Below are 88,447 nucleotides of genomic sequence, written 5' to 3'. Positions count from 1 at the left end.
AACGGCCGTGGCGGCCTCCCTCGCGCCACGGCCCGGAAGGGCGCGCGCTCTCGCCCCGACGCGCGCCCTTCCGCCCCCTCCTCAGGGGGGGCGGGATTTCGAGGGCTTCTTGAACCAGAGCGCGGGCCGTGCTGCTGTCGGGGGGCGTTCTTTCGTCCACCGGATCCCTTCGTCATGGCCCGCCGTCTTGCCCTGATCACCGGCGCCTCCGCCGGCATCGGGGCCGCTTCCGCCCGCATCTACGCCAGCCACGGCTATGACGTGGCCCTGACCGCGCGGCGCGCCGACCGCCTCGAGGGCCTGGCCGCCGAGATCAAGCTGCGCTCGGGCGTGGAAGCCTACGCCCTTCCCGCCGACCTGGCCGATCCGGCGGGCGTCGACGCGGTCCTGGCGGGGATCGCCGAGCAGGGCCGGGTGGTGGACGCCCTGGTCAACAACGCCGGCTATGGCCTGCCGGGGACCTTCGCGACGACCAGTTGGGCCGACCAGGCGACGTTCTTGCAGGTGATGCTGACCAGCGTCTGCGAGATGACCCACAAGGTCCTGCCGGGCATGGTCGAGCGGCGCTTCGGCCGTATCGTCAATGTGGCGTCCCTGGCGGGGCTTGTCCCCGGCGCGGCCGGGCACACCCTTTACGCGGCGACCAAGGGCTTCCTGGTCAAGTTCTCCCAGAGCCTGCATCTGGAGAACCTCGCGACGGGCGTCCATGTCAGCGCCCTGTGCCCGGGCTTCACCTATTCGGAATTCCACGACGTCAACGGCACGCGCGATCAGGTCAGCCAGGGCGTACCCGAATGGATGTGGCTGGGCGCCGACGAGGTGGCCGCCGCCGGCTATGAGGCCGCCGAGGCCAACCGCCCGATCTGCGTGCCCGGCGCGCCCAACAAGGCCCTCGCCGCCATCGCCAAGGTCGTGCCCGACGACTGGGCCCTGGCCCTGATGGCCAGCCAGGGAAGCCGGTTCCGCAAGGTGTGACATCCGGCTCTGGACGGCGCCTTTTGGAAAACCGTCCCGGACCTGCTATATGTCCGCCTCGACCCCGAAGATCCGGACACCCCCTTGAGCGTCACCCTCGACCTGTCGCGCGTCTCGTCCGACGCCGCGCCCGCAACCCCCGTCACCAAGCCGTTGATCAACCTGTCGGGCCTGACGCGCCCGCAACTGGTCGCGGCCCTGGTCGAGAGCGGCGTGGTCGAGCACGGCAAGGCCAAGATGCGGGCCACCCAGATCTTCCGCTGGATGCATCATCGCGGCGTCACCGACTTCGCCGACATGAGCGATGTCGCCAAGGAAACCCGCGCCCGTCTGGCCGAGGCCTTCACCATCGCCCGGCCGGAGGTTGTCGAGCGTCAGGTGTCGAAGGACGGCACCCGCAAGTGGCTGATCCGCATGGCGCCGGGCATCGAGGTCGAGAGCGTGTTCATCCCAGGCGTCGGCCGGGCCGGCGCCTTGTGCGTCTCCAGCCAGGTGGGCTGCACCCTGAACTGCAGCTTCTGCCACACCGGCACCCAGCCGCTGGTCCGCAACCTGACGACGGCCGAGATCGTCGCTCAGGTGCAGGTCGCCAAGGACGACCTCGCCGAATGGCCGTCCGACAAGGAGGACCGCCAGCTCTCGAACATCGTCTTCATGGGCATGGGCGAGCCGCTCTACAACCTGGGCCAAGTCGCCGACGCCATCGAGATCATCAGCGACAACGAAGGCATCGCCATCTCGCGTCGCCGGATCACGGTCTCGACCTCGGGCGTGGTCCCCATGCTGGAAAAGCTGGGCTCGACCACCCAGGCCATGCTGGCGATCAGCCTGCACGCCACCAACGACGCCCTCCGCGACGTCTTGGTGCCGCTGAACAAGAAGTACCCGATCGCCGAACTGATGGCCGGCATCCGCGCCTATCCGGGCCTGTCGAACGCCCGCCGCGTGACGTTCGAGTACGTGATGCTGAAGGGCGTCAACGACAGCCCCGACGAGGCCCGCGCCCTGGTCAAGCTGATCAAGGGCATCCCCGCCAAGATCAATCTGATCCCGTTCAACCCCTGGCCGGGCAGCGACTACCAGTGCTCGGACTGGGCGACGATCGAGGCCTTCGCCGCGATCCTCAACAAGGCCGGCTACTCCTCGCCGATCCGCACCCCGCGCGGCCGCGACATCCTCGCCGCCTGCGGCCAGCTGAAGAGCGAGAGCGAGAAGGTCCGCGCGTCGGCCCTGCGCAAGCTGTCGCTGGCGGCGATGGCTGGGGTGCTGAGCGAGGATGACGAGGACGAAGCGGTTTGATGCGGCGCGCTGGGATCCTTCTGATCTCCGCGCTCCTGTTTGGCGCCGCCGCCCGGGCGGAGGAGCCGCGTTGGTTGCCTGGTCGTGATCAGGTCGTCCAGCTCGAGGCCCAAGTCAAACCACCTAGAGGCTATCGTCTCGATCAGTACGATCGAAGCTATTCCGGAACCTTCATGTCCGGCCGAAAGATCATCGAAGGGCGTTGGGTTCAGGTCGACCTGCCCGGCCAGAAGCCGAAGGTCGAGATCGTGCCCTACCACCAGCTCCCCGATATCGCTGATGGCGGCTGTGCGGTGGTGACGGTCTACTACGACGTGGCGACGGCGAAGGTCGCTGGCGTGGCCTGTAACGGCTTGGGCTAAACCTCTTCCTCCACCGCCTTCTTCAACCGGCTTAGCATGCTCGCCGCATAGGCCGCGTAAGGCCCGATCCAGCGTTCGTGGATGGCGTGCACCGGCAGGGCGTCCAGGTGGTTCCACCGCTCGCGGCCGCGCCGCTCGGCCACGACCAGGCCGGCGTCTTCCAGCACGCCCAAGTGTTGCATCACCGTGCAGCGGTCCAGCTCCGGGAAGCGCGCGCACAGCATGCCGGTCGTCAGCGGCTCGGCCTTAAGCAGATCCAGAATGCGCCGCCGGGCCCGGTGTCCCAGGGCCTTGAAGATCAGGTCCGCCTCGTCCTCGCTTGACATGTTATAAGATTATAACACATGCTCGCGCCCATCAAGGATGGAGATGATCCATGTCCCACGAATTCACCGTCAGCGGCCGCATCGCCAAGCCGGTCAGCGAAGTCTTCGAGGCCGTCGCCGATCCCAAGAAGCTGTCTGGCTACTTCACTACCGGCGGGGCCCAGGGCCGGCTCGAGACCGGCGCGACCGTCACTTGGGACTTCCACGATTTCCCGGGCGCGTTTCCGGTCGAGGTGGTCGAGGTCGTTGAGAACGAGAAGATCGTCCTGCGCTGGAGCTCGGCCGAGCCGAACGCCACGAACAAGACCGAGGTGACCATGACCTTCGCCGACACGGGCGACGGCCGCACCCTGGTCAAGATCCACGAGACCGGCTGGAGCGACACCCCGGCGGGCGAGAAGGCCGCCTTTGGCAATTGCGAGGGCTGGACCGGTATGCTGTGCGCCATGAAGGTGTTCGTCGAGCACGGCCTGAACCTGCGCCAGGGCTTTTACAAGTAGGCCGGGTTTCTCCGGACACGGGCGCCCCCTACGCAAGACTCGCCGACCCGTGTTAGTCAGTGGGCCGCAAGTCTATCGGGGTCATCCGCGTCCATGCCGTCCCAGCTCCAGTCGCCCGAGATTCAGGCGTTCGCCACCGGCTTTCCGATCACCTTGCTGCACGCGGGCGTGACCCTGACGATGCTGGTGCTGGGCGCGGTGGTCTACGCCCTGCTCACCCCCCACAAGGAGATCACCCTGATCCGCGAGGGCAATTCGGCGGCGGCCCTGTCGCTGGGCGGCGTGTTCGTGGGCCTGGCGATCCCGCTGGCCGTGTCTCTGAAGGCCTCGACCTCCGTGGTGGAGATCATCATCTGGGGCGTGGCCACCATTGCCGTTCAGCTGCTGGTCTTCCGGGTCACCGACATGATCCTCAAAGGCCTTCCCGAGCGCATCCACGAGGGCGAGGTCGCCGCCGCCGCTCTGCTGGTGGGGGCCAAGCTGGGCGTGGCCCTGATCCTGGCCGCCGCCGTGGCGGGCTGATCGCGTCGCGTCCGGGGCGTTCGTCGTGCATTTTCCCAAGCTCCCCGACTGGCTGGTCTACGCCGCGGCGGTCAGCGCCCTGCTGATCGTCGCCATCGGTCGGCAGGAGCGCTCGGACGCCCCGCCGCCGCCGCCGCCGGTGCCGGGCGAGGAGGGCGTGCCGCTGGGACCGTCCTCGCCGTTCGACCCGTCGATCGTGGTCCAGGTGCCCGACAAGCCGGAGCCCGGCTCGGGCACGGCCTTCTCGGTCGGCGATGACGGCTCCTGGCTGACCGCCCGCCACGTGGTCGACGGCTGCAAGAAGGCCGCGATCGTCGTCGCCGACGGACGGGGCGTGGCGGCCAAGGTCCATATCGATCCAACGGCCGACGCGGCGATCTTGACCACCGAGGGCGGGGCGCCGGCGGTGCCGCTGGGGCTGGACACGCCGCTGCGCCGGGGCGCGCGCGCCTATCACCCCGGCTTTCCGCAGGGCCATCCGGGCGAGGCCGCCTCGCGCCTGCTGGGTCGCGAGAACCTGGTCGTCCATGGTCGCGGCGCGCGCACCGAGCCGGTGCTGGTCTGGGCCGAGGTCGGACGCACCGATACGCTGAAGGGCACGCTGTCGGGCCTGTCGGGCGCGCCGGCCCTGGACGCCGCCGGCCGCGTGATCGGCGTCACCGTCGCCGAGGCCCCGCGCCGGGGTCGCATCTACACGACGGCGCCCGAGAGCCTGAAGGTTCTGCTGGGTCCCGGTCGACGCCCCTCGCCAGCCGATCCCAACGCCGAGCCGATCACGACCGACAACTACGGCCGCGTCGCCGACGGCCTGCGCCGCGACCTGCGGGTGGCCCAGGTGGTGTGTCTGGCGGTTTAGGCCGGCGTCGCCGCTTCGGGCTTGGCGGGCGGACGAACCAGGAAGAAGCAGAGGATCACGGCCGGAATGCCGATCGCCGCCGCGCCCAGATAGAAAAGGGCGTAGGCGTGCATCAGGTCGCGACCGCTCTGCAGCGCCTCGACCGCCGCGCCCGAGAAGCCCTTCAGGAACTTGCCGGTCCAGGCCAGCGCCGAGGTCATCACCGCGTACTGCGTGGCCGTGTAGCCCAGGCTGGTCAGGCTGGACATGTAGGTGACCAGCGCCACGCCCGAAAAGCCGATGGCGAAGTTGTCCAGGATCATCACGGTGATGAAGCTGGGGATCGTGACGCCCCACAAGGCCAGCCCGGCGAACAGGGCGATGCCGATCGGCTGCAGCACCGCGCCGGCGATCAGGGTCTTGAAGTAGCCGAAGCGCAGGGCGCAGAAGCCGCCGACGGCGATCCCCGAGAAGGTTCCGGTCAAGGCGATGGTGCGCACCCAGCCCACCGTGCTCTTGGTCAGGCCCAGATCGTGATAGAAGGGGTTCGAGATCGGCCCGCGCACATAGTCCGACAGGTGATAGAGCGTGATGGTCACCAGGATCAGCAGGGCGAAGGCGCCATGCGCGGTGAAGAACTCGATGAACGGGCCGGCGATGGCGTCCCAGAGGCCGCGTGGGGTCCAAAGCGGCTTCTGGGCGGCGTTGGCGGCCATGACCGCGTCGGCCCGGCTGGGCTCGACGGCCATCAGCGCGCCCGCCACGCCGATCGACATCAGAACGCCATAGGTCAGGTAGGAGCCCGGCCAGCCGATCTTATCGGCCAGCACCAGGATCAGGGCGTCGGCGGCCAGCAGGGCGACGCGATAGCCGATCTGCACGGCCGAGGTCAGCAGGCCCAGCTCGTCGCCATCGTCGGCGATCTCGATCCGCCAGGCGTCGATGACAATGTCCTGGGTCGCGGAGGCGAAGGCCACGAGCACGGCGAAACCCGCGACGGTGGACAGGCCCGCATGGGGTCCGGTCAGGCCCATGCCGATCAGGCCGGCGGCCACGATGACTTGCGATAGCACCATCCAGCCGCGCCGACGGCCCAGCCACCGGCCCAGCAGCGGCGCGTCCAGCCGGTCGATCAGCGGAGCCCACAGGAACTTCATGCCATAGGCCAGACTGACCCAGGACAGGAAGCCGATCGCCTTCAGCGACGTGCCTTCTTCCCGCAGCCAGTAGCCGAAGGTGTTTGCGGTCAGGAGGAACGGCAGGCCCGACGCGAAGCCCAGGGCCAGCATGGCCGCGACCTTTGGCTGCTTCAGCGCGCGCAGCACGTCCATCATGCCGCGCTTTTTCGTCGTCGCGCCTGCGGCCATGCGTCTTCACCGCGCCCGGACGCGGTCCCCCTCCGAAATCAGGAGGCGACCTTGGCCCGCGTCGGCGCTTTCGTCCAGCCAGCGCTCGCGGCGCGGCCGGTCCACCGCGTGAGCGCCGCGCGCAGGGCTTCCTGGGTCAGGGGCTTGACCAGGAAGTCGTCCATGCCCGCCGCCAGACAGGCGCGCTTGTCCTCGTCGAAGGCGTCGGCGGTCAGGGCGGCGATCGGCGTGGCGACGCCTCGGCCGCGCAGGGCCTTCGAGGCCTCGACGCCCGAAAGGCCCGGCATCCGCAGATCCATCAGGATCAGGTCGTAGGCGGCGGCCGAGGCGGCGGCCACCGCCTGTTCGCCGTCCGCGACGCGGTCGACCTTGCAGCCCTCGCGCTCCAGCAGGGTGCGGGCCAGCAGGGCGTTGATCGGATTGTCCTCGGCCAGCAGCACGCGCGCGCCCTGGGCCACCGCCCCGGCGACGCGGTCGTCATGCGCCGGCTCGACGGCTGTCGCCCCGTCCTCGCCGTGGGCGGCGCCGGCTTGCAGCACCTGGGCGACGAGGGAGGCAGCGCGCAGCGGCTTGATCAGATAGCCCGAGAAGCCGCCCGTCTTCAGGCGGTCGATCAGGTCGCGCTGATCGGGGGTCAGCAGCACCACGGCCCGGCGGCCGGCGGGCGGCTTCAGCGCGCGGCGCGGACTGGAAAGCGCGGCGTCGATCAGCAGCACCGCGTCGACGGGCGCGCCGGCCAGGGCCGAGGCGATGTCGACGGCGGCGAAGGCGCGGCCGCCGGCGGCCTCGATCAGGCGTGCGGTGGCGGCGCGGACGATGGCGTTGGGCGAGGCGATCGCCACGGACCGACCGTCCAGCGGTCCGGCGCGGCGCGCGGGGACCGCCGTTTCGAACGGCGCCTCGAACCAGAATTCGGCGCCTTGGCCCAGCTCGCCCCCGACCCCGACCTCTCCGCCCATGGCCGCCGAAAGGCGCGAGACGATCGCCAGTCCCAGCCCCGCCCCGCCGAGCTGGGTGTTGTGGGTGATGTCGGTCTGGACGAAGGCCTCGAAAATCCGCCGCCGGGCCTCGGGCGCGACGCCGGGGCCCGTGTCGGCGACCGAGAAGCGAACCCGCCCTTCGCCGGTCATCCTGGCCGACAGCAGGACGCCGCCGGCCTCGGTGAACTTCACGGCGTTGCCGGCGAAGTTCAGCAGGATTTGGCGCAGGCGCCCCTCGTCGGCGCGGATGGTCGGGAAGGGCGAGGGCAGGGCCCAGGCGATCTCGATCCCCTTTTCGTGCGCGCGCGGGCTCATCAGCTCGGCGACCTGGCGCAGCAGGCCTTCGACGTCCACCGGGGCCAGCGACAGGTCGATCGAGGCCGCGCCCAGGCGGGCGAAGTGCAGAACGTCATTGACCAGCGACAACAGGTGGTCGCCGCTCTCGCGCAGGGCGGTGACATAGGCGCGCTGCTCGGCGGTCAGCTTGGTGTTTTCCAGCAGACGCGCCATGCCCAGCACGCCGTTCAGCGGGGTGCGGAATTCGTGGCTCAAGGTGGCCAGCTGTTCGGGCGTGACGCCGGGCTTTGGATCGCTCATGGTTGTAAAGGTTACCCGACGCGGCTTAACGGGCGGTCAAGCCGATCGCCTCGTCGGCGGTTGTCGTCCGCCGATAGGCCAGGGCCTCGGCGACGTGGACGCGGCGGACGCGTTCGGCGCCCTCCAGGTCGGCGATGGTGCGCGCCAGGCGCAGCACGCGCGTCCAGCCCCGGGCGCTGATCCGGCCGGCCTCGGCGGCCTGGGCCAGCAAGCCGCGCCCGGCGTCGTCCAGGCCGGCGATCGCCTCCAGAAAGGCGCCTTCGGCCCGACCGTTCAGCCCGTCCGCCGCGCCGTGAGCCTCCGCGCGCTCGACCTGCAGCGCGCGGGCTCGGGCGACGCGGGCGGCGACCTCGGCGGACCCCTCGGCGGGCGGCGGCAGGGAAAGGTCGGCGGCGGTGACGGCGGGCATGTCGACGGCGAGGTCGATGCGATCCATCAGCGGACCCGAGACGCGGCCTTGATAATCCTTCTGGCAGCGGGGCGCCTTGCCGCAGGCGCCGCGTCCAGGCCCGCCATGGCCGCAACGGCAGGGGTTCATGGCCGCCACCAGCTGCACGCGCGCGGGGTAGCGGACGTGGGCGTTGGCGCGGGCGACCATCACCTCGCCGGTCTCCAGCGGCGCGCGCAGGCTGTCCAGCGCCTGGACGCCGAACTCGGGCAGCTCGTCGAGAAACAGCACCCCGTTGTGGGCCAGCGACACCTCGCCGGGCTTGGCGCGATGCCCGCCGCCGGTCAGCGCGGCCATGCTGGCCGAGTGATGCGGCGATCTGAAGGGCCGGTTCCGGGTCAGGGCGCCGCGCGCGATCAGTCCAGCCACCGAATGGACCATCGAGGTCTCCAGCAGCTCGCTGGAGGTCAACGGCGGCAGCAGGCCGGGCAGGCGCTGGGCCAGCATCGACTTGCCCGAGCCCGGCGGGCCGACGAACAGCAGGTTGTGACCGCCGGCGGCGGCGATTTCCAGCGCGCGCTTGGCGTGTTCCTGGCCCTTCACGTCACGCAGGTCCTTGGGCCGCTCGCCCTCCAGAATCGGACCTGGCGCCGGGGCGCCGAGAATCTGGCTCCCACGGAAGTGATTGATCAGCGAGACCAGAGAGCGCGGGGCCAGGATGCGGGTGTCGCCGGCCCACGCGGCTTCGGGGCCGGAGGCCTCCGGGCAGATCAGGCCCAGGCCCATGGCGCCGGCCGCCATCGCCGCCGGCAGGGCCCCGGCGGCGGGGACGATGCGGCCGTCGAGGGACAGCTCGCCCATCGCCGCCCAGCCGTCCAGGGCGTCCATCGGGATGACGCCCAGGGCCGCCATCACCGCCAGGGCGATCGGCAGGTCGAAGTGCGTGCCCTCCTTGGGCATGTCGGCCGGGGCCAGATTGGCGACGATGCGCTTGCCAGGCAGCGCCAGGCCCAGGCCGGCGAAGGCGCCGCGCACCCGTTCGCGGCTCTCGGCGACGGCCTTGTCGGCCAGGCCCACCACCACGAACACGTGCTGGCCGGTGGTCAGCTGCACCTCGACGTCGACGCGACGCGCCTCTACGCCTTCGAACGCGACCGTGACGACCTTGGCGGCCATCCGCCCTCCTTGTGGACTGTCAATTTATCCACAAGGGTCACCACGGCGTGCGAAATACATCAAGAACGAAAAACGAACATTTCAGGAAGAATTGTTATTTTTCCAGAGTTACCCACCATTCGCACAAATGCCATCAATGCGGTCCCAAAGAACAGCCGCCGCGTCCACGCCCGTAAAGCGCTTGAGCTGCTGAGCTCCGGTGGGGGATGTAACATTAATTTCCGTCAGGTATTCGCCGATCACGTCGATGCCGACGAACAGCAGGCCGCGACGCTTCAGCTCGGGACCGATAATCGCGCAGAGCTCCTTGTCGCGGGCGGTCAGCTCCACCGCCTCGGCGCGACCGCCGACCCGCAGGTTCGATCGCACCTGGCCGCTGGCGGGCACCCGGTTGATGGCGCCGACGGGCTCGCCGTCGATCAGCAGGACGCGCTTGTCGCCCTTGCTGACGGCCGGGACGAACTTCTGGGCGATGACCTGCTCGCGGCCGATCATGGCGTGCAGTTCCAGGAGGGCGTCGAGATTGGGATCGTCCTTCAGCAACCGCGCCACGCCCGAGCCGCCGCCGCCGTAGAGCGGCTTCAGCACGATGTCGCCGTGCCGGGCGCGGAAGTCGTAGATCGCCTCGTGGTCGCTGGTGATCAGGGTCGGCGGCTGCACGCCGGGAAAGTCGGTGACGAACAGCTTCTCGGGCGCGTTGCGCACCTCGGCCGGGTTGTTCACGACCAGGGTGTGGGGGTGCACTTTCTCCAGAAAGTGCGTGGCCGTGATGTAGGCCATGTCGAACGGCGGATCCTGGCGCATCAGCACCACGTCGACGTCGTCCCTCATGTCCAGAACGACGGTTTCGCCCAGACGCGCGTGCGCGCCCTTCTCGGCGAACACCTCCAGCGGCTGGGCGCGGGCGAAGACGCGCCCGTCCTCCAGAGACAGCTTGTCGGGGGTGTAGAACCACAGCCTGTGACCGCGGTTCTGGGCCTCCATCATCATCAGGAAGGTCGTGTCGGTGTCGATGTTGATCCCCAGGACGGGATCCATTTGGACGGCGACTCGCAGCGACATGGGGGCTCCTGGGGTTTCTGTAGCGGAGGTCTAGTTAAGGCGATTTCCGGGGAATGCGAGGGGCTGGTTGTGGTGCATGGCCGATACTGCCACGGTCATGGCATGAGCAGCCGCTGGATTTTGCCCATTCTTGTCGCCACCGCTTTGGTGGGATGCGCTAACACACCGCCGGTCGATCCGACTGTCGAGCATATTGCCTACGCTCTGGAGCCGCCTCCGTTCTGCGGGCGCTGCGAGACCGTGAAGTTCGTTGCGAGCGAAGATGGCGTGCTAAGGATCGAGACTGGATATTGGGTGGGCAACTACAAACACTGGCGTCGTCGTCGCGAGGTTCAGCGGATCACGCCCGCGCAGTTCGCCGACTTCAGGGTTAAGATCGCGCCTTATCGCGGCGAGCGCGACATCGTCGGCGGTGAGAAAGGCTGTCGGAAATATCATCCTGACGACGCTAGCCTGCGCGTGGAGTGGATCTTGGGTTCCGATCGCCGCGTTCGGGTCTTTGATTTTGGCTGCGAGGACGATCCGGGTATGAACAGGACCGTGCTAGCGGCGCCTAGCGCCCTTGGCCTTAAGTCGCTGTTCTAGTTCAGCCGCAACCGCATCCGTTCCCGCGCCGCCCGCGCCGCGATGGCCGCGCCGCCGTCGAGGATCTGGGCGCGCGACAGGGCCTGCAACGCGCCGGCCAGGGCGCCCTGGCCCTCGCGGGCGGCGGCGACGTCCAGCCAGGGGCGGTGGTCCTTGGGATTCAGCAGGGCCCGGCGCAGGGCCGAGCGCTCGGCGCGAACCCAGTCCTTGGCCTGCTGGGCGCGGGCGAAGATGTTGTTCTGCAGGCGGATCAGCACCGCGCGGTCCGAGATCGGCGCCATCAAGAGCTCCAGCCGCGAGGCCACGTCGGGCATCAGGCCGGTGCGCAGCGCCCGGCGCGACAGCTCCGACGGCAGGACGACCCGGCCCTCGCTGAAGGGATCGAGGGCCAGAGGCCCTTCCTCGGTTTCGATGCGCAGCAGGAAGTGGCCCGGAAAGTCGACGCCGTAAAGTTCCAGGCCGGCGGCGCGGGCGGCGTGCAGGTAGAAGACCCCGAGCGCGACGGGAAGACCCTTGCGACGTTCGGCGATGGCGATGACGTCGGCGTTGTCGGGGTGGTCGTAGGTCAGCACGTCGCCGGTCAGGCGCAGGTCGCCGGCCAGGGTCTCGGCCACCGCCTCCTCCGGCGATTCCGCCTCGGCGCGGCGGCGCAGGCGCTCGGCGGCGTCCTCGGCCAGGGCGATGGCCGGGGCGGTGTCGCGGCTGGGGTCGTCGTGGACGGCGCAGGCCAGAGCGGCCTCGAACAGCGGAAAGCCCTCGTCGGGACCCTCGCCGGCCTTGATCAGGATCGCCTCGGCCTCCTCGCGGGTCATGTCAGGCCCCCGACCAGGCGTCGACGAGATGCCGCGGCGCGCGTCCAGGCGCCAGGGCGATCAGGTCCAGGCGCACCAAGAGATCGCGCAGGCCCGAACGATGCGCGGCCAAGTGGGCGGCGGCGCGGCGAAGCCGGTCGCGCTGAGTGGGCGTCACGGCGTCCAGGGCGTCCTCGATCGTCGTTCTCTGTTTGACTTCCACAACGGCCAGGACCCGTCCGCGTTGCGCCAGCAGATCGATCTCGCCCAGCGGTGTCGGTAGGCGAAAGCCCAGGACGCGATAGCCCTTGGCCATCAGCCATAGCGCCGCCAGAACCTCGGCCCGTCGCCCCAGCTTGCGCGCCGCCGCGCCGCGCGCCTGCCTGGCCCGATGGGGGGGATCGCGAGGGGGGCGGGCGCCGGCGGTCATCAGGCCCGCTCCTTCAGCGCGAGGGCCTGGCGATAGAGGTCCTTTCGCGAAAGACCCAGGGCCTTGGCCACCTCCGAGGCGGCCTCGCCCAGCGGCAGGCGAGTCATGGCCTCGCGCAGGGCCGCCTCGGCGTCGTCGACGCTGGCGGCCTTTTCGGCGCCGGGACCGACCAGGATGACGATCTCGCCCTTGGGGGCCTCGAAGCGCGGGTCGGCGGCCAGCTCGGCGAGCGGGCCGCGCACGCAGGTCTCGTAGAGCTTGGTCAGCTCGCGGCACACGGCGGCCTCGCGCGTCGCCCCGAACACGGCGGCCATGTCGGCCAGGCAGTCGGCCACCCGCGACGCGCCCTCGTAGAAGATCAGGGTGGCGCGGGCGTTGGCGAACTCCTCGAAGAAGGTGCGGCGCGCGGCGCTCTTGGGCGGCGGGAAGCCGGCGAACAGGAAGCGGTCGGTCGGCAGGCCGGCCAGGGTCAGCGCCGCCAGGGCCGCCGAAGCGCCGGGGATCGGGATCACCGCGTGGCCGGCGGCGATCGCCGCCCTGGCCAGGCGGTAGCCGGGGTCGGAGACCATCGGCGTGCCGGCGTCCGACACCAGGGCCACCCGCTCGCCGGCCTCCAGCCGTTCGAGCACGCCCGGAATGGCGCGCTCGGCCACGTGCTCGTCGTGGCGTTCGAGCTTGGTGCGAATGCCGTAGGCGGACAGCAGCTTGCCGGTGACGCGGGTGTCCTCGGCCAGCAGCAGGTCGCAGCCGGCCAGCACGTCCAGGGCCCGCAGCGTGATGTCGCGCAGATTGCCGATCGGCGTCGCCACCAGATAGAGGCCGGGCGCCAGGGGCGCGTCGGACAGGGCTGGCGGGGGAAGCTGGCAGCTCAAATCACGCGTCCTTCAACTTGCGATGAGAAGCCATATCAGGTCGCGAGCGCGCCTGTCAGCCGGTCCAGCACCAGGCGGCCCGCGCGCGTCGCCCTCAACCGCTCGGGGTCGTCGGCCAGAAGCCCCGCCTCGACCAGATCGCGGACTTTCGGGAGGTCTGGCGACAGGCCCAGCGGCGTCATTTCCGCGAACGCCACGCCGTCGTCGATGCGCAGGCCCAGCACCAGGCGCTCCTCGGCGGCTTCCTCGGCGGTGAGGGTCTCGCGCGTGAAGCCCACGCCCGTCGCGTCCACGGCGGCGACATAGTCCTTGATGGCGCGGCGGGCGAGCGTGGCCGAGCGGCCGTCGGCGAGGCCCAGGCGGCCGTGCGCGCCGGGGCCGACGCCGACATAGTCGACGCCGCGCCAATAGACGAGATTGTGTCGCGAGCGCGCGGCCGCGCCCCTGGCGTGGTTCGAGACCTCGTAGGCGTCGAAGCCCGCGGCCTCCAGCACCTCCTGCGTCGTCTCGAACAGGGTGGCGGCCAGGTCCTCGTCGGGGACGACCAGGGCTCCCCGCCCGACCGCGCGGTCGAAGGCGGTGCCGGGCTCGATGGTCAGCTGGTAGGGCGAGATGTGCTCGGGGCCCAAGGCGATCGCCTCGGCCAGCTCGTCGCGCCAGGCGGCGTCCGTCTGGCCGGGTCGGGCGTAGATCAGGTCCACGGAGAGGCGCGGGAAGGCTCTGGTCGCCGCGGCGATCGCCCGCCGCGCGGCGCCGGCGTCGTGATTGCGGCCCAGGGCCTTCAGCGCGACGTCGTCGAGGGCCTGGACGCCGAGGGACAGGCGCTGGACCCCGGCCTCGGCCAGGGCGGCGAAGCGGCCGGCCTCGGCGTCGGTCGGATTGGCCTCCAGGCTGATCTCCAGGTCCTCGGCGGGCGACCACAGGCGCTTGGCCGTGTCGATCACGCGCGCGACCTGGGCGGGATCCATCAGCGACGGCGTGCCGCCGCCGAGGAAGATCGACAGCAGGCGGCGCTCACCGGTCAGGGCGCGCTGGGCGACCAGGTCGGCGACGATGGCGTCGGCCAGGGCCACCTGCTCGTCGGTTCTGCCCCGGTCGCGGACGACGTTGAAGTCGCAATAGGGGCAGATGCGCGCGCAATAGGGCCAGTGTACGTAGACGCCGAGGTCGTCCCGAGGGGCGTCCTTGGGGGCGTCAGTCAAACAACGCGGCTTTCAGCTTGGCGAAGGCGCGGGCGCGGTGGCTCATCGCGTCCTTGGCCGCCGGTTCCATCTCGCCGAAGGTGATGTCGTGGCCCTCGGGAACGAAGATCGGATCGTAGCCGAAGCCGCGCGTTCCGCGCCCGGGGAACGCCAGGGTTCCGTCGACGCGTCCCTCGACCACCACGGCCGGCCCGTTGGGCCAGGCGACGGCCAGGGCCGAGGTGAACCAGGCCGAATAGTCCTCGCTCCCCGTCGCCTCGATGCGCTCGGCGACCTTGTCCATGGCCATGGTGAAGTCCTTGCCCGGACCGGCCCAGCGCGCCGAATAGATCCCTGGCGCGCCGTCCAGCGCGCTGACCGACAGGCCCGAGTCGTCGGCGATGGCCGGCAGGCCCGACAGATCCGCCGCGTGACGGGCCTTCAGCAGGGCGTTGCCGACGAAGGTGCTCTCGGTTTCCTCGGGCTCGGGCAGGCCCAGCTGTCCGGCCGTGACGATCTCGAAGCGGCCGTCCAGCAGGGCCGCGATCTCCGGGACCTTGCCAGGATTGTGCGTGGCGGCCACAAGCTTCGACCCGATCTCAAGCTTCAGCGCCATGTCTTCACTCCGGGAAAATCACCTGATGCGGCTCCTTTACTCGCCACTTTCACCCTTCGCGCGCAAGGTTCGCGTGCTGGCCATCGAAAAAGGGTTGTCGGACCGCTTCACGCTTGAGGTGGTCTCGCCGTTCCAGGACGAGTCGCTGCGGGCCCAGAACCCGCTGTGCAAGGTGCCGGCCCTGATCCTGGACGACGGCGAGGCGATCTATGATTCCGGCGTCATCACCGACTATGTGGATGGACTGGCCGCGCCGCGCCTGATCCCCGAGGCCCAGCCCGACCGCCGCCGGGCGCTGACCCTGGAAGCGGCGGCCGACGGGCTGGGCGACGCCTCGGTGATGATCGTTCGCGAGCGGATGCGGCCCGAGGCCGAGCATCGTCAGGATCTTTTCGAGCGCCAGGGCCGCGCCGTCGCCGCGACGCTGAACCTCTTCGAAGCCGCTGTCGCCGAAGGCGCCCTCTCCTCGGACCGCTTCGCGATCGGCGAGATCGCCGTGGCCGTGCAGCTGGACTACCAGGATGCTCGCAGGGTCAGCGACTGGCGGGCGGGGCGGCCAGCCTTGGCCAACTGGTTCGAGCGGGTTTCCAAGCGCGCCTCGATGGTGGCGACGAGCGTGACTGTGACCTAAAGGCAACTTCGATTTGCCCAGAGGCATCATTACCGGAGTTTAATATCGTTTTTCGATAATCGAGATTGGCGGAACCGGAATTGGCCCCTATCTGTTGATCCTGTGGATAGGGGCCGAATGGATCGACCCTGGCCACGCCTCTCGAGCTGGAAAACACGATGTCCGCCGCCCGCCTGTTCAGCATCGCCGACAAGGTCATCATGACCGCGATCACCGTCGCCCTGATCGTGGCGGTTCCGGTGTCGGCCGTGGCGTTCGTGGTGCAGACGCTTTAACGGCGGATCGCGTTTCCAGGGGCCCGGGGGCCGCTGTTTTTGACGCCTCCCGCGACGCGGGGCAAATTGCTTAGCGTCGCTGTCGGGGAGCAGCCATGCGCGCCTTGGGGCCTGGCTCGGTATCGAGTTTTCTGAAGATCATCCTCGATGTGATCTATGTCGGGCTGTGGATCTTCGTGAGCCTTCTGTCGCTGTTCACGCTGGTCGCCCTGCTGTTCAGCTTCAATCCCGAACTGCTGGCCCAGGTGTTGCCGATCAGCGACGCCGTGCAGGCCATCAGCCGCGACGGCCCGCTGTTCGCCGGCGCCCTGGCGGCCTGGGCGTTGCTGCTGGGCGGCTGGATGGTCATCGTCGAGCGGCTGCGCAAGATCTTCGCCACCCTGACCGCCGGCGACCCCTTCCATCCCGACAATGTCGTGCGTCTGCGTCTGATCGGCCTCGTCCTGGGCGGGCTGGAGATCGGCCGCTACGTCTTTTCGGGCATGGCGCGCTGGCTGGCGCCCAAGGCCAAGGTCATCGACGACAGCTTCACCCTGACCGCCTGGTTCTCGGTGCTGGTGGTCTTCGTCCTGGCCGAGGTGTTCCGCGAAGGCGCCCGCCTTCGCCGCGAAGCCGAACTCACGATCTGATCCGGAGTGACCGTCGAATGCCCGTCCGCGTGAACCTCGACCGCGTCTTGCTGGATCGTCGCATGTCGCTCACCGAGCTTTCCGACCGGGTGGGCGTGACCATCGCCAACCTCTCGATCCTCAAGACCGGCAAGGCCCGCGCGGTGCGGTTCTCGACCCTGGACGCGCTTTGCCGCGAACTGGGCTGTCAGCCGGGCGACCTGCTGACCTTCGAAAGCGGCCCGCCCGGCGGGCACGATGAAGACGAAGCCTAGAGCCTTTAGCCTGAAATCGGAATCGATTTCAGGCGTTAAAAAGGCTCTAAATCAAATGTTTAGAGCGTGAGATAAGCTGAAACCGGTTCCCACTTTCAGCCTCACGCTCTAGGGATGCGTTAGGTTTAAGTGTGAGCGGTTAAACCGCTAGCGCGCTCTAAAGCGCCCGTCCCTGGTCGTCCTCGCGCCACTTCAGCACCAGGGTGCGCCCGCGGAATTCGAACGCGTCCAAGCGTTTCAGGAAGCTCATCCCGAGCAGCGACTGGCTCATCGGCGTCTTGTTGACCATCAAAGGCACGTCCCGCAGCCGGATCGACCCGATCTCCAGGCTCTTGGCCGCGAAGACCGCGCCATAGCCCGTCCCGTTGGCGGTCTCGGCCTTGTAGGCGTAGTCCAGCTTGTCGACCGCCACGCCCAGCCGGCGGGCGTCGTCGGGGCTGAGCACGGTGTCGGTCGAGCCGGTGTCGACCGTGAACCGCACGCGCTGGCCGTTGACCAGGCCATCGACCACATAGGCGCCGTCGTCGCTCTGCGGGACCACGAGGGTGCGCTCGTCGACCTGGATCGGCGCGCCGATATTGAACGCCATCCGCAGCCGGCGCGGCGCGTCGGCCAACTCGGTCCGATAGGCGTAACCGAAGGCCAGCACCGCGAAGGCGGCCATCCAGATCACCGCGTGCTTCAGGTGACGGGTCAACGGCCGCCGCGCGGCGCGCAAAAGGCCGCCCGACACCAGCAGCACCAGCATCAGACGATAGACCAGCTCGACCTTGTCGTCCCCGCTCCGCAAGGCTTCCGGATAGGCGTGGGCCAGGGCGGCAATGAGCACCCCGACGGCGGCCAGGGCGCCCAGCCATAGCCAGAGACGGTCGCGCGGAGCGGCGGGCGTCGCGGCCGGCGGTGAAGGTGGGGCGTCCGGAAGATCCCAAGGGCCAGGTTTGTCGGTCATGCGATCCCGTCTAGAATGAGGATCGCCATCCTGGCAACCGGGGCGCGTCCTCAGTTCAGCCGCCGCTTCTTCAGCAGCGCGTTGCGGTCCATCGAGCGCACCTCCAGCTCGAAGGCGTCGCCTTCGCGCAGCACCTTCAGCGGCACGGTGACGCCGGCCTCGCCCAGGTCCCACAGGCGATCGTAGAATTCGGCCAGGTCCGACACCGCGTGGCCGTCGACCTCCAGGATCAGGTCGCCGGCGCGCAGTTCGGCGCGGGCGGCCGGGCCCTTGGGCGAGACGCCGACGATGACCACGTGGTTCTCCAGCTCCTGGGCGAAGACGCCAAGCCAAGGACGCGGCGGGTGAGGAGTCTTGCCGCGCGCCAGGTCGTCGAGGATCGGCGGCAGCAGTTCGGCCGGCACGAACATGTTGATGGGCCTCGCCTCGCCCTGGGCGTCGCGGCCTTCCAGGCTCAGCGAACCCAGGCCCACCAAGTCGCCCTTGGGACCGATCAGGGCCGCGCCGCTCCAGTGCGGGTGAGCTGGCGCGGTGATCAGGGCCTCGTCCAGCTTGTATTCCCAATAGCCGGAGAAGGGGATGCGGGCCAGGATCTTGCCGGCCATGGCGTGGGCGCGGCCGCCGGCCCCGGCGACGACCACGGGGGCCCCGTCTTCCAGTCCGCGCGAATGGCCAATGGTCAGCACCGGCAGATCCAGCGGCTCCAGGGCCTGGACAAGGCCGAGGCCCGATCGAGCGTCCAGGCCCAGCACGTGGGCGGGCACGCGGCGGCCGTCGTTGCGGGTCAGGAAGACCTCTTCGGCCTCGGTGATCAGATAGGCCATCGTCAGGACGAGACCGCTGGGACCCACCACGACGCCGTTGCCGATGCGCTCGGTTCCCAGGATCTGGGCGGTGTAGGCGTCGGCCGGCGCGTGCGCCTCCAAGGCCACGACCGCGGCCAGCGCCTGGTCGAGGTCGAAGCGATAGGCCTCGGCCGATGGCCGCAGGCGCGCTTCGACTTCATAGCCTTTGAACGGGGTGGGCACGGCGGACTCCTCTAAAACCTCGTGGTTCAGGGAATCTGGGTCCGCTAGCCCATCCCGGCAAGGGGCGCGTCTACGCGCCGATGGCCTGGCGCTGCAGGACGAACAGCTCGTTGATGCCCTTTTCGGCCAGCCCGTACAGGGTCTCGAACTCGGCGCGGGTGAAGCCCCGCTTCTCGCCGGTGGCCTGGATCTCGACGATGTCGCCGGCCCCGGTCAGCACGAAGTTGCTGTCGGCCTCGGCGCTGGAGTCTTCCTCGTAGTCCAGATCCAGCACCGGCACGTTGTTGAACACGCCGCACGAGACGGCGGCCACCTGGCCCAGGATGGGATCGGTCTTCAGGACGCCCTCGTCGAGCAGGTAGCGGGTGGCCAGGCGCAGGGCCACCCAGGCGCCGGTGATCGAGGCGGTGCGGGTGCCACCGTCGGCCTGAACGACGTCGCAGTCCAGCGTGATCTGGCGCTCGCCCAGAGCCTTCAGGTCGACCACGGCGCGCAGGGAGCGGCCGATCAGGCGCTGGATCTCCTGGGTGCGGCCGGTTTGCTTGCCGGCGGCGGCCTCGCGGCGGCCGCGCGTGTGGGTGGCGCGGGGGAGCATTCCGTACTCGGCGGTGACCCAGCCGGCGCCCTTGTTGCGCATCCAGCCCGGCACGCTCTCCTCGACCGTGGCGGTGACCAGCACCTTGGTGTGGCCAAAGCCGATCAGGCACGAGCCCTCGGCGTAGCGGTTGACGCCGGTTTCCAGCGTGACGGCGCGCAGCTGGTCGGGGGCGCGTTCGGACGGACGCATGGGGGAACTCCGGTCTATTTGAATGTGTTCGCCTGGCCGCTTATCCTATCGCCAGCCGCAGTTGAAAGAGGCCGACCGCTTTTGTTCGCCGACCGGGTCCAAAACGACACGCTCTGGAGAGGCCGCCCATGACGCACCTGTTCCCAGGGCCGATCGTGCCCGCGCCGGGCCTGACCGAGCTGGACGCCCGGGCGCGCGACATCTTCCGCCGCGTCGTCGAGTCGTACCTGGAGACCGGCGAGCCGGTGGGCTCGCGCACCATCTCCAAGGGCGGGGTGGCCCTATCGCCCGCCTCGATCCGCAACACCATGCAGGACCTGGCGCAGCTGGGCCTGCTGGACGCGCCGCACACCAGCGCCGGGCGGATGCCGACCCACGCCGGCCTGCGCATGTTCGTCGACGGCTTGCTGGAGGTCGGCGACCTGCCCGAGGACGACAAGCGGACCATCGAGGCGCGCCTGGCCGTCAAGGGCCGCTCGTTCGAGGAAGCCCTGGCCGAGGCCTCGTCCATCCTGTCGGGCCTGGCCGGCGGCGCCGGGATCGTGGTCACGCCAGTGCGCGAGGGCGGGGTCAAGCATGTCGAGTTCGTGCCGCTGGGCGGTGGTCAGGCCCTGGCGGTCATGGTGTTCGAGGACGGTCAGGTCGAGAACCGCCTGATGCGCCAGCCGCCGGGGGTGACGCCCTCGGCCCTGACCGAGGCCTCCAACTTCCTGAACGCCCGTCTGCGCGGTCGGACCCTGGCCGAGGCGCGGGTCGAGATGGACGGCGAACTGGCGGTGGCCCGCCGGCAACTGGACGAGGCCGCCGCCCGCCTGGTCGAGGAGGGCCTCGCCGCCTGGAGCGGGGGCGAGGGCGACGCGCGCTCGCTGATCGTTCGAGGGCAGGCCAACCTGCTGGCCGACGCGCGCGCGCGCGAGGACATCGACCGGGTGCGTCAGCTGTTCGACGATCTCGAGCAGAAAGGGCAGCTTATTGGCCTGCTCGACGACGTTCGCCAGGCCGAGGCGGTCCGCATCTTTATCGGGGCCGAAACGCGACTCTTTTCGCTTTCGGGTTCCTCGGTGATCGCGGCGCCCTATATGACGGGCCGTCAGAAGGTGCTGGGCGCGATCGGTGTGATCGGGCCGGCGCGATTGAACTATGCCCGAGTCATTCCGCTGGTGGACTACACCGCCCGGGTGCTCGGCCGCATGATGGATGGATAAGGACTTTACGAGATGACCGACGAGCAAACGCCGGCTGAAGACATGCCCTTCGAAACGGACGACGCCTCGCAGGAAGTCGAGGCCCTGAAGCTCGAAGTGGCCCAGCTGAAGGAGCAGGCGCTCCGCTACGCCGCCGAGGCCGAGAACACCAAGCGCCGCGCCGAGCGCGAGATGAACGACGCGCGCGCCTACGCGATCCAGAAGTTCGCCCGCGATCTCTTGGGCGCGGCCGACAACCTCGCGCGCGCCACGGCCCACAGCCCCAAGGACTCGACCGACGCGGCGGTGAAGAACTTCATCATCGGCGTCGAGATGACCGAGAAGGAGCTGCAAGGCGCCTTCGAACGCAACGGCCTGAAGAAGATCGATCCCGCTCCGGGCGAGAAGTTCGATCCGCACCTGCATCAGGCCGTGACCGAACAACCCTCGACCGAGGTGGCGGCCGGCGGCGTGATCTCGGTGCTGCAGGCCGGCTACGAGCTGATGGGCCGCCTGGTGCGTCCGGCCATGGTCGCCGTGGCGGCCAAGGGCTCGACCGGCCCGGCCGCGCCGGAGTCGTCGTCCGCCGGGTCGAACCCCTACGCTGGGGCTGGCGCGGACGGCGAAGGCTCGGGCGGGGCCTTCGACACCAAGGCCTGATGTTCCAGGCCTTGGTCCTCGCCGCGCTGTCGGCGAGGACCAAGGCCATGGGCCGATCCGCCGGGTCCGTCGCGGAAGCCTGAAGGACGAGGGTCCAGCGCGGTTTTCGCGCCCCAGCCCCCTTTCCCCCTCCGCGCTTTACGATAATGTCGGCGGTCCATTCTTCACGGGGGTAGCGGGCGATTCTGCATCCGCCCGCACGATCTGGACCGGACTATGAAGCTTACCATTGAACGGGCGGCGCTTCTGAAGGCGCTGGGGCATGTGCAGAGCGTGGTCGAGCGCCGCAACACCATCCCGATCCTGTCCAACATCCTGCTGTCGGCCGACCGCGATCAGTTGTCGTTCTCGGCCACCGACCTGGACATGGAGATCATCGACGAGGGCCTGGCCCAGATCGACGTGCCCGGCCAGATCACCGCCCCGGCCCATACGCTTTACGAAATCGTCCGCAAGCTGCCCGACGGCGCCGATGTCAGCCTGACCTTCAGCGGCGACGATCCGCGCCTGGTCATCCAGGCCGGGCGCTCGCGCTTCAACCTGCCGGTGCTGCCGGCCGGCGACTTCCCGGTGATGAGCAGCGACGGCCTGTCGAACCGCATCGCGGTCGACACCAACGAGCTGATGCGGCTGATCGACAAGACCCGCTTCGCGATCTCGACCGAAGAGACCCGCTACTATCTGAACGGCCTCTATATCCACACGGTCAACGAAGGCGGCGAGACCAAGCTGCGCGCCGTGGCCACCGACGGCCACCGCCTGGCCCTGGCCGAGATGCCGGCGCCGGAGGGCGCGGTCGGCCTGCCGGGCGTGATCGTGCCGCGCAAGACCATCGCCGAGGCCCGCCGCCTGATGGAATCGGCCGGCGAGACGGTCGACGTCCAGCTGTCGCCGCAGAAGGTCCGCTTCGAGTTCGGCCAGGCCGCCCTGACCTCCAAGGTCATCGACGGCGCCTTCCCGGACTATCTGCGCGTCATCCCGCGCGACAACGCCAAGATCCTGACCCTGGACAACGACCTGTTCGCCAAGGCCGTCGACCGCGTGGCGACCATCTCGGCCGAGAAGAGCCGTTCGGTGAAGCTGGCCATCGAGCCGGGCCGCATCACCCTGACCGTCCGCAACATGGAAGCCGGCCAGGCCGTGGAAGAGGTCGAGGTCGATTACGACGGCGAGCCCTTCGAGATCGGCTTCAACGCCCGCTACCTGCTGGACGTCTGCGGCCAGATCGCCGGGCCGCAGGCCGAGTTCCGCTTCGCCGATCCGGCCAGTCCGACCCTGGTGGTCGACCCGGTCGACCCGGGCGTGAAGTACGTGCTGATGCCGCTGCGGGTTTGACCGCGTCGTTGGGTTGAAGAACTAATGAGCGGGCGCCTTCGGGCGCCCGTTTCGCTTTCGGTGGTCCGACATGAAAAAGCTGCTCGCCGCCTCGGCCGCCATCCTGGCGTTGGCCGCCGCCGCGCCCGCGCCCGCGCCCGCCCAGACGGTCGAGCGCCGCGAGATCGGCAACCAGATCCTGGAGAACGTGCCGGTCGCGCCGGCTTCGATCCGTGAGGGGCTGGCCAAGTACCAGAACGCTCGCGCGGCGGGCTTCGACGACTGGGCCCAGAACGGCGGCATGATCATCACCACGCGCTTTGGCAACACCAATCAGCTGCACGTGGTGGCCGCGCCTGGCGCCGCCCGCGAGCAGATCACCTTCTATGACGAGCCGGTCGCCGAAGCCCACGCCCTGCCGAACGGCCAGATTCTATTCGCCAAGGACACCGGCGGCGACGAGTGGTTCCAGCTGTTCCTGCGCTCGGCCGACGGCAAGACCGTCCAGCTGACCGAGCCGGGCACGCGCAACCAGTCGCCGGTCTGGACCAAGGACGGTTCGGTGCTGGTCTGGTCGCGGGCGGTCAAGGGCTCGGCCGACTTCGACGTCCTGATGCGCGACGCGTCCGGCGCGACAAAGGTGATCCACAAGGGTCAGGGTCAGGTTTCGCCCGTGGCGGTGTCGCCCGATGGCAAGACGGTGCTGTTGGCCCGCTACTTCTCGATCAACGAGACCAAGGTCTGGCTGCTGGACGTCGCGACCGGCAAGCTGACCGAACTCAATCCGTCAAAGACCAAGATCGCCTACAGCCGCGGGATCTTCACGCCGGACGGCAAGGGCCTTCTGATGCTGTCGGACGAAGGTTCGGACTTCACGCGCCTGGTGCAATTCGACCTGGCGACCGGCGGGAAGGTGATCCTTTCGGGCGAACGTCCCTGGGACATCGAGGATTTCTCCCTGTCCGACGATGGCCGCGTGCTGGCCTATGTCGTCAACGAGGACGGCTATTCGAAGCTGGTCGTGCAGGACTTCCGCACCCGCCGCGCCCTGCCTCAGCCGGCCTTGCCCGCCGGCGTGGTCTCGGGCCTGGCCTTCTCGCCTGACGGGTCGAAGCTGGGCTTCAGCCTGGCCACGCCGACCGCGGCCAGCGACGCCTGGAGCTGGGGCGTGATGGACGGCAAGCTGGAGCGCTGGACGGCCTCGGAGCTGGGGGGTCTTGATCCCAAGGCCCTGGCGACGCCGGAACTGGTCCGCTACCCGTCGTTCGACAAGCGCTCGATCCCGGCCTTTGTCTACAAGCCCAAGCTGGCCGCCGGCCAGAAGGCGCCGGTGATCATCGACATCCACGGCGGACCCGAGGGCCAGTCGCGCCCGACCTTCAACGCCTTCCACCAGCATTCGGTGGCGGAGCTCGGCGCGGCGGTGATCGTCACCAATGTTCGCGGCTCGACCGGCTACGGCAAGGCCTATCAGAACCTCGACAACGCCGAGAAGCGCGAGGACTCGGTCAAGGACATCGGCGCGCTGCTGGACTGGATCAAGACCCAGCCCGACCTCGATCCCAGCCGCGTCGTCGTCTACGGCCAGTCCTACGGCGGCTACATGTCGCTGGCCGTGATGACGCGCTATTCCGACCGCATGGCCGGCGGGATCGAGCGCTACGGCATCAGCAACTTCGTCTCGTTCCTCCAGAACACCGAGGCCTATCGCCGCGACCTGCGACGGGCCGAATATGGCGACGAACGCGACCCGAAGATGTTGAAGGCCTTCGAGACCATCTCGCCGATGAACAATGTGGGCAACATCACCAAGCCGATGCTGGTCATGCAGGGCTGGAACGATCCGCGCGTGCCCAAGTCGGAGTCGGACCAGGTGGTCGCCAAGCTGCGCGCCCAGGGCGTCGAGACCTGGTACGTGCAGTTCAAGGACGAGGGCCACGGCTTCCTGAAGAAGGCCAACAACGATCGCCGCCGCGAGGTCGAGACCCAGTTTTTACAGAAGGTGCTGGGGTTGCCGGCGGGGAAATAGTCAATCCGCCGACGTCAGGTCCTTCGACATGTGGATGGCGATTCCGCCGTTCAGCGCTTCCTCGCGGTCGACGCGATAGCCGAGGGCGGCGTAGAGACGGATGTTCTTCTCGAAGCGCTGGTTTGTATAGAGGCGGACGCCAACGAGGCCGGCTTCGACGGCCAAGCCTTCGGCATGTTTCAGCAGTCGCACGCCCAGGCCCTTGCCCTGATGGGCTGGCGAGACGGCGACATTCACGATCAACAATCGGTTCCCACTAGGCGTCGTCTCGATCAAGGCGACCACCTCGCCATTGATCTCCAGCAGGTCAAAGCGGTGGTTCTTCAGGGCCTCGCCGTAGTCGACCGTCATGGGCAACGGCGGGCGGCCGATCAGCGCCGCCCACGGCGCATAGGCCGCCTGGACGAGGTTCGCGATTGGGATCGCATCCTCTGACAGCGCGGCCCGTAAGTCAGCCAGTCGGTTCATCTTGCCCTGTTCCCAAAGCCGCACCTTGAAGCCATGAAATGGACCGTCAAGCGCTGCTGTTGCCTTGGTCCGACCGGTTCATCATACTTAGCCATATGGCTGACAACGCCGTTTCCCTCGACGACACCTTCTTGGCGCTGGCCGATCCGACGCGGCGGGCGATCCTGAGCCGTCTGGGCCAGGGGCCGGCCAGTGTCGGCGAGCTGGCCGCGCCGTTCGACATGGCCCTGACCTCGTTCATGAAGCACTTGAAGGTTCTGGAGCGGGCCGGCTGGATCACCAGCGCGAAGTCCGGGCGGGTGCGGACCTGCGCGATCGTCACCGACCGCTTCGCCGATGTCGGCGCCTGGGTCTATAGCCATCGGGCCCTGTTCGAGCCCTGATCGGCTGACGCAGGGGTCCTATTGCCAACGCTCATAAGGCCGCTAAGGTCCGTTTCGTATAAAAACGGGAGGTGGCCCATGGCCAAGCTGAACTATCTGACGGTCGGTTCCAACGACCTGGAGAAGGCCAAGACCTTCTATGACGGCCTCTTGGGCTCGATCGGCATGAAGCCGCTGTTCGAGCATCCGTCCGGCGGCCGCCTCTATCGCGGCAATGGCTCCATGTTCGGGGTGCTTGGCCCGCACGACGGCAATCCGGCCTGCATCGGCAACGGCATGATGGGCGGCTTCGCGTTCGAAACCGTCGAGGAGGTCGACGCCTTCCACGCCAAGGCGCTGGAGCTGGGCGCGAAGTGCGAGGGCCCGCCCGGCGAGCGGATGCCCAAGGCCTATTTCGCCTATTTCCGCGATCTCGATGGCAACAAACTGTGTGGCTATAAGGTCGGTTGATACGGCCATGGCGTCGGCCGGCGACACCGCTTAAGAAGCCTCAATGGCGTCGGCCGCACTGCTCTCCCTGACCCTGACGGACTTTCGCTCCTACGAGCGGGCGCGCCTCGAGACCGAGGGGCGCAGCGTCTATCTGTTCGGCGCCAACGGGGCGGGCAAGACCAACCTTCTCGAGGCGATCAGCCTGCTGACGCCCGGCAAGGGCCTGCGCGGAGCCAGCATGGCCGAGGTCGGCCGCCGGCTGCCCGGCGAGGCCGTGGGGCGGGCCTGGGCGGTCGCCGCCGAGGTCGAGGCCGGCGAGGACGCGCCCGTTCGTCTGGGCACCGGCGTCGAGCAGGGCGGGGCGGCCCGTCGCGCGGTCCGTATCGAGGGCGAGACCGCGCCGCCGGGACGGCTCGCCGACCACGTTCGTCCGATCTGGCTGACGCCGGCCCAAGATCGCCTGTTCCTGGAGGCGGCCTCCGAGCGCCGCAAGTTCTTCGACCGCCTGGTCTTCGCCGGCGAGCCCAGCCACGCGGCCCACGCCAACGCCTATGACAAGGCCCAGCGGGAGCGAATGCGGCTGCTGACCGACGCCTATGAGGCCGGAACGGCGCCGGACGCGACCTGGCTGGGCGCCCTGGAGGCTCGCCTCGCGGAAAGCGGCGCCTTGATGGCCCAGGCCCGGGCCCGCACGCTTCTGGCGTTGCAGGCCGAAATCGACGGGCGCGGCGATCGCCCCTTTCCCCAGGCGCGCCTCACCCTGACCGGCGACTGGGAACGGATGGCCCTGGACGGCGCGCCTTTCGCCGAGATCGCGGAAAGGTTAGCCGCCGCGCTCACTGTCGCGCGCGCCCGCGACGGCGCCGCCGGTCGGGCCCTGACCGGTCCTCATCGGGGCGATCTGGCCATCTTCCACGTCGAGAAGGACCGTCCGGCGGCGGAATGCTCGACCGGTGAGCAGAAAGCCCTGATCCTGAACCTGGTTTTGGCTCAGGCGGCGCGACTTTCGCGTGCGGAATCCGCGCCGAATCCTGTAATACTGCTCGACGAAGTCGCCGCGCATCTCGACCTGACCCGTCGGGCCGCTCTGGCCGACGAACTGACGGCGCTCAAGCTCCAGGCCTTCCTGACCGGCACGGACGAGTCGCTGTTCGACCATCTCAAGGGTCGGGCGCTAGGCGTTCGCGTGGGCGACGCTGGCCTGACTGTTCTGGAAGACGAATGACCGAGAACACCGAAGACCAGGTCCCGCCGGAAAACCCGAACGAAGAGGCCGTCGCCGCCGAATATGGCGCGGATTCGATCAAGGTGCTGAAAGGCCTCGACGCCGTCCGCAAGCGTCCGGGCATGTATATCGGCGACACCGACGACGGCTCGGGCCTGCACCACATGGTCTACGAGGTGGTCGACAACGCCATCGACGAGGCCTTGGCGGGCCACGCCACCAAGGTCCAGGTGATCCTCAACGCCGATGGCTCGGTGACCGTCACCGATGACGGACGCGGTATTCCGACCGACATCCACGAAGGCGAGGGCGTGTCGGCGGCCGAGGTCATCATGACCCAGCTGCACGCTGGCGGGAAATTCGACCAGAACAGCTACAAGGTCTCGGGCGGCCTGCACGGCGTGGGCGTCTCGGTCGTCAACGCCCTGTCGGACTGGCTGGAGCTGCTGATCCACCGCAACGGCAAGGTCCATCAGATGCGCTTCGAGCGCGGCGACGCGGTGACCTCGCTGGCGGTGACCGGGGAGTCGCCGGTGCGCGAGGACGGTCCGAAGGCCGGCGAGGTCCTGACGGGCACCGAAGTGACCTTCTACCCGTCGAAGGACACCTTCGCCTTCATCGAATTCGACCGGAAGACCCTGGAGCATCGCCTGCGCGAGCTGGCCTTCCTGAATTCGGGCGTGACGATCTGGTTCAAGGATCACCGCGACGCCGAACCCTGGGAAGAAAAGCTGCATTACGAGGGCGGCATCGAGGCCTTCGTTCGCCACCTGGACAAGGCCAAGGCCCCGCTGCTGAAGGCGCCGATCACGGTGCGCGGCGTCAAGGACAAGGTCGAGGTCGATCTCGCCCTTTGGTGGAACGACAGCTACCACGAGCAGATGCTGTGCTTCACCAACAACATCCCGCAGCGGGATGGCGGCACGCACCTTTCGGCGTTCCGCGCGGCGCTGACGCGGATCATCACCAACTACGCCGAAAGCTCAGGCATCCTGAAGAAGGAAAAGGTCAGCCTCGGGGGCGAGGACGCGCGCGAGGGCCTGACCTGCGTGCTGTCGGTCAAGGTGCCGGATCCCAAGTTCAGTTCGCAGACCAAGGACAAGCTGGTCTCGTCGGAGGTTCGACCGGCGGTGGAAGGCCTGGTCCAGGAGGGGCTCGCGACCTGGTTCGAGGAGCACCCGAACGAAGCCAAGGCCATCGTCAGCAAGATCGCCGAGGCCGCCGCCGCCCGCGAGGCCGCGCGCAAGGCGCGGGAACTGACCCGGCGCAAGAGCGCGCTCGACATTACCTCGCTGCCCGGCAAGCTGGCCGACTGTTCGGAACGCGACCCGGCCAAGTCCGAACTGTTCATCGTCGAGGGCGACTCGGCGGGCGGGTCCGCCAAGCAGGCCCGCAATCGCGACAATCAGGCGGTCCTGCCCCTGCGCGGCAAGATCCTGAACGTCGAACGCGCCCGCTTCGACAAGATGCTGTCGTCCGATCAGATCGGCACGCTGATCACGGCGCTGGGCGCCGGCATCGGCCGTGACGACTTCAATCCCGACAAGGTGCGCTACCACAAGATCGTGCTGATGACCGACGCCGACGTCGACGGCGCCCACATCCGCACTTTGCTGCTGACCTTCTTCTACCGGCAGATGCCGGAACTGATCGAGCGCGGCTACATCTACATCGCCCAACCGCCGCTCTACAAAGCCGCCAAGGGCAAGTCCTCGCGCTATCTGAAGGATGACGCGGAGATGGACGCCTTCCTGGTGGACGAGGGCGTCGACGGCGCCGAGCTGGACCTGGCGTCCGGCGAGCGGATGACCGGGCAGGACCTGCTGGCCCTGGTCCAGACCTGCCGCTCGGCCAAGGGCAATATCGACCGCCTGGCCGCCCGCGCGCCGGCCTCCGCCATCGAACAGGCCGCCTTGGCCGGTCTGCTGGGCGAGGCGCCGGACGCCGCCGCGGCGGCCAAGCGCCTGGACCTCTATGCCGAGGAGGGCGACGGTCCCTGGTCGGGCGAGCGCGGCGACACGGGCTTCGTGTTCAGCCGCGTGCGGCGCGGCGTGTCCGAGCGGATCGTGCTGGACGATGTCCTGCTGCACGCCGCCGACGCCCGTCGCCTGGCCGAACGCGCCGTCAAGCTGGCGGAGGTGTTCTCGGGCCGCGCCGTGTTCCGCCGCAAGGACAAGTCGACCACGATCCGCGGTCCGCTGGACCTGGTCAACGCGGTGCTGGACGCCGGCCGCAAAGGCCTGACCATTCAGCGCTACAAGGGGCTGGGCGAGATGAATCCCGACCAGCTCTGGGAGACGACCCTGGACGTGGAGGCCCGCACCCTGCTGCAGGTTCGCGTCAACCACGCCGACGACGCCGACGACATGTTCAGCCGCCTGATGGGCGACCTCGTCGAGCCGCGTCGCGAGTTCATCCAGGAAAACGCCTTGGACGCCGAGGTCGACGTCTGATGCTGAGCTTTATGGCTTAGTTTCCGAGCAAGTGTTTGTTTTCCAAGCGCCGGGCGCCCAATCGCAGGGCGCGCCGGCGCTTCCGTGCGTAAAGATCCCGGGAAGGCCGGATCTCCCCGCCGTTCGTATCGTCCGGCCTTAAGGCGGGCGCCATCTTCCTGGAGTTGGGCGATTCGCCCGGGCGTTCGCGTGGGGTGTGCGGAGTATGGAGTCAGACGTCAGTCTTCGTCCGGAAAGGATCCTGGACCTTTCCGACCGACTGTCGAGCGTAGCGGGGGCCAAGATCGGCGAGATCGCTCGGGTGAACCGGGCGGCCAAGATGCTGGCGATCAACGCCCTGATCGTGGCGGCGCGCGCGGGCGAGGCGGGCAAGGGTTTCGCCATCGTCGCCGAGGAGTTCAAGAAGATCTCGACCGAGATCGACTCGGTCGCCGCGGCGCTGGAAAGCCAGGTTCGCGCCGATCTGGACGAACTCTCGGCCGTCGGCGGGGCGATCCTGGGTCATCTGCGCGGTCAGCGCTTGGCGGATCTCGCCCTGAACGCCATCGAGATCGTCGACCGAAATCTCTACGAGCGCACCTGCGACGTGCGGTGGTGGGCCACGGACTCGGCCGTCGTGGCCTGCCTGGCCGACGATGGCGTCGCCGCGCGCCGCCACGCCAGCGAGCGGCTGGGCGTGATTCTGGACGCCTACACGGTCTATCTCGACCTCTGGATCTGCGATGCGCGCGGACGCGTGATCGCCAATGGGCGCCCCCGCCGGTATCCGAACGTCGTCGGCCTGTCGGTGGCGGACGCGCCCTGGTTCCGGGAGGGCCTGCGCACGGTCAGCGGGGACGATTTCGTGGCCTGTGATATCGAGCGGGCCCGCGCGCTGGACGATGCGCCGGTCGCCACCTACGCCACCGCCATCCGCGCGGGCGGCCAGAGCCGGGGCGAGGTGCTCGGCGTCCTGGGCGTGCATTTCGACTGGCGGCCCCAGGCCCAGGCCGTGGTCGACGGCGTGCGCCTGACGCCCGAGGAGCGCGAACGTTCGCGCGTTCTGCTTCTGGATCAGAAGGGGCGCGTGCTGGCGGCCTCCGACAATCGCGGCGTGCTGACCGAGATCTTTCCGCTGGACGTTTCCGGCGGGCCCATGGGCAGCTACGCCGACGGCGACAGCACCGTCGGATACGCCCTGACGCCCGGCTACGAGACCTATTCGGGCCTGGGATGGTACGGCTGTCTCGTCCAAGCGGGGCAGGCTTCGGACGTATCCACCGTCGCGGCCTAGCGGTGCCCCCCAATCTTAACTTTAAGATTTGCGGATATTTGGAGCTATTTGGTCGCCTGATACGCGAAAGCGACCAGATTCTTCGCATTCCCAATTGATTCTAGGTTGTGACCGTTGCCATTGGGCGCGGCCCGTGATCTTTTATGGGTTAAGCGGACAGCGATAATTCTGTGACGCCCTTTCAAGTGATGGCGACTGTCACAAGCCAGATCTAGGGGTGTTTGCGTCAGTTCTTTAAAATCGCCGCGTCCGGGTGTGGCCTCGAAGAGACGTTTTGGCGGCAAAAGCGACAAAACATCGTCATCCGGGCTGGAGCATTTTTTTACATTGTCCTAAAGGGACGCCGATCAATTGGAGGGAGCAGTCCTCATGGCTTTCAATCGCGTTCGCGCCATCGCGGTCAGTCTGGCCGTCGCGCTCGCGCCCGTGGGCGCTGGCCAGGTCTGGGCTCAAGCCACGCCGGCCCCCACGGCCGCTTCGCTGCAAAGCACCATTCAAACGGCCGCCGCCACCGCCGCGCAGCAGCCGGGCTTCGCCAGCCTGTCGCCGGCTGAAAAGCTGGCCGCCATCCAGGCCGCCGTGTCCAACGCGCTGGCCGCTTCGGGCGCTTCGCCCCAGGCGATCTCGCAGGCCCTGATCACCGCCGTGTCGAACGGCACGGTCAGCGCCGGCGTTGCCATCCAAGTCGCCGCCGCCGTGGCGCCGCAGATGGCTCAGACCGTCGCTCAGGCGCCGGCCGTGACCCAGCAGCTGGCCCAAACCGGTCAGTCGGCCACGGTGACCCAGACGGCCGCGACCACCCCGACGGGCGCGCCGAGCGTTCTGGTCAGCCTGCAAGGCGTCTCGTCGACCGCTCCGGCCAACACCAACACGGCTGGCAGCGCGAGCACCACGGGCTCGAACACCAACACGAATACGACCACGACGGCGCCTTACGATCCGTGCGCTGGCGTGACCGCCGCTTACTGCGGCGGCTAATACCGAGTTGCTTGGGCGGATCGGCGCGTCACGACGCGCGCCGGGCGTCTCCTACTGGTGGGGATAAGATATGCGAATTCTGACGTGCTCGGCCGTAGCGGCCTGTATCGCGTTGACCGCGCCGCAATTCGCGCAGGCGCAGGACCTTGGTTCCAACTTCAGCCGCGATCGGAACGTCAGCGTTCGTGACCGGCCGCGCCCGGACTACGAGGCGACGGGTCAGAAGGCCGGCGGCTTCACCGTCTATCCGCGCGTTACGGTGGATCTCGAGCATAACGACAACATCTACGCCGTCGCGACTGGCAAGATCGATGACAACATCTGGCGCGTGAAGCCTGAGCTGGCCGTCCGTTCGGACTGGTCGCGTAACGCCATCGGCTTCTTCGCGGGCGGCAACATCATCCGCTATGCCGACCACGACACGGAAAACACCGAAGAGTACACGGTGTCGGCCAATGGTCGCCTGGACATCGCGCGCGGCTCGAACATCTCCGGCACGGCTCAGTTCCAGCGCCTGACCGAACCGCGCACCGCGATCACCGCCGGTACGCCGGCCGGCGCCACGCCGAAGCCGGTTCAGTACAACCTGGTCACCACCAGCCTGGTCGGCGTCAAGGAGTTCAACCGTCTGCGCCTGACCGGGCGCCTGGACGATAAGGACTTCAATTACAAGGACCAGGGCGTCGCCTCGTTCAATCAGAACAGCCGCGACCGCAATGAGTTCTACTATGGCGGCAAGGCCGAGTACGCGGTGAGCCCGGATACGGCCATCTATGCGACGGTCACCGGCAACAAGAAGGACTACGACCTCAAGACTCCGGCGACCAACCGGACCTCGGACGGCTACGTGGTCGGCCTCGGCGCCAACTTCGATCTGTCGCAAGTGATGCGCGGCGACATCCAGGCCGGCTACATGAAGCAGTCCTATGATCTGGCGACGTTCAAGGACGTCAGCGGCTTCAGCGCCGCCGGCAATATCGAATGGTTCCCGAGCCAGCTGACCACCGTCGGCGTGAACGGTTCGCGGACGATCGAAGAATCGGTGGCGCCCGGCGCCGGCGGCTTCATCTCGAACACCATCGGGGCCTCGATCGACCACGAGCTGCTGCGCAACGTCCTGCTGTCGGCCGCCTACAACCACAGCAACGACGATTATCGTGGCATCGACCGGACCGACAAGCGCGACAACTTCTCGGCCACGGCGACCTACCTGCTGAACCGTCGCGTGGGCCTGTTCCTGACCTACAACTATCTGAAGCAAGACTCGACGGGCGCGGCCAAGGCCTCGTCGTTCAAGGACAACAAGCTGACCGCTTCGGTGGCCCTGCAGTTCTAAGACCGCTTCGCGGATCTGAAAAACGTCCACGAAACGGCAAGCTTTGCCGATTACTGAGAGTGGTTATGGACGGCTCCGGTTTTGAAACTTCGAACGCTCCGGTGAATGACACCGGAGCGTTGTCTTTTGACCTGAACGTCGCGATCGCGACCTTCAGGCGACGCTTCCGCCTCTTCGCGGCGGTCGCGGTGGTGGTGTTCGCGGCGGTGGTGCTCTTCACTCTGCAGCAGACGCCGCTCTATACGGCGACCGCCCAGGTCATGCTGGACGTGCGCAAGGAACAGGTCACCGACATGAGCGCGGTGCTGTCGGGTCTGCCGGCGGACTCGTCCGTCGTCGACACCGAGGTCGAAGTGCTCAAGTCGCGGTCGCTGGCCGGTCGCGTGGTCAAGGAGCTGAAGCTCGACCAAGACCCCTATTTCAACCCCTATCTCCCGGGCGCTCAGGGGCCGACGGCTTGGCTGTCCGTCCTGAAGAAGGCGGCCTCTCCGACCGCCACCAACGATCCGGCCGAGCTGCAGCGTCGCCGCGAGCGCATCGTCGACAACCTGCTGGGCGGGCTGAAGGTGCGGCGCGCGGGCCTGACCTATCTGATCGCGATCGACTACACCCACGTCGACCCCAAGCGGGCGGCCGAGATCGCCAACGCCTTCGCCAATCTGTATCTGACCGAACAGCTGGAAGCGAAGTTCGACGCGACCCAGAAGGCCAATGAATGGCTGGATACGCGGGTCGGCGAATTGCGCGATCAGGTCCAGCAGGCCGACGCGGCCGTTCAGCAGTACAAGATCGAACACAACCTGATGAGCGCGGAGGGGCAGAACCTCACCGAGCAGGAAATCTCGGGCCTGAACCAGCAGTTGGCCCTGAGCCGCGCCGCCCAGGCCGAGACCGACGCCCGCCTGGCCATCGCGCGCCAGCAACTGGCTTCGGGCAGCAACGGCGAGGACGTGGGCGAGTCCCTGAATTCGCCGGTTGTCCAGCAGCTGCGTCAGCAGCGCGCCGCCAAGAGCGCCCAGGTCGCCGACCTCAGCGGCCGTTACGGCGATCGACACCCGGACCTGCTCAAGGCCAAGCGCGAGCTGGCCGATATCGACGGTCAGATCCAGGCCGAGATCAAGCGGATCATCTCGAGCCTCGAAGCCCAGGCCAAGGTGGCTCGCCAGCGGACCGGTTCCGTGGCGGCCAGCGTCTCGACCTCGAAGGGCGCCTTGGCCGGCAACAACCGGGCCAGCATTGGCCTGGCGGAGCTGCAGCGTAAGGCCGACTCGGTCAAGAATCTGTATGAGACCCTGCTGGCCCGCTTCAAGCAGACCTCGACCCAACAGGGCATCGAGCAGGCTGACGCCCGCGTGGTGTCGCCGGCCAAGATCCCGACCGGACCCAGCTATCCCAAGCCGGCGTTGAACATGGCCCTGGGCCTGGTTCTGGCGATCGGCGCGGGCGCGGCCGCCGTCGTGCTGGCCGAGATCATGATGGCGGGCCTGTTCACCGAGGACGAGGTCGAGCGTCGTCTGGGCCTGCCCTATCTGGGCGCTGTCCCGACGCTGGGCACCACCGTCGACGACGCCAAGACCCTGAAGGGCCTGACGCCGCCCGATTACCTGCTGGCCAAGCCGCTCTCGAGCTTCGCCGAAAGCCTCCGCAAGCTGCGGGCCTCGGTGCTGTTCTCCAAGGTGGGCGAGAAGATCCAGGTCATCGCGGTCACGTCCTCCCTGCCGGGCGAGGGCAAGACCACGACCAGCTTCTCGCTGGCCCGCACCCTGGCGACCTCGGGCGCCAAGGTGGTGGTGGTTGACTGCGACCTGCGCCAGAGCGCGATCAGCCAGTTCCTGAAGGAGCCGGCGCCGGTCGGCCTGCTGGAGGTCCTGAACGGCGTCGCGACGCTGGATCAGGCCCTGGTCGACGACGAGAGCGGCGCCAAGATCCTGCCGCTGGCCAAGTCGGCCTATACGCCGCGCGACGTGCTCGGCTCGGCGGCGATGCATCGTCTGCTGCAGGACCTGCGCGGTCGGTTCGAGATCATCCTGCTGGACACCGCGCCGTTGCTGGCGATCGCCGACACCCGCATCCTGGCGCCGCACGCCGACGCCGTGGTCATGCTGGTCCGCTGGAAGAAGACGCCGGTCAAGGCCGTACAGTCCGCCCTCAGCCTGCTGCAAGGCACCCGCGCGTTCATCGCCGGCGTGGCCCTGACGCAGATGGACCTGAAGGCTCAGGCCCGTTACGGCTACGGCGACTCCTACTACTACTACGCGAACTATCGAAAGTACTATGCGGACTAAATCCCGGCGGGGCGGAGACTCGTCGCCGCCCCGCGCGGGCAAGGTCCGGACCCTGCGGGTGTCCGAGGGCGTCGCGATCGGCGCCCTTGTCGCGCTCGTGCTCGTGGAGTTGCTGGCCTTCGGCGCCAGCGACGTCGTGGTCGCGGCGGTCTTCGGCGTCGCGCACGCCGCCTTTCTCCTGATCCTGCTGGCGACCTGCGGCTGGGCGCGCAAGGTTCCCTTGCCGCTTGCGAAGCCATGGCCGGGGCTGCTGTTCGCGGTCGTGCTGGTCGCCGTGGCCTGGCCGCTGACTCCATTTGGTCCTGGCGGCGCCCATCCGGTGTGGCGTTATCTCGGCGACCACGGCGGCGCGATCACCGTGGATCGATCGACGCTGGTGCTCAACATCCTGCGCCTTCTCGGCCTGGCCTGCCTGTTCCTCGCCAGCCAGATCATCGGGGCGTCCGAGACGCGCCGAAGGGCGTTGTTCTGGTGGCTGCTGATGGGCTTGGCCGTCTTCGCCGTCGGCGCGATCATCGACCATGTGTCGTTGCGCGCCGGTACGCGCTTGAGAGCCACCCTGCTGAGCCCGAACAGCGCCGCCAGCCTGATGGGTGTCGGTCTCGTCTTCGCCGCCATGTTCCTGTCGCAAGCGATCCAGAAGACGGGCGGTTCGGTTCGCCTCGAGAAGCTGGGTCTCGACGCGAGCCTGAGCGTGGCGGCCGCCGCGATTTTCGCGGTGGCGCTCGCCATGACCGCCTCGCGCGGCGGGATCTTTTCGACCGTGGTCGGACTGGCGGTCCTGCTGACCTGGCAGGTGCTGGCCCAAGGACGCCGCGTCCGGGCCATCGCCATCGTCGGCGGGGCGGCCGCCCTGCTGGTCGCGATTGGCGTCGCCATGCGCAGCGCGGACCTGACGGCGCAGCGACTGCAGACCCTCGACGGCGACATCGCGGTGCGCAAGATGATCTTCGACGCCCACTGGCAGGCCTTCCGGTCCTCGCCGTGGTTCGGTTTCGGCCTGGGGTCCTTCCCGGTCGTCAATCAGATGATCATGACCAGCGCGAACCTGCCGGTGCTGTTCGACGTCCGCGCGTCCCACAATCTCTATCTCCAGTGGCTGGAGGAAGGGGGCGTGGTCGGCGCGACGCTGATGGGCGCGTGGCTGCTGATCGCTCTTGGCCGTATCGCCGTCCAAGGGGTGAAGCTCGGGACGAGCGCGGCCCTGGCGCGCGCCGGCGTCGCCGCCGCGATCCTCGTGCTGGCGCATGGGTTCTCGGATTTCGCCGTCCAGGTCCCGGCCTTGCAGACCCTTTTCGCCATCGGCCTGGGCGCGATGACGGCCGTTCCCGCCCTCCCAGGCCGCGGCAAGGCCGCGCCGCCCTGGCGAGGCGCGGTGACGTTCGGCGGACTGACCTTCGTCGCGTCGCTGCTGGTCGCGATACCGATGGTCGCCTCGCGCTTCGGAGGCGATCTCGCCGACATGCCGAGCGCCTCCGCCGAGGTGCTGGCCAGCGCGATCGAGGCCAAGCTGGCGCGCGATCCTCGCGATCCGGCCACGCTGGCCCGACTGGATCGCTTGAGCCGGCGGGAGCTGGCGATGCGTCCAGGAGCCGGCGCGGCCTGGTTGCGGCGCGCGGCGATCGACTTCCAGCGCGACGACGTCACGGCCGCCAATCTCGCCCTCGACCATTCCCTGGCCGTCGCGCCGCTGCAGACCAGTCTCTTCATGAGCCGCGCGCGCTTGGCCTATGAGCACTGGCCCGCGCTGACCCCCTCCAGCCGCCAGCAGGTCATGTATCAGGCGCGGATCGAATACGCGCGGGGAGGCGAGGATCGGCTGAAGACGCTGGCGAACGAGATCCGCGATCCGTCCGGCCGGATCGGTCTGGCGTTCCTGATCGTGGCCGAGCGCACCAAGGCTCAACTGGCCGCGTCGAAGCGATAGGCGCGGGCGGGCTCTAGATTCAAACATTTAGAGCGTGATAACCGCCGAAACCGCTCACACTTTCGGCTATCACGCTCTAGGGAACGGCCTATAGCCGCGCCAGCACTCGCTCCGCGACATCGGCCGCGATCATCTCGGGCGTCCGCAGGTCTCCGCCGCTGTCGACCGCCACCACCTCCCATCGGCCGGCCAGCGGGTGCGCCGAGATCCGATCATAGGCGGCCGCCACCGACTCCTGGTAGCGAGCGTCGGTCTCGAACAGGTCCTGGTCCTTGTCGGTATAGTCCCGCTGACCCTTCTTCAAAACGAGGGCGCTGGCGGTCTTGGGATCGATCTTCAGAAGGATCTGCAGGTCGGGTCGAGGCAGGCCCAGGCGCGAGAACTCGTAGTCGAACAGCCAACCCAGGAAGCTGTCCAGCTCGACCGCCGGCAGGCGCGCGCCCTGGAACGCGGCGTTCGAGGCCGTGTAGCGGTCGCAAACGACGACGTCGCAATCCCATGGCGCCTTGCCGGCGAGGGTCTCGGCCCGATCCAAGGAGAAAAGCGTGGCGATGTGGTAGGCCGAGGTCGGCATGAACTGGCCGTTCAGCATGGCCTCGATCGAGCGGGCCGCCTGGGTGGCGCCGTAGTTCGGAAAGCTGAGCGTCGCGACGTTCAGCCCCCGCTGTTCGAGGAGGGCCTTGACGTTGCGGGTGGTCGTGCCCTTGCCCGCGCCGTCGATGCCTTCAATGGCCACGAAGAGCGGCTTCATCGGTCGCGGACCGCGCCATCGAAGAGACGGACAATCATCACGGCGTCGGCTCCCCCACGATAGGTTCGCGAACCGATGCCGCGAATCCGCGTCTTTCTAGAGCGTGAGGCTGAAAGTGGGAAACGGTTTCAGCTCATCTCAGGTTCTAAACATTTGATTTAGAGCCTTTTTGACGCCCGAAATCGATCCCGATTTCAGGCTAACGGCTAGAGCATAGCGCGGAAAAGTGGATGCCGGTTTTCCGCGAAAAGCGATGCGAAAGCAGAAATCTAAAGCAGGCACCGCGATTCCTGTGTCGCGCGGCTTGCTCCAGGACGCGGAGAAGGTCAGACGCTCCGTAGCCAGGCCCAGACGTCGTCGGGGCGCTCGAGCGCCGAGAGCCCTTCCAGGCGGGCGGCTTCGCCCAGGCGTCGAAGGCGGCCGGGCGCGACGCCGAAACGGGCTCGAAACGCCCGACTGAAATGGGCGTCCGACCTGAAGCCGTGACGATAGCCGATCTCGCCGAGGGTGTGCTGCTCCGCGCGATCCCGCAGGATGGCGTCGAAAGCCTGATCGAGGCGCCGCGCCTGGATGAAGGCGCTGACGCCCCCCACGGGCTCGAAGGCCCGGTAGAGCAGGCTGCGCGACACGCCCAACCGCTGGCGCACCAGCTCGGGCGAAAGGGCCACGTCGTCCAGCCGTTCCTCGATGACGCGCCGTCCCTCGGACAGCAGCATCTTCTCGATCGGCCGCGGATCGCCGGGCGTCCGCTCGGCCCGCGCCTCCAGAGCTCCCGCCGCCAGCACGGCGATGGCCTTGGCGGCCGTCGCGGCGTCGGCGGTCGTCAACTGGTCCAGGGAGGCTTCCAGCGCGCGTAGATAGGCCACAAGCATACGACAGCCGTCATCGGCGCCGGAAACCACCAGGCCATGGAAATCCAAGGTCGAGGCCTCGCCCAGCGCCGCCCGGGGCAGGATCATATGCAGGGTGCGATAGTCGCTGGCGACCGTCATATCGAAGGGACGCGCCATGTCGACGAAGCGAACCTCGCCCCGCTGGCTGGAGGCCGGTCGACCATCATAGTCGCCCGCCCAGTCGTTCGGAACCAGGTCCATGACGATCAGGACCGTGTCGCCGCCATCCGCCAGGATGTGGGCGAGGTTGCGCTCGAAGCGCTGCGCCACGCCGACACAGCGCGCCAGCACGACACTGTCCAGATTGTAGCCTTCGAGGCGATTGTAGAACCTCGCCTCCGGCGACATCAGGGTTATGTCGAAGAGATGCGCGCAGCCTTGGCGATAGAGTTCGAAGGCGTTGGCCTGGACCTTCGCGTCCAGCAGCCACAGATCCTGGCGTAAACGGGTGGCGGACAAGGAGAGCTCTTCACGCCCTTGACGACGATAGCGGAACCGGTGACCCCGGATCGCGCGTGAATGCCATATTCGCGGTTATCGCGCGAGGGTCTCCGGCCCCGCGATGAAAGACCCGGCGAGGTCTCGCCGGGTCCAGGGGGCGTCGCCCAAGATCAGAAGAAGCGTTCGCCGATCCGGATGGTGTCGCCGGGGGCGACCATGGTGGAGGGGCTCAGCTCGCCCTTCACTTCCTTGGTTTCGCCGTTGTGCTTGATGTAGACGCTCTTCTTGTCGGCGCGATAGGTAAAGCCGCCGGCGGTGGCCACCGCGTTGAGCACGGTCAATCCCGAGGTGTAGGGATAGGTGCCCGGCTTGTCGACTTCGCCGAGAATGTAGAACGGACGGAAGGTCAGCACCTCGGCGCTGACTCGGGGCTCCTTCAGGTATCCGTCGCTGAGAGCCTTCTGAACGGCGGCCTGGAACTGGCCAACGGTCAGGCCGGCGACCTTGATCTCGCCGATCAACGGCAAGGACATCAGGCCGCTGCCGGTGACGTAGAACTCGCCCGACAGCGAGTCCTCGCCGAACACCGTGACCCGGACTTTATCGCCCGCGCCGAGCAGGTAGTCTTCCGACTGAGCCGGAGCGCTCACCGGCTTGTCGCCTATGGCCGCCTGCCGGGCGTCGGCGACGCCGCTCATCGCGACGGTCGTCATGCCGGCGATCAGGCCCAGCATTGCAAGAGTACGCGCGACTTTCGAGACACAGCTCATAACGAAGCTTCCCACCATAAGTCTTATCGAGTTTGGATTTTGCAATGCCACATGGCACGTGACCACGAGATGAACAAGACTAGGTCTTACGCGGCCCGCGCTTTACCGAACTGAATGATGCTGGGTTCGCCGCCGTCCAGTCTGACGGCCGTCAGGACGCCGGTGGCATAGGCGCCGGTGTCGACATTGATCCGCTGGCGTCCGACATAGACGTCTTCGACCGGCGTGTGGCCATGGACCACCGTGGCCTTCAGTCCGTGCGGGTGGTCGAGGAAGTCGTTGCGGATCCAGAGCAGATCCGCGGCCGTCTGCCGCTCCAGTGGCAGGCCCGGCCGAACCCCGGCGTGAACGAAGACGTAGTCGCCATAGCTGACCACAAGCTCCAGTTGGCGCAGGAAAGCTTCGTGCTCTGGCGGGAAGACGGCGCGGAAGGCCTGCCGCGTCTGTTCCCAGGCTTCGGGCTCCGCCCGTCCCACGGGCGGGCGAACGCCGTATGAGTCCAGGGTCTGCCCGCCGCCGTATTCGACCCAGGACGGTCCCGCCTGCGGGTCCTCCAGGAAGTGCAGCAGGGTTTCCTCGTGGTTGCCCATCAAGGCGCGCAGGATGAAGCGTCCCTCCCGCGCCTGGCCCTGGAGCGCGATCAGGCGGTCGATTACCTGCGCCGACTGAGCGCCGCGATCGATGTAGTCGCCCAGCATGATCAGCACCGGCGGCTCGGACCGCCCCAAGGCTTGGTAGTCCTCGGTCATCCGGGCGATCAAGCCGTCCAGCAGATCTAGCCGGCCATGAACGTCGCCGACCGCGTAGAGCACATGGCCCTCCGTCGATGGCGCCCGCCGGGGCTGCTGCTTGGGACGGAAAAGGGTCTTGAACATGAAGCGGGCCTGAGCGGCGAGAAAGCGCCGGAATTTAAGCCGCGATTTTGCCCTAGGCGGCGTTGCGGTTCAACGGGGTGGAGCGCTGTTAACCTACAATTCAGCACGGTCATTTGCCAGCAATTTACCAAGTAAATTTCCATTCCATTGTAGTTAATTTTGAAATTACCACAGTTAAACACGTAGATTATACCATCTAAATTCGCCCGATATTTAGCGATAATTTGAATACTGACCCCACGAACACAGCGGGGTTGGCATGTTCAAAGCACGAAACATTATCGTTAGCTTGGTTGGCGCCGCGGCGATGATGGCCGGGGCTCAGGCTCAAGCCGGCTCGATGCCCTTCATGCCCCGTGGCGAGGGCGTTGGCGCGCCCATGGGCTTTGCCGATCTATGCCGCCGCGACGCCCAGACCTGCGGCGTGCCGAACAGCCAGCTGGCGCTGCTCGGCATCGCGCCGGCGGGCAACGATATGCCGACCGCCTCTGTCGGCGTGACGGGCGCGCACCGTTTCGAGGGCGCGGTCGCCGCGCCGCTCGACGCTTTCGAGGCGAGCCTGGTCACGATCCAGAAGATCGAGATGCTCAAGGTCGCCGCGGTGGAGGATTTCGTCGCGGCCGGTCAGGTTCGCGAGGCCGCCGCCGCGTCCGCCGCCGCCGTCTCGGCGCCGGCCTGGACCGCGCGCGCCGAGCGTGACCAGCTCAAGCTGGTCAATCAGATCAATCAGTCGGTCAATCGCGATGTCCATAGCGCCAGCGACATGGATCTCTATGGCCAGCCCGAATACTGGTCGCTGCCCAAGCTGGTGAACGGCAAGCTTTATGGGGATTGCGAGGACTACGCGCTGGAGAAGCGCCGTCAGTTGATCGCCGCCGGCGTGCCGGAAGGCGCTCTGTCGATGGCGGTCGCGGTCACCGCGCGCGGCGAGAGCCACGCCGTTCTGATGGTCTCGCTCAAGAGCGGCGACTGGGTGCTGGACAATCTGACGCCCTGGGCCACGCCCTGGCAGGACCTGAACTATCACTGGGTCGAGCGTCAGGTGCCCGGCACCGCCTTCTGGACGCGGGCGGTCTGATCCTCCGAGCCCTTTGGCTTGGCGAAGGTCGCGGAACAAAAAGCCCTGGCGCTCAAGGCGTCGGGGCTTTTCTCATGGCGACGGCGTCGGCGCTAAAATGACGAAAGCCGCGCGAACGATGTCGCGCGGCTTAAGCAAGCGGCGTCTGTTGGCCGGAGGCTTGAATTCAGAGAAAGTGGGCGACCGTCGCGGCGAGGGCGCTCCAAAGCGCGGCGGAGATCAGAGCGGCTAGGCCAAGTCCCGCCATGCGCGGCAGGCGCGAGTCCCGCGACGGCGTCGCGACGGCCTCAACTCGGGCGAAGGACATCTTGGCGTCGATCATCTGTCAGCACTCCTAACGCCAACAGATGTAACATCGCGTCTCTAACGCCCGATGAAAGAGCAGAGTGTATTGCCGTTAAGGATAATGCCGAGCGCCGTGAATTTTTGTCGGCGACGCATCGATATATTTGCGCTAGCCTGAAGATCTCGGAACTGGAAACCGGTCTGGGACGTGGTGGGGAACATAAAAGGTGATCTGGTGGACGGGGAGTCGTATATCGATGTTCTCTCGCCAAGATTGAGCGAAGCGCCCGCGAGAGTCGCCTTCGACATTCGCAAGCGCGCGCTGGACGTGATGGCCTCCGCGGCCTTGCTGATCCTATTCGCGCCGACGCTGCTGATCGCGGCGCTGCTGGTCAAGCTGGAGTCGCCGGGACCGGCCCTCTTCCGCCAGACCCGAGGCGGCCTGAATGGCGCGCGCTTTCAGATCCTGAAGCTTCGCACCATGCGGTGCTTGGAGGACGGTCAGGACCTGACCCAGGCCCAGCGTAACGACCAGCGCGTCACGCGGGTGGGACGCTTCCTGCGGGCCACTAGCATCGACGAGCTGCCGCAGCTGCTGAACGTATTGCGGGGCGACATGTCCCTGGTCGGCCCCAGGCCGCACGCCGCCGCGCATGACGAGTACTACGGCTCGCGGATCCCCGAATACTATGCTCGCTACCAAGCCCGTCCTGGCCTGACCGGCTGGGCCCAGGTGAAGGGCCTGCGCGGCGGCACCGAGACGGTCGAGGCCATGCGGCGGCGCGTCGAGGCCGATATCGACTACATCCAGACCTGGTCGATCCTGAAGGACGCCAAGATCGTCCTTCTGACCATTCCTTCGCTGCTGCTGACCGAGAACGCCTATTAAGCCGGGTTCTAGAGCCTTTAGCCTGAAATCGGCATCGATTTCAGGCGTCAAAAAGGCTCTAAATCAAATGTTTAGAGCGTGAGATAAGCTGAAACCGGTTCCCACTTTCAGCCTCACGCTTTAGCGGCTTTTAGCCGTCGGCGGCGGGGCTTAGACCTCTTCCTCGAAGTGCGGATCGCACTTGCGGATGAAGCGGCGCACGCGCGGATAGATCTCCTCCCGGAAGCGGCGACCGTTGAACACGCCATAGTGGCCGACGCCGGGCTGGACGTAGTCCAGCTTCAGCGCCTCGGGAATGTTCGGGCACAGGCCATGCGCGGCCTGGGTCTGGCCGATGCCGGAGATGTCGTCGTTCTCGCCCTCGACCGTCATCAGGCCGATATCGGTGATCACCTCGGGCCTGACCTTCGCGCCGCGATGCGTCAGCTCGCCCTTCGGCAGCAGATGCTGCTGGAAGACGATGTCGATGGTCTGCAGATAGAACTCTTCCGTCAGGTCCAGCACCGACAGGTATTCGTCGTAGAATTCCAAGTGCTTGTCGGCGCTGTCGCCGTCGCCCTTGACCAGATCGTTGAAGTACCGGCGGTGGGCTTCCTGGTGGCGCTCGGCGTTCATGCTCATGAAGCTGGCCAGCTGGACGAAGCCCGGATAGACGCGGCGGCCCGCGCCCGCATAGGGCGGCGGCACCGTGTAGATCATGTTCGACTGGAACCAGGTGAATGGCTTTTCCTCGGCCAGCTGGTTGGTGACGGTCGGCGACAGGCGCGCGTCGATCGGCGAGCCCATGAAGGTCATGCTGGCCGGACGCGACGGGTGGTTCTGCTCGGCCATCACGGCGGCGGCGGCCAGGACGGGCGGCCCCGGTTGGCAGACGGCCAGCACGTTGGGGCGCGGACCCAGCACCGCCAGCATCTGGATGACGTGGTCGATATAGTCGTGGAAGTCGAAACGGCCCTCCAGGACCGAGACCTCGCGGGCGTTGACCCAGTCGACGATGAACACGGCGTGGTCGGGCAGGAACGCCTCGACCGTGCCGCGCAGCAAGGTGGCGTAGTGGCCCGAAAGGGGCGCGACGATCAGCACGGCCGGATCGAGGCTGAACTTTCCGGCCCGGCGCATGTCCGCCATGTCGCGGTCGAACTGAATCAGGCGCGCCCAGGGGCTCTCCCAGACGACCGTGGGCCGCACGCGCACATCGACCTGGCCGACCTTGACCTTGTCGATGTTCCAGCCCGGCTTGCCGTAGCGGCGGGTGATGTTGGCGAACAGGTCCGCGCCGGCGTGGAGCCGACGGCCAACCGCCGACTCGGCGGCCGGATTCAGCGGCGATCCCCAGAAGTCCCGGGCCGCCAGCGCCGCGAGGCGCATCGGAGTGGAGGCGTAATAAGCCGCCTCATGCAGGGCATAGAGCATGGCGCATCCGCGATATTGCGATGCAGCATAACACGCCAAATCCTAAGGGAGTCTACCCGTTCACGACTTTTTGCGCCGCGCCGCCGAGATGAGCCGACAGCTGGCGGGTCTAGCGACCCTCCAGCGCCGCCAGCAGGCTGGGATCGCGGCGGGCCAGTTCGACGAGACGCTCGATCAGCGCCTCCTTGCCGTCGAGCGCGAGGCCGTCGCGAAGGCGGGCCATGCGTTCGCGAATCCTGGCCGGACCCGCGGCGTTCGCGGCGGTCACCGTGGCGGCCTGATGCTTGCAGCCGCCGAACTTGCGAAAGCCCTCGCAGGTACAGCTTCCCTCGCCAGCGGGCGCGCGCAGCATGACGATATAGCGATCGCCCTGGCTACCCAGGACATGGGCGGTGACCAGGTCCTCCTCGAGGGCGACGAGGTCGACCGCGCCGGCTTCGGCCATGGCCACGCCGCTGTCGAACCAGCGCGCGTCCATCCGTTCGCGCCAGGCGTCCACGTCGAACAACGGACCGGAAACCTCGCTCATGCCTCGTCCTCGATGCGATGGATGTCGTCGTCCGACAGACCGAAATGGTGGCCGATCTCATGGACCAGCACGTGGGAGATCAGCTCGCCAAGGGGCACGTCGCCCCGTTCGGCCCATTCGTCCAGGATCGGGCGACGATAGAGAAAGATGCGCGACGGCTCGGCCGCCGGGTCCAGCACCGACCGCCGGCCCAGGTCGACGCCCTGATAGAGGCCCGTCAGCTCGAACGGATCCTCGATGCCCAGGCTGTCCAGCACCTCGTCGGCGGGGAAGTCGTCGACCCGGATGACGACGTCGCCGGACAGCTGTCGAAAGCCGTCGGGCAGGGCGTCGAAGGCCTGCTTGGCCAGCAGGGCGAAGTCATCAAGCGAAGGGGCGGGGCGGTCGGACCAGGTCATGGACTTCCAAATAGAGCGATTGGCGCGAGACGCCACCGGCCGGCCGGCGAAATCCTCGGGGAACGCGTCCGCCGGCCTTGATCGCCCTCTGGCCACGATCCGGTTAATCTGGGATTCTGATTCGACGACCCGCTGGGGTAAGCGACGCGCCTGATGACTTCGTATGACCTGATCCTCGCGGCGGCGGCCGGCGCGGTTTGCCTCGCCATTTGCGTCATGCTGTTGTCGCTGGGCCAGCGCCGCCGGTACGAGGCCCGCATCGCCGCGCTGAAGGCCCGTCTCTCGCGGGAAGGCGCCGGCCAGGACGCGCCGGCCTGGGTCGAGGCGTTCGACACCGCCGTGGTCGCCGTCGAAGGCGGCCGCGCTAGCCTGGCCGCCGGCGGCGAGGGGCTGGCGGCCTGCGCCAAGGCCCTGGGCGTCGCGTCCGACGTCCAAGCCGTGGTCGCGGCGTTGGGCGACGCCGATCCCAATCACGCTCAGAAGCTGGCCGCGCTGTTCGAGCGCGGCGAGGCCTGCGCTTTCGAGGCGCGCGGCCAGACGGCGTCCGTATCGGTGGAAGGCCGCGCGTCCGGCGCCCTGGCCTGGCTGCGCCTGACGGCCGTCAGCGGCGGCGACTCCGGCCTGCCCTCGGCGGCCCGTTTCGCCGCGTTCGTCGACAGCGTGGTCGAGCCGTGCTGGATCGCCGACGCCGATGGTCAGGCCCTGTGGGGCAATGGCGCCTTCGTCCGCGCCGTGGGGGCGAGCGCCGCCTCCGGCCCGGCCCTGTCCGGCAAGAGCTTCGACCGCGCCGCCGACGCCATGGTGGCCGAAGCCGCCAGCAAGGGCGAGCGACGCGAGGCGGTCCGCTGGATCAATCTGGAGGGCCGCCGCCGGGCCTTCCGCCTGTCGGCCCAGCCGCTGGACGGCGGCGGGGTCGGCGTGTTCTGCGCGGACATCACCGAGATCGAGGACGTCCGCGACGCCTTCAAGAAACATGTCGCGGCGCACGACGAGACCCTGAACCACATCGCCGAGGCCGTGGCGATCTTCAGCGCCACCCGGCGGCTGTCGTTCCACAACACCGCCTTCGCCGAGCTCTGGGGCCTGGAGCCGGCCTGGCTGGCGGACCGGCCGACTCACGGCGAGATCCTAGACCGCCTGCGCCAGCGTCGCCGCTTGCCCGAGACGATCGACTACGCCAGCTGGAAGGCCGCCGAACTGGCGCGCTACGAAGCCTTGGGTCCTCAGGCTGACGACCCCTGGCACCTGCCGGACGGTCGCACCCTCAAGGTCGTGCGCCAGCCGCACCCCCTGGGCGGGATGCTGCTGATCTATTCCGACATCACCGGCGAGCTGCGCCTGAAGGCCCAGTACAACGCCCTGATCCAGGTGCAGCAGGCCACGCTGGACAAGCTGAACGACGCCGTCGCCGTGTTCGGCTCGGACGGCCGCCTGCGCCTGCACAACGAGGCCTTCGAGACCTTCTGGAACGTTACGCCCCACGCCCTGGAGGCGGCCGGCGACTTCGAGGGCGTGGTCGAGCTTTGCGTGCCGCGCCTGCACGACCTGGCCTTCTGGCGCGAGCTCAAGGGTCGGGTGGCCGATCCCGATCCGCAGATGCGGGCGCCGACCTCGGGCGAGGTCCGCACCTCCGACGACCGCATCGTCGTCTATCAGAGCCGGCCGCTTCCGGACGGCGCGACCCTGATCGCCTTCGCCGACGTCACCGACACCCGCGACCTGCAGAGCGCGCTGGCCGATCGTTCCGCCGCCCTCGCCGAGGCCGAGCGGCTGAAGCGGGATTTCGTCGGCAACGTGTCCTACGAACTGCGCACGCCCCTGACGACGATCATCGGCTATTCGGAGCTGTTGGAGCGCGCCGACGGCATTTCCGAGCGCGGCCGCAACCACGTGGCCGCCGTGCGCGCCGCCGCGACCCAACTGGCCCGCTCGATCGACGACGTGCTGGACATGGCGCAGATCGACGCCGGCGAGATGGCGCTGGAAATCGAGGACATCCGTGTCTCGGACCTGCTGCTCAACGCCCAGGAACGCGCCCTGAAGGACGCTCAGCTGGGCGCGGTGACTCTGGCGGTCGAGTGCGAGGAGGATGTCGGCTTGATCCGCGGCGACGGCAAGCGGCTGGCCCAGACCCTCGATCACCTCGTGGAGAACGCTTTGCGCCAGACGCCGCCCGGCGGCCGCGTCACCCTGTCGGCCCGGCGGGCCTTGGGCGAGGTGCGGCTGGACGTCTCCGACACCGGCCGCGGCGTGCCTTTCCACGTTCAGGCCCACATCTTCGACCGCTTCGTCGGCCGCGATCGCGGCGGACCGGGCCTGGGCCTGGCCTTGGTCAAGGCCCTGGTCGAGCTGCACGGCGGCTGGGTGGCGCTGGAGAGCGAACCCGGCGCCGGCTCGACCTTCACCTGCCATCTGCCGGAGAGCCAGCAGCCCGGCGCGATGCAGCCCGAACTGGGCTTTTAGAGCGAAGGGGCCCGCCGCGGCGCCGGCGCTGTCGCCTTCGCGCGAGAGGCAACATTCGACCGCGAGCCGCCCAATCCGCTAGCCTGGGTTGGCGCGTTCATAAGGGCCGGCGGGCTTGTTGGCGTTCTCGTCCAGCCCATTCTGATGCGCCGGATCATCGACGGCGCGCGGGGCTTGCGATTCAACTTCGATCCGTCGGCCATCACCTTGGGGCCGATCGGCATGATGCTGATCATGGTGTCGCGGTTGTGGGTTCAATCCGTATGAGATCGACGCGACGCCCGCTGAAAGACCCCGAAGCCGACTACTTCGAGGAACCGCCCGAACGCGCTCTAAATATGGGACTCTAGGCCTCTTTGGTCGCGTCGCGCGCTTCCAAGAGCTCGGCGGGCAGGCGCTGGGCGAGCAGAGCGGCCAGGAGCGTCATGCCCGCGTTGAGGACGACCAGCGTCTCAAATCGCAGATGCACGTGATCGATCAAGGCCGAGCCTAGCCAGTCGGACCCGAACAGGAAAAAGTTGCGCACGGCCATGAAGACCGCGAAGCCCAGCGCCTCGCTTCCGCGTGGGGTCGCGCGCACGGCCGCATGGATGATGACGATTTCGCAGAGCGCGGCGGCGAAGCCATTGATCGTCTCGATGACTAGAGCGTGGGCGAAGCTGTCGTAGAGGCGATACAGCAGGATTCCGCCAGCGCCGAACGCCAGGCAGACCCTCATCAGCCGCCGCAAGGCGAACCGATGGGCGGCGAATAGGCCGTAGACGGCGGCCGCGGCCACCCCGCCGACGCCGCCGCAGAATGTCAGATAGCCTTGGTGAGGCGTGTCCAGACGCAGACTGTTCTGCTGCAGGTAAAACAACGCCGTCTGGAGGCCCGGCGCCAAATAGTAGAGCGTCGCGAGCAAGGCGACGCTCCACAGGCCGCGGGCTCTGATCAGGGCGCCCAGCCGGCGGGCGATTCCATCGCGTAGGGGCGTCGCGCGTGGCGGTCGCGGCGGCTCGCGCATCAGCCAGGCCAGGGGCGCGATCAGCAGGGCGACCGCGCCGCCCGCCAAGGCGGTCCAGCCTATCGATAACGCGCCGAGATAGCCGCCCGCCAGACCCGAGATCAGCCAGCTGGATTGGTAGCCGGCGTTGCGAAGCGAGGTCAGTTGACCCGGGCGATCCACGGCCTGGGCGATCTCGACCATGTAGCCGCCGATCGCGGTGCTGGCGATGACGATCGCCAAATTCAGGGCCATACAGACGGCCAGCAGCGCGCCGTAGTCGTGGGCGGCCGGCGCCAAGGCCGCCCAGGCCGCCGCCGCGATCAGGCCGCCAAGCGCCAGATAGCTCGCGCGTCGACTGCCGAGCAACGGATAGGTGTCCGACAAGGCGCCGATCAGCGGCTTGAGGTACCAGGGCGCGCCGATCCAGAAGAAGAAGGCCGCGGCGGCGCTGCGATCGCTCTCCAAGGTGTTCTTGAGCAGGTTCTGCAGCGGTATGCGGCCCAGAACATTGGGCTGCGCGAGGGTCGTGGCCCAAAAGCCGATGAAAACCACCAGCCGCGTGGCGCCGAGCGAACGTGCGCTGGTAACAGCGAAGGGAGCGGCCAGGCGCTTGAACATACGCCAGTCTAACGCGATGCGCGGGCCGCGCATCCGCTGTTTGACGGCGGGTGGGGCGGCGGATCGGGAAGCGCGCTCCCGATCCGCCTGGCAGGCTTAGAACTTGGCCGTGATCTTCGCGTAAATCCGCCGCGGCTGGTTGACGAACCAGTCATAACCCACGGCGTTGGATAGTCGTGGCGCTATGTAGCGGTTGTTGGTCACGTTATTGGCGTATAGGTCGAATCTCCAGGCCCCTAGCTCGTAGAACAGCCGCAGATCAAGTTCTTTGTTGTCATTGATCAGGCTGGAGAGATCCGCGCCATTGTTGAGCTTGTAGGGCGCGCGCTTCTTGTAGATATAGCCGCCGCCGAAGCCAAAGCCTTTCAGGGGGCCGTCCAGCAACTTGTAGGACGAGAATACCGATAGGCCGAGCGGCACTCCGAAGGGCGACTTCAGACCCTTGAGCGGCCCGCCGGTATATTCGTTCTTTGTTGAAGAGGCCGAGGCGGTCAGGTCCCAGCCCGGCGCCAGCTTGCCCTGCCATTCCGCCTCGATCCCCCGCGCGCGCTGGGCGCCGGTGGACATCGAATACCGTGAGTGGTCCGGGTCCTGCTGGAAGGAGTTGGTGATCGAGGTCTCGAACACGTCGAGCGTCCAGTTGACCAGCTTGTTGGCGGACTGGCCCTTGACGCCGGCCTCCTTGGTCGCGCCCTTTTGCGGGCCCAGGAAAATGCCCGCGCCCATCGGCGCGGCCGGATCATAGCCGTAGCGGTTCGCCGCCTCGAAGGTGGTGCCATAGCTCAGATAGGCATGAAGGCCGTCCCTGAGGGCGTAGTTGGCGCCCAGCTGATAGGTCCATTTGCTCTGGTCGGGGCGCGGGGTGGTCTTCGGCGCGTCGTCGACCGAGCCCAGCGGCAGGCTGCAGCAGACCCGGCGCTGGCGCTGGGTGTCGTTGGACCAGCGCGCGCCCAGATTGAAGGTCAGTCGGTCGCTGGGACGCAGGATGGCCCCGGTCTCGAAGCCCGAATTGACTTCCTTGCGATTGTAGGCGACCGCGAAGCTGGCCGGGGCGTAGACCCCGCCGCTGGCGAAGCCCGAGACGCCGCCCGGATCGGGCAGCACCGACCAGTTGCCCTTGTAGATGTTGAAGCCGCTTGTCGCGCCGTCCCAATAGCGACCCAGGTAGGGGCTCACACCCAGCACGGACTCGGTATAGTCGGCGCCGAAGAACAGGGTCTGCTTGTGGCCGAACGCCTCGACGTCGCCAAACAGATTGACCTCGCCCGCCCACTGGTGGTCACGCTCGGTGTCGAAATAGAGATAGACGTTGGTCGGCTGCGTCTTGTCGGTGGGCAGGGCGCTGAACGCGCCGACCCACAGGTACTTGTTGTCGTAATTGGCTTCGTTGTGCTCGGCCGCGATGCTCAGCCGCCAGTCGTTGTCGAAGCGGTGCTCGTACTTGAGCGAAGTGTCCAGCCAGTGGCCCGCGTGCTTGGACCAGGGCGGCTGCAGGAAGCCGAGCTTCTTATAGGAAAGGTCGGGTACGGAATAGTTGGCCCCGTTGGCGGCGCCGCCAGGGCCGCTGGCGTTGAAGGCCAGCGGAATGCCAAAGCCCGCGCCGTCGTTGAGATGGGTGTAGTTGAGCAGCCAGGTCAGGGTGTCCTTGTCGCTGATCTCGAACTTCAGGCTGGGAGCGATGGTTTCGTGCTTGCGCTTGAAGGTCTCGAAGCTGGCGCCTTCGTTGCCGGCCGAGACCACCAGGCGGCCGTACAGGCGCTGATCAGCGGTCAAGGAACCGTAGACGTCGGCCTGGCCCTCGACGTGGTCGAACTGACCAAACGAGAGGGAGGCCGAGCCGCCGAAATCCTTCTTGGGTTGCTTGGAATTGACCAGCAGCGTGCCCGAGACGAAGCTTTGGCCATAGACGCTGGAGGACGCGCCCTTCAGAACATCGACGCTCTCGTAGGGCGAAAGATCGGCCGGCATTTCGCAGTTCGAGCGGAAGCCATTGATCTTGATGGGGAAGTTGCCGCAGGTATTGACCCCGCCAAAGCCGCGGAAATAGTTCTGGGTGACGTAGCCGCTGCCAATCGGCGTCGTGTACTGGCCGGAGTCCAGCTTTCCCAGGTCCGACAGGTTGTTGATGCCCGCGAACGACAGCTCGTCGGCGCTGAAGACCTTGATGCTCTGGGAGGTGTCGATGATGGCCTGGGGGGTCTTCGAGACCGAGGTCACGGTGGTGTTGAACCGCGTGGCCGTCACCGTCACCGCGTCGACCGCGTCATTGGACGGACCGGAGCTGGCTGCCGGCTTGGGAGAAGCCGAGGCCGGCGCCGTCTGGGCGTGAACGGCGGGCGCGATCAGGGCGCAAGTCGTGCCGAGCAATAGGTCTCGAAGTAATGCCCTTTTACGGATGCTGTTCCTTAGTGCAACCATCGCGGTAATCACCCCCGGGGTAAGACTTTTGGGCGCCAAATTTCCGCGAACAAAGCAATAGCCGCAGTTTGGCAATTCCATTCCGCGATCAATGGCATGGGGGCCGCAAGTTCATTCTCGGGCTGATGCATTCTTTGCATGGCGCGCCTTTTGGACCTGTGCTGAAACCATGTGAAAGCGGTCAAGCAATGCAAATCACGTCGCGGGCGCGACCGGCTTGGGCTTGGCATGGTCGGCCGGGGGCAGGGCGGTCAGGCGCGGGTGGGGCATGCTGAATTCGGTGAAGCCCGTGACCTTGCCCGAGGCGTCGCGCTCGAAACGCACCAGGTCGGCCTTGCTGCCGTCCTCCCGCAGCCGCCGGAAGGTGTCCTTGCCCTCCGGCCGCAAGATGTCGAGGCCCTCGGCCGGATTGGCCGATGGCAAGCTCATGAGCGCCAGCCCCCCGCTCCAGGGCGCCACGGCGATTTCGGATATCCACGGCTGACCCGAATAGACCCCTGAATAAGCCTCGAGCTCCGCGTCCGGCAGGCTCGGACCGCTGGTCGGCGCGGCCTTGCGGCGATCAAGCAGATCGAAGATCGCGCCGCTGTGGCCCCAGGCGTCGCCCATCCCCGCCATCATCACGACCACGGCGGTCTCGGTGGCCGGACGAAGACTCAGATTGGTCTTGTAGCCCGGACAGGCGCCGTCATGGCCCACATAGGTCGCCTCGCCCTTCTTCCAGACGTGAAAGCCAAGGCCCCAGCTGTCCTTCCAGTTGGGATCCAGGAACTGCACGCGTTGCATCTCGCGCAGGGTCGAGGCCTTCAGCACCTCCGTCTTTCCGGTGCGCAGCAGGCGAAACTGCCAGCGGGCGAAGCGGCTCAGATCCTCGGCCGACGAAACGAGCCCGGCGGCGGGCAGGACGCCGCGCGTGTCGAAGGGCGGCAGCGGCTTGATCTGGCCTTGGCGGTCGGGCGAGCCCCAGCCGACGGCCAACCGCTGTCCGTAGAGCGCCATGGGCAGGCCGACATAGGTGTCCTTGAGGCCCAGCGGCGCCAGCACATTGGCTTTTACATAGTCGGCATAGGGCTGGCCGCTGACGGCCGCCACCGTGTCGCCCACCAGCGTCAAGCCGACATTGCTGTACTGGAAGTAGCGCGACGCGGGCCAAAGGGGCTGTTGCTTGGCCAGGCCCGTCTTGACCTCCTCCTCCGTCGGGAAGGTGAAGTCCGGACCGGACCAGTAGGGTTTGTCGAAGTCGCGAGGCAGGCCCGCCGAATGGGTCAGCGCCCCGCGCAGGGTGATCGGCACGCTGTCTTCGTCCAGCGGTTTCAGCTTGGCCCAGGGCAGGTAACTGGTCAGCGGCTCGTCAAGCCTGACCTTGCCGGCCTCCCACTGCTGCATCAGGGCCACCGAGGTGAAGAGCTTGGAGATCGAGCAGATCGAATAGAGCGTTTGGCTGGTCGCGGGCGTCTTGCGCGCGGCGTCGACGGTCCCGTAGCCGGCGGCGAAGACCATGTCGTCGCCCTGGGTGATCGTCGCGGACATCGCCGGAATACGGTGAAAGGCGCGTTCGCTTTCAAGCCAGACGTCGACGACGCGCAAGGCGTCGGCCGGGAGCGAAGTCTTGGCCGTCTCGGCGGGCTCCCGAGCCCAGGCCGCGGGTCCGGGCCACGCGGCCTGGGCCAGGATGGTCAACGCGGCCGCCGCGGTCCTCAACTTCATGCCCGATCCCCTGTTCGTCTCGCGGGAGCCGCTGACGAGCGGTCCTCGGCGAAGCTCACGATTAGGGCGCGGCGAAAATCGAAGGCAAAACCTTTCAGGGCGTCATGCAATCTTTGCATAGGGCGTGGCGGGCGCCGCTTAGCCTAGCGCGCGAAGCCGATCCCACACCGCTTCGATCCTCGGCAGAACGGACTCGATTTCCCGGGCGTTGGCGCGCCACTTGTCCGCCGCCGGAGCGGTCTGGGTATAGCGCGAGGCGGGCAGGGGGCGGCGCAGATGGGCGGCCAGGGGCTCGTCCAGCGGCAGCCGCGCGAAGTCCATCAGACGCGAGACCGTTCCCAATGGATCGGCCAGCAGGTCGGCGTAGTTGACGCTGGTCCAGCGGTCGCGATCCAGGCCCTCGAGGTCGTCCAGGGCGATGGTGTTGGTCGAGCGCCATTGGAAGGCCGCGATCTCCTCCAGCCGCTGGCCCGCCATCGTCTCATGGGCGGGCGGGAGCAGCAGCGACCAGGGATCTTGGAAGCCGTCGAGGCCGCGATAGGTGACGAAGCGTCCGGAGCGCCAGGCCTCCATGATGCTGCTGATGTTCTCGCGCGGATCGCGCCACAGGAAGATGAAGCGAGCCTGTGGAAAGTGCGCGTTGAAGAACGGAATGCGCAACGCGTTCTTCGGCGTCTTTTCCAGGAAGACCTCTCCGCCATCGCCCCGGGTTGGCGCGCCCGTCGCGTCGACCAGCCGCGTGGCGATCTGCTCGACCATGTGACGTCGGACCGTGGAGCTGGCGTGCCGAGCCGTCAGCCGGTTGGACGTGACGTCCGGCGCGCCGGGACGCAGGCTTGGCAAGCTCTCGACCAGCCAGTGCGCTTCGCCGCCCACCGTGCACAGGCCTTGGCTCTTGGCCAGGGTCTCGAACAGCAGCGTGCTGCCCGAACGGGGCGCGGCGACGATGAACAGCGGTCGCTCCAGGGCCGAGGGCGTCTTCGAGCCCGCCGCGCGCGCGGGTTCGCGCGAGGCCGGGGCGGGCGGGTCTCGGTCCTCGCTCGCCAACAGCTCAAGCAGCGGCGTCATATGGCGCTCGTAGCGCCGCCAGCGGCCGATCGAGGTCTGGTAGAGCGGCTGGCGCACCTGCCAGCGGCTGGGGGTCTGGACTGTGCGTTCGGTTTCCTGAAACGCCAGGCAAGCCGGGTCCCAGTCGAGGCCGCAATAGCTCAGCAGGTCGCGGATGACCGGCTCGGGATCGGCGACCAGCGCCTCGTAGCGCAACTCGTGGATCGGCGTGGGCAGCACCGCCCGCCAATGATCCATCAGCCGCTCGTGCTCCAGGAAATACCGGCCGAAATCGTCGAACCGGGTGGTGAAGTCATGGTCGAGCTCGAACAGTTCGACAAAGCACGACAGGGCCACGTCTCGCGGGTCTCGGCGGCAGTGGATGATGCGCGCCCTGGGAAAGAGCTTGGCGATTAGCCCCAGATGCAGCGAGTTCAGCGGCATCTTGTCCGTCACGCGCGATGGCGCGGGACCCGCCAGTCGGTCGAGTTCGGCCAGATAGTCGCCGGCGAGTTCGGCCAAGCCGTCCAGGTCGGTGAGATCCTCGGGATAGTCGGGCGCCAGCATCTTCACCAGACGTGGAATGTCAGGCAGCTCGCCGGCCCCGAACACCTGGGGATGGCTGGCCAGGATCTGCTCGGTCAGGGTCGTGCCCGAGCGCGGCAGGCCGACGATGAACACCGGCCTTTCGGAGTCGCTGAGCGGCGCGGCTTCGGAAAAGGTCGCCGCGGTGAAGGCGGCCTTGAGGCGGGCCATCTGATGAACCACGGCGTCGAGGTCGAAGGCTGGGCGCGTGCGCGAGAAGGTCGCCTTGGCGCCGCTGAAGTGGTGGAAGGCCCGTTCGTGGTCGCCGGATCGCTCGTAGTGCTTGCCCAGGCCGCGGTGCAGCTTGATGCGATCCTCGTCGCGCCCGCCTGGCGTCTTCAACAGGTCCTCGGCCTGGCGCACCATGGTCGCGTCGGGAACGTAGTCGCGCACGCCCAGCACATTGGCCAGGGAGGGGGCGTGGCGCGGGTCTAGGCGCCGCACGGTCAGGTATTGCTCGATGGCCTCGGCGAACTGGCCGCGCTGCTCGAGCAGCAGAGCCAGATTGTGGCGGGCCGGGACGTGCGCCGGATCCAGGGCGATGGCCCGGCGGAACAGGGCGACGGCCTCGTCGAAGGCGTGATCCTCATTCAGGGCCTGGGCGAGATTATAGGCCGCCGCGGCCGAGTCTGGGCGTAGCTCGAGCGCCCGGCGATAGAGGGTGATCGCCTGCTGAAGGTCCCGCGTCAGCGTGACATTAGCCAGGTTGTTGAGCGTGTCGGCGTGGTCGGGGGCGATGGCCAGGGCCCGTTCGAAAAGCTCGGCGGCCGCGCGCTTGTCGTTAAGCCGCGCATGGATCTGGCCCAGATGGTTGTAGGCGCGCGGATCGGTGGGGTCGCTCGCGATCGCGCGTTCCAGAAGCTCCACGGCTTGGCGCGAGTTGCCCGTTTGCTGGGCGATCAGGCCCATATAATGAAGGGCTCGCGCATGATCCGGCGTTCTGGCCAGCACCGCGCGATATACGCTGGCGGCGTGGGCGAGATCGCCGCGCTTGTGTCGATCAAAGGCCTGCTCGACCTGGCGATCGATCTCCGAGGGCGAGTAGGTTGCGGTCTCAGGGTTCACGGCGAAGGTCACGAACGAGGTTGAAAATGCGTGGGGCGTGGCGATGATCGCGAGCGAACCGACCGTTCCATTGGGCAGGTTCGATTGCTCGGCCTTGACGCGCAAGGTGTTGGCGCTGGGCGAGGCCGCTTGGCTGGCCGACGCGCGCCGCCAGAACGACTACGATGTCCACGCCCAGACCCAGTCCATCATCCTGACCTTCTGCGAAGGCTGGCCCGACGTTCGGATCTTTCGCGCCGCCGGCTGGGATCTCCTGGCCGAGGAGGCCCAGGATCTGATGGACCGCGTGATCGCCAAGCGCTACCCGCCGGGCGGCACGGTGCTGCGAGCCATGATGGCGCGCCTGCCGGCGGGCTGCCGCATCGCCCGCCATACCGACGGCCATCCGTCGTTCGCCGCGGCCCATCGCATCCACGTGCCGCTCGTGACCAATCCGGATGTCGAGTTCATTGTTGGCTCCGAGCGCATCCCGCCCAGGGCTCAATATGCGTTCGAGCTGAACAATCTGATGGCGCATAGCGTCGCCAACCGCGGCGACGCCGCCCGCATTCACTTCATCTTCGACTATGCGCCGTCTCTGAAAGCGGTCTGACGGGCGCGTCATCAGCTGAGGTGTTTCCAGCGGGTGGGCTCGTTGGCGGCGGGCAGGCATCGAAGAGCCGCGCCCCCGACGCGCGCGGCCGGCGCGCCCCGCCCTCCTGGCGATAGCAGCGACCAAAGTTCGGCCACCGCCGTCGATGTCGACCGGCGGTCGCGATGGGCGATGATCTTGAGATCCGCGCTCCAGCCTTCGATCTCGACCCGACGCAGCGCGCCGCGCGGGGCCTCGTTGGCGACGCCGATCGGCAGCCAGGCCACGCCATGGCCGGCCATGGCCATGGCGCGCAACACGGCGGTGGACTCCGCCTCGAAGATCACCGGGCCGCGTGGGCGGGTCGGGGCGGCGTCCAGAAGAGCCTCGACGACCCGGGCGAAGGTGGAGGTGGGCGTGTAGGCCAGCAGCGGGACCGCGCGGCCTGACCGCTCCAGCCGTTCGGCGACCCAGGGCGCGGCGTAGGGAGCCAGGACTTCCTCCCCGATCTCGACGCGCTCGTACTGGTCCTCGGGCAGGGTCACGCCGACAATCGCCGACTGGTAGGCGATAAGGATGTCAATGTCGGCGGTCATCAAGGCCGCGACGATGTCGTTGACGTCGCCGCTCACGATGTTCCAAGCGACGTCCGGGCCCACCGCGCGTTGCCAGGCGCCCCACCAAGCCGGCAGGCGCCCGGTGGCGAGGGAGTGAGGAAGAGCCAGGCTCAGTTCGCGCCGCGGCCCGCTTGTCGGGTCGTTCGACTGGGCGTCCGTGATCTGCTGAACGATCGCGGCGGCGCGCTGGCGGAAATTCTCGCCATCGGGAGTCAAGCGCAATGGGCAGGATGCGCGATCGATCAGCGACACCCCCAGCCACCATTCCAAGCCCCGAATGCGCCGGCTGAACGCGGCTTGGGAGATGTTGCGCAGGCGCGCGGCGCGGGTGAAGTTTCGGGTGTCGGCGACCGCCAGAAAGTCTTCCAGCCAACGCATGTCCATGGCGCCGACAAGGTCGCGTTGGGCTTCGGTTTCCATGCTTCAGAACGCCCTGGATCCCGCGACCGCCATCGCGGGCGCTCGGTTTTCCCGACCAGACCGCGATTGGCTCCACAGGCGATCGAGCAACGGAATCCGGGCCTGGCGATCACGGTAGGCGACAATGTCGAGCCGGGCGCTCCACTCGCCGGCGTCCAGGCGCCTCAGGGCGCCTGGCGGCGCTTCGCGCGCCACGCATTCGGGCAGCCACGCCACGCCGTGGCCGGCCACCGCCATGGCGCGAAGCACCGCCGAAGTCTCGGCCTTGAAGACAACGCGGCCGGGCATCCGGTGCGGCGCGTTGGCGATGATGGTCTCGACGGCGCGCGCGAACGATGAAGGCCGCGCATACATCAGCAGCGGCGCGGGCTCGCCCCGCTGGCCCGAGAAAAGGCCCGGACCCGCGAGCGCGGGCGCCGCATAGGGCGCCAGGATGTCCTGGCCAATCACGAGCTGCTCGTAAAGCTCGGCCGGCGGACACATGCCCGGCGTGTCGGGCTGATGGCACACGACCAGATCCGCGTTGCCGGTCATCAAGGCCGCCAGGCAGTCGGAGGCGTTGCCGCTGATCACGCTATAGAGGACATCGTCGCCCGCCTCGGCCGCCCAGTCGTTCCACCACTGGGGGAGGGCCCCCGAGGCCAGGGAGTAGACCAGCGCCGCCCGCACCGGCTTCCGGCGGACCGTCCCGGTCTCGCCGATGCTCAGCCGCGCCTCGTTGATCTGCCGCATGATCTCCACGGCGCGTTCGCGAAACCGCTGGCCGTCGCGGGTCAGCCGAATGGGCGTGGTGGTGCGATCGATGAGCTGCGTGCGCAGCCACGATTCCAGCGTCTTGATCCGGCGACTGAAGGCGGCCTGCGAGACATTGCGCAATTGCGCCGCGCGCGTGAAATTGCCGGTTTCCGCGACGGTGAGAAAATCTTCCAGCCAACGAGCGTCCATGAAGGCGCAGACCCCATAGCGCGTTTCGAAAGACGACACGCGACCCGATTTCGCGATTTGCTGGCTTGGGGAGTCAAGTTTGACCAAGGCGGCTGCGGCGGCTTTTGGGCGGATGCCATCTTAATCGGCGGGCTCGTCCATGAACCTGCGCGCGGGTTGATCCATTCCGTTGCACAGGGCCCTTCGGGAAATGCCAGCGGCGGGCGTAGGGATCACCCCGCGCATCCGGCGCAATCGCATCCAGATCATGTTCGGCGGGCCGAAGGACCGGCGACGCGTCGCCACCCAGGACGACCGCCGCTCGACCGTCTTCCTCTCCGCCATAGCCCTCGCCGCCACCGTCCTATTCTGACTATGAGCCCTTAGCCTAGAGGCTCCCGCCAGGCTGCGCGCGATATGATCGACGGGGCGTCCGCCGCCAGCGCCAATGAGACAGCTTGGGGGGGCATGGCCAGCGCCACGCGTGATGCCCTACGCGACCCCGAAGGGAAGTATCGCCGCGGCCAGGTGCGCGCGGTCGCTCAGCGTCGAGGCGCTCTCGACGACGGAGATCAAGATCATGGGGGAAGGACCGAACGTCTCAGAACGTTGGCCGCCTCGGGGGGGCATCACTCGGTTCTTAAGGAAGTTCGCGGTTCTAAACCGAAATGGCGCACCCGACACGATTCGAACGTGTGACCTTTGCCTTCGGAGGGCAACGCTCTATCCAGCTGAGCTACGGGTGCCTGCCGCTCTGGTTCGAGACCGGAGCGGGAAGCGGGTCTTAGCCGAAAGGCGGCTGTTGCGCAAACGGCTTCACGCCTTGCCCATGTAGATGAAGCGAGCGACGAACAGGGCGGCCAGCACGAACAGCAGCCAATCCTTCGGCTGGGCGCGGCCGCGCAGCAGGGTCAGGCCCGCATAGGCGGTGATGCCGAAGGCCAGGCCATTGGCGATCGAGAAGGTCAGCGGGATGGTGATCGCCGTCAGGAAGGCGGGGATGGCGACGGCCGGATCCTCCCAGTCGATATCGGCCAGGGCGCCGACCATCAGCGAGCCGACGATGATCAGCGCCGGCGCCGTGGCGGCGGCGGGAATGGCCTGGACCCAGGGCGCGAAGAACAGGGTGGCCAGGAACAGCAGGCCGACCACGACCGAGGTCAGGCCCGTGCGGCCGCCGGCGGCGACGCCCGAGGCGCTCTCGATATAGCTCACGACGGTGGAGGTGCCGACCAGCGAACCGCCGATCGTGGCGATGCTGTCGGCGGTCAGGATGCGGTTGAGGCGCGGGATCGTCCCGTCGGGCTGGACCAAGCCGGCCTTCTTGGTCACCGCGACCAGGGTGCCGACATTGTCGAACAGGTCGACGAACAGGAAGACGAAGACGATCTCGGCCAGGGTCATGGCCATCGCCGCGCCGCCGCCGTGGCCCTTGGCGCCGCCGAGGCTGAGCGCGGCGGGGACGTCCAGCTTGAAGGCGGTGGCGGTCAGGGCCGAAAGGCCGTGGTCGCCGGGAACGACCTTGGCCAGGCCCATGGACCAGCCGGCGGCCGCGGCGACCAGGATGCCGATCAGGATCGCGCCCTTCACCCGCCAGACCATCAGGCCGCCCATGACCACCAGGCCCAGCAAGGCCAGGGACGCGCTCGGCTGGGTCAGGTCGCCCAGGGCCACGGTGGTGGCGGGGTCGGCGACGATGATGCCGGCCTCTTTCAGGCCGATGAAGGCGATGAACAGGCCCACCCCCGCGGCGACGGCCGAGAACAGCGGCCGAGGGATCGCGCCGACGATCAGCTGGCGGATCCCCGCCACGGTCAGGATCAGGAAGGCCACGCCCGACAGGAAGACGCAGCCCAGGGCGGTCTCCCAAGGCACGCCCATGCCCCTGACGACGGTGAAGGTGAAATAGGCGTTGAGGCCCATGCCGGGCGCCAGGGCGATCGGATAGTTGGCGATCAGCCCCATCAGGATGCTGCCGAAACCCGCCGCCAGGCAGGTGGCCGCCGCGACCGCCGCCACCGGCATCCCGGCCTGGCCCAGGATCGTCGGGTTGACGATGACGATATAGGCCATGGTCAGGAAAGTGGTGAAGCCGGCCAGGACCTCGGTGCGCACGGAGGTTCCCTGGGCCGAAAGCTTGAAGGTCTTCTCGATCATCTCGCCCTAGTTCCCCGACGTCTTGGCCTTGGGCGTCCGCGCCCCATAGCGATCCCAGTGTTCCGACAGCTCGCGGACCACGACCGAGCCCACACGATAGGCCGAGTCGAACGCGGCCATCGCGCCCTCGCCGTGGAAGGCGCGCGGAAAGGCGGGCTGGCCGATCGGCGGGCGCGAATAGTTGCTGGCCGTGCGCAGCACCAGAACCCGGCTGAAGTCGACCTTGCCCGCCTTGGCGTAGAGGTCCAGCACGTCGAGGACGCCCTGATCCTCGCAGTCGGTCATCGCGAAGGTCCCCGCGCCGTCGGTCCAGAGCTTGACCCAGTCCTCGGCCCAGCGGGTGCGCTTCTCGCCGTGCCAGAAGCGGGTGGTCCCGACGACGTCGCCCTTCAGCACGAAGGGCGGCTTCACGGCGGCGGGGTCGGCGGCGTAGGGCGCGCGCAACGCGCCAAGGCGCGCGGTGTCGGGCAGGGCGGTTCCGGCGGTCAGGCCATAGGCCCAGTCCACGAGCTCGGGATTCAGCTTCCAGACCATGCCCGAGGAGCCGGCGGCCGAGCCCTTGACGTTCGGCCGGTCGGTCTCCAGCGCATACAGGCCATAGGGCCAGTCGGATGGGATCTCGCGATCGTCGACCTCGTAGATCGGATCGGCGTCGACGACATAGCGCGCCCAGGCGGCGCTGCCGATCGAGGCGGCCTTGGGGTCGACGCCGGCGATGCCCGCCACGATCCAGTAGGTCTTGGAAAAGTCGAAACGACCCGACTGGATCAGAGCGGCCAGGCTTTCGCGCGGACGGGCGCGCATGTCGGTGACCACGCCCAGTACGCCGTCCTTGGCCGACCAGCGCGCGGGATGGCGCAGCCCCGTGACATCGAGGGTTTCGGTGAGAGGCAGACCCTCGACCCACAGCTGGAACTCGCCGGGCTGGTCGCCGGTGTCGGCGCCGATTTCGAAGGTGGTCAGGACGACGACCTTGACCGGGAGAGGCCTGACGGCCTCTGCGCGCGCGATGGGCGCGAGGCCCAAGCAGGCCGCCAAGATCCATCCCAGAAAACGCATCGCGCCAATTCCCGCCACCGCCGAACGCGCGGCGAAGCTGGCGCGGCGGACGGACGCTGGCAAGCGGTCTTCGCAGCGGAGGCGCGACGGCGCGCGGCGTGATCAGTCCTTGGTCGGATCGGCCGCGTTCGGGTCGCCATAGGTCAGGGCCAGGAAGACGTCTTCCAGATCCGGGTCCTCGGTGGCGATGTCCTTGATCTTCACGCCGGCCGCCCGGACGGCGGCCAGCACCTGCTCGACGCTGGACTGGCCGGTGCGGTAGCTGACCTGGAAGGCGCCGCCGTTGCGGGGCTTGGTGTCGAAGCCGGCCAAGACGGGCGCGACGGCCATCGGCTCCTCGGGCGTGACGACGACGTTGCGGCTGTCCATGCGCTTGAGCAGAGTCTCGGTCGGCTCGCAGGCCACCACCTCGCCGCGGTTGACGATGGCGATCTCGTCGCAAAGTTCCTGGGCTTCCTCCAGGTAGTGGGTGGTCAGCACGATGGTGACGCCAAGGTCGTTCAACCCGGTGACGTAGTGCCAGAGCTGACGGCGCAGCTCGACGTCGACGCCGGCGGTGGGCTCGTCCAGGATCAGAACCGGCGGCTGGTGGACCATCGCCTTGGCCACCATCAAGCGCCGCTTCATGCCGCCCGACAGCTGGCGGACATAGGCGTTGGCCTTGTCGCCCAGGCCCAGGGCGTTCAGCAGCTCGTCGGTGCGGCGCTCGTTCTTGGGCACGCCGTAGAAGCCCGCCTGCACCTCCAGCGACTCGCGCGGCGTGAAGAAGACGTCCGCGGCCAGTTCCTGGGGCACGACGCCGATGGCGGCGCGGGCGTCGCGCGGACGCTGATCGATGTCGCGGCCCCAGATCTTCACCGTGCCCGAACTCTTTCGCACCAGACCGGCCAGGATGTTGATGAAGGTCGACTTGCCCGCGCCATTGGGCCCCAGCAGGCCGAAGATCGAGCCGCGGGGAATCTTCAGGTCGATGCCGTTCAGGGCGCGCTTCTCGGGCGAGGTCTTGGTCGCCGCGTAGGTCTTGTACAGGCCTTCGGCTTCGATGGCGTAGGCGGGCAGGTCCATGGATCGTCCAGACAGGGGCAGAGTAGGGCGGAGAAGCGCCCGATGAGGCGCGCGTCAATTGACGGCGCCTTCCGGCGTCGCATAGGTATGCCTCGTTCGCGGTCGCGCCAAGACCGCGCTCGGAATTCCTCGAGGACTCGCCGAAAATGGCCAAGACCCCCGCCACCGCGCCGACCGACATGGACCCGACCACGATCGCCGGCCCCGCGCCCGAGACGATCGCGGTTCACTCGCACCGCATCGCCTGCGATGGCGTCGGCGGCGCGTTGGGCCATCCCCGCGTGTGGCTGGAGATGGGCGCGGCCGGCTTCGTCGACTGCCCCTATTGCGACCGCCGCTTCGTGGCCGCCACCGGCGTGGGCGACGAGAACGAAGTTCTCGCCCCGGGCGTCTATGAAGGCGCCGCCGGCCACTAAGCGCGTGTCCGAGGCCTTGACCGACACCGTTCCCGCCGGCAAGCGCGCCGAGACCCTGGCCAAGGCCTGGGAAAGGGCCGAGTGGCCGCACGAGGCGCCGGTTCTGCGCGCCATCGCCATGCCGTCGGACACCAACCCCGAAGGCGACATCTTCGGCGGTTGGCTACTGTCGCAGATGGACTTGGCGGCCGCCTCGATCGCCTTTCACCGCGCGGCCGGCCGCTGCGCCACCATCGCCGTCGACGGCATGACCTTCATCAGCCCGGTGTTCGTCGGCGACGAGGTCAGCCTGTTCGCCAAGGTGATCCATACCGGCCGAACCTCGCTGAAGGTGCAGGTCGAGGCCTGGCGCCGCCGTCGCGACGCCGAGCAGGCCCACAAGGTGACCGAGGGCGTCTTCACCTTCGTGGCGATCGGCGAGGACCGGAAGCCCCGCGCCCTGCCGGTGATCTAGACCGTCGTGCCGCCCGACGCCGCCCGGTCCGCCAAAGGGCACTATGTCGTTCTGGACGGTCTGCGCGGCGTGGCGTCCGTGATGGTGGTGGTCTTCCACCTGTTCGAGGCCTGGAGTGGCGGAGATCCGGAACGCCAGATCATCAACCACGGCTACATGGCCGTGGACTTCTTCTTCCTGCTGTCGGGCTTCGTGATCGCCTACGCCTATGACGACCGCTGGCGCGGCATGAGCGCCTGGGCGTTCTACAAGCGCCGCCTGACGCGTCTGCAGCCGATGATCCTGGTCGGTGGCCTGTTGGGCGCGGCCCTGCTGGGCTTTCAGCATTCGTCGCTGTTCCCGAAGCTGGCCAGCGTCACGGCTTGGCAGGTCCTGGGCGTGCTGGCGCTGGGCTTTCTGATGATCCCCATGACGCCGGCCGCCGAGATCAGAGGCTGGCAGGAAATCTATCCGCTGAACGGCCCGCAGTGGTCGCTGTTCTACGAATATATCGCCAACATCCTTTACGCCGTAGGCCTTCGAAAGCTGTCGAACCGGGCGATGGGCGTCGTGGTGGCCGGGTCGGGCGCGGCGCTGATTTGGATGCTGGTCGCGGGCCCGCGCGGCGACGTCATCGGCGGCTGGGCGCTGGACGCCGAGGGCGTGCGGGTTGGCCTCACGCGCGTGATGTTTCCGTTCTTCGCGGGCGTCCTGCTGATGCGGCTGGGCGGACGGATCCGCCTGCGCGGCGGTTTCGCCATCGCCAGCCTGCTGCTGGTCGCGGCCTTGGCCGCGCCGCGCTTCGGCGTCGGCGACCAGCGCTGGATCAATGGTCTCTACGAGGCCGCCTGCATCATCGGGCTGTTCCCGCTGATCGTGGCCATCGGCGCGGGGGAGCAGCGCGCGGACGGCCCGTCGGTCCGCGTCGCCCGCTTTTTCGGCGAGCTGTCCTACCCGCTCTACATCACCCACTATCCGCTGATCTATATCTACACCGGCTGGGTGGTGGACGGGAAACCCGACGCAGCCAGGGGCGCCTTGGTCGGCGCCGGCGTGCTGGCCGCCGCCGTGACGATCGCCTATGCCAGCCTCAAGCTCTATGACGAGCCGGTCCGGCGCTGGCTGTCGACGCGGTTGTTCGGGCGCGCGAGGGCCTGAGGCCCAGGCGTCGGCGAGGGCCTATGCCCCTGTCAGATGCCCTTTCCAGGCTTCGCGCAAGACCTTCTTGTCGATCTTGCCGGTGGCGGTCAGCGGCACCCGGGCGAAGACTACGTCGTCGGGCGTCCACCACTTGACGATGCGCGGCGCCAGATAGTCGAGCACGATCGCCTTGTGGACCTCCGCGCCCTCGTGAGCCTCGATGACCAGCAGCGGCCGTTCCTCCCACTTGGGATGGGGGACCCCGACCACGGCGGCGATCTTCACGCCCGGGCAGCCGGCGGCGACGTTCTCCAGGTCGATCGAGCTGATCCACTCGCCGCCGGATTTGATCACGTCCTTCTGGCGGTCGGTGATGCGCATGAAGCCGTGCTCGTCCAGCGTGGCGATGTCGCCGGTGTCGAACCAGCCGTCGGGTCGGGCGGCGTCGACGTCCTTGCGGAAATAGCGCCTGACCACCCACGGACCGCGCACCAGCAAGGCGCCGGAGGTGTGGCCATCGCGAGGGGCCTCGGCGCCGTCCTCGGTCTCGACCTTCAGCTCGACGCCGAACTGCAGGCGGCCCTGGCGGGTCCAGAGCGCCTCGTCCATCGCCGCCTCGCCTAGGCTCGCGAGGGCCGGGGTGGGGGTGGAGACCACGCCGAGCGGACAGGTCTCGGTCATGCCCCAGATCTGCAGGGTCTGAACGTCGTAGTGTTGCTTGAAGGTCTCGGCCATGGCGCGCGGCACGGCGCTGCCGCCGATCACGACCCGCTTCAAGCTCTCCGGCCGCTGGTCGTTCTTTTCCAGCCAGTCCAGATAAAGCGTCCAGATGGTGGGCACTCCGCCGGTGAAGGTGACGCCCTCGCCTTGGATCAGCTCGTGCAGGGAGGCGCCGTCCATCTTGTCGGCGGGCAGGACCAGCTTGGCGCCGCAGATCGGGGCGGTGAACGGCAGGCCCCAGGCGGTGGCGTGGTAGAGGCTGGAGCACGGCATCACAACGTCGAAGGCCGTGAAGCCGAAGGCGCTGTTCAGGCCGCCGGCCATGGCGTGCAGCACCACGGCGCGATGCGAATAAAGCACCCCCTTCGGGTCGCCCGTCGTGCCCGAGGTGTAGCAGAGGAACGCGCCGGCGTTCTCGTCCAGCGACGGCCAGGGATAGGCCTCCAGCTCGTCTGCGATCAGCGACTCGTAGGAGACCGCGCCGATCGCGCCGCGTTCCGTCCGCTCCGGGTCGGACAGCATCACGAAGGTCTTCACCGTGGTCAGCTTGGGCGCGATGCGCTCGACCAGGGCCAGGAAGTTGCGCTCGAAGACCAGGATCGCGCTTTCGGCGTGGTTGATCGTATAGATGATCTGGTCGTCGAACAGGCGCGGATTGGCGGTGTGCAGCACCGCGCCGATCCCGGGGACGGCGTAGAACAGCTCGAGATGCCGGTGGGTGTTCCAGGCCAGGGACGTGACCCGGTCGCCGGATCTGACCCCCAGCCGCTTCAAGGCGTGGGCCGCTTGCGCCGAGCGGCGCGCCAGGCTTGCATAGTCATAGCGCCACAGCGGCGCGTCGATCTGGCGGGAGACGATCTCGCGCGACCCATGCGCCTGGGCGGCGTAGGTCAAGATCCCGCTGATCAGCAGCGGCGTCGTCTGCATCAGGCCCGCGATCATGGGCTCCTCCCGTCTTGTCGTTGGGAGGAGCCTAGAGCCTGAAACGCTTGTTAGGGAAGGGGCCTACAGCGCCGCCAGCACCGCGTCGCCCATCTGGGCGGTGGTCAGCGAGCCGCCCAGGTCTCGGGTGCGCGCGCCGCTGTCGAGCGCCGCCTTGACGGCCGCCAGCAGGGCGTCGGCGGCCTCGACCTGGTTCAGCGACCAGCGCAGGGCCATCTCGAACGACAGGATGGCGGCCAGCGGATTGGCCAGGCCCTTGCCGGCGATGTCGGGGGCCGAGCCGTGGATGGGCTCGTAAAGACCCGGCTTGCCCTTGGCGCCGAGCGCGGCCGAGGGCAGCATCCCCAGCGAGCCGGTCAGCATGGCGGCGGCGTCCGAGAGGATGTCGCCGAACAGGTTGTCGGTGACGATCACGTCGAACTGCTTGGGCGCGCGGACCAGCTGCATGGCGCAGTTGTCGGCCAGGATGTGCTCCAGCTGAACGTCCGGATATTCGCGGGCGTGCAGGTCGGTGATCACCTGCTTCCACAGCAGGCCCGACTCCATGACGTTCGACTTCTCGGCCGAGTGGACCTTGTTGGTCCGGCCGCGCGCCAGTTCGAAGGCCACGCGACCCACGCGCTCGATTTCGCTGGTCGTGTAGACGGCGGTGTCGAAGCCCTTCTTCTGGCCGTCCGGCAGGTCCTCGATGCCGCGCGGCTGGCCGAAATAGACGCCGCCCACCAGTTCTCGGACGAACATGATGTCCAGGCCCGAGACCAGCTCCGGCTTCAGGCTGGACGCGCCGGCCAGGGCCTCGAAGCAATAGGCCGGACGCAGATTGGCATAGACGTCCATGGCCTTACGCAGGTTCAGGAGGCCCGCTTCCGGGCGCAGATGGCGCGGCGCGTCCGCCCATTTCGGACCGCCGACGGCGCCCATCAGCACCGCGTCGCTGGCGATGGCCTGATCGCGCACCTCGTCCAGCAGCGGCGTGCCGTGCGCGTCATAGCTCATGCCGCCATAGGGCGCTTCCTCGACCTTCAGGTCCGGGGTGAGGGCGGCGGCCACGCGGCGCACCTCGGCGCAGACTTCCGGGCCGATGCCGTCGCCGGGCAGGAGCAGCAGGGTGGACATGAGGAGCTCTCTCTAGATCTTGCGATAGGCGGAAATATCGAACGATTGCAGGTCGCGGCCGTGTACGCCCAGCTCGGCGCAGGCGGCGCGCCAGGCGGCCATGTGCGGGGTGGCGCGGTGGTGCTCCAGCGCGGCCTCGCTCTCGAAGTGCTCGTAGACCCGGATCAAGCCGGGATCCAGCGGGTCCTCGGTCAGGGCGTAGTCCAGGCAGCCCGGTTCGGCGCGGGTGTTCTCGACCTGGGCGCGCAGATGGGGGCGCAGGTCGGCCAGGCGTTCGGGGGCGATGCGGATCGTGCCGGCGAGGATGAGGGTCATCTAGCGGTCTCCCCCTTCCCCTTTTGATGGGGGAAGGGTCGGGATGGGGGTGACAGCCTGTCGGGGTCTAGCGCGGCCGAACCGCCGCGCCACCCCACCCCTGCCCCTCCCCATCGAGGGGAGGGAAGAGGACATCAAACTTCCAGCCAGGGCTGGCTGATCGCGCGCTTGCTCTCGAAGACGTCGATGTCGCCGCCGTGCTGCAGGGTCTCGCCGATGGCGTCGAGGCCCTTGAGCATCTTCTCCTTGCGGACCGGATCGATCTGGAAGGCGAAGGTTTTGCCCGACGGCGAGACCACGGTCTGGGCCTCGAGGTCGACGCTGACCATGTGGTTGCCGCCCTTGGCCTCGTCCATCAGGGCCGCCAGCTCCTCCGGCTTCACGATCACCGGCAGCAGGCCGTTGTTGAAGCAGTTGTTGAAGAAGATGTCGGCGAAGCTGGTCGAGATCACGCACATGATCCCAAAGTCCATCAGCGCCCAGGGCGCGTGCTCGCGCGAGCTGCCGCAGCCGAAATTGTCGCCGGCGATCAGCACGGAAGCGCCTTTGTACTCCGGCTTGTTCAGCACGAAGTCGCTGATTTCATTGCCGTCGCCATCGAACCGGAAGTCGTAGAACAGACCCTTGGCCAGGCCCTCGCGTTCCACGGTCTTGAGGAACTGCTTGGGGATGATCTGGTCGGTGTCGATATTGGCGAGCTCCAGCGGAGCCGCGCGGCCGTCGAGGCGGGTGAAGGCCTTCATTGGGCGCTCTCCTGCAGGAAGGTCCGCACGTCGGTCAGGTGGCCGGCGATCGCCGCCGCCGCCGCCATGGCTGGCGAGACCAGGTGCGTGCGGCCGGCGCGGCCCTGGCGGCCTTCGAAATTGCGGTTGCTGGTCGAGGCGCAGCGCTCGCCCGGGGCCAGCTTGTCGGGGTTCATGGCCAGGCACATCGAGCAGCCAGGCTCGCGCCAGTCGAAGCCGGCCGCCTTGAAGATGGCGTCCAGTCCTTCCGCCTCGGCCTGTTCCTTCACGAGGCCCGAGCCCGGCACGACCATCGCCTTGACGTGCGGCGCGACCAGGCGGCCGTGCAGGAAGGCTTCCTGAACCACGGCGGCGGCGGCCCGCATGTCCTCGATGCGGCTGTTGGTGCACGAGCCGATGAAGACGCGGTCGATCTTGGCTTCTGAGATCGGCTGCCCGGCGGTCAGGCCCATATAGTCCAGAGCGCGGTGAGCGGCGGCGCGCTTGTCGGGCGTCGCGAAGCTTTCCGGATCGGGGACATTGCCGGTGACCGGGATGACGTCCTCGGGGGAAGTGCCCCAGGTGACCATCGGAACCAGGGCCGCGCCGTCGATCACGACGGTGCGGTCGAAGACGGCGTCTTCGTCGGTGAAGAAGGTCTTCCAGTGCGACAGGGCCATGTCCCAGGCCGCCCCCTTGGGAGACGAGGGCTTGCCCTGGATGTAGGCGAAGGTCTTCTCGTCCGGCGCGATCAGGCCGGCCTTGGCGCCGCCCTCGATGGTCAAGTTGCAGAGGGTCATCCGGCCCTCCATGGACAGGCTCCGCACGGCCTCGCCGGCGAACTCGATGACATAGCCGGTGCCGCCGGCGGTGCCGATCTCGCCGATGACGGCGAGAGCGATGTCCTTGCCGGTGACGCCGGGGGCCAGCTGGCCGTCGACGCGGACCAGCATGTTCTTGGCCTTCTTCTGGCGCAGGGTCTGGGTGGCCAGCACGTGCTCGACCTCGGACGTGCCGATGCCGTGGGCCAGGGCTCCGAAGGCGCCGTGGGTCGAGGTGTGGCTGTCGCCGCAGACGATGGTCATGCCCGGCTGGGTGCGGCCCTGCTCGGGGCCGACCACATGGACGATGCCGTTGCGGATGTCGCCCATCGGGAAGAATTCGATGCCGTTGTCCGCCACGTTGCGGGCCAGCGTCTTGAGCTGGAGGCGCGCCTCCTCGTCCTTCACGGCGTCCACGCCCAGGGCCTGGCCCTCGGTCGGGATATTGTGGTCCGCCACGGCCAGCGTGCGGTCGGGACGACGCACCTTGCGGCCGGCCGCGCGAAGGCCGGCGAAGGCCTGCGGCGTGGTCACCTCGTGGATCAGGTGCAGGTCGATATAGAGGATCGCCTCGCCGTCGGTTTCGTTGACGACGTGGGCGTCCCAGATCTTGTCGTAAAGGGTTTTGGCTGTGCGGGTCATGGCGCGTCGCATCTAGGCTTTCCGACGGGGCGCGTAAAGCGAGGAAGCGCTGAAAATGCTTTGTCGATCGCGGTCTAGCGGTCGTTCGTGCCTCTATAGCGGTAGAGAAGGTCAGGGTAGCGCATGTTTCTTGCCTCAATGCGTCAGGCAGGCGGTGCAGGCGGCTTCGGTGAAGCGCGACTGGCAGATGCGTTCCTTGGGGTATTGGACGGCCAGCGCCCGGTACTCGCCGCAGGCCTCCGCCGAAATGGTGGAGATGACTGGCTGCTGGAGTATTACGCCTGAACGGTCATTGACGCTCATGCGCGATCCCATGTCGTCCGATCGCAACTCGATCCCGCTGGCGGTTGACCACAGCCTTAGCGCGCTAGCTTGTTCTTGGTCTGGGCCCGCGACGAACAGAGCCGCCTGTCGGTACTTGGAGTCGAGGGTCAGCATGACGTTGCTGCCGGTGTCTTGGGTTACGTAGCCTCCGCGTTCAATGCCCTGCTCGTCGTAAAGTATCAGGCCGGCCGCCTTGCTGCCCCGCTTTGCCACGTGGCCGTTCGCCATGACGCCGTCCGGCAAGTCGCCGCTTAGGCGCGCTCGCACCACGCCTTTGCCGTCGACGATGGCGATTTCACGCGCCTTGATGGACGCCACCGGCGCGGGCGAGCGATCGGCGAGCGCCACGCCAGCCAGAACAAGAGCCCCCACCGGCCAGACCAGAAACTGGGCCAAGACGATCCTACGAAGGCGGCTATTGGCGCGCTCGCAGGCCGCGAGGCGAGTCTCCAAGGACGAGCTCATAAGATTGTTCTCCGAACAGCGGCGCATCCGCGGAGCCGCCGGACGAGGTTGCCTCTGATTTTGAAGATAGACAAAGGGCGCGCCGGTCTTTCGACATGTCGGCGCGCCCTAGCATCATTTTTAGCCTTCGGGGGCCGATGTCGCCTTCCCGAAGAGGGCCGTCCGCTAGAAAGAAGACGGTCTGGAAGCCCGACGGTGTCGGGGGTGATGTGAGCTTGTCACGGAACGACGATTTGTCAAGATAGGTGCGATCGCACGAAGCTTGGCGTTCAGGTCCGCGCCTGACGGTCGATCGGCTCCACCCACGCCTTCGCGCCAATCGGCAAAGAAAAAGGCCCCGGCGTTTCCGCCGGGGCCTCGTTCATTCCGAGTATCGGAGACTTAGTCTTCCGACGAAGCCGAGGCCTTCGGGCCGCCAGCGCGCTCGGCGATACGGGCCGACTTACCGCGACGGTCGCGCAGGTAGTACAGCTTGGCGCGACGGACGACGCCGCGACGCTTGACTTCGATGCTTTCGATGCTCGGCGACAGCAGCGGGAACAGACGCTCCACGCCTTCGCCGAACGAGATCTTACGGACCGTGAAGCTCTCGTGGACGCCGGCGCCTTGACGGGCGATGCAGACGCCTTCGTAGGCCTGAACGCGCTCGCGCTCGCCTTCCTTGATCTTCACGTTGACGCGCAGGGTGTCGCCGGGACGGAAGTCCGGGATCGCGCGGGCGGCCAGCAGACGGGCCGATTCTTCTTGCTCGAGCTGAGCGATGATGTTGATCGCCATGATCATGTCTCCTTGGGCTTACCCGTTTTCGGGTCGCCTTTTGCCTGTTGATTGGCGAGGTGGGCCTCCCAGAGATCCGGGCGCCGCTCGCGGGTCGTCTCTTCACGCATAAGCTTGCGCCATTGGTCGATCTTCTTGTGATCGCCCGACAGCAGCACCTCGGGGATGTCGAGCCCTTCGAACGTCCGCGGCCTGGTGTACTGCGGATGTTCGAGGAGACCGTCCTCGAAGCTTTCTTCCAGCGTGCTCTCGATATTCCCCAGAACCCCCGGGGCCAGTCGAACGCACGCCTCGATCACGACCATCGCCGCCGCTTCGCCACCGGCGAGCACGGCGTCTCCGACCGAGACCTCCTCGAACCCCCGGGCGTCGAGCACCCGCTGATCCACCCCTTCGAAGCGACCGCACAGCACCACGATACCGGGCGCCTTGGACCACTCCCGAACGCGCGCCTGGGTCAGGGGCCTGCCCCGGGCGCTCATGTACAAAAGCGGCCGTCCATCGCGCTCCACGCTGTCCAGCGCGGAGGCGATAACGTCCGCCTTGAGCACGGCTCCCGCGCCGCCACCCGCGGGGGTGTCGTCGAGGAAGCCGCGCTTATCCTTGGAAAAGGCCCGAATGTCCAGCGTTTCCAGGCGCCACAGGTCCTGCTCCTTCCACGCGGTCCCGATCATCGAGACGCCGAGCGGGCCGGGGAAGGCCTCGGGGAACATGGTCAGGACGGTGGCGGTGAACGGCATGGGTCGGGGTTTAGCCGCACCCGGATCGGGAGTCGAAGCCTTACCACGCGTCTCCGGGGGCCATTTCCAGGTTATTCACTCTCGCCAGGCATGATTGCGACGAAAGGTCACGCCTTGGTGTTGAGAATGTCGATCGCCCGTTCGCATCTACGCCGCCTCGGCGTCCTGATCGCAGGCCTGTGGCACGACCGCCGCGGGGCCGTCGCCGTGCAGGTCGCGTTCCTGGCCATTCCGCTGGCCATCCTGATCTTCGGCCTGGTGGATATCGGCCGCCTGAGCCTTCAGCGCCGGCAGATGCAGGACGCCCTGGACGCCGCGACGCTGCTGGCGGCCCGCTCGACGGTGACCACCACCGCCGACCTCGAAGCGGTCGGCGACCCGGCCTTCCTGTCCGAGGTGGCGGGCCTGAACCTTGGTCTGACCGCCAGCAACGTGACCTTCACCATGGGAGCCAACAATCAGGTGGTCGGCACGGCGACGGCGACTCTGAAGCCGATCATCTCCAACCTGTGGTCCGGTGCCGACATTCCCGTCACGGCCAGGACGACGGTGATGCGGGCTCAGGGGGCGCCGGTCGAGTTGGTCATGGTGCTGGACACCACCGGGTCGATGGCGGGCACCAAGCTCGCCACCCTCAAGACCGCGGCCTCATCGTTGGTGGACAAGTTGACCTCCGGGGGGACCGCCAACGTCAAGATCGGCGTGGTGCCGTTCGCTCAGTACGTCAATGTCGGCGTCGCCAGCCGCTATCAGAGCTGGGTCAGCGTCCCAGCCGACTATTCGACCACCTCCACGACCAAGGGCCAGTGCACCACGGTCTCGACCAAGACCACGTGCCAGACCCAATACTATAGCTGCACGGGCTATAGCGATGGCGTCCCTTACACGGCGACTTGCAGTCGTTCGATCAACTGCGTCACGACCCCCATCACGCCCGTGACGACCTGTACGCAGGACAAGACCACGACCACGAACTACAAGTTCAACGGCTGCGTCGGTTCGCCGCCCTATCCGAAGAACGTCACGGACGATGATGCGACGCGGGTCTATCCGGGGTTCCTGAACCTGACCTGCAGCGCCACGATCACGCCGCTGACCAGCACCGCCGCGACGGTCAAGTCGGCGATCAACGCCCTGTCGGCCTCGGGCGATACCTATATTCCGGCCGGTCTGGCCTGGGGCTTCAACATGCTGTCCTCGGCCCAGCCCCTGACCGACGCGGCGGCCTACGACCCGAGCGGCAAGAACCGCAACCCGCGAAAGGCCATGGTGCTGATGACCGACGGGGCCAATTCCAAGCTGATGCGGGCCAGCAACGGCGCGCATGACGTGTCGCCCACGCCCTATCCCGACAGCCCGGCGGTCCAGGCCAACACCTATACGGCCGAGCTCTGCACCAACATCAAGGCCAAGAACATCGAGGTGTTCACGGTGGCGTTCAACGTCACGGACCCCACCATCAAGAGCATCCTGAGCACCTGCGCCACCGACAGTTCGCACTATTTCGACGCGACGGACACGGGCAAGCTGCTGACGGCGTTCCAGAACATCGGCGACTCGCTGCGCAGCCTCTACATCGCGCGGTAGCCCGCTCGGCGACGCCAGGCCAGGTGTAGGGACGGGCGGTCGACGCACCCGCCGTTCATGGGCGCTTAACCATGTTGCTTTCCTAATTGTTCGGGTCTGGTTGCCTAGCCTTGCCGCCTTTCGCGGGAGTAGCTTGACATGACGGGGCAAAATTCGGGGCTGGCCCGACTTATGACCCGATTGCGCCGCTGGCTGGGCGGGGCCGCTCGCGACGAGCGCGGCGCGGCCGCGGTTCAGTTCGTCTTTCTGGCCATTCCCCTGTCGATCATGGTGTTGGGCATGGTCGATATCGGTCGCGCCAGTCTGGAGCGTCGTCAGCTGCAGGACGCCCTGGACGCGGCCACCCTGATCGCGGCGCGCTCGACCGCGGTGACGGACGCCGATCTCACCACGGTGGGCAACGCCGCCTTTCTGGCCGAGGTCGCGAACCTGAACCTGGGCGTCACCGGCAGCAATTCCAACTTCGTCGCGGGCGCCAACAATACGGTGATCGGCGCGGCCACGGTGTCGATCGCGCCGATCATCTCCAATCTCTGGACCAATTCGAACACGACGGTCACCGCCTCGTCGACGGTGGTGCGCTCGGTCAACAAGCTCGAGGTGGCCCTGGTGCTCGACAACACCGGGTCGATGAACGACCCGCTGGGCTCCGGCGGCGCCAAGATCGATGCTCTGAAATCGGCCTCCAAGTCCCTGGTCTCGACCCTGGCCGCGGCCGCGACCCGGTCGTCGGATCCGAACGCGGTGAAGATCTCGGTGGTCCCATTCTCGATGACCGTGAACGTGGGCTCGACCTATCAGAACGCTGCCTGGATCACCGGGACTCAGCCGTCCGCCTACGGCTCCGACCTCTTCGCGACCTCGCAGAACCGCTTCACCTTGCTGAGCAATCTGGGACTAAGCTGGGGCGGGTGCGTCGAGAGCCGGCCAGACCCCTACGATACGCAGGACACCGCGCCGACCTCCGGGACGGGCGCCACGATGTTCGTGCCGTTCTTCGCGCCGGACGAGCCCGACGACAATGTCATTCCTGAGTACTGGTCCTCGAACTATCGCGACACCCAGCACAGCTACTATGGGGATATCCAGAACAACTGGCTGAAGGACACCGGGGCGACATCGTCCAAGGACTGGTTTACCAGGCAGAACGTCACTTCGAAGTATTCAGCGAGCAACAAAAGCTCGGTGTATAGCGGGGCCAAGACGGGCACGGACTATGGTCCGAACGCGGGCTGCAGCGTCGCCAGTCTGTTGCGCCTGACCAATCTGGCGACGATGTCCGGGGTCAATACGGTCAACGCCAAGCTCGACCAGATGACGGCCGGCGGCAACACCAATATCGCCATGGGCCTGATGTGGGGCTGGCACACCCTGTCGCCGAACGCGCCGTTCGGCGATGGCGCGGCCTATGCCACGCCCAAGACCCAGAAGATCATCGTGCTGCTGACCGACGGCGACAACACCAATGACGTCTACAACAATCCAAACGCCTCGATCTACACGGGCTATGGCTACATCTGGCAGGGCCGGCTGAGGGACAGCAACAATGTGTCCTTGACCACCTCGTCGTCCGGTACGGACCGTCAGGCCGCGATCGACAGCCGGGAATCGAAGACCTGCACCAACGCCAAGAACGCCGGCGTCATCATCTACACGATCGGCGTCGGGGTCTCGTCGAACGCCAAGGCTGGCCTGCAAGCCTGCGCCAGCTCCAGCGACAAATATTACGACGTGACGGCCTCGGCCCAGCTGACCGCGGTGTTCAACACCATCGCCGGCTCGATCCAGAACCTGCGGATTTCGCAGTAGAAAGGCGACGGCCGCGAAGCCGTCGCCCGCCTTTCGGCGTTTCGGTCGCCAGCCTCAGGCCAGCTTGATCTCGCGCAGGCGCTGCTGGAGGAATTCGTCCGCCGTGATCGATTGCGGATAGCGGTCCGGGTTGTCGGGCGTGATGCAGTTCGGCAGCGTCTTGATCTCGTAGTCCGACGCGAAGTGCAGGAAGAACGGCGTCGAATAGCGCGGCACGCCGCGCCGTTCGGGCGGCGGGTTCACCACGCGGTGCACCGTCGAGGGCAGAACGTTGTTGGTCAGGCGCTCCAGCATGTCGCCGATATTGATCACCAGGCAACCCGGAGGCGGATTGATCGGGAGCCACTTGCCGTCGCGGTCCAAGACCTCCAGGCCGCCTTCCTCGGCGCCCAGCAGCAGGGTGATGGTGTTGATGTCGCCGTGGGCGCCGGCCCGCACGCCGGTCGCGTCGGCGGGGATCGGCGGATAGTGCAGCAGGCGCAGCACCGAATTGCCGTCCTGGACGGTCGGCTTGAAGAAGTCGCGGTCCAGCTTCAGATAGGTGGCGATCGCCTCCAGCACCTTGCCGCCCATGGCGTCGAGGCCGTTGTAGAGCCAGCTGACATCGTGCTTGAACGCCGGGATCTCGGCCGGCCAGACGTTGTCGGCCATGTGGGCGCGGAAGCGGTGGCCGGCCGGCAGGTCGCGGCCCATGTGCCAGAATTCCTTGAGGTCGTAGTGGTCGGCGCCCTTGGCGGTCTCGACGCCGAACGGGATGTAGCCGCGCGCGCCGCCCTTGACGCCGGCGTACTGCTTCTTGACGTCCTCGGGCAGGGCGAAGAACGCCTTGGCGCTGTCGACGGCCGCGTCGATGCGGTCCTGCGGCAGGTCATAGTCGGACAGCACGGCGAAGCCATAGCGCTCGAACGAGGCGCCCAGCGCCTGGGCGAAACGCGGGAAATCCTTGGCGTAGAGGGAGAACGAGACAGGTTCGATGGCGGAGGTGGACACGTCTGCGAGCCTTGAGGAACGAGGTCTGAGGGGGTAAGTCTCTTCTTACTACACGGGCGGCGATGGGACGCGAAGCCTGTTCGGGCCGGCCACGACGTAGGGGCGAAACCTGGCTAATTGACGGGCGTTCGCCCAAGGCGCTTTGATTTACAGCAAACCCGCCGGGGTGGCGACGGGGCGTTGCGTCCGTAAGGGCGCGGAATTGTCGCCTGAGCCCACGCAAACAGTTGCTTTTCGCCCCTGTCGTCGCCAATTCGTCTCCTTCAATTCCGTCCGGCGCGAGGAAGACGTGACGAAAACCGCCAGCGATGGTGTCGGCCTGACCAAGCAAGCCTATGGCTTGGCGCAGGACCTGATGACGCCGAACGCGACCGTCTACTGGGCCGACATGCTGGTTTCGGTGGCCTTGATGTGGGGCGGCGTCGTGGTCGCCGCGACGACCTCCAACCTGGCGATCGGCCTGGCGGCGGGCTTGGTCGGCGTGCTGGCGCTCTATCGCGCGCTCAGCTTCATTCACGAGCTGACCCACATTCGTGACGACGAAGCGCCCGGCTTCCGCCTCGGCTGGAACGTGCTGGTCGGCGTGCCGCTGATGACGCCGTCGCTGATGTACGAGGGGGTGCACAACGTCCACCACGTCAAGGACCGCTTCGGCACGGCTCTGGATCCGGAATACCTGCCGCTGTCGCGTTTCACGCCGTTCAAGCTGGCCGGCTTTCTGTTCGTGGCGCTGCTGGCGCCGCTCGGCGTGATCCTGCGCTCGGCGGTGCTGGTTCCGCTGTCGTTCGTCATTCCGTCGCTGCGCCGCATGGTGCGCGGACGCCTGTCGGCGCTGATGATCAATCCGGACTTCGTGCGCGAGGACGTCGACCGCTGGCGCCGCGAATGGGTGATCCAGGATATCGCCTGCTGGCTGTGGTCCTGGACGGTGATCGGCGCCACGATCGCGGGCTGGCTGCCGCTGCGCGGGGTGCTGACGGGTCTTGCCGTCTTCGCCCTCGCCACCTTCCTCAACCAGGCGCGCACCCTCGCGGCCCACCATTGGGACAACGACGGCGGCAAGATGACCCTGGACGAGCAGTTTCTCGACTCGGTGAACGTGCCGCCGCCCAACGTGCTGTCGGCGCTGTGGGCGCCGGTGGGCCTGCGCTACCACGCCCTGCACCACCTGCTGCCGCGCCTGCCGTATCACAACCTGGGCAAGGCCCACGCCCGGCTGGCCCAGGCCTTGGCCGCGGATTCGATCTATCATCGCGCCTCGGAGCGGGGCCTGTTCCCCGCCCTCGCCGACCTCTTCCGCCGCGCCGGCGGCAAGGTTCCGGCCGACCAGCCGGCGCGGTAGGGCTGGCCGTCTACTCGGCGCCTTCCCGCGCGGCCTGTTCGCGCAGCTCCTCGTCGAGGCTGGAGGTGTTCCAGGCCCCGCCGGCGTCGCCGGGGCGCATCCGGTGCAGGTCGGCGTTCAGCAGGCGGTCCATGGTCTGGGCCGCGTCGCGCGAGGCCAGGATATAGGCTTCTTCCTGGCCCCACATCGGGCGCAGCTCCTCGAACGTTCGCCGATCGTGGCGACGGAAGAAGGCTGCGGCGCGATGGGCGCGGTGGGCCCGGAAGCCCAGCTTCTGCAAGGCGGTGGTTCCGAGCGCCAGGGCCGACTCGAAGGTCTCGCGTTCGACCGCGTCCGCGCCATTGGCCAGCAGATCGTAGGCATGGCGCCGGTCCCACGCCCGGGCCAGGATGACGAGATCGGGAAAGGCCTTCCGGGCCGTCTCGACCAGCTCGACGGTTTTCTCGCGGTCGTCCAGCGCGACGATCAGCATCCGGGCGCGATCGGCGCCGGCCTGGCGCAGCAGGTCGAGCCGCGTGGCGTCGCCATAGTGAACGCGCCGGCCGAACCGGCGCAGCAGTTCGATCTGCTCGATATCGCTGTCCAGAACGGTCGACTTGAAGCCGTTGGCGGACAGCAGGCGGCCCGTGATCTGACCGAAACGGCCGAAGCCGGCGATGATGATGTCGGGCTCTCCTTCGTCGAAGTCGCCGGTGTCTGGGACCACGTCGGGAATGGCCGCGTCCATCAGGGCCGCGACGCGCTCGTACAGGATCATGGCCAGCGGGGTGAAGGCCATCGAGACCGCCACGGCGGCGGTCAACAGCGCGGCCAGCTGCGCGCCGATGACGCCGGCGCCGACCGTGAAGGTGAGCAGAACGAAGGCGAACTCGCCGCCCTGAGCCAGGGCCGTGGCCACCGCCATGGCGCCCCGTTTCGGCGCGCCGAACAGTCGGGCCAGGCCGTACATGACCAGGAACTTCAGCGCCATCAGGCCGATCACCAGGCCCAGCAGCGTCAGGGGCTGGCTGGCCACCAGCGGCAGGTTCACGCCCGCGCCGACCGTGATGAAGAACAGGCCCAGCAGGAGGCCCCGGAACGGCTCGATATCGGTCTCCAGTTCGCGGCGGAACTCGCTCTCGGCCAGCACCACCCCGGCCAGGAAGGCGCCGAGAGCGGGGGAGAGGCCGACGATCTGCATCAGGCTGGCGACGGCGACCACGATCAGCAGGGCGGCGGCGACGAAGATCTCGCGCAGGCGGGCCTTGGCGATGAAGCGGAACACCGGCCGCACCAGATAGCGCCCGCCGCCGACCACGGCGCCGACGGCGGCGAACACCGACAGCATCTGGGCCCAGACGGGCAGGTGGGCCACCAGGCTGCCGCCGCCGTGGCCGCCGCTGGTCTCGGTCGGGTGAGGGGCGCCGGTCGCCAGCAAGGGCAGCAGGGCGAACAGCGGGATGACCGCCAGGTCCTGCAGCAACAGCACCCCGAAGGCCGCGCGCCCCACCGGCCCTTGCCGGAGACCCTTCTCGTCCAGCGTCTGGAGCACGATCGCGGTGGAGGACATGGCCAGGACGAGGCCGACGGCCAGGGCCTGCTGCCAGGGCAGCCCGAGGGCCAGCGAGGCGGCGGCGATGGCCAGGCCCGTTCCCAGCACCTGGGCTCCGCCCAGGCCGAAGATCGCCTTGCGCATGTCCCACAGCATCGAGGGTTGCACCTCGAGGCCGATCAGGAACAGCAGGATGACCACGCCGAACTCGGCGAACTTCATGACGTCGGCCAGTTGGCCGGTCAGGCCCAGGGCGAACGGGCCGATAATGACGCCGGCGATCAGATAGCCTAGCACCGAGCCGAGCCCGAGCCGCTTGGCGATCGGCACCGAGACGACGGCCGCGCCCAGATAGACCAGGGTCTGGGTGAGGAAGTTCTCCATGCCGTTCCTCAAGCCTCCGTCTTGCCAGAAGTCGATAGGGCGGGAAGCAGCGAAGCCAGGCGCGCCTTATAGCGTTCGGCCTCGGCCTTCAGGGCGTCGTCGTCCTTGACCGAGGCGCCATGGACCACGAAGGGGGTCTCCCAGCCCATGCCGCACAGATGGGCGGTCTGCTCCAGCGGACGCAGGAATTCGTCCATCGAAAAGCGATTGTAGCCGTGGGCGTGATAGGCCTTGGCGCTCGCCCCGGTCGTGCAGGCCACGAACAGACGCTTGCCCTTCAGGGCCTCGCCGCCCTCGCCGTAGGCGAAGCCGTGCAGCCACACCAGATCCAGCCATTCCTTCATCAGCGACGGGGTCGAGTACCAGTAGAGCGGAAATTGCAGGGCCACGACGTCGTGGGCGAGCAGGGCGGCCTGTTCGGCCTCGATATCGACCACGAAGTCAGGATAGACCTCGTACAAGTCCTTGAAGGTGACGCCGGAAAGGCCTTTGGCCGCCTTGGCCAGGGCGCGATTGGCGCGGGAGCGTTCAAGCGCCGGATGGGCCAGCACGAGCAGCACCCCGGAGGTGGCGGGCGTCACGGGCCCGGTGCTAGCGTCGGTCATCGAACGGCCCTTCTGGAAAATAATTCATCAAGGGTTGAATTTCTTCTCGGCTCGGGCGACACGGGTCGCCAGACGCCGGACGTATAATCCGGAACAAGGGAGACACCATGGTCGACAAGGTGAAGACAGACGCCGTCGAGGCCCTGGCCGGGCTGCTGTTCGACGGCATGACCATCATGGCCGGCGGGTTCGGCCTCTGCGGCATTCCGGAAAACCTGATCGCGGCGATCCGCGCGGCGGGGACCAAGGACCTCACGGTCATCTCCAACAATTGCGGCGTCGACGGCTTCGGTCTGGGCATCCTGCTGGAGAACCGTCAGATCAAGAAGATGGTCTCGTCCTATGTGGGCGAGAACAAGCTGTTCGAACAGCTCTACCTCAGCGGCGAGCTGGAACTGGAGTTCAATCCGCAGGGCACCCTGGCCGAGCGCATCCGCGCCGGCGGCGCGGGCATCCCGGCCTTCTTCACGCGCACCGGCTACGGCACGCTGGTGGCCGAGGGCAAGGAGACCCGTGAATTCGACGGCGAGATGTACGTGATGGAGCGCGGCCTGACCGCCGACCTCGCGATCGTCAAGGCCTGGAAGGGCGACGCCGAGGGCAACCTGATCTATCGGAAGACCGCCCGGAACTTCAATCCGATGATGGCCACGGCCGGCAAGGCCACCGTCGTCGAGGTCGAGGAGCTGGTCGAGATCGGCGCCCTGGACAAGGACGCCATCCACACCCCGGGCATATATGTCGACCGCATCCTCAAGGGCGCGAAATTCGAAAAGCGCATCGAGCGCGTCACCACCCGTCAGAAGGAAGCCGCGTAATGGCCTGGACCCGCGACGAGATGGCGGCCCGCGCCGCCAAGGAGCTGCAGGACGGCTTCTATGTGAACCTCGGCATCGGCATCCCGACCCTGGTGGCCAACTACATCCCGGAAGGGATGCATGTGACGCTGCAGAGCGAGAACGGCATGTTGGGTATGGGCCCCTTCCCCTACGAGGGCGAAGAGGACGCGGACCTGATCAACGCCGGCAAGCAGACGATCACCGAGCTGGATTCGAGCTCCTATTTCAGCTCGGCCGACAGCTTCGCCATGATCCGGGGCGGCCACATCGCCCTGTCGATCCTGGGCGGGATGCAGGTGGCGGAGAACGGCGACCTCGCCAACTGGATGGTGCCCGGCAAGATGGTCAAGGGCATGGGCGGGGCCATGGACCTCGTCGCCGGCGTCAAGCGGGTGGTTGTGGTCATGGACCACTGCGAGAAGTCCGGCGCGCCCAAGCTGCTGAAGCAATGCACGCTGCCGCTGACTGGCGCCGGTGTGGTCGATCTGCTGATCACCGAGCTGGGCGTCTTCGAGATCAATCGCGGCAAGACGCCAGTGAAGCTGATCGAACTGGCGCCCGGCGTCACGGTCGATGACGTGAAAGCCAAGACCGAGGCGGCGTTCGAGGTGGCCGTCTAACCGTGCTTGAATTCGGGCCTCGCCCTGAGCCTGTCGTGGGGCGAGGTCCGCCACCCCATCATTTCGTCAGCCAGTACGGGTGCTCCAGCGTGAGCGCCACGTAGCGCGCCGTCGGCTTGCCGTAGGCGCTGGCGATATCCTCCAGCACCAAGGCCGGATCTCCCGTCAGCGCCTTCACCATCCGCCCCGCGCGAGGGAGCTTCTCCGGCGCGATCACGGCCAGGCCGTGGCGCGACACCGCGCTCGCGCTGGCGAAGGCTTCGGAGCGGTTGGTGCGCGACCAGGCGTCCAGCGTGGTGGCGAAGGCCAGGTCGTCGAAGCCGTCGGCGATCTTCACCGCGACCGTCTGTGATCGCCAGGCGTTGGCCCAGCCCGACAGGCCGGCCATGACCGCGTCGCCGTTGACCCGGAACGCGGCGCCGTCGTGGGCCTGGACCGGAGGCGGAACCCCCAGCCTCGCGGCGGTGGCGCGCATCGTGTCTTCGCCCGCCAGGTCGCGCAGCAGGGCCAGGCTCGCCGGGATCGAGGCCGTCACCCCGGCGGTGGTCGTGACGTTTCCGTCGACGATCCAGCGCCGGTCGCGCCGCCACCGGACCTGGGGATAGGCCTTGGCCAGACGGCCCAGCTCGAACCAGTGGGTGGTGGCGTCGCGACCGTCCAGCAGGCCGGCGTGGGCCAGGGTCTCGGCGCCGGCGCAGATCGACACGATCCGGGCGCCGCGCGCCGCCTGGGCCTTCAGCCAGGCCTCGCGGGCCGGATCCGCAGCCGGCATCATGAAGGGGACAACGATCACGTCGGGGCGCAGGTCGGCATAGGTCGCTTGCGGCCGGACGAAGGCCTGGCCCGGCATCAGCCTGATCGGCGTCATGCCGGCCGCGACGATCCGGACGTCGATCGCTCCGGACTCGGCCAGCACGGCATAGGGCGCGATCAGGTCGGTGGTCTCGGTCCCGCGCGGCTCGGCCAGGATCGCGACCAGGGGCCGGGCCAGGGTTGGCGAGCCGCCCGCCAGGACCAGCAAAAGCAGGAATAGACGCAACATCGAAAGCTCCCGTTTGACGCGGGAAGTTTCGGCGACGGCGCGGCGAACGAAAGGACGATGATCCCTCGAAAGCGGCCAGCGCTTATGGTTTGCGCTTCGGCTCGGGCGGCAGGCCGGTGATGGGATCGCGCGGCAGCGGCGCGAACCCCTGGGCGATGAACAGGTCGATCCGCCGCGAGCGTTTTTTGTCCAGGCGCACGCGGGCGATCTGGAGGTCCGAGGTTTGCCTGAAGTCCTGCTCGATCTCGGGGCGATAGCCGCCCTCCAGGCTGACGATCAGGGCGCGCCGGCCGGAAGCGGCGTCCAGCGGGGCCTCGGTCTCGGCCTGGTTCTGCGGGTGGGCTTCATGCACCCACATCTTCAGCGGCGGCGCGCCGGGGGCGCCGAAATAGTCGCGGCCGTAATAGGCGGCGGCGTTGTAGACGAAGCGGTCGTCCATCGCGACGGCGGTGACGCCCCCGTGCGAGGCCTGCTCCTCGCGGGCGCGGTCGATGATCGCCTGGACGGTCTGGTCCCAGCCGCGCACGCGCTTGAAGCCGTTCGACAGGCCGGTGGCGTCGGCCAGCTTGGGGCTGACCATGCAGGCCATGAAGAAGGCCGCGAACAGGGCCTCGAAGGCCAGCCCGCCGATCAGCCAGCGGCGGGCGTTCCAGCGCAGCAGCCAGGCCGCCGTCAGCACCGAGCCCGCCACGAAGGCCGCGCCGGCCCAGTTGGCGTTGGCGCGCGACACGAAGGCTTCGCCGGCGACGATGATCAGCGGCGGGGCCGAGAAGCACAGCAGCAACAGATCCGGCGACGACAGCCGTTTCCTGGCGCTCAGCCAGATCGCCCCGCCCAGCAGGGCGGCGAAAGGCACGGGGCCGAACACGCCAAACTGCGAGCCGATGAATTCGATCAGCTCGCGGACATTGAACAGATGGTGTCCGCTCCAATTGGCGTTCGACGCCGTGTGCTTGACCGTCGAGAAGTGGTGGCGGGCGTTCCAGGCGAAGTTGGGCGCCAGGGTGATCACGAAGGCGGCCAGGAACAGGCTGATCGCCGCCGGACACCAGCGGGCGCGGGCCTCCTTGGAGATCGCCGCGTGGACCACGATGCTGCCCAGGGCGTAGATCGCCGCGTATTTCGACAGAAAGGCCAGCCCCAGCGCCACGCCCATGCCCAGCGCCACGGCGTAACGGCGCGGCGCGCGGGCCTCGGCCAGGTCGACATAGGCCCAGATCGTCAGCGACAGGAAAAACAGCAGCGGCGCGTCGGTCGCCATCAGGCCCGAGGACAGCACAACGCCCGGCATCAGGGCGTAGATCGCCGCGGCGACCAGGCCGCTCCAGCCGCCGTAGAGCCGTCCCGCGATCCGGCTGACGATCAGCGCCGTGGCGCCATGCAGCAGCGGCGCGGACAGCCGCACCCAGGCTTCGCCGTCGCCGCCGAGATGAGTGGTGAGCCAGATCAGCCAGGCGATCATCGGCGGCTTGGAGAAATAGCCGAAGGCCAGGGTCCGAGACCAAAGCCAATATTGCGCCTCGTCCGGATAGAGTTCCAGCGGGGTCGCAAACAGCGCCGCCAGCCTTGCAACCGTCAGCATCCCCACCATCATAAGCGTCAACCGCCAGGCGCGATCGGCTGTCTTATGGTCAAGTTTCAGGGCGGGTACGGACATGCCTCCTGCTTAGCCATGTAAAATAAAACTGACCAATTTTTTCTGCCCCCGTGGGCATTTATGACAATTTCTGGGCGGTCGTGGCCTTTCCGTCACCAAACCTTCGAAAAGGGAGGCTAAAGACCGGCGCTGAATGGGCGACGAGACTGCTCAGTAGGCTGTCCGTCTGGCCATCGCGAAAAAAACGAGGGGATAAAATGATCTCGATGAAAAGGCTCGCGGGCGGCGCCGCGCTGACCGTTCTGGCCATGGCGTCGGCCTCGGCCGTCTACGCCCAGGAAACCACCGGTTCGATCGGCGGTCGCGTCACCGGCCCGAACGGCGCCCCGCTGGGCAATGTCGCCGTCGTCGTCACGCACGTGCCGTCGAACACCAAGGTGACGACCGTCACCAGCGCCGACGGCTACTACGCCGCCCGCAACCTGCGCGTCGGCGGTCCGTACACGGTCGCGGTCAGCGACCCGGCTCACCAAGGCAAGGTCGTCGACGTCGCCGACGTCGGCACGGGCGCCCCGGTCTCCCTCGACATCGCCCTGGGCAATGCCGACAACCAAGTCTCGCAGATCGTCGTGACCGCGTCGGCCAGCGGCGCCCGCACCCTCGAGACCGGCCCGCGCTCGACCTTCACGGCCAAGGACATCGAAACCCTGCCGTCGTTCAGCCGCGACCTGAAGGATCTGGCGCGCCTGAACCCGTTCGTCACGATCGACCCGACCAACAACAACGCCCTGATCGTCGCCGGTTCGAACAACCGCGTGAACACGGTCTATATCGACGGCGTCAAGCAAGCCGACGACTTCGGCCTGAACGGCAACGGCTATCCGTCGCAGCGTTCGCCGATCTCGCTGGAACTGGTCCGCTCGTTCAACTTCGAAGTCGCCCCCTACGACGTCCAGTACGGCTCGTTCCAGGGCGGCGTGATGAACATCGTCACCAAGTCAGGCGGCAACAGCTTCCACGGCTCGGTCTACGGCGAATACGACTCCTCGCGCATGGCTGGCCGCGACATCAACAGCCTCTACAATGATCCCACGACCGGCAAGCCGCGGAATCTCCGGATCAGCCGCTTCGAGGACAAGACTTACGGCGCGACCTTCAGCGGCCCGATCATCAAGGACCGTCTGTTCTTCTCGGCTGGCTATGAAAAGGGCGAATACACGCAGGCCAGCGACGCCTACGGCCCGTCGGACAGCAACGCGGCCAATAGGGTCAATGGCGTCACCGTCGCCCAGGTCCAACAGATCCAGAGCATCCTGAAGTCGGTCTACAACTATGACCCGCTCGGCTACGGCCTGACCCTGCCGCCGCAGACCGACAAGAAGTACTTCATCAAGCTCGACGGCAACATCACCGACAAGCACCGCGCGGTGCTGGAATACGCCCGCGAAGAGAACACCAGCACGTTCAACGGCGGCACCAACAACTCGACCAACCTGTCGCTGCTGTCGGAGTACTACACCAAGCCGGAAACCAACGAGATCTGGGTTGGTCAGCTGTTCTCGCAGTGGACGGACCAGTTCTCGACGGCGCTGGAATATTCGAGCAAGGAAGTCTCGTCGGTGCGCGCCCCGCTGGGCGGTACGACCTTCGCCAACTTCCAGATCAAGCTCGGCGGCTCGACCGTCCTGCTCGGCCCGGATATCTCGAGCCAGGCCAACATCCTGGACAACAAGACCAAGACCCTGAAGTTCCGCGCCACCTACAAGGTTGGCGACCACGTCTTCACGGCCGGCGCGATCCGCGAAAAGCTGGACGTTTTCAACGAGTTCGTCCAGCGCGCGAACGGTTCGTATACGTTCGACGCCACATGTGGTGCTGGTGTTGGCATTCCGTCCACTAACACGGCCGCTTTGATCGCCGCCACGTTGACGAACCTGCAAAACCGTCAAGCTTGCGCGCTGGCCTATAACAACGCCGCCGACAACATCGCGACGCACGGCGCCGCCAACTGGAACTCGATCACCAACACGCTGTACGCTCAAGACGAGTACACCGTGATGCCGGGCCTGACGATCCGCGTCGGCCTGCGCGGCGAGTTCTACGATTCCGACACGACCCCGCAGCTGAACCAGCGCTTCCTGGCGCAGTACGGCTTCGCCAACACGGCCACGTACAAGAACATGCACGTGATCATGCCGCGCGTGGGCTTCAACTGGCGTCCGGACGACCGCACCGTCATCACCGGCGGCGTGGGCCTGTTCTCGGGCGGCAGCCCGAACGTTTGGCTGTCGAACAGCTTCAGCAACACCGGCAACCTGCTGGGCTCGGCCACCTGTTCGCCGTCGCAAGCCGCGTCGCCGACGGCCACCGCGCCGGGGGCCTGCTCAAGCGCCCTGCTCAACGTCGACGGCAACAAGGTCGCCGACGCCGCCAAGCAAGCCAACACCAACTCGGCCAATCTGGGCACCGGCGTCGTGAACGCGGTCGATCCGAACTTCCAAGCCCCGTCGGTGTGGAAGTACTCGATCAGCGCCGCCCGCTATGTGGACATCCCGTACCTGGGCAAGGACTTCCGCTTCCACGCCGACGGCCTCTATCAGCGCACGAACTATGGCGTTACCTGGCGCGACCTGTACGCCGACGCCAACCCGGGCCCGCGGGCCCCGGACGGCCGTCCGACCTACCTGTCCACCCGGACCCAGAACACCAATGCGGCGCCCTATGACCTGCTGCTGACCAACACCCGCAAGGGCGGCGGCACCTCCTACGCCCTGGGCGTCGGCAAGGACTGGAACGACGGTTGGGCGCGCGGCCTGAACTTCGACTACACCTACACCCACACCAACATGAAAGAGACCAATCCGGGCACCAGCTCGGTGGCTCTGTCGAACTACAGCCAGTGGGCCATCAGCGACCGCGACAATCCCGAGGTCGCGATCTCGAACTACAACATCAAGTATTCGATGAAGCTGTCGATTGGTTATAGCCGCGAATTCTTCGGCGATAACAAGACCTCCGCGCGCTTCTTTATTCAGCGCCGCGCCGGCCTGCCCTTCAGCTACACGTTCGACTCGTTCCTGGGCACGAACGCGGGCCAGGCCGACCAGGCGTTTGGCGAAACGGGCGACGTGGCGTTCC

Annotated in this window: 82 protein-coding genes, 1 tRNA gene and 2 pseudogenes (1 of these 85 running past the window's edge); 39 read left to right on the top strand and 46 right to left on the bottom strand. The window is 67.5% G+C overall.

What is annotated here, in order from left to right; all coding sequences use genetic code 11:
• The first annotated feature begins 174 nt into the window (after positions 1 to 174).
• The 3 genes from OR37_RS03915 (at position 175) to OR37_RS03905 (ending at position 2,636) form a co-directional block, all read left to right on the top strand.
• Complete coding sequence (locus tag OR37_RS03915; protein ID WP_004616009.1) at positions 175 to 975, top strand: SDR family NAD(P)-dependent oxidoreductase; 801 nt, start codon at positions 175 to 177, stop codon at positions 973 to 975.
• Positions 976 to 1,059: 84 nt separating this feature from the next.
• Positions 1,060 to 2,274 (top strand): 23S rRNA (adenine(2503)-C(2))-methyltransferase RlmN, encoded by a 1,215-nt coding sequence (gene rlmN / locus OR37_RS03910; protein WP_004616007.1) that lies wholly within the window; start codon positions 1,060 to 1,062, stop codon positions 2,272 to 2,274.
• Positions 2,275 to 2,348: 74 nt separating this feature from the next.
• A complete protein-coding gene (locus OR37_RS03905; protein WP_131368805.1) occupies positions 2,349 to 2,636 on the top strand; it encodes a hypothetical protein in 288 nt (95 codons plus the stop codon).
• On the opposite strand, the gene OR37_RS03900 is transcribed toward OR37_RS03905, so the two are convergent.
• Entirely contained in the window at positions 2,633 to 2,962 is a 330-nt protein-coding gene (locus OR37_RS03900; RefSeq protein WP_004616003.1) for an ArsR/SmtB family transcription factor, read from the bottom strand. The genes OR37_RS03905 and OR37_RS03900 overlap by 4 nt on opposite strands.
• A gap of 50 nt (positions 2,963 to 3,012) precedes the next feature.
• On the opposite strand from OR37_RS03900, the gene OR37_RS03895 reads away from it, so the two are divergent.
• The 3 genes from OR37_RS03895 (at position 3,013) to OR37_RS03885 (ending at position 4,840) form a co-directional block, all read left to right on the top strand.
• Positions 3,013 to 3,462, top strand: coding sequence for an SRPBCC domain-containing protein (locus tag OR37_RS03895; RefSeq protein WP_004616001.1), 450 nt, complete (start codon positions 3,013 to 3,015; stop codon positions 3,460 to 3,462).
• A 93-nt stretch (positions 3,463 to 3,555) separates the two neighbouring features.
• Positions 3,556 to 3,984 carry a DUF350 domain-containing protein gene (locus tag OR37_RS03890; protein ID WP_004615999.1) on the top strand — a complete coding sequence of 143 codons (429 nt, stop codon included), beginning with the start codon at positions 3,556 to 3,558 and terminating at the stop codon, positions 3,982 to 3,984.
• 25 nt (positions 3,985 to 4,009) lie between these two features.
• Positions 4,010 to 4,840, top strand: a complete 831-nt coding sequence (locus OR37_RS03885) for a S1 family peptidase (protein WP_004615996.1) — start codon at positions 4,010 to 4,012, stop codon at positions 4,838 to 4,840.
• Here OR37_RS03885 and OR37_RS03880 read toward each other — a convergent pair.
• The 4 genes from OR37_RS03880 to gshB all read right to left on the bottom strand — a co-directional run bounded on the left by OR37_RS03880 (position 4,837) and on the right by gshB (position 10,389).
• Complete coding sequence (locus OR37_RS03880) at positions 4,837 to 6,186, bottom strand: AmpG family muropeptide MFS transporter (RefSeq protein ID WP_004615994.1); 1,350 nt, start codon at positions 6,184 to 6,186, stop codon at positions 4,837 to 4,839. The genes OR37_RS03885 and OR37_RS03880 overlap by 4 nt on opposite strands.
• Before the next feature lie 38 nt (positions 6,187 to 6,224).
• Positions 6,225 to 7,763, bottom strand: a complete 1,539-nt coding sequence (locus tag OR37_RS03875; RefSeq protein WP_004615992.1) for a response regulator — start codon at positions 7,761 to 7,763, stop codon at positions 6,225 to 6,227.
• Positions 7,764 to 7,788: 25 nt separating this feature from the next.
• The gene (locus OR37_RS03870) at positions 7,789 to 9,327 is read right to left on the bottom strand and encodes a YifB family Mg chelatase-like AAA ATPase (protein WP_004615990.1); all 1,539 of its coding nucleotides are present in this window, start codon (positions 9,325 to 9,327) and stop codon (positions 7,789 to 7,791) included.
• A gap of 108 nt (positions 9,328 to 9,435) precedes the next feature.
• Positions 9,436 to 10,389 (bottom strand): glutathione synthase, encoded by a 954-nt coding sequence (gshB, locus tag OR37_RS03865; protein WP_004615988.1) that lies wholly within the window; start codon positions 10,387 to 10,389, stop codon positions 9,436 to 9,438.
• Positions 10,390 to 10,491: 102 nt separating this feature from the next.
• Here gshB and OR37_RS03860 point away from each other — a divergent pair, with 102 nt between their 5' ends.
• Positions 10,492 to 10,974, top strand: coding sequence for a hypothetical protein (locus OR37_RS03860; protein ID WP_035016898.1), 483 nt, complete (start codon positions 10,492 to 10,494; stop codon positions 10,972 to 10,974).
• Here the strand turns inward: OR37_RS03860 and OR37_RS03855 are convergent.
• From OR37_RS03855 to rdgB, 5 genes are read right to left on the bottom strand one after another with little or no spacing between them, the layout of a single operon-like run.
• The gene (locus tag OR37_RS03855; RefSeq protein ID WP_004615985.1) at positions 10,971 to 11,786 is read right to left on the bottom strand and encodes a SirB1 family protein; all 816 of its coding nucleotides are present in this window, start codon (positions 11,784 to 11,786) and stop codon (positions 10,971 to 10,973) included. The two genes, OR37_RS03860 and OR37_RS03855, sit on opposite strands and share 4 nt — an antisense overlap.
• Position 11,787: 1 nt before the next feature.
• On the bottom strand, positions 11,788 to 12,195 hold the full coding sequence (locus OR37_RS03850; RefSeq protein ID WP_004615983.1) for a YraN family protein: 408 nt from the start codon (positions 12,193 to 12,195) through the stop codon (positions 11,788 to 11,790).
• Positions 12,195 to 13,067 carry a 16S rRNA (cytidine(1402)-2'-O)-methyltransferase gene (gene rsmI, locus OR37_RS03845; protein ID WP_004615982.1) on the bottom strand — a complete coding sequence of 291 codons (873 nt, stop codon included), beginning with the start codon at positions 13,065 to 13,067 and terminating at the stop codon, positions 12,195 to 12,197. Before rsmI ends, OR37_RS03850 begins: the two co-directional genes overlap by 1 nt.
• 35 nt (positions 13,068 to 13,102) lie before the next feature.
• A complete protein-coding gene (hemW, locus tag OR37_RS03840) occupies positions 13,103 to 14,269 on the bottom strand; it encodes a radical SAM family heme chaperone HemW (protein WP_004615980.1) in 1,167 nt (388 codons plus the stop codon).
• On the bottom strand, positions 14,262 to 14,864 hold the full coding sequence (rdgB, locus tag OR37_RS03835; RefSeq protein ID WP_004615978.1) for an RdgB/HAM1 family non-canonical purine NTP pyrophosphatase: 603 nt from the start codon (positions 14,862 to 14,864) through the stop codon (positions 14,262 to 14,264). The genes hemW and rdgB overlap by 8 nt, the downstream gene beginning before the upstream one ends.
• A 25-nt stretch (positions 14,865 to 14,889) precedes the next feature.
• Here rdgB and OR37_RS03830 point away from each other — a divergent pair, with 25 nt between their 5' ends.
• The 4 genes from OR37_RS03830 to OR37_RS03815 all read left to right on the top strand — a co-directional run bounded on the left by OR37_RS03830 (position 14,890) and on the right by OR37_RS03815 (position 16,653).
• Positions 14,890 to 15,495, top strand: a complete 606-nt coding sequence (locus OR37_RS03830; protein ID WP_004615976.1) for a glutathione S-transferase N-terminal domain-containing protein — start codon at positions 14,890 to 14,892, stop codon at positions 15,493 to 15,495.
• A 158-nt stretch (positions 15,496 to 15,653) separates the two neighbouring features.
• Positions 15,654 to 15,770: a hypothetical protein gene (locus OR37_RS03825; protein ID WP_004615975.1), complete on the top strand. Its 117-nt coding sequence runs from the start codon at positions 15,654 to 15,656 to the stop codon at positions 15,768 to 15,770.
• 95 nt (positions 15,771 to 15,865) lie between these two features.
• The gene (locus tag OR37_RS03820; RefSeq protein WP_004615973.1) at positions 15,866 to 16,399 is read left to right on the top strand and encodes a DUF2975 domain-containing protein; all 534 of its coding nucleotides are present in this window, start codon (positions 15,866 to 15,868) and stop codon (positions 16,397 to 16,399) included.
• Between the two features lie 17 nt (positions 16,400 to 16,416).
• Positions 16,417 to 16,653, top strand: a complete 237-nt coding sequence (locus OR37_RS03815; RefSeq protein ID WP_004615972.1) for a helix-turn-helix domain-containing protein — start codon at positions 16,417 to 16,419, stop codon at positions 16,651 to 16,653.
• A gap of 157 nt (positions 16,654 to 16,810) precedes the next feature.
• Here the strand turns inward: OR37_RS03815 and OR37_RS20600 are convergent, their stop codons facing one another.
• The 3 genes from OR37_RS20600 to rph all read right to left on the bottom strand — a co-directional run bounded on the left by OR37_RS20600 (position 16,811) and on the right by rph (position 19,417).
• Positions 16,811 to 17,602 carry a retropepsin-like aspartic protease family protein gene (locus OR37_RS20600; protein ID WP_004615971.1) on the bottom strand — a complete coding sequence of 264 codons (792 nt, stop codon included), beginning with the start codon at positions 17,600 to 17,602 and terminating at the stop codon, positions 16,811 to 16,813.
• Positions 17,603 to 17,652: 50 nt separating this feature from the next.
• Positions 17,653 to 18,630: a S1C family serine protease gene (locus tag OR37_RS03805; protein ID WP_004615969.1), complete on the bottom strand. Its 978-nt coding sequence runs from the start codon at positions 18,628 to 18,630 to the stop codon at positions 17,653 to 17,655.
• A 70-nt stretch (positions 18,631 to 18,700) separates the two neighbouring features.
• Positions 18,701 to 19,417, bottom strand: a complete 717-nt coding sequence (gene rph / locus OR37_RS03800; protein WP_004615967.1) for a ribonuclease PH — start codon at positions 19,415 to 19,417, stop codon at positions 18,701 to 18,703.
• A gap of 128 nt (positions 19,418 to 19,545) precedes the next feature.
• Between rph and hrcA the strand changes: the two genes are divergently transcribed.
• The 4 genes from hrcA (at position 19,546) to OR37_RS03780 (ending at position 24,604) form a co-directional block, all read left to right on the top strand.
• Positions 19,546 to 20,622, top strand: coding sequence for a heat-inducible transcriptional repressor HrcA (gene hrcA, locus OR37_RS03795; RefSeq protein ID WP_004615963.1), 1,077 nt, complete (start codon positions 19,546 to 19,548; stop codon positions 20,620 to 20,622).
• Positions 20,623 to 20,634: 12 nt separating this feature from the next.
• Positions 20,635 to 21,261 (top strand): nucleotide exchange factor GrpE, encoded by a 627-nt coding sequence (grpE, locus tag OR37_RS03790; protein WP_004615961.1) that lies wholly within the window; start codon positions 20,635 to 20,637, stop codon positions 21,259 to 21,261.
• Positions 21,262 to 21,477: 216 nt separating this feature from the next.
• The gene (dnaN, locus tag OR37_RS03785) at positions 21,478 to 22,596 is read left to right on the top strand and encodes a DNA polymerase III subunit beta (protein ID WP_004615958.1); all 1,119 of its coding nucleotides are present in this window, start codon (positions 21,478 to 21,480) and stop codon (positions 22,594 to 22,596) included.
• A gap of 70 nt (positions 22,597 to 22,666) precedes the next feature.
• Positions 22,667 to 24,604, top strand: a complete 1,938-nt coding sequence (locus OR37_RS03780; protein ID WP_004615956.1) for a S9 family peptidase — start codon at positions 22,667 to 22,669, stop codon at positions 24,602 to 24,604.
• Here the strand turns inward: OR37_RS03780 and OR37_RS03775 are convergent, their stop codons facing one another.
• Positions 24,605 to 25,072 carry a GNAT family N-acetyltransferase gene (locus OR37_RS03775; protein ID WP_004615954.1) on the bottom strand — a complete coding sequence of 156 codons (468 nt, stop codon included), beginning with the start codon at positions 25,070 to 25,072 and terminating at the stop codon, positions 24,605 to 24,607. It abuts the gene before it with no gap.
• Positions 25,073 to 25,167: 95 nt separating this feature from the next.
• Between OR37_RS03775 and OR37_RS03770 the strand changes: the two genes are divergently transcribed.
• From OR37_RS03770 to OR37_RS03730, 9 genes are all read left to right on the top strand, one after another.
• Positions 25,168 to 25,455, top strand: a complete 288-nt coding sequence (locus OR37_RS03770) for an ArsR/SmtB family transcription factor (RefSeq protein ID WP_081612862.1) — start codon at positions 25,168 to 25,170, stop codon at positions 25,453 to 25,455.
• 78 nt (positions 25,456 to 25,533) lie between these two features.
• Positions 25,534 to 25,905, top strand: coding sequence for a VOC family protein (locus OR37_RS03765; RefSeq protein WP_004615950.1), 372 nt, complete (start codon positions 25,534 to 25,536; stop codon positions 25,903 to 25,905).
• Between the two features lie 43 nt (positions 25,906 to 25,948).
• Positions 25,949 to 27,112 carry a DNA replication/repair protein RecF gene (recF, locus tag OR37_RS03760; protein ID WP_004615948.1) on the top strand — a complete coding sequence of 388 codons (1,164 nt, stop codon included), beginning with the start codon at positions 25,949 to 25,951 and terminating at the stop codon, positions 27,110 to 27,112.
• Complete coding sequence (gene gyrB, locus OR37_RS03755; RefSeq protein ID WP_004615946.1) at positions 27,109 to 29,565, top strand: DNA topoisomerase (ATP-hydrolyzing) subunit B; 2,457 nt, start codon at positions 27,109 to 27,111, stop codon at positions 29,563 to 29,565. The genes recF and gyrB overlap by 4 nt, the downstream gene beginning before the upstream one ends.
• A 205-nt stretch (positions 29,566 to 29,770) precedes the next feature.
• The gene (locus tag OR37_RS03750) at positions 29,771 to 30,838 is read left to right on the top strand and encodes a methyl-accepting chemotaxis protein (protein ID WP_004615943.1); all 1,068 of its coding nucleotides are present in this window, start codon (positions 29,771 to 29,773) and stop codon (positions 30,836 to 30,838) included.
• A gap of 369 nt (positions 30,839 to 31,207) precedes the next feature.
• Positions 31,208 to 31,816 carry a hypothetical protein gene (locus OR37_RS03745; protein WP_004615942.1) on the top strand — a complete coding sequence of 203 codons (609 nt, stop codon included), beginning with the start codon at positions 31,208 to 31,210 and terminating at the stop codon, positions 31,814 to 31,816.
• Between the two features lie 70 nt (positions 31,817 to 31,886).
• Positions 31,887 to 33,152, top strand: coding sequence for an outer membrane beta-barrel protein (locus OR37_RS03740; RefSeq protein ID WP_004615939.1), 1,266 nt, complete (start codon positions 31,887 to 31,889; stop codon positions 33,150 to 33,152).
• Positions 33,153 to 33,217: 65 nt separating this feature from the next.
• A complete protein-coding gene (locus OR37_RS03735; protein WP_004615936.1) occupies positions 33,218 to 35,437 on the top strand; it encodes a GumC family protein in 2,220 nt (739 codons plus the stop codon).
• Positions 35,427 to 37,364: an O-antigen ligase family protein gene (locus OR37_RS03730; RefSeq protein WP_004615934.1), complete on the top strand. Its 1,938-nt coding sequence runs from the start codon at positions 35,427 to 35,429 to the stop codon at positions 37,362 to 37,364. The genes OR37_RS03735 and OR37_RS03730 overlap by 11 nt, the downstream gene beginning before the upstream one ends.
• Before the next feature lie 88 nt (positions 37,365 to 37,452).
• Here OR37_RS03730 and OR37_RS03725 read toward each other — a convergent pair whose 3' ends face one another.
• The 4 genes from OR37_RS03725 to OR37_RS03710 all read right to left on the bottom strand — a co-directional run bounded on the left by OR37_RS03725 (position 37,453) and on the right by OR37_RS03710 (position 41,094).
• Positions 37,453 to 38,115 (bottom strand): thymidylate kinase, encoded by a 663-nt coding sequence (locus OR37_RS03725; RefSeq protein ID WP_004615931.1) that lies wholly within the window; start codon positions 38,113 to 38,115, stop codon positions 37,453 to 37,455.
• Positions 38,116 to 38,441: 326 nt separating this feature from the next.
• Entirely contained in the window at positions 38,442 to 39,467 is a 1,026-nt protein-coding gene (locus OR37_RS03720) for a helix-turn-helix domain-containing protein (protein ID WP_004615929.1), read from the bottom strand.
• Positions 39,468 to 39,619: 152 nt separating this feature from the next.
• Positions 39,620 to 40,219, bottom strand: a complete 600-nt coding sequence (locus tag OR37_RS03715) for a polysaccharide biosynthesis/export family protein (protein WP_004615928.1) — start codon at positions 40,217 to 40,219, stop codon at positions 39,620 to 39,622.
• 86 nt (positions 40,220 to 40,305) lie between these two features.
• A complete protein-coding gene (locus OR37_RS03710) occupies positions 40,306 to 41,094 on the bottom strand; it encodes a metallophosphoesterase family protein (RefSeq protein ID WP_004615925.1) in 789 nt (262 codons plus the stop codon).
• Between the two features lie 307 nt (positions 41,095 to 41,401).
• On the opposite strand from OR37_RS03710, the gene OR37_RS03705 reads away from it, so the two are divergent.
• Complete coding sequence (locus tag OR37_RS03705) at positions 41,402 to 42,172, top strand: transglutaminase-like cysteine peptidase (RefSeq protein ID WP_235046540.1); 771 nt, start codon at positions 41,402 to 41,404, stop codon at positions 42,170 to 42,172.
• Positions 42,173 to 42,338: 166 nt separating this feature from the next.
• Here the strand turns inward: OR37_RS03705 and OR37_RS21755 are convergent, their stop codons facing one another.
• Entirely contained in the window at positions 42,339 to 42,494 is a 156-nt protein-coding gene (locus OR37_RS21755) for a hypothetical protein (RefSeq protein WP_004615922.1), read from the bottom strand.
• A 198-nt stretch (positions 42,495 to 42,692) separates the two neighbouring features.
• Between OR37_RS21755 and OR37_RS03700 the strand changes: the two genes are divergently transcribed.
• The gene (locus OR37_RS03700) at positions 42,693 to 43,346 is read left to right on the top strand and encodes an exopolysaccharide biosynthesis polyprenyl glycosylphosphotransferase (protein WP_004615920.1); all 654 of its coding nucleotides are present in this window, start codon (positions 42,693 to 42,695) and stop codon (positions 43,344 to 43,346) included.
• 150 nt (positions 43,347 to 43,496) lie between these two features.
• Here OR37_RS03700 and OR37_RS03695 read toward each other — a convergent pair whose 3' ends face one another.
• The 3 genes from OR37_RS03695 to OR37_RS03685 all read right to left on the bottom strand — a co-directional run bounded on the left by OR37_RS03695 (position 43,497) and on the right by OR37_RS03685 (position 45,686).
• A complete protein-coding gene (locus tag OR37_RS03695) occupies positions 43,497 to 44,759 on the bottom strand; it encodes a polyhydroxyalkanoate depolymerase (RefSeq protein ID WP_004615918.1) in 1,263 nt (420 codons plus the stop codon).
• A 109-nt stretch (positions 44,760 to 44,868) separates the two neighbouring features.
• Positions 44,869 to 45,288 carry a hypothetical protein gene (locus tag OR37_RS03690; RefSeq protein WP_004615916.1) on the bottom strand — a complete coding sequence of 140 codons (420 nt, stop codon included), beginning with the start codon at positions 45,286 to 45,288 and terminating at the stop codon, positions 44,869 to 44,871.
• Positions 45,285 to 45,686, bottom strand: coding sequence for a metallopeptidase family protein (locus OR37_RS03685; protein WP_004615914.1), 402 nt, complete (start codon positions 45,684 to 45,686; stop codon positions 45,285 to 45,287). Before OR37_RS03685 ends, OR37_RS03690 begins: the two co-directional genes overlap by 4 nt.
• A gap of 153 nt (positions 45,687 to 45,839) precedes the next feature.
• Here OR37_RS03685 and divL point away from each other — a divergent pair, with 153 nt between their 5' ends.
• Both divL and OR37_RS22315 read left to right on the top strand, forming a co-directional pair.
• Positions 45,840 to 48,149 (top strand): cell cycle protein kinase DivL, encoded by a 2,310-nt coding sequence (gene divL, locus OR37_RS03680; protein WP_004615912.1) that lies wholly within the window; start codon positions 45,840 to 45,842, stop codon positions 48,147 to 48,149.
• A gap of 144 nt (positions 48,150 to 48,293) precedes the next feature.
• Positions 48,294 to 48,416 (top strand): hypothetical protein, encoded by a 123-nt coding sequence (locus OR37_RS22315; protein WP_268743939.1) that lies wholly within the window; start codon positions 48,294 to 48,296, stop codon positions 48,414 to 48,416.
• Between the two features lie 79 nt (positions 48,417 to 48,495).
• Here the strand turns inward: OR37_RS22315 and OR37_RS03675 are convergent, their stop codons facing one another.
• From OR37_RS03675 to OR37_RS03660, 4 genes are all read right to left on the bottom strand, one after another.
• On the bottom strand, positions 48,496 to 49,755 hold the full coding sequence (locus OR37_RS03675; RefSeq protein WP_165570567.1) for an MFS transporter: 1,260 nt from the start codon (positions 49,753 to 49,755) through the stop codon (positions 48,496 to 48,498).
• Positions 49,756 to 49,851: 96 nt separating this feature from the next.
• Entirely contained in the window at positions 49,852 to 52,122 is a 2,271-nt protein-coding gene (locus OR37_RS03670) for a TonB-dependent siderophore receptor (protein WP_004615909.1), read from the bottom strand.
• Positions 52,123 to 52,368: 246 nt separating this feature from the next.
• Complete coding sequence (locus OR37_RS03665) at positions 52,369 to 53,880, bottom strand: serine hydrolase (RefSeq protein ID WP_004615906.1); 1,512 nt, start codon at positions 53,878 to 53,880, stop codon at positions 52,369 to 52,371.
• Between the two features lie 138 nt (positions 53,881 to 54,018).
• On the bottom strand, positions 54,019 to 56,682 hold the full coding sequence (locus tag OR37_RS03660) for a tetratricopeptide repeat-containing sulfotransferase family protein (RefSeq protein WP_004615904.1): 2,664 nt from the start codon (positions 56,680 to 56,682) through the stop codon (positions 54,019 to 54,021).
• Between OR37_RS03660 and OR37_RS03655 the strand changes: the two genes are divergently transcribed.
• Entirely contained in the window at positions 56,672 to 57,169 is a 498-nt protein-coding gene (locus OR37_RS03655; protein ID WP_165570566.1) for an aspartyl/asparaginyl beta-hydroxylase domain-containing protein, read from the top strand. The two genes, OR37_RS03660 and OR37_RS03655, sit on opposite strands and share 11 nt — an antisense overlap.
• Before the next feature lie 11 nt (positions 57,170 to 57,180).
• On the opposite strand, the gene OR37_RS03650 is transcribed toward OR37_RS03655, so the two are convergent.
• On the bottom strand, positions 57,181 to 58,185 hold the full coding sequence (locus OR37_RS03650; RefSeq protein ID WP_004615900.1) for a LysR family transcriptional regulator: 1,005 nt from the start codon (positions 58,183 to 58,185) through the stop codon (positions 57,181 to 57,183).
• Positions 58,186 to 58,188: 3 nt separating this feature from the next.
• Positions 58,189 to 59,130 carry a LysR family transcriptional regulator gene (locus OR37_RS03645; protein WP_004615898.1) on the bottom strand — a complete coding sequence of 314 codons (942 nt, stop codon included), beginning with the start codon at positions 59,128 to 59,130 and terminating at the stop codon, positions 58,189 to 58,191.
• A 226-nt stretch (positions 59,131 to 59,356) separates the two neighbouring features.
• On the opposite strand from OR37_RS03645, the pseudogene OR37_RS21420 reads away from it, so the two are divergent.
• Positions 59,357 to 59,482 (top strand): annotated as a pseudogene (locus tag OR37_RS21420) (IS5/IS1182 family transposase); the annotation flags it as partial.
• 296 nt (positions 59,483 to 59,778) lie between these two features.
• Here the strand turns inward: OR37_RS21420 and OR37_RS03640 are convergent.
• The 4 genes from OR37_RS03640 to OR37_RS03625 form a co-directional block, all read right to left on the bottom strand.
• Positions 59,779 to 59,855, bottom strand: a tRNA-Arg gene (locus tag OR37_RS03640).
• A gap of 70 nt (positions 59,856 to 59,925) precedes the next feature.
• A complete protein-coding gene (locus OR37_RS03635; RefSeq protein ID WP_004615893.1) occupies positions 59,926 to 61,266 on the bottom strand; it encodes an NCS2 family permease in 1,341 nt (446 codons plus the stop codon).
• A gap of 6 nt (positions 61,267 to 61,272) precedes the next feature.
• Positions 61,273 to 62,325, bottom strand: a complete 1,053-nt coding sequence (locus OR37_RS03630) for a purine nucleoside permease (protein ID WP_004615892.1) — start codon at positions 62,323 to 62,325, stop codon at positions 61,273 to 61,275.
• Positions 62,326 to 62,427: 102 nt separating this feature from the next.
• Complete coding sequence (locus OR37_RS03625; RefSeq protein ID WP_004615889.1) at positions 62,428 to 63,390, bottom strand: ABC transporter ATP-binding protein; 963 nt, start codon at positions 63,388 to 63,390, stop codon at positions 62,428 to 62,430.
• A 146-nt stretch (positions 63,391 to 63,536) separates the two neighbouring features.
• Between OR37_RS03625 and OR37_RS03620 the strand changes: the two genes are divergently transcribed.
• Genes OR37_RS03620 through OR37_RS03610 form a run of 3 tightly spaced genes read left to right on the top strand, consistent with a single transcriptional unit; the run spans position 63,537 to position 65,397 of the window.
• On the top strand, positions 63,537 to 63,806 hold the full coding sequence (locus OR37_RS03620; protein WP_004615887.1) for a zinc-finger domain-containing protein: 270 nt from the start codon (positions 63,537 to 63,539) through the stop codon (positions 63,804 to 63,806).
• The gene (locus OR37_RS03615) at positions 63,784 to 64,260 is read left to right on the top strand and encodes an acyl-CoA thioesterase (protein ID WP_004615885.1); all 477 of its coding nucleotides are present in this window, start codon (positions 63,784 to 63,786) and stop codon (positions 64,258 to 64,260) included. The genes OR37_RS03620 and OR37_RS03615 overlap by 23 nt, the downstream gene beginning before the upstream one ends.
• Before the next feature lie 6 nt (positions 64,261 to 64,266).
• Positions 64,267 to 65,397: an acyltransferase family protein gene (locus OR37_RS03610; RefSeq protein WP_004615884.1), complete on the top strand. Its 1,131-nt coding sequence runs from the start codon at positions 64,267 to 64,269 to the stop codon at positions 65,395 to 65,397.
• 21 nt (positions 65,398 to 65,418) lie between these two features.
• Here the strand turns inward: OR37_RS03610 and OR37_RS03605 are convergent, their stop codons facing one another.
• From OR37_RS03605 to trmD, 8 genes are all read right to left on the bottom strand, one after another.
• Entirely contained in the window at positions 65,419 to 67,041 is a 1,623-nt protein-coding gene (locus tag OR37_RS03605) for a long-chain fatty acid--CoA ligase (protein WP_004615882.1), read from the bottom strand.
• Between the two features lie 63 nt (positions 67,042 to 67,104).
• Positions 67,105 to 68,157, bottom strand: a complete 1,053-nt coding sequence (leuB, locus tag OR37_RS03600) for a 3-isopropylmalate dehydrogenase (RefSeq protein WP_004615880.1) — start codon at positions 68,155 to 68,157, stop codon at positions 67,105 to 67,107.
• Between the two features lie 12 nt (positions 68,158 to 68,169).
• Positions 68,170 to 68,472 carry a putative quinol monooxygenase gene (locus tag OR37_RS03595; protein ID WP_004615879.1) on the bottom strand — a complete coding sequence of 101 codons (303 nt, stop codon included), beginning with the start codon at positions 68,470 to 68,472 and terminating at the stop codon, positions 68,170 to 68,172.
• Between the two features lie 134 nt (positions 68,473 to 68,606).
• The gene (leuD, locus tag OR37_RS03590; RefSeq protein WP_004615877.1) at positions 68,607 to 69,215 is read right to left on the bottom strand and encodes a 3-isopropylmalate dehydratase small subunit; all 609 of its coding nucleotides are present in this window, start codon (positions 69,213 to 69,215) and stop codon (positions 68,607 to 68,609) included.
• Positions 69,212 to 70,657 carry a 3-isopropylmalate dehydratase large subunit gene (leuC, locus tag OR37_RS03585; protein WP_035016926.1) on the bottom strand — a complete coding sequence of 482 codons (1,446 nt, stop codon included), beginning with the start codon at positions 70,655 to 70,657 and terminating at the stop codon, positions 69,212 to 69,214. Before leuC ends, leuD begins: the two co-directional genes overlap by 4 nt.
• A 135-nt stretch (positions 70,658 to 70,792) precedes the next feature.
• Complete coding sequence (locus tag OR37_RS20595; protein ID WP_131368804.1) at positions 70,793 to 71,377, bottom strand: hypothetical protein; 585 nt, start codon at positions 71,375 to 71,377, stop codon at positions 70,793 to 70,795.
• Positions 71,378 to 71,827: 450 nt separating this feature from the next.
• Positions 71,828 to 72,223 carry a 50S ribosomal protein L19 gene (gene rplS, locus OR37_RS03575; protein WP_004615872.1) on the bottom strand — a complete coding sequence of 132 codons (396 nt, stop codon included), beginning with the start codon at positions 72,221 to 72,223 and terminating at the stop codon, positions 71,828 to 71,830.
• Positions 72,224 to 72,225: 2 nt separating this feature from the next.
• Entirely contained in the window at positions 72,226 to 72,963 is a 738-nt protein-coding gene (trmD, locus tag OR37_RS03570) for a tRNA (guanosine(37)-N1)-methyltransferase TrmD (protein ID WP_004615870.1), read from the bottom strand.
• 126 nt (positions 72,964 to 73,089) lie between these two features.
• On the opposite strand from trmD, the gene OR37_RS03565 reads away from it, so the two are divergent.
• Together OR37_RS03565 and OR37_RS03560 are read left to right on the top strand one after the other, a co-directional pair.
• The gene (locus OR37_RS03565) at positions 73,090 to 74,550 is read left to right on the top strand and encodes a pilus assembly protein TadG-related protein (protein WP_054508500.1); all 1,461 of its coding nucleotides are present in this window, start codon (positions 73,090 to 73,092) and stop codon (positions 74,548 to 74,550) included.
• Positions 74,551 to 74,688: 138 nt separating this feature from the next.
• Entirely contained in the window at positions 74,689 to 76,359 is a 1,671-nt protein-coding gene (locus OR37_RS03560; RefSeq protein WP_004615866.1) for a pilus assembly protein, read from the top strand.
• A 54-nt stretch (positions 76,360 to 76,413) separates the two neighbouring features.
• Here OR37_RS03560 and OR37_RS03555 read toward each other — a convergent pair whose 3' ends face one another.
• Positions 76,414 to 77,349: an isopenicillin N synthase family dioxygenase gene (locus tag OR37_RS03555; RefSeq protein WP_004615864.1), complete on the bottom strand. Its 936-nt coding sequence runs from the start codon at positions 77,347 to 77,349 to the stop codon at positions 76,414 to 76,416.
• Between the two features lie 289 nt (positions 77,350 to 77,638).
• Between OR37_RS03555 and OR37_RS03550 the strand changes: the two genes are divergently transcribed.
• Positions 77,639 to 78,691: a fatty acid desaturase family protein gene (locus OR37_RS03550; protein WP_004615862.1), complete on the top strand. Its 1,053-nt coding sequence runs from the start codon at positions 77,639 to 77,641 to the stop codon at positions 78,689 to 78,691.
• Positions 78,692 to 78,701: 10 nt separating this feature from the next.
• On the opposite strand, the gene OR37_RS03545 is transcribed toward OR37_RS03550, so the two are convergent.
• The 3 genes and pseudogenes from OR37_RS03545 to OR37_RS22060 form a co-directional block, all read right to left on the bottom strand.
• The gene (locus OR37_RS03545) at positions 78,702 to 80,606 is read right to left on the bottom strand and encodes a monovalent cation:proton antiporter-2 (CPA2) family protein (protein ID WP_004615860.1); all 1,905 of its coding nucleotides are present in this window, start codon (positions 80,604 to 80,606) and stop codon (positions 78,702 to 78,704) included.
• 8 nt (positions 80,607 to 80,614) lie between these two features.
• Positions 80,615 to 81,211 carry a glutathione-regulated potassium-efflux system oxidoreductase KefF gene (kefF, locus tag OR37_RS03540; RefSeq protein ID WP_004615858.1) on the bottom strand — a complete coding sequence of 199 codons (597 nt, stop codon included), beginning with the start codon at positions 81,209 to 81,211 and terminating at the stop codon, positions 80,615 to 80,617.
• Positions 81,208 to 81,416, bottom strand: a pseudogene (locus OR37_RS22060) (hypothetical protein). The gene kefF and the pseudogene OR37_RS22060 overlap by 4 nt, the downstream one beginning before the upstream one ends.
• Here OR37_RS22060 and OR37_RS03535 point away from each other — a divergent pair.
• Both OR37_RS03535 and OR37_RS03530 read left to right on the top strand, forming a co-directional pair.
• Positions 81,319 to 82,029: a CoA transferase subunit A gene (locus OR37_RS03535; RefSeq protein WP_004615856.1), complete on the top strand. Its 711-nt coding sequence runs from the start codon at positions 81,319 to 81,321 to the stop codon at positions 82,027 to 82,029. The pseudogene OR37_RS22060 and the gene OR37_RS03535 overlap by 98 nt on opposite strands.
• A complete protein-coding gene (locus OR37_RS03530; protein ID WP_004615854.1) occupies positions 82,029 to 82,670 on the top strand; it encodes a 3-oxoacid CoA-transferase subunit B in 642 nt (213 codons plus the stop codon). Before OR37_RS03535 ends, OR37_RS03530 begins: the two co-directional genes overlap by 1 nt.
• 58 nt (positions 82,671 to 82,728) lie before the next feature.
• On the opposite strand, the gene OR37_RS03525 is transcribed toward OR37_RS03530, so the two are convergent.
• Both OR37_RS03525 and OR37_RS03520 read right to left on the bottom strand, forming a co-directional pair.
• Positions 82,729 to 83,712 carry a DJ-1/PfpI family protein gene (locus OR37_RS03525; RefSeq protein ID WP_004615851.1) on the bottom strand — a complete coding sequence of 328 codons (984 nt, stop codon included), beginning with the start codon at positions 83,710 to 83,712 and terminating at the stop codon, positions 82,729 to 82,731.
• An 82-nt stretch (positions 83,713 to 83,794) separates the two neighbouring features.
• Complete coding sequence (locus tag OR37_RS03520; protein ID WP_004615849.1) at positions 83,795 to 85,369, bottom strand: ArnT family glycosyltransferase; 1,575 nt, start codon at positions 85,367 to 85,369, stop codon at positions 83,795 to 83,797.
• Positions 85,370 to 85,575: 206 nt separating this feature from the next.
• Between OR37_RS03520 and OR37_RS03515 the strand changes: the two genes are divergently transcribed.
• Positions 85,576 to 88,447, top strand: partial view of a TonB-dependent receptor gene (locus OR37_RS03515; RefSeq protein WP_165570565.1) — the 5' portion only. The gene runs 548 nt beyond the window's last position; 2,872 of the gene's 3,420 nt are visible here — the first part of the coding sequence; its start codon is at positions 85,576 to 85,578; its stop codon lies beyond the right edge, outside the window.

This window comes from Caulobacter vibrioides OR37 (genome assembly GCF_000372645.1).
Lineage (GTDB): Bacteria > Pseudomonadota > Alphaproteobacteria > Caulobacterales > Caulobacteraceae > Caulobacter > Caulobacter vibrioides_E.
This window is presented reverse-complemented; position numbering and strand designations above follow the sequence as displayed.

Excerpts from the sequence above, each read along its gene's own strand:
- OR37_RS03915 (WP_004616009.1), top strand. The coding sequence starts at position 175 with ATGGCCCGCCGTCTTGCCCTGATCACCGGCGCCTCCGCCGGCATCGGG.
- OR37_RS03900 (WP_004616003.1), bottom strand. The coding sequence starts at position 2,962 with ATGTCAAGCGAGGACGAGGCGGACCTGATCTTCAAGGCCCTGGGACAC.
- OR37_RS03895 (WP_004616001.1), top strand. The coding sequence starts at position 3,013 with ATGTCCCACGAATTCACCGTCAGCGGCCGCATCGCCAAGCCGGTCAGC.
- OR37_RS03890 (WP_004615999.1), top strand. The coding sequence starts at position 3,556 with ATGCCGTCCCAGCTCCAGTCGCCCGAGATTCAGGCGTTCGCCACCGGC.
- OR37_RS03880 (WP_004615994.1), bottom strand. The coding sequence starts at position 6,186 with ATGGCCGCAGGCGCGACGACGAAAAAGCGCGGCATGATGGACGTGCTG.
- OR37_RS03875 (WP_004615992.1), bottom strand. The coding sequence starts at position 7,763 with ATGAGCGATCCAAAGCCCGGCGTCACGCCCGAACAGCTGGCCACCTTG.
- OR37_RS03870 (WP_004615990.1), bottom strand. The coding sequence starts at position 9,327 with ATGGCCGCCAAGGTCGTCACGGTCGCGTTCGAAGGCGTAGAGGCGCGT.
- gshB (WP_004615988.1), bottom strand. The coding sequence starts at position 10,389 with ATGTCGCTGCGAGTCGCCGTCCAAATGGATCCCGTCCTGGGGATCAAC.
- OR37_RS03860 (WP_035016898.1), top strand. The coding sequence starts at position 10,492 with ATGAGCAGCCGCTGGATTTTGCCCATTCTTGTCGCCACCGCTTTGGTG.
- OR37_RS03855 (WP_004615985.1), bottom strand. The coding sequence starts at position 11,786 with ATGACCCGCGAGGAGGCCGAGGCGATCCTGATCAAGGCCGGCGAGGGT.
- OR37_RS03850 (WP_004615983.1), bottom strand. The coding sequence starts at position 12,195 with ATGACCGCCGGCGCCCGCCCCCCTCGCGATCCCCCCCATCGGGCCAGG.
- rdgB (WP_004615978.1), bottom strand. The coding sequence starts at position 14,864 with ATGGCGCTGAAGCTTGAGATCGGGTCGAAGCTTGTGGCCGCCACGCAC.
- OR37_RS03830 (WP_004615976.1), top strand. The coding sequence starts at position 14,890 with ATGCGGCTCCTTTACTCGCCACTTTCACCCTTCGCGCGCAAGGTTCGC.
- OR37_RS03825 (WP_004615975.1), top strand. The coding sequence starts at position 15,654 with ATGTCCGCCGCCCGCCTGTTCAGCATCGCCGACAAGGTCATCATGACC.
- OR37_RS03820 (WP_004615973.1), top strand. The coding sequence starts at position 15,866 with ATGCGCGCCTTGGGGCCTGGCTCGGTATCGAGTTTTCTGAAGATCATC.
- OR37_RS03815 (WP_004615972.1), top strand. The coding sequence starts at position 16,417 with ATGCCCGTCCGCGTGAACCTCGACCGCGTCTTGCTGGATCGTCGCATG.
- OR37_RS20600 (WP_004615971.1), bottom strand. The coding sequence starts at position 17,602 with ATGACCGACAAACCTGGCCCTTGGGATCTTCCGGACGCCCCACCTTCA.
- rph (WP_004615967.1), bottom strand. The coding sequence starts at position 19,417 with ATGCGTCCGTCCGAACGCGCCCCCGACCAGCTGCGCGCCGTCACGCTG.
- hrcA (WP_004615963.1), top strand. The coding sequence starts at position 19,546 with ATGACGCACCTGTTCCCAGGGCCGATCGTGCCCGCGCCGGGCCTGACC.
- grpE (WP_004615961.1), top strand. The coding sequence starts at position 20,635 with ATGACCGACGAGCAAACGCCGGCTGAAGACATGCCCTTCGAAACGGAC.
- dnaN (WP_004615958.1), top strand. The coding sequence starts at position 21,478 with ATGAAGCTTACCATTGAACGGGCGGCGCTTCTGAAGGCGCTGGGGCAT.
- OR37_RS03780 (WP_004615956.1), top strand. The coding sequence starts at position 22,667 with ATGAAAAAGCTGCTCGCCGCCTCGGCCGCCATCCTGGCGTTGGCCGCC.
- OR37_RS03775 (WP_004615954.1), bottom strand. The coding sequence starts at position 25,072 with ATGAACCGACTGGCTGACTTACGGGCCGCGCTGTCAGAGGATGCGATC.
- OR37_RS03770 (WP_081612862.1), top strand. The coding sequence starts at position 25,168 with ATGGCTGACAACGCCGTTTCCCTCGACGACACCTTCTTGGCGCTGGCC.
- OR37_RS03765 (WP_004615950.1), top strand. The coding sequence starts at position 25,534 with ATGGCCAAGCTGAACTATCTGACGGTCGGTTCCAACGACCTGGAGAAG.
- recF (WP_004615948.1), top strand. The coding sequence starts at position 25,949 with ATGGCGTCGGCCGCACTGCTCTCCCTGACCCTGACGGACTTTCGCTCC.
- gyrB (WP_004615946.1), top strand. The coding sequence starts at position 27,109 with ATGACCGAGAACACCGAAGACCAGGTCCCGCCGGAAAACCCGAACGAA.
- OR37_RS03750 (WP_004615943.1), top strand. The coding sequence starts at position 29,771 with ATGGAGTCAGACGTCAGTCTTCGTCCGGAAAGGATCCTGGACCTTTCC.
- OR37_RS03745 (WP_004615942.1), top strand. The coding sequence starts at position 31,208 with ATGGCTTTCAATCGCGTTCGCGCCATCGCGGTCAGTCTGGCCGTCGCG.
- OR37_RS03740 (WP_004615939.1), top strand. The coding sequence starts at position 31,887 with ATGCGAATTCTGACGTGCTCGGCCGTAGCGGCCTGTATCGCGTTGACC.
- OR37_RS03735 (WP_004615936.1), top strand. The coding sequence starts at position 33,218 with ATGGACGGCTCCGGTTTTGAAACTTCGAACGCTCCGGTGAATGACACC.
- OR37_RS03730 (WP_004615934.1), top strand. The coding sequence starts at position 35,427 with ATGCGGACTAAATCCCGGCGGGGCGGAGACTCGTCGCCGCCCCGCGCG.
- OR37_RS03725 (WP_004615931.1), bottom strand. The coding sequence starts at position 38,115 with ATGAAGCCGCTCTTCGTGGCCATTGAAGGCATCGACGGCGCGGGCAAG.
- OR37_RS03715 (WP_004615928.1), bottom strand. The coding sequence starts at position 40,219 with ATGAGCTGTGTCTCGAAAGTCGCGCGTACTCTTGCAATGCTGGGCCTG.
- OR37_RS03710 (WP_004615925.1), bottom strand. The coding sequence starts at position 41,094 with ATGTTCAAGACCCTTTTCCGTCCCAAGCAGCAGCCCCGGCGGGCGCCA.
- OR37_RS03705 (WP_235046540.1), top strand. The coding sequence starts at position 41,402 with ATGATGGCCGGGGCTCAGGCTCAAGCCGGCTCGATGCCCTTCATGCCC.
- OR37_RS21755 (WP_004615922.1), bottom strand. The coding sequence starts at position 42,494 with ATGATCGACGCCAAGATGTCCTTCGCCCGAGTTGAGGCCGTCGCGACG.
- OR37_RS03695 (WP_004615918.1), bottom strand. The coding sequence starts at position 44,759 with ATGCTCTATGCCCTGCATGAGGCGGCTTATTACGCCTCCACTCCGATG.
- OR37_RS03690 (WP_004615916.1), bottom strand. The coding sequence starts at position 45,288 with ATGAGCGAGGTTTCCGGTCCGTTGTTCGACGTGGACGCCTGGCGCGAA.
- OR37_RS03685 (WP_004615914.1), bottom strand. The coding sequence starts at position 45,686 with ATGACCTGGTCCGACCGCCCCGCCCCTTCGCTTGATGACTTCGCCCTG.
- divL (WP_004615912.1), top strand. The coding sequence starts at position 45,840 with ATGACTTCGTATGACCTGATCCTCGCGGCGGCGGCCGGCGCGGTTTGC.
- OR37_RS22315 (WP_268743939.1), top strand. The coding sequence starts at position 48,294 with ATGCGCCGGATCATCGACGGCGCGCGGGGCTTGCGATTCAACTTCGAT.
- OR37_RS03675 (WP_165570567.1), bottom strand. The coding sequence starts at position 49,755 with ATGTTCAAGCGCCTGGCCGCTCCCTTCGCTGTTACCAGCGCACGTTCG.
- OR37_RS03665 (WP_004615906.1), bottom strand. The coding sequence starts at position 53,880 with ATGAAGTTGAGGACCGCGGCGGCCGCGTTGACCATCCTGGCCCAGGCC.
- OR37_RS03650 (WP_004615900.1), bottom strand. The coding sequence starts at position 58,185 with ATGGAAACCGAAGCCCAACGCGACCTTGTCGGCGCCATGGACATGCGT.
- OR37_RS03645 (WP_004615898.1), bottom strand. The coding sequence starts at position 59,130 with ATGGACGCTCGTTGGCTGGAAGATTTTCTCACCGTCGCGGAAACCGGC.
- OR37_RS03635 (WP_004615893.1), bottom strand. The coding sequence starts at position 61,266 with ATGATCGAGAAGACCTTCAAGCTTTCGGCCCAGGGAACCTCCGTGCGC.
- OR37_RS03630 (WP_004615892.1), bottom strand. The coding sequence starts at position 62,325 with ATGCGTTTTCTGGGATGGATCTTGGCGGCCTGCTTGGGCCTCGCGCCC.
- OR37_RS03625 (WP_004615889.1), bottom strand. The coding sequence starts at position 63,390 with ATGGACCTGCCCGCCTACGCCATCGAAGCCGAAGGCCTGTACAAGACC.
- OR37_RS03620 (WP_004615887.1), top strand. The coding sequence starts at position 63,537 with ATGGCCAAGACCCCCGCCACCGCGCCGACCGACATGGACCCGACCACG.
- OR37_RS03615 (WP_004615885.1), top strand. The coding sequence starts at position 63,784 with ATGAAGGCGCCGCCGGCCACTAAGCGCGTGTCCGAGGCCTTGACCGAC.
- OR37_RS03605 (WP_004615882.1), bottom strand. The coding sequence starts at position 67,041 with ATGATCGCGGGCCTGATGCAGACGACGCCGCTGCTGATCAGCGGGATC.
- leuB (WP_004615880.1), bottom strand. The coding sequence starts at position 68,157 with ATGTCCACCCTGCTGCTCCTGCCCGGCGACGGCATCGGCCCGGAAGTC.
- OR37_RS03595 (WP_004615879.1), bottom strand. The coding sequence starts at position 68,472 with ATGACCCTCATCCTCGCCGGCACGATCCGCATCGCCCCCGAACGCCTG.
- leuD (WP_004615877.1), bottom strand. The coding sequence starts at position 69,215 with ATGAAGGCCTTCACCCGCCTCGACGGCCGCGCGGCTCCGCTGGAGCTC.
- leuC (WP_035016926.1), bottom strand. The coding sequence starts at position 70,657 with ATGACCCGCACAGCCAAAACCCTTTACGACAAGATCTGGGACGCCCAC.
- rplS (WP_004615872.1), bottom strand. The coding sequence starts at position 72,223 with ATGGCGATCAACATCATCGCTCAGCTCGAGCAAGAAGAATCGGCCCGT.
- trmD (WP_004615870.1), bottom strand. The coding sequence starts at position 72,963 with ATGCCGTTCACCGCCACCGTCCTGACCATGTTCCCCGAGGCCTTCCCC.
- OR37_RS03565 (WP_054508500.1), top strand. The coding sequence starts at position 73,090 with ATGTCGATCGCCCGTTCGCATCTACGCCGCCTCGGCGTCCTGATCGCA.
- OR37_RS03560 (WP_004615866.1), top strand. The coding sequence starts at position 74,689 with ATGACGGGGCAAAATTCGGGGCTGGCCCGACTTATGACCCGATTGCGC.
- OR37_RS03545 (WP_004615860.1), bottom strand. The coding sequence starts at position 80,606 with ATGGAGAACTTCCTCACCCAGACCCTGGTCTATCTGGGCGCGGCCGTC.
- kefF (WP_004615858.1), bottom strand. The coding sequence starts at position 81,211 with ATGACCGACGCTAGCACCGGGCCCGTGACGCCCGCCACCTCCGGGGTG.
- OR37_RS03535 (WP_004615856.1), top strand. The coding sequence starts at position 81,319 with ATGGTCGACAAGGTGAAGACAGACGCCGTCGAGGCCCTGGCCGGGCTG.
- OR37_RS03530 (WP_004615854.1), top strand. The coding sequence starts at position 82,029 with ATGGCCTGGACCCGCGACGAGATGGCGGCCCGCGCCGCCAAGGAGCTG.
- OR37_RS03525 (WP_004615851.1), bottom strand. The coding sequence starts at position 83,712 with ATGTTGCGTCTATTCCTGCTTTTGCTGGTCCTGGCGGGCGGCTCGCCA.
- OR37_RS03520 (WP_004615849.1), bottom strand. The coding sequence starts at position 85,369 with ATGTCCGTACCCGCCCTGAAACTTGACCATAAGACAGCCGATCGCGCC.